Here is a 115,343-nt window from a genome sequence, read left to right as displayed (position 1 = left end):
CGCATGCTGGTGGAGAAGTACCTGACCAAGCCGCGCCACGTGGAAATCCAGGTGTTTGCCGACCAGCACGGCCACTGCCTGTACCTCAACGAGCGCGATTGCTCGATCCAGCGTCGCCACCAGAAAGTCGTCGAGGAAGCGCCGGCTCCGGGCCTCTCCGCCGAACTGCGCGCCGCCATGGGCGAGTCCGCTGTACGCGCAGCCCAGGCCATCGGCTACGTCGGTGCCGGCACCGTCGAATTCCTCTACGACGAAGGCAGCGGCCAGTTCTTCTTCATGGAAATGAACACCCGCCTGCAGGTCGAGCACCCGGTCACCGAAGCCATCACCGGCCTCGACCTGGTCGCCTGGCAGATCCGCGTCGCCCGTGGCGAGCCGCTGCCGATCACCCAGGAACAGGTGCCGCTGAACGGCCACGCTATCGAAGTGCGCCTCTACGCCGAAGACCCTGAAGGCGGCTTCCTGCCTGCCAGCGGTCACCTCGCGCTGTACCGCGAACCCGCTGCCGGCCCCGGCCGCCGGACCGACAGCGGCATCCGCGAGGGCGACGACATCTCACCGTTCTACGACCCGATGCTGGCCAAGCTGATCGCCTGGGGCGAAAACCGCGAGGAAGCGCGCCAGCGCCTGCTGTCGATGCTGGCGGAAACCGCCGTTGGCGGCTTCAAGACCAACCTGGCGTTCCTGCGCCGCGTACTGGCCCACCCGGCCTTCGCCGACGGCGAACTGGATACCGGCTTCATCGCCCGCTACCAGGATGCCCTGCTGCCCGCTCCGACCGCCCTGCCCGAGCGTTTCTGGCAACTGGCCGGCGAAGCCTGGGTGCAGAGCGAAGCCGCCCGCGTACGCGGCGACGACGCCCACTCGCCCTGGTCCGCCCAGAGCGGCTGGCGCAGCGGCCTGCCCGGCGAAACCGACCTGCACCTGACTGCCAAGGGCGAATCGCAGGTCGTGCGCCTGCGCCATGCCGACGGCCAGTGCATCGCCAAGCTCGATGGCCAGTGGCTCGACGTGAAGGACGGCGAACTGCGCCGCCGCCACCAGGTGATCCGCCGCGGCGACAGCCTCTACCTGGAGTGGAACGGTGAGCTGGTCAACGTGCAGCGTTTCGACGCCATCGCCGAGGCCGAAGCCGCCCACTCGCACCAGGGCGGCCTGGGCGCGCCGATGAATGGCAGCATCGTGCGCATCCTGGTGGAACCAGGCCAGAGCGTCGAAGCCGGCGCCGCGCTGGTGGTGCTCGAAGCGATGAAAATGGAACACAGCATTCGCGCGCCGCACGCCGGCGTGGTGAAATCGCTGTATTGCAGCGAAGGCGAACTGGTGTCGGAAGGCACGGCGCTGGTGGAACTGGAAGAAGCGCCGGCCTGACGCCGGCTTTGTAGGGCGCAAAACGCGCCAGCGTTATCCGCCGCGAGACTACGGCGGATAAAGCGTTCCGCTTTATGCGCCCTGCTTGGCTGATTGATGCCGAAACAACTTTTGTAGGAGCGAGCTTGCTCGCGAACCCGCTTCACTCCGATCCCTTCGGGTGCAATGCGTTCGCGAGCAAGCTCGCTCCTACAGGAAGAGCCGCCCTTCGCACGAATCCAACGAGGACAAGTCATGACCCTGCCCCAATCCGTCCGTTTGGTCGAAGTCGGCCCGCGCGACGGCCTGCAGAACGAGAAGCAACCCATCGCCGTGGCCGACAAGGTTCGCCTGGTCGATGACCTCACCGCCGCCGGCCTCGGCTACATCGAAGTCGGCAGCTTCGTCTCGCCCAAGTGGGTGCCGCAGATGGCCGGCTCGGCGGAAGTCTTCGCCGGCATCCAGCAGAAGGCCGGCGTCACCTACGCCGCCCTGGCGCCAAACCTGAAGGGCTTCGAAGCCGCGCTGGAATCCCGGGTGAAGGAAGTCGCGGTATTCGCCGCCGCCTCCGAAGCCTTCTCGCAGAAGAACATCAACTGCTCGATCAAGGAGAGCCTGGAGCGCTTCGTCCCGGTGATGGAGGCGGCGCGCCAGCACGGCGTGCGCGTGCGCGGCTACGTCTCCTGCGTGCTCGGCTGCCCCTACCAGGGCGAGGTCGACGCAGCGCAGGTGGCAGCCGTCGCCGAGGAACTGCACGCCATGGGCTGCTACGAAGTCTCGCTGGGCGACACCATCGGCGTCGGCACCGCCGGCGCCACCCGGCACATGTTCGAAGTCGTCGGCCAACGCGTACCGCGCGCGCAACTGGCCGGGCACTTCCACGACACCTACGGCCAGGCCACGGCGAACATCTACGCCAGCCTGCTGGAAGGCATCGCGGTGTTCGACAGCTCGGTCGCCGGCCTCGGCGGCTGCCCCTACGCCAAGGGCGCCACCGGCAACGTCGCCACCGAAGACGTGCTCTACCTGCTCAACGGCCTGGGCATCCACACCGGCATCAACCTGGACAAGCTGATCGACGCCGGCGCGCGCATCTGCGCCGTGCTCGACAAGCCCAACGGCTCGCGGGTGGCCAAGGCGCAGTTGTCCAAACGCTAAGGCGCCTGCCTGAACCTGTAGGAGCGAGCTTGCTCGCGAACAAACCCCGCTGCGGGCACGGTTCACGAGCAAGGACTAGGCGTCCCCTCGCTCCTACAAAAGCCTTCCTCGTCTCCTACATCTCGGCGTCCCGTGCCACACTGGTTCGAAAGAAAAACCGGACGGACGCCCAAGATGACCCCATTGTGGACCCCCTCCCCCGAACGCATCGCCGCCACCCGCATGGACGCCTTCCGCCGCAAGGTGGCGCAGCAGCACGGGCTCGACCTGCCCGACTATGCCGCCCTGCACGCCTGGAGCATCGCCGAGCGCGAGGCCTTCTGGCTGGCCATCGTCGACAGCTTCGCCGTGCAATTCCACGAGGCGCCCACGGCGGTCCTCGAGGAAGGCCCGGAAATGCCCGACGCGCGCTGGTTCCCCGGCGCCACCCTGAATTTCGCCGAGCACCTGCTGCGCCGCCGCGACCATCAGCCGGCGCTGATCGCCATCAGCGAGGACGAACGCCGCGAGGTGCTCAGCCACGCCGAACTGGCCGCACAGGTCGCCGGCCTGCAACGCGCGCTGCGTGAAGCCGGGGTGGGCGTCGGCGACCGGGTCGCGGCCTTCATGCCCAACACCTGGCAGACGGTGGTCGGCATGCTCGCCACCAGCAGCCTCGGCGCCACCTGGTCGAGTTGCTCGCCGGACTTCGGCACCCAGGGCGTGATCGACCGCTTCGGCCAGATCGAACCCAAGGTGCTGATCGCCTGCGCCGGCTATCGCTACGCCGGCAAGCTGCTGGACCTGACCGCCAAGCTCAACGAAATCCTTGCCCAGCTGCCAAGCCTGGAACAGTTGCTGATCGTGCCCTACGCCAATGGCCACGCTCGCCGCAGCGACTTCCAGACACAAGCGCACGTCAGCCTCTGGCAGGACTTCTTCCGCAGCGGCGGCGAGCCCGTGTTCACCCCGGTGCCTTTCGACCACCCGCTGTACATCCTCTACTCCTCCGGCACCACCGGCGTGCCCAAGTGCATCGTCCACGGCACCGGCGGCGTGCTGCTGCAGCACCTCAAGGAACATGGCCTGCACGTCGACCTGGGCCAGGACGACACGCTGTTCTACTACACCACCTGCGGCTGGATGATGTGGAACTGGCTGGTCTCCGGCCTGGCCGTCGGCGCCACGCTGGTGCTCTACGACGGCTCGCCCTTCCACCCCGGCCCGGAACGGCTGATGGACCTGATCGACGCCGAGCGCATCAGCGTCTTCGGTACCAGCGCCAAGTACATTGCTGCGCTGGAAAAGGCCAATGTGCGGCCGCGCCTGACCCACTCGCTGGAGCGCCTGAAGGCGCTCCTCTCCACCGGCTCACCGCTGGCCCATGAAAGCTTCGACTACATCTACCGCGATGTGAAAGCCGACCTCTGCCTGTCGTCGATTTCCGGCGGCACCGACATCGTCTCCTGCTTCGCCCTGGGCAATCCGACCGCGCCGGTGTGGCGCGGCGAGCTGCAATGCAAAGGGCTGGGCATGGCCGTGGAAGTCTGGGGCGAGGCCGGCAAGCCGGTGCGCGGCGAGAAAGGCGAACTGGTCTGCGTGCGGCACTTCCCGTCGATCCCGGTGGGCTTCTGGAACGACGAGAACAACGAGAAATTCCTCGACGCCTATTTCGCCACCTTCCCCGGCGTCTGGGCCCACGGCGACTACGCCGAAGAGACCGAACACGGTGGCCTGGTGATCCACGGTCGCTCGGATGCCGTGCTCAACCCCGGCGGCGTGCGCATCGGCACAGCGGAAATCTACCGCCAGGTGGAAAAGATCGAGCAGGTGCTGGAATCCATCGCCATCGGCCAGGACTGGCAGGGCGACGTGCGCGTGGTGCTGTTCGTGCGCCTGCGCGACGGCGTTGATCTCGACGAAACGCTGCAGGAACGCATCCGCCAGACCATCCGCAGCAACACCACCCCGCGCCATGTACCGGCGAAGATCCTCGCGGTGACCGATATCCCCCGCACCATCAGCGGCAAGATCGTCGAACTGGCCGTGCGCAATGTGGTGCACGGGCAACCGGTGAAGAACACCGACGCACTGGCCAACCCGCAGGCGCTGGAGCTGTTCAGGGATCGGAAGGAGCTGGAGAGCTGAGATTCTGGGGAGCGCAGTGACTACGCATGTCCCTCACCCCAGCCCTCTCCCGCTTGCAGGAGAGGGTTAGGGTGGGGGCTCTTGCTCGCGTAGGAGCGGACTCCGTCCGCGATGGTTTCCGGCGCGATGCAGACCTATCGTGGACGGAGTCCGCTCCTGCAAGAGCTAGATGCTCGTCATACACAATGCCCGTGCAGGTTCGCGAGCAAGCTCGCTCCTACAAAAAAACATGTCGGCGAACCTGTAGGAGCGAGCTTGCTCGCGAACCCTATCGGCAAAATCAGGCGCCGCCCGGATGCGTGGTCCGGGCAGCGCCTGCGCTGGCGATCAGGCGTCGTCCAGCGACTCGGTGCCCAGCTCGTCCCACACCGCTTCGGCGAGGTGGAAGGTGGCGTTGGCGGCGGGGATGCCACAGTAGATTGCGCTCTGCAGCAGCACTTCCTTGATCTCCTCGCGGGTCACGCCGTTGTTGCGCGCGGCGCGCAGATGCAGCTTGAGTTCACCCTCGCGGTTCATGCCGATCAGCATGGCGATGGTGATCAGGCTGCGGGTGTGGCGCGGCAGGCCTGGGCGGGTCCAGATGTCACCCCAGGCGTGGCGGGTGATCATTTCCTGGAACTCTTCATTGAAGTCCGTGCGCTTCTCCAGGCTGCGGTCGACATGGGCATCGCCCAGCACCGCGCGACGCACCTGCATGCCGGCTTCGTAACGCTCTTTCTCGTCCATTTCAAACTCCAAATCGGAACCTTGTAGGACCGAGGGGGGCGCCTAGCCTTTGCTCGCGAACAATCTCCGCTGCGAAGGCCCAGGTTCGCGAGCAAGCTCGCTCCTACGAAAAGCAAAAGCCGTTATGCACGCAGGAAGGAAAGCACGCGCTGGCTGAAGGCATCGCCGGCCTGCACGTTGGACAGGTGCGCAGCGCGGAACTCCACCAACTCGGCAGCGGGAATGCGCGCCTGCAGGAAGCGCCCGTCCTCGGTGGTGGTCACCGGGTCGGCGGCGCCGCAGACCACCAGGGTCGGCGCGCTGATGGCGCCGATCTCGCCACGGAAATCGGCGTCGCGCACGGCGGCGCAGTTGGCCGCATAACCTTCCGGCGAGGTTTGCGCCAGCATGCCGACGATGGCCTCGACCTTGCCCGGCTCGGCCGCGGCAAAGTCAGCGGTGAACCAGCGCGAAATCGACGCATCGCGCAGGTTGCGCATCGCCTCGGCACCGCCGCTGAGCACGCTGTCGATGCGCGGATTCCAGACCTCTGGTGTGCCGATCTTGGCGGCGGTGTTGCACAGCACCAGCCGCTCGATGCGTTCCGGCGCATGGACGCCCAGCCACTGGCCGATCAGGCCGCCCATGGACAGGCCGCAGAAGTGCGCGCGCGGAATGTCCAGTGCGTCCAGCAGCGCCAGCACATCGCGGCCGTTCTGCTCGATGCTGTAGGGGCCAGGCGTGACCAGCGAGGCGCCGTGGCCACGGGTGTCATAGCGCAACACGCGGAAGTGTTCGGCGAAGGTCGCGAGCTGCGCATCCCACATGTGCAGGTCGGTACCCAGGGAGTTGGACAGCACCAGCACCGGCGCGCCAGCCGGGCCTTCCAGTTGATAGTTGAGGTCGCCATCGGCGAGACGTACGGCAGGCATGCAAGGCTCCTATCGGGATTCTTTGCGCAAGGAAAGTGCTTGGTGTTCGGCCAGCGCGCGTTCGACCCAGCAGCGCGCCTGGCCCAGGTAATGGGCCGGATCGAGCAGGCGATCCAGCTCATCGGCATTCAATTGTTCGGCAACCTCGGCATTGGCGCCGAGCACGGTGCGCAGGTGCGCATCCTCCTTCACCGCCTGCTTGCAGCATTGCTCCACCAGGTGGTGGGCGGCATCGCGGCCGATGCGCTGGGCCAGGGCAATGCTCACGGCTTCGGCGAGCACCAGGCCGCGGGTCAGGTCGAGATTCGTCAGCATGCGCTCGGCGTCGACTTCCAGGCCCGGCACCAGGAGCAGCGCCTGCTGCAACGCGCCGGAAACCAGGCAGCACAACTCCGGCAGGCTCTCCCATTCGGCGTGCCACAGGCCGAGGCTGCGTTCGTGTTCCTGCGGCATAGCCGAGAACAGCGTCGAGACCAATCCCGGCGCGCGGGTGGCCGCGCCGATCAGCACGGCAGCGCCCACCGGATTGCGCTTGTGCGGCATGGTGGACGAACCACCCTTGCCCGGCGCGGATGGCTCGAAGACTTCGCCGGCCTCGGTCTGCATCAGCAGGCTGAGGTCGCGACCGAGCTTGCCGAGGCTGCCGGCGATCAGGCCGAGCAGGCTGGCGAACTCCACCAGGCGGTCGCGCTGGGTATGCCAGGGCTGCTCGGGCAATTGCAGGTGCAGTTCCTCAGCCAGCGCTTCGGCCACGGCAAAGCCCTGTTCGCCCAACGCGGCGAGGCTGCCGGAGGCGCCGCCGAACTGCAGGCACAGCAGGCGTGGCTTGAGTTCGTTCAGACGCTGGCGATGGCGGCTGATCGCCCCCAGCCAGCCGGCGATCTTCATGCCAAGGGTGACCGGCGTGGCGTGCTGCAGCCAGGTACGGCCAACCATGGGCGTGCCGGCGTGGGCCTGTGCTTGAACGGCGAGTGCGCCGGCCAGTTGGGCAAGGTCGCTTTCCAGCAGCTCGATGGCGGCGCGCAGTTGCAGGACCAGACCGGAGTCCATGGCGTCCTGGCTGGTGGCGCCCAGGTGCACATGGCGTTCGGCTTCGGCATCCTCGGCGGCGATGCGCTTGCCCAGCGCCTTCACCAGCGGGATGGCGGAGTTGCCGGCGCTGCAGATGGCCTGGGCCAGCGCAGCGAAGTCGTAGAGTTCGGCACGACAGGCAGCGGCGATGGGCGCCACGGCGCTCTCCGGGATCACGCCCACGCGAGCCTCGGCACGGGCCAGTGCGGCCTCGAAGTCGAGCATGCCCTGCACCCGGCCGTGGTCGCTGAAGATGGCGCGCATGGCAGGCTGGGTGAAGTAGGCGTCGAACAGAAGATTGGTGCTCACGGGTTGGCTCCGGAGATCAGCGGGCGTGGTCGGGACAGTATGACCGGAGAGTTGCTAGTTGTAGGAGCGAGCTTGCTCGCGAACAAACCTCGCTGCGGGGCTGGGTTCGCGAGCAAGCTCGCTCCTACAAGGGGGCGTCACACGCGCTCGACGACCAGCGCCACACCCTGCCCTACGCCCACGCACATGGTGCACAGGCCCAGCTTGCCGCCGGACTTCTGCAGCTGATGCACCGCCGTCAGCACCAGACGCGCACCACTGGCCCCCAGCGGATGCCCAAGGGCGATGGCGCCGCCGTTGGGGTTCACTCGTGCATCGTCATCGGCGATGCCGAGATCACGAGTGACTGCCAGGCCCTGTGCAGCAAAGGCTTCGTTCAGCTCGATGACATCGAACTGCTCCATCGACAGGTTCAGGCGCTCCAGCAGCTTGCGCACCGCCGGCACCGGGCCGATGCCCATTACCCGCGGGGCGACGCCGGCGCTGGCCATGCCGAGCACTTTCGCACGCGGTGTCAGGCCGTGCTTCTTCACCGCTTCGGCGCTGGCGAGGATCAGTGCCACGGCGCCGTCGTTGACGCCCGAGGCGTTGCCGGCGGTGACGGTCTTGCCTTCGCCGTTGACCGGCTTGAGCTTGGCCAGCGCTTCCAGCGTGGTATCCGGGCGCGGGTGCTCGTCGCTGTCGACGACGGTCTCGCCCTTGCGGCCCTTGATCACCACCGGGACGATTTCCTCGGCGAAGTAGCCGTTGGCCTGGGCGACGCCGGCACGCTGCTGGCTGCGCAGGGAGAAGGCGTCCTGGTCGGCGCGGTTGACCTTGTAGTCGTCGGCCACGTTGTCGGCGGTCTGCGGCATGGCATCCACGCCGTACTGTGCCTTCATCAGCGGGTTGATGAAGCGCCAGCCGATGGTGGTGTCCTCGATCTTCTGCCCGCGACCGAAGGCGCTGTCGGCCTTGCCCATCACATAGGGCGCGCGGGACATGGACTCGACGCCGCCGGCGATGACCAGCTCGGCCTCGCCGCTGGCGATGGCGCGGAAGGCGGTGCCCACCGCGTCCAGGCCCGAGGCGCAGAGGCGGTTGAGGGTCACGCCCGGCACGCTCTCCGGCAGGCCGGCGAGCAGCAGCGCCATGCGCGCGACGTTGCGGTTGTCCTCGCCGGCCTGGTTGGCGCAGCCGAGGTACACCTCGTCCAGCGTGGCCCAGTCGACCTGAGGATTGCGCTCCACCAGCGCCTTCACCGGCACGGCGGCAAGGTCGTCGGCGCGCACACCAGCCAGCGCACCGCCGAAGCGGCCGATGGGCGTACGCACGGCATCGCAGATGAAGACGTCGCGGCTCATTCCTCACCTCCCAGTTGGCCGTGGGCGGCGGCGGTGCGAGCTTCCAGGGCGCGCAGGGCTTCGAGTTCGACGTCGGTCGGGGCGACGGTTTCCTTCACCTCTTCGGCGAAGCGGATCGCCCAGCCGGTGTTCTCGACCACCTGCTCGCGGCTCACGCCCGGGTGCAGCGAGGTGACGATGAATTCGTTGCTGCCGGCTTCCGGTTCCATGATGCACAGGTCGGTGATGATCGCCACCGGGCCCTTGCCGGGCAGGCCGAGTTGCTGGCGATGGTCGCCGCCCTCGCCGAAGCCGACCGAGGTGACGAAGGCCAGCTTGTCGACGAAGGTGCGGTGCGATTGCTTGAGGATGATCAGCACCTCCTTGGCCGAACCGGCGATCTCCGGCGCGCCGCCGGCGCCGGGCAGGCGCACCTTCGGCTTGTGGTAGTCGCCGATGACGGTGGTGTTGATGTTGCCGAAGCGATCGACCTGGGCCGCGCCGAGGAAGCCGACGTCAATACGCCCGCCCTGCAGCCAGTAGCGGAAGATCTCGCCGGTGGGCACCACGGTGTCGGCGGTCTCGGCCAGCTCGCCGTCGCCGATGGACAGCGGCAGCACGCTGGGCTTGGCGCCGATGGGGCCGGATTCGTAGATCAGGACCACGTCAGGGGACGCAGTCAGGCGCGCGAGGTTGGCGGCCTTGGACGGCAGGCCGATGCCGACGAAGCAGACGGCGCCGTTGTTCAGGCGGCGGGCGGCGGCCACGGTCATCATTTCATTGGTGCTGTAGGCGCTCATTACTTGGCCTCCGCGAGTTTGGCTTTGAACTCAGAGAAATCCTGGGTGCCGCGGATGTAGCTATCGATCCAGGCGTTGAAGGTGTCGCGGTCGCGGGCGATAGGGTCCCAGGCCTGGTAGAAGCGGTTGTCACGCTCGGAGTAGCCGTGGGCGTAGGACGGGTGCGAGCCGCCGGGCACCAGGCAGACGGCGGACAGCGCCCAGGTCGGCAGCACGCAGGAGTTCATCGGCGCGTTCAGGTCGTCGACGATTTCTTCCACGGTGACGATGCAGCGTTTGGCAGCCAGGGCGGCTTCCTTCTGCACGCCGAGAATGCCCCACAGCAGCACGTTGCCCTTGCGGTCGGCCTTCTGCGCGTGGATCACGGTCACGTCCGGGCGTACCGACGGTACGGCGGCCAGTTGCTCGCCGGTAAACGGGCACTCGATGAACTTGATGTTCGGGTTGACCTTCGGCAGGTCGGAGCCGGCGTAGGCGCGCAACACGGCGAACGGCAGGCCCGAGGCACCGGCAACGTAGGAGTTGGCCAGATCGGCGTGGCTGTGCTCGTCGATCTCCAGTTCACGCGGCCAACCCTTCTCCACCGCATCACGCAGGCGATGCAGCGAACCGACACCGGGGTTGCCGCCCCAGGAGAAGGTCAGCTTGCGCACGCAGCCGGCGCCGATCAGCAGGTCATAGACCAGGTCGGGCGTCATGCGCACCAGGTGCAGGTCTTTCTTGCCCTGGCGGATCAGCTCGTGGGAAGCGGCGGTCGGAATCAGGTGGGTGAAGCCTTCGAGGGCGACGGTATCGCCGTCGTTGACGAAGCGCTCGACCGCTTCGCGGAGAGTCAGGAGTTCAGCCATGGTCGGTCTCGTTGTAGGGGGTGGTGCGGGTGGGAAAAAGGTACCGCCGGGGGAATGGTCAAACAATGCGATAATCGACTATTGGTGCGAATATCGAACACTTCTCTTAGGGGGCTAACGGACGTCATATCGCTCGGCCGTCAACGTTCGTGTGCCCACTCGAAGGCAGGTGCAGCGACGAAACGATCGCGGACGAAGTCCGCTCCTACGCTCCTGGCGAGAAAGGTTCCGAGGGCGTAGGAGCGGACTCCGTCCGCGATTGCTCCCCCGGCCACACCGAGGTCAGCAGCGAGCTGGGTAGGATGGGTGGAGCGCAGCGATACCCATGCTGCCGGTGCACGAATTGATGGGTATCGCTTCGCTCCACGCCATCCTACGGCGAGGTTACCGGCAAGGCCGGACTCTGCCGGCAATCGCAGGATTCCCTTGCAGGACCGAGGGGGACGCCCAGTCCTTGCTCGAGAACCGCACGCCTCTGATGCTTCGGCATGGATGGAAAGCCATCGCGGACGAAGTCCGCTCCTACACGCCTGGCGAGAAAGATCCCGGGGCGTAGGAGCGGACTCCGTCCGCGATTGCTCCCCGGCCACACCGAGGTCCGCAGCGAGCTGGGTAGGATGGGTGGAGCGCAGCGATACCCATGCTGCCGGTGCACGGATTGATGGGTATCGCTTCGCTCCGCGCCATCCTACGGCGAGGTCATCGGCAGGGTCAGAGCGGTTGGGGAATCAGGCTTCCTGCAGGGCGCGAGGGCGGTTGCTGCGGTCTTCGGCGCCAGCGGAAACCGCCTGCTGCAGCTGGAAATCGAACTCGATCTCGGCGAAGCGCCCTTCCACTCCGCGTGCCTGGGCGGCGGCTGCGTCCTCGACGAAACGCACCTCGCCGATCAGCCCGTCACGGGTGGCGTAGGCAAAGTCGTCCCACAGGTACTGGTCGCCGGCCAGGTTGATCTGGGTGGTCAGGTGGCGATGCCCCGGCGCGGAGATGAAGAAGTGGATGTGCGCCGGGCGCTGGCCGTGGCGGCCGAGCTGGTCCAGCAGCTCCTGGGTCGGGCCGTCCGGCGGGCAGCCGTAGCCGCTGGGCACGATGCTGCGCGCCCGGTAGCGGCCTTCGGCGTCGGTGACGATGCGCCGGCGCAGGTTGTACTCGGACTGGGTGCTGTCGAAGTAGGAGTACGTGCCCTTGGTGTTGGCGTGCCAGAGGTCGACCACGGCGCCGGCCAGCGGCTTGCCGTCGAGGTCGAACACGCGGCCGGAGAGGAACATCACGGTGCCCGCGTCTTTTCCGTCATCCATCCGCGCCTCGCCTTCGGACAGCGGCGCACCGGCCACGTACAGCGGGCCTTCGATGGTGCGCGGGGTGCCGCCTTCGATGCCGACGGCGGCGTCCTGGGCGTCCAGCAGCAGGTCGAGGTAGTGCTCGATGCCCAGACCAGCGACCACCAGACCCGCCTCCTGGCGAGCGCCGAGGCGGTTGAGGTAGTCCACGGCTTTCCAGAACTCGTCCGGGGTGACGCTCATGTCCTCGATGAGCTTCGCGGTGTCCTGCAGGATGCGCAGGACCAGGTTCTTCACCCGCGGGTTACCGGCATCGTTCAGGGCGCCGCTGGCCTCTTCGAAGAAGCTCTGGATATCGGCAGTCTGGGAAATCTTCACGGTCATGGTGCGATCCTCAAATCTTGTTCTTGTTGAGTCGTACGGAACGGAAATCAGCGGTCGTCGGAATGGATCGAGGACGGATGGCGGCAGAGCCCGTCGACCTCGATGTCCATGTAGGGGAACAGCGGCAACTGCATCAGGGTGTCGTGCAGTTCCTCGACGCTGGCGAGGTCGAACACGCTGTAGTTGGCGTAGTGCCCGGCGATGCGCCACAGGTGGCGCCACTTGCCCTCACGCTGCAGGCGCTGGGCCAGTTCCTTTTCGTCGGCCTTGAGCTGGGCGGCCTTGGCCGGGTCCATGTCGACCGGCAATTTCACGGTCATCTTCACGTGGAACAGCATCGGCTTTTCTCCTCTATCTCAATCGAAAAAATCAGGTACGGCGGAAGCGCGCCAGGCGCTCTTCGTCCAGGGTCAGGCCCAGGCCGGGCGTGCGCGGCACGTGCAGCTGGAAGTCGCGATACACCGGCGGCTCGGTGACGATCTCTTCGGTGAGCAGCAACGGTCCGAACAGCTCGGTGGCCCAGGTGAGTTTTTCCAGGGTGATGAAGGCGTGGGCCGAGGCCAGGGTGCCGACCGCGCCTTCGAGCATGGTCCCGCCATACAGGGCGATACCGGCCGCTTCGGCGATCTGCGCAGTGCGCAACACGGCGCGCGGGCCGCCGTTCTTGGCGATCTTCAAGGCGAAGATGCTCGCCGCGCCGTCGGCGGCGAGGCTGAAGGCGTCGGCCACGCTCTCGATGGATTCGTCGGCCATGATCGGCGCCGGGCTGCGCTGGTTCAGGCGCACCTGGCCGCTGCGGTTGATGCGCGAGATGGGCTGTTCGATGAGGTCGATGCCGTTCTCGCCGAGCACCTGGCAGCCGCGGATGGCCTGGGATTCATCCCAACCCTGGTTGACGTCGACGCGCACGCTGGCGCGCTCGCCCAGGGCCTTCTTGATCGCCACCACGTGCTTGAGGTCCTGCTCCAGCGGGTTGGCGCCGATCTTCAGCTTGAAGATGCGGTGGCGGCGAATGTCCAGCATCTGCTCGGCTTCGGCGATGTCGCGGGCGGTGTCGCCGGAGGCCAGGGTCCAGGCCACTTCGAGACTGTCGCGCACGCGGCCGCCGAGCAGCTCGCTGACCGGCAGGCCGAGGCGCTTGCCCTGGGCGTCGAGCAGCGCGCTCTCGATGCCGGAGCGGGCGAAGGTATTACCCTTGATCGACTTGTCCAGGCGCTGCATGCAGGCGTTGATGTTGCTCGCGTCCTGCCCATGCAGCAGCGGCGCGAAGTGCGCATCGATGTTGGCCTTGATGCTTTCCGGGCTCTCGTTGCCATAGGCCAGGCCGCCGATGGTGGTGGCTTCGCCGATGCCCTCGACGCCGTCGGAGCAGCGCAGGCGGATGATCACCAGCGTCTGCCGCTGCATGGTGTGCATGGCCAGCTTGTGCGGGCGGATGGTCGGCAGGTCGACGATGATCGACTCGATGCGATCGATGACAGGGCTACTCATGGACGGCGTTCCGGTGTTGGATTTCTGGGGTGGCCGGGCAGTCAATTAGCGATACCCGGAAGGTCTTTTCGCGATTGACGAAGGATTGCGCCGGGGCCTGTAGCCAGTCCAATATCGATGCCGTCTTGTTGCATACCCTGGAGGTATCATGGAGCTGCGACACCTGCGCTACTTCCGCGAAGTGGCCGGCACCCTCAACTTCACCCGCGCCGCCGAGCGCCTGCACATCGCCCAGCCGCCGCTGAGCCGGCAGATCCAGCAGCTCGAGGAGCTGCTCGGCGTGCCCTTGCTGGAACGCGGCCGGCCGCTACGGCTGACCGACGCCGGACGCTACTTCCACGAGCAGACCGTCACCCTGCTGGCGCAGTTGGAAAGCATCTGTGAGAGCACCCGGCGCATCGGCCGTGGCGAGCGCCAGTGGTTCGGCATCGGCTTCGCCCCGTCGACGCTGTACGACGGCCTGCCCGAGCTGATCCGCGAGTTGCGCGGCGACGCCGGGCTGGAATTGGGGCTGCAGGAAATGACCACGGTGCAGCAGGTCGAGGCATTGAAAAGCGGGCGCATCGACATCGGCTTCGGGCGCATCCGCATCGACGACCCGGCGATCAGCCAGATCGTCCTGCGTGAGGAGCCGATAGTCGCCGTGCTGCCCGCCGGGCACCGTCTGTTGGGCCACCCAGTGAGCCTGGAGCAGCTGGCCGGCGAGGACTTCGTGCTCTACCCCGCCAACCCACGCCCCAGCTACGCCGACCATGTGCTGGCGCTGTTCGCCAACCATGGCCTGAGCGTGCGCGTGGCGCAGTGGACCAACGAGTTGCAGACCGCCATCGGCCTGGTCGCCGCCGGCCTTGGCGTGGCGCTGGTGCCGGCGTCGGTGCAGCAACAGCACCGCGCCGACATCGGCTACGCCACGCTGACCGATGCCGAGGCAGTCTCGCCGATCATCCTCAGCCTGCGCCGCGGCGATGTCAGCGCGCCGTTGCAGCGCTGCCTGCAACTGATCGGCGCGCCGCTGCCGTGAGGATCAGGTAGCGTCGGCGTGGCTCACCAGCCCCTTGATCAGCACCGCCGCAGTGGCAATCGCAGCCGGCAGCATCAGCGCAGTCAGTACCTGCTCGAAGTTCCAGCCCAGGCCCAGCAGGGTTGCGCCGATCCAGGCGCCGAGAATGGCGCCGAAGCGGCCGATGCCAAGCATCCAGGACACCCCGGTGGCGCGTCCCTGGGTCGGGTAGAAGCGCGCGGCGAGAGACGGCATGGCCGACTGCGCGCCGTTCACGCACATCCCGGCAGCCAGCACCAGGGTCGCCAGCAGCGTGACGGTGCCCAGGCTCTGCCCGACGAAGTAGGCGAACACACCTGCCAGGCAGTAGAAGATGCCGATGACCTTGTGCGGGTTGAAGCGGTCCATGGCCCAGCCCACTGCCACCGAACTGAGCACCCCGCCGAGCTGGAACAGCGCGCCGATGAAGGCGGCCTGCTCCATGCTCGCGCCGGCGTCACGCATCAGCGTCGGCAGCCAGCTGGTGAGCAGGTAAACGATCACCAGGCCCATGAAGTAGGTCAGCCACAACAGCAGGGTTCCCGCGCTGTAGGTGCCGGAGAAGATCACCTTGAACACATTGCGGCTCTGCACCGTCTTCTGTTCCGGCACGCTGAATTCGCGAGCCGTGACCACTTCGCCCGGAGCAATCGGCGCCAGTACCCGCTTGACCCTGTCCGCCCCGCGATTGCGCACCACCAGGAAACGCGCGGACTCCGGTAGCCATACCAGCAGCACCACCGCCAGCAGCAGCGGCAGTACGCCGCCGAGCAACAGCAGGCTGTGCCAGCCATACGCCGGGATCAGCTTGGCAGAGACGAACCCGCCCGCCGCCATGCCGAGGTTGAAACCGCAGAACATGCTGGTCACCAGCAGCGACTTGAGGCGCTCGGGGGTGTACTCCGAGAGCAGCGTGGTGGCGTTGGGCATTGCCGCGCCCAGGCCGATGCCGGTCAGCAGGCGCAGCGCCATCAGCTGGTCGAGGTTGCTGCTGTAGGCCGAGAGCAGGCTGAACAGGCCGAACAGGAATACCGCTACCACCAGCACACCCTTGCGCCCGAAGCGGTCGGCCAGCGGGCCGGAGCCCAGGGCGCCAAAGACCATGCCGATCAGCGCGGCGCTCATCACCGGGCCAAGGCTGGCGCGGTCGATGCCCCAGTCCTGGGTCAGCGCCGGGGCGATGAAGCCCATGGCGGCGGTATCCAGGCCGTCGAGGAAGACGATGAGGAAGCACAGCAGGACGATGCGGCACTGGTACAGCGACAACGGCTGGGCATTGATGAAGGACTGGACGTCGAGGGTGCCGGCAGCGGGCACGTGGGCGGAACTGGTCATGCGAAGACTTCCTGCGAAGGCGTCGTCGCGGGAAAGCCGGCTGGATCGCCCTGCACTCCCGCAAGCTGGACAGGAATGAGGCGCGAGCCGGTGGACGCACGGACCGGCGGATGGGGCAGGCACACAGGGGCCATGGCTGACGCTCATTGTTGTTATTGCCCGTCCGGCTGAACGGGTCGAGCAACAGTACGAAGAGACGTTCAGCCGATCAATTCGATAATCGCCACTGTGGGCGGTTAGCGAACGGGATTACGGCCCGCAGCGCGTCACTGGTTAGAATGGCCGCGCACCCGGGAGATTCAGAGGAAGAAATGAACGACAACGAACGGAAATCGATCAGCAAATGGCTGTCACTGATCCTGCGCCACAGTCCGGAAACGGCAGGTTTGACGCTGGACGCCAATGGCTGGGTGGCGGTCGAGGAGCTCCTGCGCAAATCAGCCGACAAGGGGCATCGCTTCAATCGCGGAATGCTCGAAGAGGTCGTTGTCACCAACGACAAGCAGCGCTTCGCCTTCAGCGACGACGGCCTGCGCATCCGCGCCAACCAGGGCCATTCGGTCAGCGTCGATCTGCAGCTGGAGCCCTGCGAGCCGCCGGAAGTGCTCTACCACGGCACGATTCCCGCCTCACTGGCGGCGATCCTGCGTGACGGTCTGAAACCCATGAGCCGCCAGCACGTCCACTTGAGCGCCGACCGCGAGACGGCCGAGCGCGTCGGCTCGCGCCGAGGCAAGCCGACCATCCTCGTGGTCCGCAGCGGCCAGATGTGGCGTGACGGCCAGCGCTTCTATCGCTCGGCCAATGGCGTGTGGCTGGCGGAGGCCGTAGCCCCCTCCTACCTGGAACAGCGCTGAGCAAAACTCAGTGGAACAGCCGCGTGCCCAGCTCGCGGCTGGCTTCCAGCAACACTGGCAGGAAGCGCGTTTCCAGCTCCTGGCGCGACACCCGGCCGGCGTGGGTGCCGACGTTCAGCGCGGCCAGCACCTGGCCGGCGGAGTCCTTCAGCGGCACGGCGATGGAGCGCAGGCCGACTTCCAGTTCCTGGTCGATGATCACCCAGCCCTGCTGGCGGATCTCGGCGATGCTCGCGCGGAGCATCTCCGGGGTGTGCACGGTGCGGCTGGTCTTCACCTGCAGGTCGGCGTGGGCCAGGTAGTCTTCCAGTGCTTCGTCATTCAGCCCGGCAAGCAGGATGCGGCCCATGGACGTGCAGTAGGCCGGCAGCCGGCTGCCGACGCTCAGGTCCACCGAGATCAGGCGCTGCGGCGTGGCCGAACGGGCGATATAAAGAATCTCGTCGCCCTCCAGCGTGGCCATCGAGCAGGCCTCGTGGAGTTGCTCACTGAGGCGGTCGAGGATCGGCTGCGCGGTGACTGCCAGCGGCGTGGACGACAGGTAGGCGTGGCCTAGCGTCAGCACCTTGGGCAACAACGAGTAGGTACGCCCGTCGGAGGTGACGTAGCCCAGCTTCATCAGCGTGTGCAGGCAGCGGCGCACGGCGGCGCGGGGGATCTCGGTGCGGTGGCTGATCTGCGCGATGGTCAGGTGGCGTTTGCGCTCCTGGAAGGCATGGATCACCGCCAGGCCGCGGGCCAGCGAGGTCATGAAGTTCGGGTCGCCGGTGAAGGCCTCGATGCGCTTGGCGGGCGAAGCGATGATCGGCGGCGCAAGAGGCGGCAGGCTGGCACGGGGGGCGTCGGTCATTGTTGTTGTCCTGGCAGGCGAATGCCGGGCGATTATCGACACCCGCGGGCGATTATCGCAACACGGACGGCCGATTATCGAACAGAGCTTATCGCCACCCCGCGCCACCAGCGTAGGGCGCATAACGCGCCAGCGTTATCCGCCGTCCGGAGGCCGGTGCATCTGTGTCGACCTGGGTTCGCGAGCAAGCTCGCTCCTACAGGTGGGATCGGAGCGATCTTCGTAGGAGCGAGCTTGCTCGCGAACCAAAATAAACAGCCGCACAAAGGCCTAAAGCGGCTCCAGCTTCAACTGCCGCAACCGGCTCAGCGTTCGCGAAAAGTCCAGCGCCGCGCCGCCCGCCGCCAACTCGTCCAGCGACACCGTGGCGAACAATTGCAGCCTCAGCTGCCGGTCGTAGGCGATATCGATGAAGTTGAGGAAGCGCATGCTCACGTCCGGCGGGTAGTCCGCCAGCGGGCCAAGGCCGCTCACCGCCATACGCGGGTAATGCTCGATCAGCCACAGATAGTCGCTGGCCGAGCGCGGGCGTTCGAACATTTCGCTGAAGTCCATCCACGCGCAGTGATCGTCATGGGCATGCACCTTCAGCGGGTGGTGATTGACGCTCAAGACCTCGTCGAACTTCGCATCTGCAGCCAGCCCCAGGCGCGAGCCGATCAGCTCCCGATCATCGGCGCGGGCCGGCCAGAGGAAGCTGCCCCACTCCTCCAGCGACGTGCTGTGCTCGCGGTAATCCTGGCCGGCATCCACCGAGATCACGTCGAAGCGTTTTTCGATCAGCTCGATGGCCGGACGGAAGCGCTCGCGATACAGCGGATTCGGACAGAGGTTTTCCGGCTCGTAGTTGGACGTACAGACCAGGCCTACGCCTTCGTCCACCAGCACCTTCAGCATCCGCCCCAGGAGCATGGCATCGCCGATGTCGTGCACGTGGAATTCGTCGAAGCACAGCAGCCTGGTTTCTTCGGCGATGGCGCGGGCTACGCGCACCAGCGGGTCAGACTGCCCGGTGATCGCCAGCATGCGGCTCTGCAATTCCTGCAGGAAGGCGTGGAAGTGCACGCGGCGCTTGGCCTGTGTCGGCGCGGCGGCAAAGAACTGGTCCATGACGAAGCTCTTGCCGCGCCCGACGCCGCCCCACAGGTAGACGCCCGCCACCGGCTTGCGCAGGAAGCCATGGCGACCGGCGAGGAAGTCGTCGAGCCAGGTGGCGAGGTGGTCCACCGCCGTCACCTGGGCTTCGTCCGCCCGGTAGCCGCGCTCGTCGAGCGCGGCCGCGAAGTGCCGCCGAACGCGGTCGGCGACCGGCTCGGCGGATGTCTCATGTAGTCGTGTGTCAGAAGTCAAAGAACACCGTTTCCGCATTTCCCTGGACGCGGATATCAAACCGGTAAGCGAGCCTCCCGTCCACCTCGCAACGCTTTGCAATGAGGGTTTGCCGACGTTCGGGCTGCTCGATCAGGTTCAGCACCGGGTCCACGGTGTTCGCTTGCGCCTCGTCTTCGAAGTACAGGCGCGTCTGCAAATGCAGGTTGATGCCACGGGCGAACAACGAGATGTTGATGTGCGGCGCCATGGGCACGCCGGCGGCATTCTTCACCACACCGGGCTTGATGGTCTGCACCTGCCACTCGCCGGCATCGAAGGTCGTTGCCGTGCGTCCGAAGCCATTGAAAGGCTTTTCCAGATCGTAGGCAGTGTCATACACGCCTTCGTGATTCGCCTGCCACAGCTCCAGGAAGGAATCGCGGATCAGGTGGCCGTTGCCGTCATACACATGGCCGATCAGCAGGATGTGTTCGCCGGGCGCGTCGGGCTTGGCCATCTCGCTCCAGATTTCCTGGTCACGGGCCGGATTGCCGGCGGCGGCCAGCGCCAGGCCGATGTGCACGTAGGGGCCGGCGGTCTGCGAGGGGGTTTCCGGCAGCAGTTCGATAGGCATGGTCGGTCCTCCTCACTTGTTCTCGAAATGGGTCTTGCGCTGGCCACGCAGCACGATATCGAAGCGGTAGGCCAGGCAATCCATGGGGTTGGCGTTGCTCATGTCGAGCTTGGCGATCAGCGATTCCACCGCGTCCGGGTTGGCGATGGATTTGACGATGGGGCACATCGGGATCAGCGGGTCGCCCTCGAAATACAGTTGGGTAATCAGCCGCGTGGAAATCGACGGGCCGCTGATGGAGAAGTGGATGTGCGCTGGGCGCCAGTCGTTGGGGCCGTTACGCCAGGGGTACGGGCCGGGCTTGATGGTGCGGAAGATGTAGCGTCCTTCGCTGTCGGTCAGCGCACGGCCGACGCCGCCGAAGTTCGGGTCCAGCGGTGCGAGGTAACGGTCGTTCTTGTGCCGATAGCGGCCGCCGGCGTTGGCCTGCCACATCTCTACCAGGGTATGCGGCACAGGCTTGCCATACTGGTCCATGACCCGGCCGGACACGATGATGCGCTCGCCGATAGGCAGGCCACCGTGGTCGAAGTTGAGCAGCAGGTCGTTGTCGTGCTCGCCCATCTTCAGGTGCGAAAAGTCCGGGCCACTGGTTTCGGAAACCGATTGCGGAATGCTCACCAGCGCCTGGCGCGGGGAGCGGGCGATGGAAGTCTTGTAGTCGGGCGTCAGGGCTTTGGGGTGCCAGTTTCGGTCACGAATGACGAAGCGGCTGTTCTCCGCGTCGGACATGTCGGTCTCCTCTTGTTGGATTTATAGGAGCCTGGTGCATCAGGCAGTGCGACGGAGTGTCGCCTGCTGATCCGACATGGAAAACTGAAAAAAAGCCCTCAATCCATAACCATATGGTTATGGATAACTTCCCTCGCGGTATGCCTCCCCCACCTCGCGCAGCACCTCCAGGCACCAGTGCGCACCGAGGGAAACCGGCAGTGTCGAGTTGCTGCAAACCCCCACCGAACCGCCCGGTTCCTGCACGTCCAGCGGCAGTTCGAACATCTCGCCGGAGCGCAGGTCCAGGCGTACCGAATCCAGCGGGGCGATCCACAGCGCATCACTGGTCAATACATAACGGCGGCTGAGCACCGTGGACAGGGTTTCCAGCCTCTGGCGCGGCTGGCCGAGGCCGCTCTGCAGCAGCAGGCTGTCGGCGAATTTGCGGATGGTGGTACCCGCCAGCGGCAGCACCAGCGGCCAGTCGTCCAGCGCCGAGGGCGGCAACGGGCGGCCCAGCAGCGGGTGCCCGGCACGGGCCACCAGGGTCATGGATTCGCTGTACAGGTGCTCGAAGGTCAGGCCCTGGATTTGCGGGCTCTCGGTCATCCGACCGACTACCAGGTCCAGCTCGCCCACGCGCAGTTGCGAGAGCAGGTGCGCACTCGGGCCGGTGACCACACTGACCACCAGCGCCGGGTGACGCTCGTGCAGTCGGCGCACCACCTCCGGCATCAGCAGGCTCTCCACGGTGGAGAGCACGCCCAGGCGCACCGCACTGGAGGCGTACTCGCCGCCGCGCAGGCTGTTCACCCCATCGCGCAACGCCTGCACGCAGGGGCCGGCGTAACGCAGAAAGGCCACGCCCGCCTCGGTCAGGCTGGCGCCGCTCTTGCCGCGCTCGAACAGGCTGGCTTCGAGCAGGTCCTCCAGCTCCTTGAGCGTCTTCGAGATGGCCGGCTGGCTCACCGCCAGGGCATCCGCCGCGCGGGCCAGGCTGCCCTGGCGGGCCACTTCGAGGAAGCACACGAGATGGCGGAACTTGATACGCGAATCGATATTCATGGCAGCTCAACGCAGCTCGCGAAACGCGCGGGGCGAGACCCCGGCGTAGCGCTTGAAGAATCGGGAGAAGTACGCAGGTTCGGAGAAGCCCAGGCTGTCCGACACCTGCTGGATGGTCATGGCGGTGTACACCAGGTTGCGCTTGGCCTCCAGCAGCAGGCGCTGGTGGATCAGCTGCAGCGCCGACTGCCCGGCCAGGCGCCGGCACAGCGCATTGAGGTGTGCAGCGCTGATGCCCAGCGCCGCCGCGTAGCGTTCGATGGGCCGATGTAGTCGGAAATCCTGCTCCAGCAGGCGGGAAAACGCCTGCACATGCTCGACGCCGCGATCCTGCTGGCTCGCCTGGGCGCGCGCCTGTTCCAGCGCGCGGCGACTGAGCCAGACCAGCAGCAGGTTGAGCAGCGACTGCAGCACCAGGTCGCGGCCCGGCGCCTGCCCGGCGTACTCGCGCTCGATGGATTCGAACAACCCATCCAGGTGACGCTTGCCCTCGCCCACGGTGAAGCATGCCGGCTGCTCCAGCACCGGGCTTTGCAGCAGGCCACCGAGCTGCTCGGCCAGCGGCAGACCCATGCTCAGCACCCGGCCCTGCACGTCCTCGGCGAAGCGAAAACCATGCACAGCCAGCGCTGGCGTGACCTGCAACGACGCCTCGCGGACAGGCATCACCTGCCCCTCCACTTCCAGCTCCGCCGCGCCGGACTGCACATACAGCAATTGCACCAGGTCGCCATGGCGATGCGGGCGGATTTCCCAGTCATGCAGGCGACTGCGTGAGGCGATCGACTCGCAGTGGATCAGGTCCGGCGTCGGCCAAACCGTCGTTTCGCCATACAGGCGGAACACCGGGACCGGATTGTCAGCACGTTGTTCGATCACCGCCCGCATCCATGAAAAGTCCAAGAAGACTATTGGAAATTACCTTCAAAGGCCGATCTCATCCACAAAAAATGCAGGGGACAAAAACAACAGCGCTCTCCAAGGAGCCACTCCATGAAGACTCAAGTCGCCATCATCGGCGCCGGTCCTGCCGGCCTCCTGCTGGGCCAGTTGCTGCACAAGGCTGGCATCGAAAACGTCATCCTCGAACGCCAGACACCCGACTATGTGCTCGGCCGCATCCGCGCCGGCGTTCTCGAACAGGGCACCACCGATCTGCTGCGCGAAGCCGGTGCCAGTGCACGGATGGACGCCGAAGGCCTGCTCCACGATGGCTTCGAACTGGTCCTGAATGGCCGTCGCGAACGCATCGACCTCAAGGCCCTCACCGGTGGCAAGCAGGTGATGGTCTACGGCCAGACCGAAGTCACCCGCGACCTGATGCACGCCCGCGCGGCCAGCGGCGCGATGAGCGTGTACGAAGCGGCCGATGTGGGGCTGCATGACGTGACCAGCGAAAAGCCCTACGTCACCTTCACTCACCAGGGCGAAACCGTACGTCTGGACTGCGACTACATCGCCGGCTGCGACGGCTTCCATGGCATAGCCCGGCGCAGCATCCCCGACGAACGCCTGAAGACTTTCGAGCGCGTCTACCCCTTCGGCTGGCTCGGCCTGCTCAGCGATACCCCGCCGGTCAACCACGAACTCATCTACGCCAGCAGCGAACGCGGCTTCAGCCTGTGCAGCCAACGCAGCGCCACCCGCAGCCGCTACTACCTGCAGGTGGGGCTGGAGGAAAAGGTCGAGGAGTGGTCTGACGGGCGTTTCTGGGACGAGCTCAAACGCCGTATTCCCGAAGACGTTGCGCGCCAGTTGGTCACCGGGCCGTCGCTGGAAAAGAGCATCGCCCCGCTGCGCAGCTTCGTGGTGGAGCCGCTGCAGTACGGCCGCCTGTTCCTCGTCGGCGACGCCGGCCACATCGTCCCGCCCACCGGCGCCAAGGGCCTGAACCTGGCCGCCAGCGACGTGAACACGCTGTACCGCATCCTGCTCGGGGTCTACGGCGAAGGCCGAGTCGATCTGCTGGAACGCTACTCGCCCATCGCCCTGCGGCGCATCTGGAAGGCCGAGCGCTTCTCCTGGTGGATGACCTCGATGCTGCACCGCTTCCCCGACAACGACGCCTTCACCCAGCGCATGCTCGAGACCGAACTGGACTACTTCCTCGGCTCCGCGGCGGGCCGCACGAGCATTGCCGAGAACTATGTCGGGTTGCCGTTCGAGGACGTCGCCTGACGGCGCTTTCCCAGGCATGTAGGGCGCATAACGCGCCAGCGTTATCCGCCGCTCAAGTGCAGGCGGATAACCTGTTCCAGGTTATTCGCCCTACGACGCTGGAGCACCCAAGTATGTGACCAGCTACAACAGGTGAATTCTGGGCTCGGGCCGGCCCTCACCCTCTCCCAAAGGGTGAGGGTGCCGTCCGTGCCGGCTGGCGTCGAGGTTTCATCCTGCACCGAACGGTCCCCTCTCCCGCTCGCGGGAGAGGGTTAGGGTGAGGGGCTCTTGATCTGGTAGGAGCGAGCTCGCGAACAGAGGCTCGCTGGGAGCTCCCCTGCGGGGCGGTTCGCGAGCAAGCTCGCTCCTACAGAAGGCATCGCGATCTATCCTTACCCTCCAGCCACATCGCTCGCCGCGACACCGCCGGAGGCCGCCATCGACCCGGACGAAGCCAACTTCCTCAGCTACCTGCTCGCCGAAAGCGGTGACGGCGACGCGCGCGCCTTCGCCACGTTGTACCGCTGCACCGCCCCGCGCCTCTACCCCTTGGCGCTGAAGCTGAAGGACGATCAGACGCAGGCCGACATCCTGCTGGTCGACACCTTCCTCCACGTCTGGACCGACGCCGACCGCTACCACCCCACGCGCATTGCCGCGCTGGACTGGATGATCGCCCTGCTCTACCAGCTCGCCGGCCACCCTTCCCCGCCACCCAGCGATGAACCCTGGCCGGAACTGCCGCCACCAGACGAACTCTGGCCAGCCATCCAGATGCGGATTCCCGACGACGAGAACGACAGCCCCGGGCTGCGCTGGCCGCTGATCATCGCCAGCGTGGTCGGCGTGCTGATCGGCGCGGCGATCTGCCTGAGTCTGCTGCTGGAGCTGCGCCCCGCGACTTAGGCGTTCGGCTGAAAGACGATGGCTGCCACCGCACATCCGCTCTCCGTAAATCCGGAAACTCCCCGCCACACCGCGTAACACGCCATAAAAACCCTGAATTCCGTACGGCATCACCTTGCCAAGCCGCCGCGTACTTGGCATAAACGTCCGATTCTTTTTCGCACATATAACAAGGAAGTTTCGATGCGCATTCTTGGACGCGTCCTACTTGCAGTTCTGCTGCTGCTCTTGCTCGTCGGCGGCGTCATCGCCTGGTACACCGCGCATCCCAATCTGCCGGAATACACCCCGCCGCAGAAGATGATCCACCTCGAGGAACAGTGGTCGAAACAGGACCGCGAAACCTACTACTACACGCCCCAGGGCACCCAGGTGAAAGGCCTGCGCTACGACTGGTTCACCCACCTCGAGCAGCCCTTCTCCAAGGACAAGTTCGCCAGCCCGGAAAACCTCGCGCGCTTCGGCTTCCTCATCGAGCCCGAGCAGATCGGCCGCGCTGCCGACGACACGCTGGCTGCCACCGCAAAGAATCCCGGCAACCTCCCCGTGGGCTTCGCCCGCCACCAGGACGGCGAGACCGGCGCCTGGTACCTGGACATCACCTGCTCCGCCTGCCACACCGGCGAACTGCGCTACAAAGGCACCGCCATCCGCATCGACGGCGGCGCGGCCATGCACTCCATCGCCTCCACCGTGCCCACCCTGCGCGGCGGCGCGTTCGGCCAGGCGCTGGGCGCCAGCCTCGCGTCCACCTACTACGTACCGTGGAAGTTCGACCGCTTCGCCCAGGGCGTACTCGGCGATCGCTATCCCAAGGGCAAGGCCGCCCTCAAGCGCGACGTGCGCAACGTGCTCGGCACCCTCGTCTCCACCGCCTGGAACGACACCCACCGCGGCCTCTACCCGACCCTGGAAGGCCCCGGCCGCGCCGACGCCTTCGGGCGCATCGCCAACAGCGTGTTCGGCGATGGCATCGACGCCTCCAACTACCGCGTCGCCAACGCCCCGGTGAACTACCCGCAGGTGTGGGACATCTGGAAATTCGACTGGGTGCAGTGGAACGGCTCGGCCATGCAACCCATGGCGCGCAACATCGGCGAAGCCCTCGGCGTCGGCGCCACCCTGCGCATGTTCGAGAGCGACGGCAAGCCGGTGATGGGCGATGAGCGTTACGCCTCCAGCGTGCGCCTGCGCGACCTCTACACCCTGGAAGAAACCCTCAAGCACCTGAAGCCGCCGGCCTGGCCGAAGGAAGTCTTCGGCGAAATCGACCTGAAGAAGGCCTCCCAGGGCCGCGCCCTGTTCCAGGCCAACTGCGTGTACTGCCACGGCCCGCACATCAAGGCTCTGGGCTCCGCCGACACCATCGCCGAGAAGCGCGTCCCCGAATGGGCGATGAAGATGGTCCCCACCAGCGAAATCGGCACCGACCCGACCACCGCCGACAACATCGCCGACCACACCTTCGACGTGCGCCCGCTGAAGCTCAAAGTGGAAGAGCTGCAGAACATGAACGTCGTGCTGATCCCCAAACCCGACGCAGCGCTGGACCTGTCGAAGATCTCCGCCGCCAAGGGCCTGGCCTACGTCACCGCCTTCGTCGAGCAGCGCGCTTACCGTGACGCGCACATCGGCCCGGAACAGCAGCAGGAAATGAACGGCTACGGCCTGCCCATCGGCGTGCGCGAACTGCGCGCCTACAAGGCCCGCCCGCTGGACGGCATCTGGGCTACCCCGCCGTTCCTGCACAACGGCTCGGTGCCCAACCTGTTCCAGATGCTCTCCCCGGTGGCCGAGCGCGACGCGCAGTTCTGGGTCGGCAGCTTCGAGTACGACCCCAAGTTCGCCGGCTACCGCACCGAGCGCTTCCCCGGCGGCTTCCTCTACAAGACCAGCGTCACCGGCAACAGCAACCGCGGCCACGAATTCCGCGACGGCTGCCGGAAGGACGGCGTCATCGGCCGCGCCCTGTCGCCGGAAGAACGCTGGGCGCTGGTGGAATACCTGAAGGTGCTGGGCAACGCCGAATACGAGAACAAACTCGACCCGAACGTCCCCACCCCACCGTGGACGCCCGGGCCGAAGTGCGAATGACCGGCCCGAGCCGAACTGCTCTTCGTTTTTTTGTAGGAGCGAGCTTGCTCGCGAACCCACCCAGCGCCAACTCCGCCGGGTAACCCGTTCGCGAGCAAGCTCGCTCCTACAAGTGAAGCCAACTCCTCACACCGATCCGCCCCCTCTCCCTCTGGGAGAGGGCTGGGGTGAGGGCCAGCCGCCCGCTCCCAAGCACCACCGAATCACCGAACCCATCCCCTCTCCCCTCAGGGAGCGGGCCAGGGAGAGGGAAACGCCCCACAGCAAGCCCCCACGGGCCAGGGAACGGAATCCCCTCCAGAAAAAGAAAACATCAAAGGACCCCGTGCCATGCGCTCCCTGCTCACCCGAATCTGGCTCTTCCTCGGCAAATGGCTCGGCCGTCTGCTGCTCGCCGTCGCCGCCATCGGCCTGCTCGGCTGGGGCATCGGCAGCCTCTACTACGCCTGGAAATTCTCCGGCCCCGTTTCCGCCCAGGAAGAAATCCCGCCGGGCGAAGCCCAGCTCACCCAGGCCATCATCGAAGACGCCGTGCGCATCGTCGAACAGCACCGCGACAACACCCGTGTGCTGCGTGACGCCCACGCCAAGGCCCATGGCTGCTTGAAGGCCGAGGTCACGGTCGCCAGCGACCTTGCCCCCGGCCTGCGCCAGGGCGTGTTTGCCGAACCGGGGCACAAGTGGGAGGCCATGGTCCGCTTCTCCAACGGCAACGCCTACCCGCAGTTCGACAGCGCCCGCGACGCCCGCGGCATGGCCATCAAACTGCTCGACGTGCCCGGCGCCAAGCTGATGCCCGGCAAGGGCCACGACACCGAACAGGACTTCGTCATGTTCAACCACCCGGTGTTCTTCGTCCGCGACGTCGCCGAATACCGGCAGAACTTCGCCGCCCAGGCCAGCGGCCAGAAGGTCGCCGCCTTCTTCCCCAGCTGGAAGCCCAGCACCTGGGAAATCCGCCACCTGGTCATCGCCCTGCAGACCCTCGCCCCCGCGCCCGACAGCCCCTTCGAAACCGGCTACAACGGCATCGCGCCGTACAAACTGGGCGAGGCGAACAACATCAAGTTCCGCGTCATCCCGCAGACCGAAGGCTGCCCGGCCTACCAGCTACCCAAGCTCAACGAAAAGCTGCCCAACTTCCTGCGTACCGCCATGTACCAGCAGCTCTCGGTCGACCGCGTCCCCGCCTGCTTCGCCCTGCAAGTGCAGAAACAGGACCCGAGCAAATACATGCCCATCGAAGACACCAGCGTCGAATGGAGCGAATCCGACGCCCCCTTCCAGACCGTCGCCACCGTCAACATCCCGCCCCAGGACTTCGACAGCCGCGAGCAGAACATCGCCTGCGACAACATCTCCTACAACCCGTGGCATGCCCTGCCGGAGCACCAGCCGATTGGCGGTATCAACCGGTTGAGGAAGGCGGTTTATGAAGCGGTGAGTGCTTATCGGCATCAGCGCAATGGGGTAGGCGGGGAATAGTCCCGTCCAACTCACAGAGACGCAGTAACTGAAATTCAGCGGCAAAAAGTTGGCGATAGATGACGTTTCACGATTGGTTGATTGCCCAAGGCAAAAGCCCCAAGACCATCAAGCATTACACCGGAGCCATCGACGGGCGCCTACAAGGGATGGCTACGCATTTCAATAACGGCGACTTCTCGCTGGGCGATATCAAGACCAGCAAAGCATTCGCCGAAACTTGCCAGATGTTCGATCCAACTGAGCAAATCCTGCCGCTCAACAAACGCGGGAAGGACATGTATCGCCGCGCTCTGGTGATGTACGCGGAATATCGGCACAGCTCGCTGAACGAAGCCGCGCTCGCCCAAGATGACTTCCTGCAATCCGTGCAGAAAGCACTTCAAGACTCAACCGAGCAGCGACGGGGCCGTCTGGCAAAAGCCCCAAAGAAACCGAGCAAGAAAACCGTCCGTACGGTGGTGTTTAACCGCAACCCTGATGTAGTCGCCGAGGTATTGCTACGTGCAGAAGGGCATTGCGAGAACTGTAAGGAGCCTGCCCCCTTCAAGCGAAAATCGGACAGTTCACCCTATCTAGAAGTACACCACCGAATACCGCTCGCCCAGCACGGGGACGACACGGTTGAGAACGCCATTGCGCTTTGCCCCAACTGTCACCGAGAAAGGCATTTCGGCTAAAGCCCTCGCAAACTCACTGCCCAATAGTGCATCTATCGAATGACCAAGGACCGTTCATGAACAGCCTCCTACGCACCTCTCTCCTACCCTTGACTACTGCTCTGCTACTCCCGATTGCTAACGCCCACGCAGCCCAGGAGTACTTGGTGATGGCTCCGTTGGAGGAAGTGCGGCACAAATGCGATAACGACCTGCCCCGCCTCGGAGTCGGATGCACCCTCGACGGCAGCCCAATCGGTGGCGAGGCACAGTGGATCAAGGTCACCGAGAATCTCTCGCAGGACGAGTGGGCCGCTGGGGTGACCGTTAGCGCCGTGCTTCAACTCACAACACGCACTACTGCCAACGGAATCCCGTACCTCACCGCCACCAGCTACCAGATGACCAACCAGGCGCCAAAACAGAAGGAAACTCGCTTTGGCAGCACTTTCTGGAAGGCCATCCGCGCCCAGGTGTATAGCAAACCGATCGAAGACCCAGTCTCCGTGCAATACCTGAAGGATGCCAACGACAATCCCACCTCGGAACAACTGGCTGCCCGCGACTTCGCCGCGAAGGACGCCGAAGCGCGCCAGTACGCCGCGTCCCCCGAAGCACAGCGCAATATCTCCGCCGACTTGATCCTTGATTGCGATCTACGGATCAAGGAAGCGCGCGAAACCATTACTTACGAGAAGAAGGTGGGCGCGACTTCCGGCTTCGTGAACAAGTTGAATCTGCGCCAGGCGGGCGAACAGATCGTGCAGTGCCAGGAGGACATGAAAGAGTACTGGAGTGACTACAAGAGCAACGGCGGCAAGTCGCGCAACATCGAACAACTAAGGGCTGAGCGCGCGAATTGAACGTGAGACTGGAGCAAGCCCCACAACTTTCACGAACGAAATGGCTGCAGCATCGACTGCAATACTGAGACAGGCAATGCAGTTTCGCCCCGAGGTGGACTGTGCCCATCGCGTTTCTTGTTTGCGTCAGTTTCTTCCCTCTATCGTTCACCCGCCCCGTGATAAAGCGGGGCCGGGATTAGCAGCCCGAAACCCTAGAGACAATCGCCGATCTGTATCGGCGGCCCAGCCAATTGGGCCGTCCACCGGAACGCGGCGTGTTGGTTCATGTGGCTGCTGATCCAACATCGTCCGTAGGTGGTCTGCTCGTACTAGAGATGCAACTGAAATGGACGATTCATCCCTGCCCACCCCACTCCCCTTCCTCCGCAATCGCCGCACTCTACGCGCCCTGTTGATCGACGATCAGGTCTGGTTCCTCCTCTCCGATTTCTGCCACGTGACCGGCTATACGCACGAAGACCGCCTGGCCATGCGTATGGCCGACGACCAGATTCGCCAGGAACGGCTGCTGACCGAGGACGGCCTGGAACTCGACCAGGTGCTGATCAGCGAATCCGCCGTGTACCAGGCGCTGGTGCTGTTCAACGTGCCGGACTACGGCTCGCTGCGGCGCTGGATCAGCGGCACGGTGGTGCCGCAGGTGCGCAGCCAGTTCAAGGCCAGCGGCCCACGCCATATGCAGCTGCAGTTCGAACGGCAGTGCCTGCGGGTGCTGGATTGGCAGGACGATCTCTGGGTGAGCTTCGGCGATCTACCGCGCGTGCTGGGCGGGCGTTCGCCGATTGCCGGGCGCACGGGTTGGCGCGGTTGGGCAAAGCGGTTGCGGATGTAGGGCGTATAAGGCTCGACGCTATACGCATTGGCCTGAGGCCAAAGGCCGCGTCGAACTTGGCAATGACGAGCGCGGTGCAGGGCGTACAACAGCGAACGGTTATACGCCCTGCAAAGCTGCTGGCCTGCACCTGGCCCGGAGCGCTCTTTCCGAAAGAGCAACATGGCCTAGACTTTCCGGGGTTGAAAACGAAGCGCTGGCAGTTGTCTATTTCCCGGTGCTACCAGGTGGATATCTTTTCCAAGGAACTGGATATGCCCGTACCACTGCAGGACAAAGCACTCTTTGATCGCATAACGCTTGCAAATCGAGTTATTGCAGTTGTTCAAGCACTGCTGGGTAATACGCCGCTGAACCGCCGAGGCAGGCTTAATAATATTGACAAGCTGACCGTTGATGTTCTCGGCGACATGCAGGTCTTTTATCAAGTCATAGAAGTCCGAAATTATTTATATGGCCGCAGCAATACCAATCGAACCCAGGCTGCGCGCCAGCGACATGAGCAACGTGTCCAGAATGGTCAGATACGAAGGACGTACGACCCAAGCAATCCGGCGCACCGACCCAATGTAGTCATGGGCTCGCTGTCCGTTGAGGGGCGCAAGGGGATGTGCCAGGAGTATGCATCCCTGACGTATGCTCTTTTACGGCACCTGCTGCCGGCGACAGACCAGGTCTGCTATGTCTATGAAGCGGATATCAAGCACTTCTTCTGCACGATAGGAGATCACGACCAACGCGCAGCCAATCCACTGGGCCTGATCGTGGTGGACTCGTGGTACACCTGGGCAGAGGCGGTACTCTGGGAACATAGTAGTCACAAGGCTAGCCAGTACGGAGGCTCAGCTATTTACTGCAAACCCGGCAAAGGTGATGACAATTTTCTCAACAAGGAAGTGAATACCGCACTGGCTCTCCGCCTGATCGCCGAATCGCGTCATGGTTATGTTGGGCGCAAGGCAGAAGTGAACTTCAACGCAGAAATACAAGGCTTGGTAAATTCGGTTGACCGACTTCCGAAAAGTAATGAGACACTGCATATTCACGATCGAAACCAATACCCAGGACATATGTCAACTTTTGCGAAATCAGATACCTATGTGGGATATACCTATATCAAGCCGACACAGTAACTTGGACATTATTTAATTCACCAATCGCGGCGGCGGGTGAACGATGGGTATCGCTTCGCTCCACGCCATCCTACGTAGCAGCAAGGCGTTGCCCCGATGTAAGGCGAATGCAGAGCCCGTTGGCGAGGACGTAGGGCGCATAACGCGGCACGCGTTATCCGCCGCTCGGAGTGGCGGCAAGCGGTTCGCGAGCAATAACGATGGCGTCCCCCTCGCTCCTACAGGGAAACGTTGTTCGTAGGATGGGTGGAGCTTGCGATACCCATCAGCCTTGATGACGGGTGAACGATGGGTATCGCTTCGCTCCACGCCATCCTACGCAGCAGCAAGGCGTTGCCCCGATGTAAGGCGAATGCAGAGCCCGCCGGCGAGGACGTAGGGCGCATAACGCGGCACGCGTTATCCGCCGCTCGGAGTGGCGGCAAGCGGTTCGCGAGCAATAACGATGGCGTCCCTCTCGCTCCTACAGGGAAACGTTGTTCGTAGGATGGGTGGAGCTTGCGATACCCATCGGCCGTGGTGACAGGTGAGCGATGGGTATCGCTTCGCTCCACGCCATCCTACGGGGCGGCCAAGGCGCTGCCCCGAAGCATGGTGAACTCAGAGCCGGCCAGTCAGTTTGAGGACGCTGAAAACCAGTCCGCCGATGGTCATCGCGGCCGAAAGGATGGTGCCGAGGATCAGCGGGACGAAGGTGGCTGGCGAGACGTAGGGCGAGACTTCCAGCTGGAAGCCGGGGCGGATGTGTTCCGGGGTCAGGCAGGTGATCTGGTAGTCGCCGGGCTCGCTGCAGTTGAACTCGCCCAGAGGGTTGCTGGAGTTGCCGCCCATGTCGCTGCGCCGCACGCTGAACAGCTTGAAGCGGCTGTAGCACTGGTACGGCACAAGCTGGCCAGTGGCGCACGCGGTGATAGCGAAGTCGGCGGAGAAATAGGCGCTGCCGGTGACCACGGTGAAGGCCGGGAAGACGATGTTGATGACGTAGCGCCCGGCGCGGGGCAAGGCGACCGTTTGCGGGCGCGTGGCGTCGGCCCAGCGCTGGCGCACGTCGGGGAAGATGATGCGACGCAACCGACCGATGCAGCGGATCAGCCCGTAGCCGCCCAGCAGCATCAGCAAGGGGGCGCCCCATAACAGGCTGGTGGGTTCGAAGGTCATGGTCGCCCTGTGCGGTCAGGTGGATTGAAGGCGTGCGAAAACTATAAGCCACGCCGCTCCCCGAGCTTGCAATCTGCGGCGCCACGCGGGGCCTATCCTGCAATCTGCATGACCGGCAGCCGATGCCGCTTTTCAAGCCATTGATAATCCAGAACTTATTATTTTGTTACAACTGGCACAACCGCTGCACTGAAGTGATTGGGGTTTCCACCTCTCTGACACGGAGCAGCCAACAATGATTACAACGACCGATGCCTACGCCACTGCCGCCGTGGACACCTCCGATCACTCGGGAGTGTCCTGGGCGGCGGTGTTCGCCGGAGCCGCCGGGGCGGCGGCGCTGTCCCTGATCCTGATCATCCTGGGTTTCGGCCTGGGCTTTTCCGCGGTGTCGCCCTGGCCGGGCGATGGCGCGACGTTCAAGCAGATAGGTGTTTCCACCATTGTCTGGCTGATGCTGACGCAGGTCCTGGCCTCGGGCCTGGGCGGTTATATCGCCGGGCGCCTGCGGGCGCGCTGGGCGACGCTGCATGACGATGAGGTGTACTTCCGCGACACTGCCCACGGCTTCCTCGCCTGGGCCGTGGCGACGCTGGTGACCGCCACGCTGGTGGTGGGCTCGGTGAGCAGTATCGTCGGCGGTGGCCTGCAGGCCGGGGCTTCTGCGGCAACCACCGCCGCCGCTGCCGCGGGTTCGAACGCCAGCGCCAGCCGCACGGACGATGGCTCGGCGTACTTCATCGACATGCTGTTCCGCGATAACCGCCCGGTGGCTGTCAGTGACGACGCCGCCCATGCCATCGCCACGCGCATCTTCCTGCGCGGCCTGGCCGACGGGCAGCTGAGCGCGGACGATCGCAGCTATCTGGCCCGCGTGGTGGCCCAGCGCACGGAGATCAGCCAGGCGGAAGCCGAGCAGCGCATCGACCAGGTGTTCGCCGCGGCGCAGCAGGCCAAGCTGAAAGCACAGCAAGCAGCCGATACCGCCCGCAAGGTGGCCGCCGCCTCGGCGCTGTGGATGTTCGTCGCCCTGCTCTGCGGCGCCTTCTTCGCCAGCTTCCTGGCCATCCACGGCGGCCGTCGCCGCGATGCGGTGGTGCTGCTGACCAATACCCGCACCCTGCACTCCACGCAATCCCGTCCTGCCCACTGACCGGAGGCACACCATGCGGTCGATCCTTCTGTATTTCCTCGGCGTTCCAATCCCGATCATCATCCTGATCGCGCTGTTCTGGCACTGATTGCGGCCCGATGGCGCCCAAGCAAAAGCCGCCCTCCCGGGCGGCTTTTTCGTGGGGCAACCCCAGGGTCGGTTCGGGTTCGCGGGCAGGCGCGCTCCTACAGCCCAAACCTATCCGTCTGGCGAAGGCGGGAGTGGTATCGCGATACGCCACGCCGTTCTACTGCGCTCAGCCGCAGGAGCCGTCCATGGTCTGCTGGCTTTCACGGATGATGCGCTGGCCTTCGTCGCGCAATTGCGTCCAGGTGGGGATTTCGTGGCAGAGCTCGGCGACGCGCACGGTCATCTCGCCCACCTTGTGCATCGCCTTCGCCGAACCACAGATGCCGAGGTCCTGGCTATTGGCCTCCTGGCCGAGCCGCTCCATGTAGGCCTGGCCCTTCTGCTGCGCGGCCTGGCAGCCGCCGGAGAGGTCGACCGCCGCGACTTCGGCGGAAACCGCCGCGCCGTCCGCACCCTGGCCGGCGACGGCTGACGCGGCCGGAGCGTCGGCCTGCACCAGTTGGCTGTTGTTGAACACGCCGCTGGCGGTGGTGCCATCGGGGTAGCGGTATTTGCCGTGACCGCTGAGCGCGCCGTTCTGCAACTCGCCTTCATAGCGATCGCCTTTGGCCCACTGGATCACCGCCGGGCCGTTGAAGCTGCCCTTGCGCATGGTGCCTTCGGTGGTGGAGAACACCTGCCCGTCCACCAGCGACAGGAGGATGCCCTTGCCGTCGGCGAAGCCTCCGGTGCACTGGCCGGACCAGATGTAGCTCGGGTTGGCGCGCTGGCTGTTCCAGTCCTGCACCTGGCAACCCTTGTCAGTCCTGGCGAACTCGCCGGCCAGGCACGCTGTACTGACCTGCACGGCGAGCAGGCTCGCCAGTCCGATGCGCTTCATTCGATCACCCGCTGAAAGAGTCCGGGGCCTGATGGCTTCCCTGCGGGCGAAAGAATAGTGGCGTACCGATATCGCCGCTAGGGAGAGGCGGCAGGCGGTACGGGAGAGACTTCATACTTATCGCCGCCATACGCGGGAATTTTCCGATAGAGCCCTCTCTCCCGGCTCCCTAGCCTTGCGCTCCATGCGATCGAAGGCGTGCGAGCTGCTCATCCCGTGCAGGAACCACCGCCGCCCACCTGCCCTGGAGAGCCCCTGCATGTCTGCCGTCGAGAAGAAGTTCAACAAGCTGGCCGCCACCTTCCGCGCCGCCCTGGCGGCGGGCAATTATCGCCAGGGCCGCGATGCGGCGCGCCAGGCGCTGCAAATCTCGCCGAAGAATCCCACTTTGCTGGCGGACTACGCCCTGTGCCTGATGCGGACCAAGGACTACGAACAGGCCTACAAGACCTACCTCAAGCTGCTGCACACCCTGGGGGAGGACAAGATGCCCGGCACCGCGCTGGATGGGCTGACCGAAGCCTGCGGCTGGCTGAAGCGCGACGATCTGGTACGCCGCTACGGCAACCTGTCGCTGAGCGTGGCGGACCGCAAGTACAGCCAGTTCCCCGCCTACCCGCTGCCCGATGCCCCACCCCCGGCATTCGATGGTGCGCACCCGGAGCGCAACCTGATCGTCTTCTCGCTGTTCGGCGCGCGCCCGCGCTATTGCGAGAGCGCGCTGGAGAACGTGGTGGCCGCGCGTGATCTGTTCCCCCAATGGCGCTGCCGCTTCTACGTGGACGACTCGGTACCGGCGGCGGTACAGGCCCGCCTGCGCGAGGCCGGCGCACAGGTAGTGCAGGTGGACGAGGCGACGCGCGCGGCGGTCCCGCCGACCATGTGGCGCTTCCTGGTGATGGCGGACAGCGACGTAGCGCGCTTCCAGGTACGCGACGCCGATGCGCTGCTTTCCGAACGCGACCGCGCAGCGGTGGAAGCTTGGCTTGAGAGCGGCTTCTGGTATCACCACATGCGCGATTACTTCAGCCACACCGAGCTGCTGCTGGCGGGTATGTGGGCCGGCTGCCACAACCCGAACCTGCCGGGCATCCGCGAGTTGATCGCCCAGTACCTGAAAGAGGAAGAAGCACACCAGCGCTTCGCCGATCAGTATTTCCTGCGGCGCAGCCTGTGGTCGACCATCCGCCAGAGCCTGCTGAGCCACGATGACCTGTTCGGCTTCCTCGATGCGCAGCCCTTCCCGCCGCACGAGCCGGTGCGCTGGCGGACGGAGTCGTTCCATGTGGGCTGCAATGCCAGCTACCAGGGCATCAAGGTGCGCAGCCAGTTGAAGGATGGCGAGTTGCAGCCCTGGGGCCTGTTCGATGACCAGGGCTCGCTGCTCTGCCGTTACGAATCACCGGTGGCCAGGGGGCATTGGGACGAGTTTCTGCCGTACTTCCTCTGCGAGGCCATTACGGCCGGCCGCTATACGGTGCGCAGTCTGGCGAAGTGAGGTGTTCTCGGCGCGAGCGCGTCGCGTGCAGATCGCGGGCATGGCCAGTTCCTGCAACGAGGTCGGACACCCGCAGGATGGGTGGGGCCAACGCGATTCTCATGCTGCCCGTGCACCGGATAGACGGGTATCGCTGTGCTCGGCGCCATCCTGCGCTTGCGCTCAGTAGACTTCCGGCACCTGCAATTCCAGCGGCGTGGGGTGCCGGCGGTAACCCTCATGGCGCTGCCGCTCGGGCAGGCTGACGGAGGGTTGCTGCACTTCCTGGTAGGGAATCTGGCTCAGCAGGTGGCTGATGCAATTCAGCCGCGCACGCTTCTTGTCATCGGCCTGGACGATCCACCAGGGTGCCTCGGGGATGTGCGTGCGCTCGAGCATCACTTCCTTGGCCTTGGTGTATGACTCCCAGCGTCGGCGCGACTCCAGGTCCATGGGGCTGAGCTTCCACTGCTTGAGCGGGTCGTGGATGCGGCTGAGGAAGCGGTAGTGCTGCTCCTCGTCGGAGATGGAAAACCAGTACTTGATGACCTGGATGCCGGAACGCACGAGCATGCGCTCGAATTCCGGCACGCTGCGGAAGAACTCCTCGTACTGGCCGTCGGTGCAGAAGCCCATGACCCGCTCGACGCCGGCGCGGTTGTACCAGCTGCGGTCGAACAGGACGATCTCTCCCGCCGCCGGCAGGTGCGAGACGTAACGCTGGAAGTACCACTGGGTCTGCTCGCGGTCGTTCGGCGCGGGCAGCGCGGCGACCCGACAGACGCGCGGGTTGAGGCGCTGGGTAATGCGCTTGATCACCCCGCCCTTGCCGGCTGCATCGCGACCTTCGAAGAGGATGAGCACCTTGTGGCCGGTCTTCACCACCCAGTTCTGCAGCTTGACCAGCTCGGCCTGCAGGCTGAACAGAGTGTGGAAGTAGCGCTGGCGCGCCAGACGTTCTTCATGAGTCTGCAGACTGCCCTGGCGCAGCCCTTCGAAGTCGTAGAGTTCGTCGAACAGTTCGAGTTCGAGCTCTTCGTCGCGGTCATCCTGCAGGTCGCGGCGGACGCGGCGTGGGAAGTTCTTGTCATCGAGCAGCATGGTGGATTGCCTTGTGCCGTCACTGGCTCAGTCACATCGAGTGACACTTTCATGACAGAAAAATGTAGTCACGCTTTATGACGAATTCATTACAGCCAATGAAAGATATTTCTTACAAAGCCCGTGCTAGAGCGTTCTTCGATGGGACCGTCAATGAACCGCGAAGGTCTTGATGATGTAGACGAGCCGCCGAGCGGCACTGCAGTCGAGGCGTTATCGGCGCAGGCGAGCAGCCGCAAACTGCCGTTTGCGGCTGTCGAGACAAGCCAGGAAGGGGAAGGCTCAGGCGTCGGCCAGCGGGCGCGGCCGGTTGACGTACTTGAAGGTGCCGGAGGCGGACGCCACGACCACGCCGGCGCTATTGCGCAGCTCGGCCTCGCAGAAGGCGATGGAGCGCGTGTGATGCCGCACGCTGCCGAGGGCTTCCAGCACCTCGCCCACCTCTCCGCCCGGACGCAGGAAATTGGTCTTCATTTCCACCGTCACCACGCCACGGCCGGCTTCGTCGGCATCGCTGGCACTCAGGGCCATGGCAACGTCGAGCAGGGTCATGATCAAGCCGCCATGGGCGTTGGCCCAGCCGTTCACATGCTGCGGCTCGACGCGCACGACCAGACGGCCCGGCCCGTTTCCATCCTCCGCCGGGGCGTGGCGGAATTGCAGGAAGTCGAGCATGGGAATGGCAATGCCACGGTGGGCGGTGTAGAGCTTGAGCTGTTCGATATCGAGGGGCATGGTGCTTCCTGAAGCAACGAGTGGGGCCCGGCGATATTCCCTGCTCCAGCCCGCCGCTCGCAAGCGATGCGCTACGCCATGCACGACGGGAATACCCCTCGATTGCGCCACTCGGGCGCCTTGCCGTGGATGATCAGCGCGAACGGCGGGTACCGTTCTTCTTTTCGCTCTGGCGTTCGACGGCCTGGACGAAGAGCTCCTCGACCAGCAGCGACTGGATGGGCGAGCGCGTTTCCAGCGACAGGCTCATCGACTCCAGCTTCTGGTTCACTCCCAGGCGGGCGATGCCACAGAGCAGGATGCGCTGGGCACCGAAGATGCTGCCCTTGTCGACCAGCACTTCCCGGGGCTTTTCGCCATCCAGATAACTGACCTTGAGGGCAATGGCGGTGTCGTCGCGCACGGCGAGGTTGAGCCAGGTGGCGATATTGAACTCGACTACCCAGCCGAGTCCGGTCTTCTTGGCCACGGCTTCGCGGACCAGATGAGCAGGGACCGGACCCAGGGGGGTACTGTGGTTTTCCATGGGGCTACTTCTGACTGCTGCGGGTAGAGCGAAATGCACTAACGGAAGACCCGAGTTTATGTGAAGCAGTTCAAGTTTACAGTCGGTTTTTTGTAAGACTTCGGCTACTGAACGAGCCTGAAGTTACAGATACGCACCGCTCTGGAATGCCGCTTTCGGGATGGAAAGAGATGACGGAAGGGAAACAGCGTCGCACAACACCCAGTGCCGTCCGACGAAATGAGCGACGCCAGGCATAGCGTCGCACAAAGCCGGTCCGGCGCGCTGCCGAATCGACCTTGCCGAGCCTTGTGTGCTGACCGGGCCTTGCGGCCCTACTCGCTCAGGCCGCGCCAGCGTAGAGGTGAGGCCTGTGATCGCCCGCGCGGTTCTTGCGCACTTCGCGGCGCTCCCTGAAGTCCAGTTCCTCCAGGGCGTCCATGCGCTCCTGCAGATAATCGATTTCCTGCGGGGTCAACAGCTTGCGGTGTCGAGTCATACCTGCCTCCTGAATGCGTATGCCTCACTCTTGGGATTAGCACGCGAGGAGGAAGATTCAACAGCCAGGCTGGACGGATTGACCGAATGGTCAGGCGGGCGAGGTGTAGGAATGGCGCAGAAAAGCGCCGCAGCCCGATGCGAACCTGTAGGAGCGAGCTTGCTCGCGAACGGCATTTTCCGGCAGACCCGGAGGCATGCGGTTCGCGAGCAAGGACTAGGCGTCCCCCTCGGTCCTACAAAGAGCAGGTGCGGCGGCGTATCCGAAAATCAGCGCAACTCGTCGACCAGACTGGCAACGGTGACTAGCACCGCCGCCGCCAGCGCCTTCGAGCGCGCCCCACTCCAGCCGGTGCGCACGTTGGGCGACAGGTTGTGATCCTTGAAGGGCATCTCCAGGGTCAGCGACAGGCAGTCATAGGTGCGACCGACATGGTTACAGGCCAGGGTCAGGTTGGCCTGGCCGGGGGCGTCCTTCGGGTAGCCGTGCACGCTCTGGAATTCGCCGTTGGCTTCCAGCCGCTCGCGGAACAGGCTTTCCAGGCGATCCAGGCGTGGCGTGAACTCCGGGTTGCCTTCGCAACCGGCGGCAAACACGAAGGGGATTTCCTCGTCGCCGTGCACGTCAAGGAACAGGTCCACTCCGTACTTCGCCATCTGCTGCTGGACGAAAAGCACTTCCGGGCTTTCTTCGGCGCTGGGCGCGGCCCAGGCGCGGTTCAGGTCCTTGCCGGCGGCATTGGTGCGCAGGTGGCCATGGAAGGCACCATCCGGATTCATGTTCGGCACCAGGTAGAAGTCGGCGCGCTCCAGCAGGCGCTGGATATCGCTGTCAGCGGCTTGCAGGCGGTCGATCAGGCCTTCCATGAACCACTCGGCCATGTGTTCGCCGGGGTGCTGCTGGGCAATCAGCCAGATCTTGCGCGCACCTGCCGCGCCCTTGCCGATGCGCAGCAGGGGCAGTTCACGGCCTTCGAGGCTGTGACCGCTGGCGAGCAGTTCGGCGCCGTTGGCCTGGGCGCGTTTCACCAGTTCGGCATGGCGAGCGCGGCTGTAGGGTTCGAAGTAGGCGAACCAGGCCTGGGGCTGTTCGGCATCCAGGCTGAAGTGCAGGCCGTTGGAGTCGTAGGTACTGGGCACGCGGAACCAGTCGCACTGGTCGTACGAAGCTACCGCGTTGTAGCCCGGCCAGCCGCCGGTGTAGCTGGAGCCGGGAGTGTTGGTCAGGCTGAACCGGTACTGCTGGCCGGGTTGCAGGCCCTCGGCTTTGAAGTGGAACCACTGGAAGTGCGGGCTTTTCGTGTCCGGGCGCAGCGCCAGGCGCACGTGGTGCGGGTCGCTGGCGTCGATCACCTGGATGTTGCCACTGTCGAAATCGCAGTCGATCTTCATGAATTCTCCGTAGGCGCACGAACCTGAGGCGCCAAAGCCCTGCATTTTCGCCCTCCCCGGCGCGTCTGTCATGTCTGTGTGACTTGCGCAGAATAATATATTATGTTCGTAATATAAATCGAGTAACGCTTATCCCAGGCCCTGCGCTGGTGATCCAGCGAGCGCGGGCTAACCTCGATTCACCTGTTTTTCAACGGCGGAGAACACTGCATGAGCGCATACGATGTGATCGTCATTGGCGGCGGCCCCGGCGGCTACAACGCGGCCATCCGCGCCGGCCAGCTGGGCCTCAAGGTCGCCTGCGTGGAGGGCCGCGAAACCCTTGGCGGCACCTGCCTGAACGTCGGCTGCATGCCGTCCAAGGCGCTGCTGCACGCGTCGGAACTGTACGAAGCGGCGGCCGGCGGCGAGTTCGCCAACCTCGGCATCCAGGTCAAGCCCAAGCTGGACCTGGCGCAGATGATGAAGCAGAAGGCCGAGAGCGTGACCGCGCTGACCAAGGGCGTGGAATTCCTCTTCCGCAAGAACAAGGTGGACTGGGTGAAGGGCTGGGGCCGCATCGACGGGCCGGGCAAGGTCGAAGTGACCGCCGCCGACGGCAGCAAGACTGCACTGACCGCCAAGGACATCATCATCGCCACCGGCTCCGAGCCCTCCCCGCTGCCGGGCGTGGAGGTCGACAACAAGCGCATCCTCGACTCCACTGGCGCGCTGTCCATTCCCGAGGTGCCCAAGCACCTGGTGGTGATAGGTGCCGGCGTCATCGGCCTGGAGCTGGGCTCGGTCTGGCGCCGCCTGGGTTCGCAGGTCACGGTGATCGAATATCTCGACCGCATCTGCCCCGGCATGGACCTGGAAACCGCCAAGACCTTCCAGCGCGCCCTGACCAAGCAGGGCATGAGCTTCAAGCTGGGCTCCAAGGTCACCCAGGCCAAGGTCAGCGGCAAGCAGGTGACCCTGAGCGTGGAACCGGCTGCTGGCGGCGCGGCGGAATCGATCGAGGCGGACTACGTATTGCTCGCCATCGGCCGCCGCCCTTATACGCAAGGGCTGGGGCTGGAGAGCGTGGGGCTGAGCACCGACAAGCGCGGCATGCTGGAGAACCACGAACACCGCAGCAGCGTGCCGGGCATCTGGGTGATCGGCGACGTGACCTCCGGCCCGATGCTCGCGCACAAGGCCGAGGACGAGGCCATCGCCTGCGTCGAGCTGATTGCCGGCAAGGCCGGGGAAGTGAACTACGACGTGATCCCCAGCGTGATCTACACCCACCCGGAAGTGGCCACCGTGGGCAGGACCGAGGAACAGCTCAAAGCCGAGGGCCGCGCCTACAAGGTGGGCAAGTTCCCCTTCACCGCCAACAGCCGGGCGAAGATCAACCACGAGACCGAGGGCTTCGTGAAGGTGCTGGCGGACGAGCGCAGCGACGAAATCCTCGGCGTGCACATGATCGGCCCGAACGTCGGCGACATGATCGCGGAGTATTGCGTGGCCATGGAATTCCGCGGCGCCGCGGAGGACATCGCGCGCACCTGCCACCCGCACCCGACGCGATCCGAGGCGCTGCGTCAGGCGGCGATGAACGTGGATGGCTGGGCCATGCAGGCATGACCGGCGGTCACTTCTGACGAACGGTACATGCGGCGCGATGGCGCACCCTGCATAGCGCTACAGGCCCCGGCTGGCGGGGCCTGCAGCGTTTCACTCGGATTAATTTGCGACTACTTTGTGTACAAACGCGACATGCCCTGTGACTTTCTTCGACTCTGAAACCATCAATTGCGTGAACGAACACGAAAGTGGATGACCCGCTTTCACCACCTTCGCAATGGATTACCACGCAGAGAGATCACAACCATGCATGCGACTCTTCGTTTCAACGAGGCTCTGCTGATCACTGGACGAGCCTTCCAACCCTTCAATTGTGTGACCTGGGTTGACCAAGGGGGCGACGGCAGCCTCGACCTGTCCGTCCTTGATCGCACCGGTACCCGTCTGCTGGGCCTCACCCGCATTCCCAGCTCCGCCTACTCCGACCCGGAGCAGCTCGAAGGCCTGCTGAACCAGGCCCGCGACGAGCTGAACCGCGAAGGCCACCGCCTGCAGGAATGGCACATGCCCGCCTGACCCACAGACAGGACCACACAGAAGCCCGGCCCCAAGCCGGGCTTCTGCGTTTGCGCTGCCAGCCGTCGGCAAACGCTCAATTTTCCGCTTCACCCGCCGATAGCGCGTTATCGGTCGCCGCTCCTGCTGCATCGTTTCAGCTTCGATTCCGAACCTTGGCCTCCCGCTCGTCCGATTCCGCCGCCATGGCGCGGTTTTCGCGGGTACAGCGACCGACAATGATGGCAATTTGCATCCATCCTGTGTTCTGCTCACTCCAGTCTCGTCTTCCACCGGGCCTTCGGCACGCAGTACGGTCTTCGTTCAATGCTCGATCTGCAGCGATATTTCTATAGCGGCGATACCCCTTCGCTGCTGGTTTTCGGCGAGCACAACACGGCGCTGGTGCTGCTCTCCATCCTCATTGCGATCTTCACCTCGGCCATGGCCCTGCAGTTGTCGGGCGTTGCGCGGCTGGCCCGCAGCCCGTTCTACCGGCAACTCGCCCTCGGTACCGGCGCGGTAGCGCTGGGCGGCGGCGTGTGGGCGATGCACTTCATCGGCATGCTGTCCTTCCAGCTTTGCGCGGCAGTGCGCTATGACCCGCTGATCACTCTGCTTTCCGGCCTGCCGAGCCTGTTCGCCTCATGGATCGCGCTCAACCTGCTGGCCCAGCGCAACGTCAGCAAACTGCAATTCATCGGCGGCGGCGTGCTGGTCGGCGCCGGTATCGGCGCCATGCACTACAGCGGCATGGCAGCCATGCAGATGGCCCCGCTGCTGCGCTACAACCCCTGGATGTTCGCGCTATCGATCCTGGTCGCCGTGGTGCTGGCGGTGATCGCCCTGTGGGTGCGTTTCGGCCTGCGCGGGCGGATGCGGCCGAATCTGGCGATTCTCGTCAGCGGCGTGGTCATGGGGCTGGCGATCGCCGGCATGCACTACACCGGCATGGCCGCGGCGCGCTTCGTCGGGCGGGAGGAGTTCGGCGTGCCGCAAGGCGTGCAAGGCAGCTTCTACCTCGCCATGGCGATCTCCATGGCCACCATCAGTTTGAGCATCTGCGTCGCCGCGGTGAACGGCCTGCTGCGCTACCGCCAGCTGTTCCAGGAACTGCAGCGCCGGCGCAAGCACCTGGATTCGCTGCTCGACGCCGCCGTCGAGGCCATCCTCACCATCGACCACAGCGGCGTGATCCGCTCGGTCAACCACGCCGTGCTGCGCCTGTTCGGCTGGCACCCGCACGAGCTGGTCGGCCAGCCCATGCAGGTGCTGCTGAACGAGGCTTACGGCCATCAGTTCCGCATGGCGTTGGAGAACTACAAGAGCAGCGGCAAGCGCCAGTTCAGCAACTCCGAACTGGAACTGGAAGGCCTGACCCGCGACGGCCGGGAAATCCCGGTGCGCGTCAGCCTCGGCGTCACCGATCACAACGGCAAGCCCTGGTTCGTCGTGTTCGTCGCCGATATCAGCGAACGCCGGGTGATGGAGCAGGCCCTGCGCAGCAGCGAGGAGCAGTACCGCTCGCTGATCCGCAACATGCCCGGCATCGCCTTCCGCGTCCTCCCGGACGAGGCCTGGAGCACCCTGTTCGTCAGCGATGCGGTGGAGGCCGTGACCGGCTGGTCGGCGCAGGACTTCAGCGCCCGGCGCATCACCTTCGGCCAGCTCTACCACCCCGACGACCAGCAAGCGGTGAACGAAGAAGTCCGCCGCGCCATCGCCGAGCGCCGCAGCTACGTCGTCGAATACCGGCTGTTCGACCGCAGCGGCACGGAACGCTGGATCTGGGAAGGCGGCAGCGCCTGCTACGACGACGCCGGCAATCCCCAGTGGATCGACGGCGTGCTGCTTGACCAGACCGATACCAAGCTGCTGAGCAACGAGTACGAAGGCAAGGTCACCGCCATCGGCCGCGCCATGGCGCTGATCGAGTTCGACCTCGATGGACGTGTGCTGGCCGCCAACGAGAACATCCTCGAGCTGTTCGGCTATACCGAGGCCGAGGTGCTGGGCCAGCACCACAGCCTGTTCTGCCCGCCGGACATCGCCGCCAGCGCCCGCTACCAGGCGTTCTGGCAAGGGCTGCGCGAGGGCGAGTACAGCGCCGGCGAGTACCGCCGCCTGGCCAAGGACGGTCGCGAGGTGTGGATCCACGCCACCTACAACCCGATCCTCGATTTCGACGGCAAGCCGGTGAAGGTAGTGAAGCTTGCCACCGACCTCACCCCGCGCCGGGTCATGGAACAGGAACTGCGCAGCGCCCGTGACCGCGCCGAGCAGGCCGCCGCTGCACGCAGCAGCTTCCTGGCCAACATGAGCCACGAAATCCGCACACCGATGAACGCCATCATGGGCTTCACCGAACTGCTGCTGGATTCGCCGCTGGAAGAGAACCAGCGGCGCTACCTGAGCACCGTGCAGAACGCCTCGCGCTCGCTGCTGGGCCTGCTCAATGACATCCTCGACACCGCCAAGCTGGACCGCGGCGCCATCGAACTGGAGGCCCTCGACTTCTCCCTGCCGGAGCTGTGCGAGCAGGTCTGCGCGGCGCTGCGGCTGTCCGCCGAGCGCAAGGGTCTGAGCCTGCAGATCGACTACGGCCAGCGCGCCGGCGAGTACTTCCAGGGCGACCCGCTGCGCCTGCAGCAGGTGTTGACCAACCTGCTGGGCAACGCGGTGAAGTTTACCGAGCGCGGCGAAGTGCGGCTGGTCATCAGCGGCGAACCGGGTGCCCTGCGCCTGGCCATCCGCGATACCGGCATCGGCATCGCCGCCGACCGCCTGGAGCGCATCTTCGACCCCTTCGCCCAGGCCGACGCCTCCATGAGCCGGCGCTTCGGCGGCACCGGGCTGGGCACTACCATCTCGCGCCAGTTGGTGGAGCTGATGGGCGGCCGCATCACCGTGGAAAGCCAGGTGGGCCGCGGCAGCGTGTTCACCGTCGACCTGCCATTGCCGGCCGGTCGCAGCGTGCAGCCGATAACCCGCAGCCACGCGCCGAGCCTGCCACCACTGCGCATCCTGATAGCCGACGACGTACCGCAGAACGTCGAGCTGCTGGAGTTGAACCTGCGCCGCCTGGGCCACCATCCGCACAGCGTTGGCGACGGCCAGGCCGCCGTTGATGCCTACAGCGCGCAGGACTTCGACCTGGTCCTGATGGACGTGCAGATGCCCGGCATGGACGGCCTGGAAGCTACCCGGCGCATCCGTACCAGCGAGCAGCAGCGCGGCGTGCAGGCCGTGCCGATCATCGCCCTCACCGCCAGCGTGCTCGACCGCGACCGGCAGAACGCCCTGGACGCCGGCATGAACGGTTTCGCCAGCAAGCCGCTCGAGCTTGCCGGCCTGCTCGACGAAATCGCCCGGTTGCTGGGCGCCGCGCCCAGCGTGCGCCGCACGCCAACTGCCGAACCAGCGCCGCTGGCGACCCTGGACTGGGCCGCCGGCGCACATCTCTGGGGCGGCCCGCTGCCCATGGCGCGGGCCATCGTGCGCTTCCTCGACGAGCAGGAAAGCAGTCTGGCCACCCTGGAAAGCGCGGTGAACCAAGGCGATCGCGCCAGCATCAGCGCCCTCGCCCACCGCTTGCGCGGCGCCGCCGCCAACCTCGCCCTGCCGCGCCTGGCCGGCGCCATCGGCGCGCTGGAGGGCGCCGCCGAGCATGGCCCGGCCGAACAACTGGTCTCCACGCTGCAGCGGGTCCGCGCCGAGTTCGCCACGGTCCGCGAATCGGTGCCAGTGGTGCCGGAAGCCGTCGCCGAAGCGGTCGGTTCGGCCGTGGGCGAAGCCGCCTCGCAGGACCTGCGCGCGGCGTTACAGGCCCTGCAACTGGCGCTCTCCCGTGGCGGCCTCGACGACCAGGCGCTGGAGCGCCTGCGCCTGGGTACCGCCAAGGGCGAACACCGCGAGGCCTTCGAAGCCCTGCGCTATGCCATCGACGACTTCGACTTCGACCAGGCCCTGGAATGGGTCCGGACTCTCGACGCCCGCCTGGAGCAAGCATGACCCTGACCGCCCAAGATCATCGGCCCTGCCTGCTGCTGGTGGACGACGAAGCCACCAACCTCCAGGTGCTGCGCCACATCCTGCAGGACGACTACCGCCTGCTGTTCGCCAAGGATGGCGAGAAGGCGCTGGAACTGGCCAACCGCGAACGTCCGGAGCTGGTCCTGCTGGATGTGATGATGCCCGGCATGACCGGCTTCGAAGTCTGCCAGCGACTCAAGGCCGAGCAGGCCACCTGCGCCATCCCGGTGATCTTCGTCACCGCGCTGGCCGATGTGCCCGACGAGGCGCGGGGCTTCGAGGTCGGCGCGGTGGACTACATCACCAAGCCGGTCAGCCCGCCCATCGTCAAGGCCCGCGTGCGCACCCACCTGTCGCTGGTACGGGTGGAAGAGTTGCGCGAGACGCGCCTGCAGATCGTCCAGCGTCTGGGCAAGGCGTCGGAGTACAAGGACAACGAGACCGGCCTGCACGTCATCCGCATGAGCCACTACGCGCATATCCTGGCGCGCGCCGCCGGCTACTCGGAGAAAGCCGCCGACGACCTGCTCAACGCCGCCCCCATGCATGACGTGGGCAAGATCGGCATTCCCGATGCCATCCTGCAGAAACCCGGCCGCCTCGACGAGCAGGAATGGGCGGTGATGCGCCAGCACCCGGAGATCGGCGCGCGGATCATCGGCGAACACGACTCCAGCCTGCTCACCCTGGCCCGCAGCATCGCCCTCACCCACCACGAACGCTGGGATGGCACCGGCTACCCCAATGCCCTGCGCGGTGAGGAAATCCCCCTGGAAGGCCGCATCGTTGCCATCGCCGACGTGTTCGATGCACTGACCAGCGTGCGCCCATACAAGCCGGCCTGGAGCATTGAGGAAGCACTGGAACTGCTGCGCCGGGAGAAAGGCAGCCAGTTCGATCCGCAACTGGTGGAGCTGTTCCTCGGCTGCCTGCCCGATATCCTCGTCGTGCGCGAGCGCTGGGCCGACGCCGGCTGAGCCGCAGGCTGCGCAAATCCTGCTTTACTCTCTGACCTTCAACCCCTGCCGAGAGTAAGCAAGATGAATGCGAAGCAACGCGACGCCCTGCTGGCGACACTGCAGGCCCGCTTCGAGCAGCATCCGGAACGCCACCAGGGCATCGCCTGGGCGGACGTTGAGGCGCGCCTGGAAGCCGCCCCGGCCAAGCTCAAGGCGCTGCAGCAGATGGAGGAAACCGGCGGCGAGCCCGACGTGGTCGGTCGCGAAAACGCCAGCGGCGCCCTGCTGTTCTTCGATTGCTCTGCCGAGACGCCCGCCGGCCGCCGCAGCCTCTGCTACGACCGCGAAGCACTGGATGCGCGCAAGAAGGACAAGCCCGCCGGCTGCGCCACCGAGCTGGCCGCGCAGATCGGCATCGAGCTGCTTGACGAGGCGCAGTACCGCCAATTGCAGGAGCTGGGCAGCTTCGACCAGAAGACTTCAAGTTGGCTGCGCACGCCCGGCTCCATGCGCAAGCTGGACGGCGCGCTGTTCGGCGACCGCCGCTACGAGCGGGTCTTCACCTACCACAATGGCGTGCAGTCCTATTACGCCGCACGCGGGTTTCGCGGCGTGCTGAAGGTCTGAAGGCTATCTCCTGCGCGGAGGTCGATCCTTCCCGGGGCCGCCCGGCGGCTCCGGGTGTTTGCCCGGCAGGCTACGGCCTCGCTCTACCCGCTCAGCGCAACCGCACGTCCGTGTGCGCATGCCCTCTGCTCGCAGGCACCGCTTCGGCTCCATGACGCCGCCCCGCAAGCCGCCGCTGCCGACCGTGCTTGCGCCCCTAGCTGGGCAATGGCCAATAGATTGGCAAGATTCGTGGGCTGACTGACGTTGCCGCCAGCATCGGTCGTCGCCACACTCGTGGCATCCAATGAACGAGGCCCGCCATGGATTCGCCGCGCCGCATCGCCTGCCTGCTCTATCCCGACGTCATGAGCCTGGACATCACCGGGCCGCTGCAGGTGTTCGCTTCCGCCAACGTCGAACGCCAGCGCCAGGGCCTGGCGCCGGTCTACGAACTGCTGGTGCTGGGTGAGCAGCCCGGGCCGGTGGCGACCTCCGCCGGCATACGGATCTGTGCCGACCAGACCTGGCGCGAAGTCGATCCCGCCAGCCTGGATACGCTGCTGGTGCCCGGCGGGCTGGGCGTCCCCAGGCAATGTGAAAACACCGACCTGCTGCACTGGCTGGCGGCTACGGAACCCCAGGTGCGTCGGCTCGGCTCGGTGTGCTCCGAGGCGCTGATCCTCGCCGCCGCCGGGGTGCTGAATGGCCGCCCGGCCACCACGCACTGGGCGGATGTCGATGAACTGTGCGCCGGTTTCCCGGAAGTCCTGGTCCAGGGTGACCGCCTGCACACCTACGATCCGCAACGCCGCGATGGCGACGACCACGTGTTCACTTCCGCAGGCGTCACCGCCGGTATCGACCTTGCCCTGGCGCTGGTGGAGGCCGACCTCGGTCGCGCACTGGCCTTGGCGGTGGCGCGGCGCCTGGTGATGTTCCTCAAGCGCCCGGGCGGCCAGGCGCAGTTCAGCCACTGGCTGACTCCGGAGCCCAGCCGCACGCCGCGCCTGGCTGCGCTGCTGGAATGGATCCCGGCCAACCTGGGCAGCGACCTGTCGCTGGAAGCCCTGGCCGGGCAGGCCTGCATGAGCCCGCGCACGCTCTCGCGAGTGTTCATCAACGAACTGGGCATGGGCCCCGGCCGCTACGTCGAACGGGTACGCCTGGAGGCTGCCCGCGCGCTGCTGCAGGACGCCCAGGCGTCGATCAGTACGGTGTCGCGGCTGTGCGGCTTCGGCCACCCGGAGAACCTGCGCCGTACCTTCCACAAGCACCTGGCGATCAGCCCGCAGGAGTACGCCGAGCGCTTCGGCCAGTTGCACTGACTTCAATCCACAGCAAAGGACTTTGCCATGCTCGAACTCCGCCCCGGCTGCGAATGCTGCGACCGCGACCTCCCCGGCGACAGCGCCGACGCACGCATCTGCAGCTTCGAATGCACCTTCTGCACCGACTGCGCCGAGCAGGTGCTGCACGGGCAGTGCCCGAACTGCGGCGGCGAACTGCTGCCGCGCCCGCGCCGGCCGCTGGAGAAGCTGGCGGCCAACCCGGCCTCGACCCAGCGCGTACTCAAGCCTGCGGGCTGCCAGGGCTGAGGGCGGAGCATGCTGCTGCGCACTCCGGCGATCCGCCTGCTGTTCAGCAGCCAGGCGCTGTACTGGTCCTGCTCGCTGATCGGCATCACCCTCACTTCGCTGGTCGGCGCGCAGCTCACGCCGATCAACGGCCTGGCGACGCTGCCGCTGGCAGTCCTGGTGCTGGGCAACCTGCTGGCGGTGCAACCCTTGTCGCTGTTCATGCAACGCCATGGACGGCGACGCGGATTGCTGCTCGGCGCCGCCTGCGGGGTATTGGGTGGCCTGCTCTGTGCGCTGGGCGTGTGGCTGGCGGATTTCCTGCTGTTCTGCCTCGGTGCCCTGCCCATCGGCGCGTACCAGGCGTCAGCGATGTACTACCGCTTCGCCGCGCTGGAAGCGGTGGATGAGGCGCACAAGGGCCGCGCCACCGCCTACGTGATCGGCGGCGGTGTCCTGGCGGCAGTGCTCGCGCCGAGCCTGGCACTGTGGTCGCGCAGCGCCCTGCCCGCGCCCTTCGTCGGCTCCTACCTGGCGATTGCCGCGCTGGCACTGGTTGCCATCGCGGTGCTCAGCCGCCTGCCGGAAGGCGCAGCGCCCGCGCCATCCAGCGGCGGCTGGAAGGTGATGCGCGAGCTGCTGTCCCGTCCGCCGGTCCGCGCGGCGATGGCCTGCACCGCCGCCGGCCACGGGCTGATGATCCTGATCATGAACGCCACGCCACTGGCCATGAGCTTCTGCGGGCTGCCGCTGGAGCGCTCGGTGAGCGTGATCCAATGGCACGTGCTGGGCATGTTCCTCCCCGCCTTCGTCGCCGGCCCGCTGGTGGACCGCCTCGGCGGCCGCCGCGTGGCCTGGATCGGCATGGCATTGCTGGCGGTAAGCGCGGCGGTGGCGTTGAGTGGGCAGAGCGTCGCGCAGTTCCTGGTCAGCTCGCTGCTGTTGGGCATGGGCTGGAACCTGATGCTGGTGGCCGGTACCACACTGCTCGCCCTGGGCCATTCGCCGCAGGAGCGCGGGCACGCGCAGGGCCTGATGGAACTGGGTAATGGCAGCCTGGCGGCGCTGATGTCGTTCAGCTCCGGCGCGCTGATCAGCAGCGTCGGCTGGAGCGCGGTCAATCTGCTGGTGTGGCCGGTGTTGCTGGTGGCGCTGGTGGTGCTCTGGGCGGGGCGGCGGGAAATGGCGCAGGCCTGAGGGTTTGGCTGCCAGTGCGGTTCGCGAGCAAGCTCGCTCCTGCAAGGAGCACCACTGCGTAGGGCGCATAACCCGGAACGGGTTATGCGCCGCAATGGCGGATAACGCCTGAGGCGTTATTCGCCCTACGTTTCCGAGCAGGCCCGGGCCCGGCTCCAAACGAAAAAGGCGACCCGGAGGTCGCCTTTTCTCTGCTCGATCGCCTGCCTTCAGTAGTAGGCGTTCTCGCGGTTGCTGTGGTCGGTGACGTCACGCACGCCCTTCAGCTCCGGGATGCGTTCGATCAGGGTCTTCTCGACGCCATCCTTCAGCGTCATCTCGACCGCGCCGCAGCCCTGGCAACCACCGCCGAAACGCAGCACGGCGATGTTGTCCTCGACCACGTCCACCAGGCTCACCTGGCCGCCATGGCTGGCCAGGCCGGGGTTGATCTCGGTCTGCAGGTAGTAGTTGATGCGCTCGGTGAGCGGGCTGTCCTCGTTGACCATCGGTACCTTGGCGTTGGGCGCCTTGATGGTCAGCTGGCCGCCCATGCGGTCGGTGGCGTAATCGACCACGGCGTCGTCCAGGAACGGCTCGCTGATGGCGTCGATGTAGGCGGTGAAGGCCTTCAGGCCGACCGGGGTGTCTTCCGGCTTCTGCTCGCCCGGCTTGCAGTAGGCGATACAGGTCTCGGCATACTGGGTGCCCGGCTGGGTGATGAAGATGCGAATGCCGATGCCGGGGGTGTCCTGCTTGGACAGCAGCTCGGCCAGGTAATCCTGTGCGGCTTCGGTAATGGTGATAGCGCTCATGGCAACTCCTCGCAAACGTGGCGCCAGTTTACGCCAAACGGGGGGAACGGATAAAGCCCTACTGATTTAGTAGGAATAATTCGCAGGTAGGCTAAGCACTTTCCTGCAGGAGCGAGCTTGCTCGCTCCTGCAGGTTCAGGCCCGGTCCGCGACCTGGTTTACAGGTTCTCGTAGCGATTCATGTCCAGCACGCCCGCCTCCACCGGCTCGGTTTCGCGCAGGTAGGCATCCAGGTCGTGGAAGTAGAACCAGAACTGCGGGTTGCTGCGGCGAACGCCCCAGCGGTCGGCGACCTTCTCGAAGTCCAACGCGCTCTTCACCTGTTCCAACGCCCTGACGAAATCGCCCACTTCTCCGGCCTTCAGGTTGAACAGGAAGTTCGGATAGCTCGACAGCACACCCGGGTAGATGGTCAGGGTATCCAGGCCCGGCTGGTAGCGCAGCGACTCGCCCGTCATGAAGGCGACGTTGCTGTGCGCGCGGTTGCGCAGCACGGTGTAGATCTCGCGCTGGCCGTCCGGCAGTTCCACCCGCAGCATGGTCGCCTCGGGGAACTGGTCGATCACCGGCAGGCCGGCGGCCGGGCGGCTGACCAGGCGGCTGAAGGCCTGCTCGGCGTCCTGCAGCGGCGCGGCCACGGTGTTGCGGTAGCAGGCGCCGTTTTCGCACAGGTTGATCGGGTCGGGCCGCGCGTTGAGCGCCACGTAGTGCTTGAGCAACTGTTTGGCGAAGGCCAGCTTGGCGCCCTTCTCCGGCAGGAACAGGCCGGTCGGCGCGTCGCTGTCGGAGTTGTAGTAGTCGGCCCACATCTTCAGCTTGCCGCTGCTCTGGTACCAGTCGTCGAGCAGCTTCTTGCGCGCGCCGACGGGCATCAGGCGCAGGAAGTTCTGCTCGGCGCCGTTGCGGATCAGGTCGAAGTACAGCCGCGTCTGCGCCTGGTGGGCAACGTTGCCGAATACGTCGAAGTTCACCACCAGCCCGTAGTAGGTGCGCTCCAGCAGCGGGTAGTCCATCCACCAGATAGTCTGCGGCACGCCGCCGATCAGGCCCTTGCGCACCGAGGCGCTGTCGTACTGGCGGAAGATGCTCAGCACGGCGTTGTCGTTGCCAGCCCAGATGTCCGCCCAGGTCGGTGCGGGCGCCTCGTCATAGACGTCCTGGCGCAGCTCTTCGTATTTATTGCGCTTGTCGCGGTAGGAACGCCATTGCGACAGCATCGCCCCCACGTCGTCGATCTGCCCCGGCAGCGCCAGCAGCGGCGAGGCCTGACGCTGGAATTTCGGATCGGTGACATAGAGGTCGTGGTCCGGGTCCTGGAACACCGCCCAGAAGTTGTCGCGGATCACATCGGTGGCGATCTGCCCGCGGCACACCGGCCCACGGATGAAGGTACGGACAAAGTACTCGGCGTTATCCAGCATGAACTGGTAACGCGCCCGCGCTGGGATCGCCTCGAAGGTCACGAAGGGGTTGGCGCGGTGCTGCAGGCCGTAACCCGGCACCTTGTCGGTATTCCAGGCGGTGCCGTAGAACAGCTCCTGGTTGCGCTTGAGGCGGGCCTCGTTGAGCGGATAGGTGATGTGCGTCTTGTGCACGATCACCCCCTGGATAGGCCACAGGCGGTAGTAGAAGGTATTGCCCGGATCGTCGTTGGGACGCCGCGTGGCGATGGGGTCGATGGGCTGGCCGCTGGGCGTACGCGAACGCACCAGCTGGAAGAAGTGCCCCGGCTCGCCGCGCTCGGTGAAGTACAGGTGGGCGAGGAACAGGTGCTCGTAGATCCAGCGCGACACCAGGCTCTGGCGGGCGCCGGGCTGGTTGAGGAAGCTTTCCCAGTCGGCAATCTGCGAGGCCTCGCCGCTGCCCGGCTGCCAGGCCTTCTCATCCACTGGAGCGCCCTGGGCCAGCCAGGTCCTGATGGTCTTCAGCTGCTTGTCGGTCAGGCCGGTGACGGCGAACGGCATGCCGCTACGTGGGTTCTTGGCCACGAAATCATCGATGCTCTGCGGCGTCGGGCACTGGTTGGTGCGGTTGATCGACAGATCCAGTCCGTCGGGAATCTTTGCATTGGGCACCAGCGGGTGCTCGTGGCCCAGGTCGATCATCCGCGCCATCAGCGCCGCCTGGCTGCCACGGCCGTCAAGCACCGACCAGAAATCCTTGCGCCGCCAGGCGTCCGCGCCGTTGGCGTCGAGGAACAACCGGGTCGGATCTTGCGCCTTCGTGCGCGCACCGTCGTAGACCGGCAGCTTGTTCGCCCCGCGCTGGGCGCCTTCGGCGGCCGTCAGGTTGAGCTGGCACGGCGAGTCGTAGCAGGCGTGGCAGGCCACGCATTTCTCGGTGAAGATCGGCTGGATATCGCGGGTATAGGACATCGATTCGGCACGCAGGCCCAGGCTGGCCATGAGCAGGGCCAGCAGCACGAGGATCCGGGGGAGCATGGAGACGTTCCTTGACCATTAACAGCGGAAGTCTACCAACTCATGGGCCTGCCGACAGCGCGCCTTTCGGCTAGCCCGCCTCGTTGCGTAGCGCGGCCAGCTCGTGGCGCACCAGCAAGGGCAGCTCGCCCGCCTCGAACTGGCCGGCGAACAACGGCACGGCAAACTCGTAGCCTTCGCCGTTGCGCTTGAGGACGAAAGCCAGTTGCAGGCGTGCCAGGGACTCCTTGAGCGCCACGGCATCGATGGACGCTCCGACCACTGCGATCAGCCCCGCGAGGCTAGTGCTGCCGTGCTGCGCGGTGTGATAGACGAGGATGCGGTCCAGGCGGCAGGCCGCCTCGTCCTGGCTCAGGCGGCCCCAGCCGGCGAGCGCGTCCTGCACTGCCTGGGAGGCCAGGGCGGCGCCGAGCTGCTGGCGCTCGATCACCCGCACGCCAGGGGGCAAGGCTTCCAGGCATTCCTGGCAGAGGATCGCGACCAGGTTGGCGCGCTGCCCGCTGGCATCCACCAGGTCATCCAGCAGGGTATCGCTGGCAAAACCCAGGCGCAGGCGCGCCAGCGGCACGCTGGCCAGTTCGCGGCAGGCCTGGCGCTCCAGCGCGCCGATGGTCAGCACCTCGCCGAAGTTGCGCAGTGGCGACTGGTAGTCCAGCACGGCGGTGGCATAGAGGTCCCAGAAACCGGCCAGCATGAACCAGCACCGACCCTCCTCGCTCAGCGCGCGCAGAGTCGAAAGCTGCGGGTAGCCGTGGGCGGCTTCGTCGCGGAAGAACAGGTCGGCCTCGTCGATCAGCAGGAACAGGCGCTTGCCCGCTTGGTGCGTAGCGATGTGCTGGATGACCGACTCCAGCGGGCTTTCCGCGGGCAGGCCGAACTGCAGCGCCAGGCGCGGGGCGAGCCGGTGATCGCGCAGCGAGATGTAGTGACAGCTCAACTGCGGGTGGTCCTCGAGGCGCCGCTGCACAGCCTTCAACAGGCTGCTCTTGCCCAGTTGCCGACCACCAACCACCAGGTAGTTGGCCGGCTCGCGGTTGAGCACCCGCGCGAGCAGTTGGTCACGGCCGAAGAAAGAACCGGCACGCACCACGCCGCCGCGTGTCTGGTAGGGAGATATCCGGGTCAGGCGCAACTGCGCCGCCAGCAGGCGCAGCAGCACCTCGCCGGCATTGCGAGCGAGCAGCCATTCGCTTTGCTGGCGGCTGCCGATGGCGACGAACAGGTTGCTGTGCTCGCCGCAGTAGGCCTGCAGCTCCTCCTGGTCATCGGTGGTCAGTACCAGCATGACATCCAGCCCCAGCTGCAAGGCCCGCAGGTGCTGCACGACCTGCTCCGCATCAAGCTCCGGCGCTGGCAGGTAGACCAGGCAGCGATCGAGGGAAATCGGCACGTCCGCATTCAGCTTCCATTCGCACAACACGCCGGGCAGCACCCAGCCGCCGCTGGGCTGGCACGCGGCACCGAGCCTCAGCGCAAGCGCCCGGATGCGCTCGGAGCCGTCGCCACGGGCGCAGGCCAATGCCTGTTGCCAGCGCGTCTGCGTGACTCCGGCGGCGCGCAAGGTCGCCTCCCGGCGCCCGAGCAGGCGGAGCAGGCGGTCCACTCGCGGCAGGTCCTGCAAGGGCGTGTTCAGCAGGCGTGCAGGACTTAGCTGGATCGGCGCCAGCAACGGGTGGCGGAGCAACTGCATCAGGCCGAAACAGAGGAACAACAGTGCGCATCCGGTCACGATGGCGCGCAGGGAAGTCACCAACGGGCTGTCATCATCAGCCGGCTCCCCGCGATAGCCGGTGCTGCAGCCCGGTGGCAGGAATCGTTCGTCCAGCGGTGGATTGCCGGCGCTGCAGGTCCAGTCGTTGCTGCGCGGCCGCAGGTCGATGATCACCTGCCGCCCGGCGAGGCTGCCCAGTTCGGCGCGATCGACCACGGTTGCGATCAGCCGGTAGGGCTGGGGCGACACGACCTTGAGCAGCGGGTCGCGGTTCACCGGGGCATGTGCCTGGATGTCCGCCGGCCAGCCGGCGCCGCTCAACTGAGCCTTGAGCAGCGCCGTGCGCCAGTTCAGCAGTTCGGACCACAGATCGTAGGTTGCCTCCGCCGCCAGCGCAGCATCGCGGGAGAACGGATTGAGGCGCGGCACCAGCACGGCACTGCCCAGCAGGAACGTGATCAGCGCAACTATCAGCAGGCGCTTGTAGCTGAGCGCACCACGCTGCCGGTTCAGGCCTCGACGCATGCGTCCAGCACCTGCCGACCAGTCTGGCGAATGACCTCACAGCGCCAGACCAGCCTGGCCGAGTCGCCCTGGCCACGCACGGTGATCAGGTTGTTCCAGAACAGCCGGCGCAGCTCGCCATCGGCCAAGTACGGGCTGGCGCGCCCCAGGTCAGCCGCCTCCAGGCGCTGACGCAGGCGTTCGCGTGAACTGTCGGTTTCCGCCAGCGGCAGGAAGGCTTGCCAGAGGCGTGCGCTGCGTGACAACAGCTCATGCAGCGCGCGGCGCGATTCGCTGCTGAGGCCGTCATGCTGCACCAGCCACTCCAGCCCTTCTTCCGCCAGCGCCGGGTGGCCGCCGCAGCTTTCCAGCAACTCACCCAGCATGGCCTGGTCGAAACGCCGCTCAGGCCAGCGACGCTGGGCCAGCAGGCCGAGGTCGGCGAGGGTCAGCTCCGACCAATGGCTGACCTGGGCGATGTTCAGCAGCGACAGGTCGCCGCTGCGGTACTTCAGGTCGGCCAGCCCTTCGCCGCCGCACAGCAGCAGGTGCAGGCGACCGCTGTGCATCTCGCTGAGGCTGCGCAGGATACCGGCAAGCATCTCGCGCAACTGCGGGGTGCCCTGCTCGAAGCGGCTGACCAGGCAGAACAGCCGCTCACCGGCCAGCAGGCGACGCTCCAGCGCGGCTTCGAACTCATAATCCGAGGTAACGTCGGCAAAACCGCACTGGCGGCCGATAGCGGCAAAATAGTCGCCGCTGGCGGTGCTGGCACTGTAAGGCGGCTGGATGTGCAGCACCGACTGCTCGCCGTAAAGCGCGCGGGCGCGGCCCAGCAGCTCCTGGCGGAACGGCGGCTGGCCCCAGTGCGCCTGGGACAGCAGCAGGACGATGGGATACGGCGTGAGCCTGCGCAACTGGTCGAACAGCGACTCGATATAGGGAGCGAAAGGCACGCTGCCGGCGGTTTCGGTCTGCAGCGGAAACTCCTGCTCGAACCCCGCGGCGCTGAACAGCCGATTGGTTTCCAGCTCGGTGAGGCGCAGGTAGCGGGCGCAGGCGATGAGCTTGTCGCGGGATTTGGGATTGGGTAGCGACAGGCCATTGCGCCAGTTGTTCACGGCTTCGCGGCTCAGGCCGATTTCCGTCGCCACGCCCGAGGCACTGGCGCGGATACGCCGCATGTAGAGCGTCAACAGTTGCGAGAAAGCATCCGTGTCCAAAATCGCCAATCCGTAGCTTGCGTGGGGCGGCCAGCTGCGCCGCACGCTCCATCCCTGCCGGTCTTGCGATGCTGCCGGCTTCATGATCCGGCAGGCGATCATGAAGCCCTGCCGACAGCGAGCAGGCAGATAGCCACTACCTGTCGCCGCGCGCCAGCATACGCATGGCAAGGTTTTGCGCCTAGATGGGTGCGACAGCGTTTCGCTTTTGACTGCGACGGATTTCGCATTTCGCGGTAGCGGACCGACAGGCCGGAAGCTGGCGCATCAGTCCGCGCCATCGATGGCCTCGGGCTCCTCACGCTTTTCGCTGAGGTCGCTGTACTCGACCCAGCCATAGAGCAGCGGCAGGACGATGGCGAGCAACACCCCCAGGCCCAACCACATCCAGAACCCCTTGAAGAACACCAGGGCCAGCACGGTGAAGATCACCGCATGCAGCAGGCCCTTGGCCATCTGCCAGAGCACCAGCCCGGTCTTGATCACGCCGCCGGGGCCGACACCGGTCTGCCGCGCCACCTTGGCGATCTCGGCGATACCCTCCACCAGTGCCTTGGCTTTTTCCTCGTGCTCGCGCTCTTCTTCGATCAGCTTGCGCAGCGGCACCGGACGCGTCACACAGACGCTGGTGTCTTCCTCCCCGTCCTCGTGACGCGCGTCCAGTTGAGCGACGACAATGGGCTCGATGAAGGGTTCGCGGTGGTACAGGTCGGAGCGATTGACCAGCTTGCCGTCAAGGAAGTGATGGCGCTGGGTTTCGCCGACCTGGTCGTGGAATACCTCGATCACCGCCGCGCGCAGGCCACGCTCGAACAGGCTCTCGAGCAGTACCAGCGGCAGGTTGGCGCGCACCGACGTATCGAAATCCAGGCGGATGTACTCGGGCTGTGCGCTGAATTGCTGGTTGAACCACTCGTCCTGCCAGATCCCCGACAGGTCGACGCCCAGGCGCTGCTGATAGACGAGCGACTTCTCCTGGTCGCCACGCATCAGGTTGACCAGCGACAGCACGCACAACTCGTGCGGGCCCTGCTCCTTGAAGAACAGCATCAGGGTGTTGGCGTTCTGCGACATCAGTCTCTCCTTGCGTGCGGAATCCTTGGGCGAGCAGCCAGCGACGCGAAACTTCCTCATCCTTGCCACTCAGTGCCTTGAATTCTCCCAGCAAGGCCGGTGTCAGGCAGTTCCGGACTTGTCAGGTGCGGTCGGGGCGCGGTTGACACGACGTCAAGTCAGGCGCCCCGACAACATGAGCAGAATTCATGGAAAACCGCGAACCACCGGAAAGCTGTGCAGCTTTGCTATCATCAGCGACCTTTCGCCACGCCCTTTTCCCCCAGGTATTCCAATGATCGACCGTGCCGCACGCCTGCAAGCCCTCCAGCAAGCCCTCAAGGAGCGCATCCTGATCCTCGACGGCGGCATGGGCACCATGATCCAGAGCTACAAGCTGCAGGAAGAGGACTACCGTGGCGCGCGCTTCGCCGACTGGCCGAGCGACGTGAAGGGCAACAACGACCTGCTGCTGCTCAGCCGCCCGGACGTGATCCAGGCCATCGAGAAGGCCTACCTGGACGCAGGCGCCGACATCCTCGAGACCAACACCTTCAACGCCACCCGCGTGTCGCAGGCCGACTACGACATGCAGGAGCTGGCCTACGAGATGAACGTCGAGGGCGCGCGCCTGGCCCGTGAAGTGGCCGACGCCAAGACCGCCGAGACCCCGGACCGCCCGCGTTTCGTCGCCGGCGTCCTCGGCCCGACCAGCCGCACCTGCTCGATCTCCCCGGACGTCAACGACCCTGGCTTCCGCAACGTCACCTTCGACGAGCTGGTGGAGAACTACAGCGAATCCACCCGCGGCCTGATCGAGGGCGGCGCCGACCTGATCCTGATCGAGACCATCTTCGACACCCTCAACGCCAAGGCCGCGATCTTCGCCGTGCAGGGCGTCTACGAAGAGCTGGGCGTCGAGCTGCCGATCATGATCTCCGGCACCATTACCGACGCCTCCGGCCGCACCCTGTCCGGCCAGACCACCGAGGCCTTCTGGAACTCGGTGCGCCACGCCAACCCGATCTCCGTCGGCCTGAACTGCGCCCTCGGTGCGAAAGAGCTGCGCCCCTACCTGGAAGAGCTGGCAACCAAGGCGGATACCCACGTCTCTGCCCACCCCAACGCCGGCCTGCCCAACGCCTTCGGCGAATACGACGAGACCCCGGCGGAAATGGCGGTGGTCGTGGAAGAGTTCGCCGCCTCCGGCTTCCTCAACATCATCGGTGGTTGCTGCGGCACCACGCCGGGCCACATCGAGGCCATCGCCAAGGCCGTGGCCAAGTACGCCCCGCGCGCCATCCCGGAGATTCCCAAGGCCTGCCGCCTGTCCGGCCTGGAGCCCTTCACCATCGACCGCAACTCGCTGTTCGTGAACGTCGGCGAGCGCACCAACATCACCGGCTCGGCCAAGTTCGCCCGGCTGATCCGCGAGGAGAACTACGCCGAAGCGCTGGAAGTGGCGCAGCAGCAAGTGGAAGCCGGCGCCCAGGTGATCGACATCAACATGGACGAAGGCATGCTGGATTCACAGGCAGCCATGGTGCGGTTCCTCAACCTGATCGCTTCCGAGCCGGACATCTCCCGCGTGCCGATCATGATCGACTCCTCCAAGTGGGAGGTGATCGAAGCCGGCCTGAAGTGCATCCAGGGCAAGGGCATCGTCAACTCCATCTCCATGAAGGAAGGCGTCGAGCAGTTCAAGCACCACGCCCGCCTGTGCAAGCGTTACGGCGCCGCCGTGGTGGTGATGGCCTTCGACGAAGCCGGCCAGGCCGATACCCAGGCGCGCAAGGAAGAAATCTGCCGGCGCTCCTACGACATCCTGGTCAACGAAGTGGGCTTCCCACCGGAAGACATCATCTTCGACCCGAACATCTTCGCGGTCGCCACCGGCATCGAGGAGCACAACAACTACGCGGTCGACTTCATCGAGGCCTGCGCCTACATCCGCGACAACCTGCCCTACGCGCTGACGTCGGGCGGGGTGTCCAACGTGTCGTTCTCGTTCCGTGGCAACAACCCGGTGCGCGAGGCGATCCACTCGGTGTTCCTCTACTACGCGATCCAGAACGGCCTGACGATGGGCATCGTCAACGCCGGCCAGCTGGAGATCTACGACGAGATCCCCAAGGAACTGCGCGACAAGGTCGAGGACGTGGTGCTCAACCGCAGCTCGGACGCCACCGAGGCGCTGCTGGCCATCGCCGACAACTACAAGGGCGGCGGCGCGGTCAAGGAAGTCGAGAACGAGGAATGGCGCAGCCACAGCGTCGAGAAGCGCCTGGAGCATGCGCTGGTCAAGGGCATCACCACCTTCATCGTCGAAGACACCGAGGAATGCCGGCAGAAGTGCGCGCGCCCCATCGAGGTCATCGAAGGCCCGCTGATGTCCGGCATGAACGTGGTCGGCGATCTGTTCGGCGCCGGCAAGATGTTCCTCCCGCAGGTGGTGAAATCCGCCCGCGTGATGAAGCAGGCCGTGGCGCACCTGATTCCCTTCATCGAGGCAGAAAAAGGCGACAAGCCCGAGGCCAAGGGCAAGATCCTCATGGCCACGGTGAAGGGTGACGTCCACGACATCGGCAAGAACATCGTCGGCGTGGTGCTGGGCTGCAACGGCTACGACATCGTCGACCTGGGCGTGATGGTCCCGGCAGAGAAGATCCTGCAGACCGCCCGCGAGCAGAAGTGCGACATCATCGGCCTGTCCGGCCTGATCACCCCGTCGCTGGACGAGATGGTCCACGTGGCCAAGGAAATGCAGCGGCAGAACTTCAGCCTGCCGCTGCTGATCGGCGGCGCCACCACCTCCAAGGCGCACACCGCGGTGAAGATCGACCCGCAGTACAGCAACGACGCGGTGGTCTACGTCACCGACGCCTCCCGCGCGGTGGGCGTGGCGACCACCCTGCTGTCCAAGGAAATGAAGCCCGAGTACGCGCGCAAACTGCGCGAAGAGTACGCGGAAGTCCGCGAGCGCACCGCCAACCGCAGCGCACGCACCGAGCGCCTGAGCTACGAACAGGCGATCGCCGCCAAGCCGAAGTTCGACTGGGCCGGCTACCAGCCACCGGTGCCGAGCTTCACCGGCGTCAAGGTGCTGGATGACATCGACCTCAACGTACTGGCCGAATATATCGACTGGACGCCCTTCTTCATCTCCTGGGACCTGGCCGGCAAGTACCCGCGCATCCTCACCGACGAAGTCGTGGGCGAAGCGGCGACCAGCCTGTTCAACGACGCCCAGGCGATGCTGAAGAAGCTGATCGACGAGAAGCTCATTCGCGCCAAGGCCGTCTTCGGCTTCTGGCCGGCCAACCAGGTGCACCACGACGACCTGGAAGTCTATGGCGACGACGGCCACAAGCTGGCCACCCTGCACCACCTGCGCCAGCAGACCATCAAGCCCGACGGCAAGCCGAACTTCAGCCTGGCCGACTTCGTCGCGCCCAAGGACAGCGGCGTGAAGGACTACGTCGGTGGCTTCATCACCACCGCCGGCATCGGTGCCGAGGAAGTGGCCAAGGCCTACGAGGCCAAGGGCGACGACTACAGCGCGATCATGGTCAAGGCGCTGGCCGACCGCCTCGCCGAAGCCTGCGCCGAGTGGCTGCACGAGCGCGTGCGCAAGGAATACTGGGGTTACCAGCCCGAGGAGCACCTGGACAACGAGGCGCTGATCAAGGAGCAGTACGTCGGCATCCGCCCGGCGCCCGGCTACCCGGCCTGCCCGGACCACACCGAGAAGGGCACGCTGTTCCAGCTGCTCGATCCGCAGGGCCTGTCTGGCGTGACCCTGACCGAGCACTACGCGATGTTCCCCGCCGCCGCCGTCAGCGGCTGGTACTTCGCCCACCCGCAGGCGCAGTACTTCGCCGTCGGCAAGCTCGACAAGGACCAGATCGAACGCTACAGCGCGCGCAAGGACCAGGAGATCGGCACCAGCGAGCGCTGGCTGTCGCCGAACCTGGGCTACGACAACTGATCTGACGCCCCACGCCGCAGCCGGGCCTACCCGGCGCGGCGGTTTCGTCAGGCAGGTCCGCGGCCTGGGAAAAGCTTCGCTGCATATCCTGCGCAGATGCGGGATAATCCCGCCATCCTGGGCACCCCCAGGGCACAACGGATCGAAGCCGGCCACCCGCCAGGCTTCCGCTGAAGAGAGAATCACAGATGAAATACCTCACCCCCGAACAAATGGCCAAACCGCGCAAACGCCGCCTGCTGAAGAAGCTGCGCCTGGGCGAGTTCCAGGAGTTCGGCTTCAGCCTCGAAGTGAACTACAGCGGCGACCTGGATGACGTGCTCGACCAGTGGATCGCCTTTGTCGAAGCCGAAGGCTGGGTCTTCGTCGGCGGCGCCACCGAAGACGGCGAGTTCACCGGCTACCTGTGCCTGAACGACGTCGGCAGCCTGACCGAAGCCGACCGCGAAACCACCCGTCTGTGGCTGGAAAAGCAGTCCTGGGTGAAATCCTTCGAGCTGGGCGAGCTGAGCGACTGCTGGCACGGCCTGTTCGAATAAGTGGCACGCAAGGGCGGCTATTCTGGCCGCCCTTTCCGAATCGTCTGATACAACCTCGGCTGCTTCAGCGGCATCTTTCGACGCACGCCCTCACCGTCGAAATTTCCCATGCGCAATTTCCTGATAAGCCTGCTCATCGCCAGCGCAATCTCCGGCTGTGGCACCGTGATTACCCGCGTCGACAATAACCACTGGACGCACGACACCTACTACAAGGGCCTGCAGGCCGACGCCAAGCTGCTCACCGGCAACGTCAGCACGGGGTACGCTCCGGTCACGCTGTTCTGCTGGATGAGTATCGTCTGCCCGATCGTTACCGTGGTTTCAATGCCAGTGGATGCGCTCGTCGACACCCTGGCGCTGCCCTTCGATCACCCATAGCGGGCCTCGGCGCCTCGCGCCCCTGCATCTGATTGCCACGATTGCCAGCAAGCCTCTGCTCTGCGACCCTGCCCCGGTTCGAAACAAGGAGCGGGTTGCATGGAACACATCGCCATCATCGGTAGCGGATTCTGCGGCACGGCACTGGCCATCCAGTTGCTGCGCACGGCAAAAGGGCCGCTACGACTCAGTCTGATCAACCGCTCCGGCCGCCTGGCTCGCGGCCTGGCCTACGGCACCCGCTCTGCCAGCCACATCCTCAATGTGCCGGCCGAGCGCATGAGCCTGTTCCCCGACCAGCCGTCGGACTTCCTCGAATTCGCGCGCAAACAGATGCCCGAGGCGAAGCCCGGCGACTTCCTGCCGCGCCGTTTCTACGGCGACTACCTGCAGGACCGTCTCGGCCACGCCATCGCCGAAGCTTCGCCTGGCGTGCGTTTCAGCAGTCTCTGCCAGCAAGTGCTGGAGCTGACCGATCAGTGCGATCACCTGCGCCTGCTGCTCGATGACGGCCAGCCGCTGGATAGCCGCAAGGTCATCATCGCCACCGGCAACTTCGCCCCCGCCACCCCCGGCCCGCTCAAGCCCCTGGAAGGGTCACCGCGCTATCTCCGCGACCCCTGGGCGCCGGGTGCGCTGGAAAGCATTCCTGCTGCTGCCTCCGTCCTGCTGCTGGGCACCGGCCTGACCATGTACGACATGGCTCTCGCGCTGCAGGACCAGGGGCACGCCGGCCCGCTGCTCGCGCTGTCACGCCGCGCCCTCCTGCCACAGGCGCATCGCGACAACGCCAGCCATCCCCTGCTGCCGGAGCTGCCGGCAGCCTTCCTCCGGGACATGGGGCTGAACCAGCGGCTGCGCGAGCTGCGCCGCCTGATCCGCCAGGCCGCGGCGGACGGACACGACTGGCGTGACGTGATCGCCGCGCTGCGCCCCGCCACACCACAACTCTGGCAGGCACTGGACGACAACGAACGCAGTCGCTTCCTGCGCCATCTGCAAACCTACTGGGACGTCCATCGCCACCGTGCCGCGCCGCCAGTGGCCAAGCGCATCGATGACCTGCGTGGCAGCGCTCAGCTGCAGGTACAGGCTGGCCGGGTGCTTGCCGCCAGCGCATCAGCAAGTGGCATCGAACTGGAAGTCCGCCATCGCGGCGCGAAGCAATCGCAACGACAGCGCTTCGATTACCTGATCAACTGCACCGGCCCCTGCACCAACCTGCGTACCGTGAACGAGCCGCTGCTCAGCGGCTTGCTGGATCGCGGCGTGATCCGCCAGGACCGGCAAGGGTTGGGGCTGGAAACCGACAGCGGCTTCCGCCTGCTTGACGAGAACGGCGCGGCCAATCCGAACCTCTACCTGCTCAGCCCGATGCTGCGCGCCAGCCACTGGGAAGCGACCGCCGTGCCGGAGTTGCGCGGGCACGCCGCGCGCCTGGCCGAATTGCTGCTGGGCTGAAACGCAGCTGGCCCGCGAGGGGCCAGCCGAGCTCGACGATGGTGGGCGGACCTCCCCGTCCGCCCACCGCTGACGCAGGCTTCAGATCGCCATCTGCCCCTCCACCTCCTGCAACTTGCGTCGGGCCAGCGCCAGGTTGGCTTTGACCTTGTCCAGCACGTAGTACATGAATACGCCCTCGTGCTTGGTCATCGGGCGGATGATGTGGTACTGGCGGCCGAGGGTGATGAGGATGTCCTCGATCACATCGTTGAGCGCCAGGGATTTCATGGTCTTGAGCTTGGCACGAACCACCTCGGTATTGCCCGCCGCCGCCAGTTCCAGGTCCACGCCACCACCGGCCTGCCCGAGCAGCATGCCGCTCTTGGCATCCACCACGGCCGACGCCAGGGCACCATCCAGGTTCAGCAGTTCGTCCAGCGATTGTTGCAGTGCTGCCATAGCGATTACTCCTCGAGTGCGCGTCCTGTTGTAAGGGCCTCGTAGCCGCGCGCGCCACGAAGCCTTATGTCTCAGCCGAGCAGCGAGATATCCGCCAGTCGGGTTGCCGCCCTCTTGGCCTGGTAGAGCACCTGCCCGAGCATTTCCTCGCGATCGGCGACCAGGTTGAGGATCATCGGATAGCTTGGATGCGGGATATCGACGATGACGATGTAGCCCTCGCTGGCCTCGACTATCACGTTCTGGTGCGGCCCGACCTCACTTTCCTGGCCGACCATGGCGCCGAGCGCCGAGATCGAGCAGGCCATCGCCGCCAGCTTGGATACCTCCAGCCCCTTGCCAGCGCGGGAAGCCACTTCGAAGCCGTCGGTGGTGGCGATCACCGCTGCGCTCAGCCTGCCCAGGCTGGCGCCGAGCTCGTCCAGCGCCTGTTCGGCATCGTTGCGCAGTCTTTCCGGCAGGCTCATCAGGGCGTGTTCCATGGTCGACTCCAGTCGGTTGCGAACCTCGGACCTCAGGCCGCCGTGCATTCCAGTTGCAGCAGGAGCAGGTCGAGCAGCAGGCGCACCTGCTCCGCTTCGCGAACATCCACCTCCACCACCGGAAAGGCGTACCCGGCTTGCGCCAGGGCGGCGGCGTAATCGTCCAGGCCGGGATGGGAATTCTCCGGCAGACGGCCAACCCCCACGACGCAGGGCGCCTGGGCAATGCAGTCGGCGAAGCCGTCGAGATAGACGCGCAGGTCGCCCAGCGGATCGGGCCGCGAATTGTCGATCAGGATCACCAGCCCCAGCGCACCGCGCGCGAGGATTCCCCACATGAAGGCGAACCGCTCCTGGCCGGGGGTGCCATACAGACGCAAGCGCTCGTCGGGGCCGAGCAGCACTTCGCCGTAATCCAGGCCGACGGTGGTGCGCGCCTTGTCCACGCTCGGGTCGTTGTTCTGCACATCGGTACTGACCGGCTCGATATCACTGATCGCGGCGATGGCAGTGGTCTTGCCAGCGCCCATGGTGCCGGTAAAGAGAATCTTGTACTCCCTCATCGGCCAGCCTCCGCAGCACCGCCCAGGCCCAGGTGGCGGCGGATGCGCGCCAACAGGCCGACAGGCGCGGCAACCTGGCGGACGGGCGCCACGGGGAGGCTCTCAGCGTCTTCAAGCAGCTCCTGGGCGGCCATCAGGTGAACGAAACTCTCCGCCACCTGGCGCTGCACGCCAGAGCGCTCGCACAGTTCGTCGAGGCTCATCGCCCGGGCACACAGCAGCGTAGCCAGGCGCACGTAGCGATGATCGCCCTTGAGCAGGGAAGCCGCTGGCCAGTGCTTCAGGCGCAGCGCCGTACCGGGTAGCGCCGTTGGCCGCTGGCCAATGGCGCGGGCAGCACGCTCCAGGCAGTCGAAGACTTCGCTGGCGCGCAGCGGCCAGTGCACCCAGAAAGGCTCGCCCTCTGCCGTGCGCAACTGCACCCGCGGCTCGCCTTCATATCCTTCGACCAGCAGGTCGGGCGAGCCGTCGACGTAGGCCCAGGCCGCCAGCGTACGACCGCTGAGCAAGCCGACGATGGACTTGAACACCACCTGATCCCGCAACGCCATCCGGGCGAACCCGTAGGTGTATTGAACCTGATACGGCTGATTCATCGGCGCGCTCCCTTGGGCCAACAAACACCATCAACCTGCACGGGTTGATCAGGAGGCTCACCGGGACGTTGGCGGATGCCGAGCACAAGCTCGCAGAGGGCGCGGACGAACGTCCGGCCTGCTTGGCAACCCCGCGGTCATGGCCCTTGCGGGCGTTAGATCGGTGGCTTTGCGTCCCTGGCTTTCGCACAGGTTTGCCCTGGTCAATTGAATTTCAGCGTAGTACGCCGCTTTCGTTCGCCAAGCCGAAAAAACGTGACGCACCTCACACAAACATCGGAAATATCACCGGAACAACTTCGCAATGTTCGTAGGCATATTCCGCCCCAAAAGGGAGCAGGAAGCCTGCCCTTCGGCTAGGATTTCCCACAGCGGCGCCCCACCGGCACGGCCCGCCAGATGTCCACAACAAGCCGGAATTCACTGCCCCGAGACGCCATGCTAGAGCGCCAGCGGTTCCAGAACATTCTCAGCCTGGGCCTGCCGATCATCGGCGGCATGCTCAGCCAGAGCCTGCTCAACCTGGTGGATGCCGCCATGGTCGGCCACCTTGGGGAGAAGTCCCTGGCCGGGGTCGGCATCGGCAGCTACGCCAACTTCGTCGCCATTTCCCTGGTGATGGGCCTGGGCGCCGGCGTGCAGGCGCTGGTAGCGCGCCGCCGAGGCGAAGGCCGCAACGATGAACTGGCCGCGCCGTTGAACTGCGGGCTGCTGGTGGCGCTGGGCCTGTCGCTGCCGATCACACTGATCTGCCTGCTGTGCGCCGAGCCAATCATCCGGGCCCTGTCCAGCGATCCCGACGTGCTGGCAGTCGGCATCCCCTACTTCGAGTGGCGCGCGCTGTCGGTGCTCGCGGTCGGCCTGAACTTCTCCTTCCGTGGCTACTGGAACGGTACCCGGCGCTCCGGCATGTACATGCGCACCCTGGTGGTGATGCACCTGGCCAATGCGGCGATCAGCTACAGCCTGATCCACGGCCTGTTCGGCCTGCCGCGCATGGGCGCGGTAGGCAGCGGCCTGGGCACCACGCTGGCGTTGTACATCGGCTCACTGATCTACGCCTGGATCACCTGGCGCGATACCCGCTCCCAGGGCTGCCACCCGCGCCTGCCGAGCGAGCGGGATATCCGCACGCTGTTGCGCCTGTCGCTGCCCAACTCGCTGCAGCAGTTCTTCTTCGCCGCCGGCATCACCCTGCTGTTCTGGATCATCGCCCAGGTCGGCACCCGCGAACTGGCCGTGGCCCACGTGCTGATCAACCTGGCGCTGTTCCTGATCCTCCCCGGCGTCGGCCTGGGCATGGCGGCAACCACCCTGGTCAGCCAGAGCATGGGCGAGCGCGACTTCGACAGCGCGCACCGCTGGGGCTGGGACGTGGTGAAGGTGGCGGCCTGCGGGCTGGCGCTGCTGGGGGCGCCGTTCTGGATATTCCCCGAGGCCATCCTGCGGCTGTTCGTCAGCGACCCTGCGCTGATCGAACTGGGCCGGATGCCACTGATGCTGACCGGCATGGGCATGGTGATCGACGCCACGGCGCTGGTGCTGACTCAGGCGCTGCTGGGCGCGGGGGCCGTGCGCACGGTGATGGCGGTCAGCCTGGGCAATCAGTGGCTGTTCTTCCTGCCACTGGCCTACCTGGTCGGCCCGGTACTGGGCGGCGGCCTGCTGGCGATCTGGAGCATGCAGATTCTGCAGCGCGGGCTGGCCTCGGCGATCTTCGCGGTGATGTGGCAGAAGCGCCAGTGGACGCAGATCGAACTCTAGCGCCAGCTCCGTCAGGAGCTAGGCTTGCAGGCAAAAGGAGGATGAACGATGGACGAGCAACAGAACAAGCCGCCGACTTTCTGGCAGATGCTCCACAGCGTACTGGCCGCGGCCTTCGGCGTGCAGAGCGGGCGCAACCGCGCGCGCGACTTCACCCACGGCAAGCCGAGCCACTTCATCGCCATGGGCATTCTCTTCACGCTGATCTTCGTGCTGCTGCTCTACGGGCTGGTGCAACTGGTGCTGCATTTCGCCGGCCTGTAGAGGCCAGCCGAGGAAGGAGGTACCAGGCGGGCCGCAGGACGACCCGCCGGCACCGCTGTCACTGGTGGCTGACCCAGAACACGGCGGTCGCAACCACCAGCAGGATCAGGATGAATGCGGCGCGGGCATCGACGACGCTGTCGCTGGTCTTGTTGGACGTTTCTTCGCTCATGCTTCCCCCATCTTCTCGTTATTGGCTGAAGGACCACAGGCGAGAGTTAAGACCAGCCCAGCCCTCCTCTCAAGCAAGCCCGCCCTTTTCGCGTCCGGGCGAATGCCGTTAGGCTGCGTCCCCGACACGCAAAGATGACAAGAACAAGGAAGGGCCATGCAAATCGATTCACTGCCAACTCCCGATTCGCTGCAGGACCGGGTCGCACCGGAAGGCATCTGCTACGGCTGCGGCGGCAGCAACCCGCACGGGCTGCACATCAAGAGCCGCTGGCACGAGGACGGCATTCACGTCGTCGCCGAGCACCTGCCCGAAGCCAAGTACTGCGGCTGGCCGGAACTGGTCTACGGCGGCCTGATCGCCATGCTGGTGGACTGCCACTCGAACTGGACCGCCATGGCCTATCACTACCGCGCCGAGGGCCGCGAGCCGGGCAGCCTGCCGCGTATCGACTGCGTCACCGGCAACCTCGGCATCAAGTACATCAAGCCGACGCCCATGGGCGTGCCACTGACCCTCAAGGCCCATGTGGAAGGCGAGGTCGGCCGCAAGAGCCGGATCATCTGCGAGGTCTATGCCGGTGATGTGCTGACCTGCGTCGGCGACTCGATCTTCGTCCGCGTCGACACCTCGCAACTGCGCGACGCCGCCCACGGCCGCGACGCCTGATCGACAGACAACTGCGTCGCTGCCGTTTGAAATGGATATAAAGGGCAGCGCCGCAACGGCGACCCTACCTACCGGCGCAAGCCCCCGCCCCGCCTGAGCCTCAGGCCTGGCGCGGCTTAGATCCGAAAGTTCTCGCCATATACTCAAACATCACTTTTGCGCATATTCCCGAACTGGTATCGTGCGCCCCACTCCGCGTGGAGCGCGTTGCCGTGCGCGCTGGGAAACGCAGTACGCCCTGAGCGCTATAGCCTGACAGCAGGATGATTCATGTACGTATATGACGAATACGATCAGAGGATCGTAGAAGATCGCGTCAAGCAGTTCCGCGATCAGACCCACCGTTACCTGGCGGGCGAACTGACCGGCGAGGAATTCCGCCCGCTGCGTCTGCAGAATGGCCTGTACATCCAGCGCTACGCGCCCATGCTGCGAGTGGCTGTGCCTTACGGCCTGCTGTCCTCCCGGCAGGTTCGCAAGCTGGCGCAGATCGCCCGCGACTACGACAAGGGCTACGCCCACATCAGCACCCGCCAGAACGTCCAGTACAACTGGCCGGAACTGGAAGACGTGCCGGAAATCCTCGCCGAGCTGGCCACCGTGCAGATGCACGCGATCCAGACCAGCGGCAACTGCATCCGCAACACCACCACCGACCAGTTCGCCGGCGTCGCCCGTGACGAACTCGTCGATCCGCGCCCCTGGTGCGAGATCATCCGCCAGTGGTCGACCTTCCACCCCGAATTCGCCCACCTGCCGCGCAAGTTCAAGATCGCCGTCAACGGCGCCGTGAGCGACCGCGCCGCCATCGAGGTGCACGACATCGGCCTGGAAGCAGTGCAGAACGAAGCCGGCGAACTGGGCTTCCGCGTCTCCGTCGGCGGCGGCCTGGGCCGTACCCCGATCGTCGGCAGCTTCATCAATGAATTCCTGCCCTGGCAGCACCTGCTGTCCTACCTGGACGCCATCCTGCGCGTGTACAACCGCTATGGCCGTCGGGACAACAAGTACAAGGCGCGCATCAAGATCCTGGTCAAGGCGCTGACGCCGGAAGTCTTCGCCCAGAAGGTCGACGCCGAATGGGCGCACCTGAAGGACGGCCCGAGCACCCTGACCGACGCCGAACTGCAGCGCGTAGCCGCGCACTTCGTCGATCCGGCCTACCAGGCCCTGGAAGACCAGGACGCCGCCCTCGCCCAGCTGGACGCCGAGAATCCCGGCTTCGCCCGCTGGCGCAGCCGCAACACCTTCGCCCACAAGAAGCCCGGCTACGTCGCCGTGACCCTGTCGCTCAAGCCCACCGGCGTGGCGCCTGGCGACATCACCGACAAGCAACTGGACGCAGTCGCCGATCTCGCCGACCGCTACAGCTTCGGCGAAGTGCGCAACAGCCATAACCAGAACATCATCCTCGCCGACGTCGAGCAGGCGCAGCTGTTCACCCTCTGGGGCGAACTGCGCGAGAACGGTTTCGCTACCCCGAACGTGGGCCTGCTGACCGACCTGATCTGCTGCCCGGGCGGCGACTTCTGCTCCCTGGCCAACGCCAAGTCGCTGCCGGTGGCCGAAGCCATCCAGCGTCGTTTCGACGATCTCGACTACCTGTTCGACATCGGCGATCTCGACCTGAACATCTCCGGCTGCATGAACGCCTGCGGCCACCACCACGTGGGCCACATCGGCATCCTCGGCGTGGACAAGAAGGGCGAGGAGTTCTATCAGGTCTCCCTCGGCGGCAGCGCCAGCCGTGAGGCCAGCCTCGCGCAGATCCTCGGCCCGTCCTTCGCCCAGGAGCAGATGGCCGACGTGATCGAGAAGATCATCAACGTCTACGTGGAACAGCGCACCGAAGAGGAACGTTTCCTCGATACCTACCGTCGCATCGGCATCGACCCCTTCAAGGAGCGCGTATATGCAGCGAATCATTAAGCACCGCGAGGTCGTCGACGACCGCTGGCACCTGCTGCCCAAGGACGCGACCCTCGAGACAGTGCCCAACTGCGACGACGTGATCATCCCGCTGAACCTGTGGCTGGAACACGGCCCGGCCCTGCGCGGTCGCGACGGCGGCCTGGGCGTTTGGCTGGATGCGGACGAAGAGCCCGAAGCCATCGCCGGCGACCTGGACAAGTTCAAGGTCATCGCCGTGAACTTCCCCGCCTTCACCGACGGCCGCGGCTTCAGCACCGCGCGCCTGCTGCGCGAGCGCTACGGCTACAAGGGCGAAGTGCGCGCCATCGGCGATGTACTGCGCGACCAGTTGTTCTTCATGCAGAGCTGCGGCTTCGACGCCTACGCCATCCGCGCCGACCGCGACCCGCAAGCGGCGCTGGCTGGCCTGGACGACTTCAGCGAGGTCTACCAGACCTCGGTGACCCAGCCGCAACCGCTGTTCCGTCGCCGCCAGCTGGCCTGATCCGGCCGACTGCTTCAACGGCATGAAAAAGCCCCGCATCGCGGGGCTTTTTCAATTCTGCACGGCGCATTTCTCGTAGGGCGCATAACGCGCCAGCGTTATCCGCCAGCAGGGGGACGGCGGATAACCTGTTCCAGGTTATCCGCCCTACGGCCCTTCACAGGAGCGAGCTTGCTCGCGAACCGATCCAGCACCGCAGCTGCCGGGAACACCGTTCGCGAGCAAGCTCGCTCCTACAGGCTTCACGCCTCAGCTCCTGTGCACCCAACTCAGGCCCGCACGCTCTCCCAGGCAATCTGCGCCAGCTGATCCCGGCAATCGATCAGGTCCACCCGCGTGCGCCCGGCCAGCCAGTTGCGCGCGTAGTCCTGGCTTGGGCCAATCACCACCGAATTGAACAGCTCCGGCGCCAGCTCCTTGAAAGCGCCAGCCTTGCGGTGCTCGGCAAGCAGCCCGGCGATGCGCCGCCCCTGCTCGCGGTTGGCCTCGCGCAACGCCTCGCCCACCTCTCCCGCCTCGACACGGCCGCGGCTGTGCAGGATGAAACGCGCCCACTGCGGATTGGCCGCCACCCAGTCGACGTAGCAGGTGACGAACAGCTTCACACAGGCCTCCGCGCTCATGCCCTCCTCGATGCCGGCATCGAGCAGCGCCGCGTACTGGCCGACGCCGGTGAGGTACAGCGCGCCGATGATCCGTTCCTTGTTGCCGTAGTGGTGATACAGGCTGCCGATGCTGGCACCGGAGCGGTCGCGGATCATCTCGATGGTGGTGGCGTCCACGCCGGATTCGCTGAAGCAGGCCAGCGCGGCCTGGAGGATGTCGTCTTTGCGGGAAGGTCGGGCCATGGGGTTCCTGTTGGAAAAACCGCTCGAACAGAATTCTAGAATATTTTTCTAGAATTAATTTCTAGTCTTCGTATACTGCCTGGGCGCGCATCCATCTTCAATCCGCTTTGCCCCCGGAGTTGCCATGAGTCAGATGATGCAAATGTACCAGCAGGCCGGCCCCGCGCAGTTCAGCGCCATGATCGGCCAGGTTGCCCCCTACTTCGCCAGCATCGCCCCGCAGTTCGTCGAGCTGCGCCCAGGCTATGCGGAAGTGACCTTCCCCAAGCGCCGCGAGGTGCTCAACCACATCGGCACCGTGCACGCCATCGCCCTGTGCAACGCCGCCGAACTGGCCGCCGGGACCATGACCGACGTGTCGATCCCCAAGGGCCGCCGCTGGATTCCCCGCGGCATGACCGTGGAATACCTGGCCAAGGCCGACGGTGACGTACGCGCCGTGGCCGATGGCCGTGCCGTGGACTGGAACCAGGAAGGCGACGTCATCGTCCCGGTGCTTGCCTACGTCGGCGACAAGAAGGTCTTCCGCGCCGACATCACCATGTACATCAGCCAGGCCTGAGGGACCGCGCCATGATCACCCCGCTCCCTCGTCCACTGGACAATGGCGACGGCCACAGCCTGTCCAGCCACTGGTACTACCCACCCGGAGAAGCACGCGGAGCGGTGCTGATCGTTCCCGCCATGGGCGTCGAGCAGCGCTTCTACACGGCCTTCGCCAACTGGCTGGCCGAGCGCGGCTACCTGACCGTGACCTTCGACTACGTCGGCATGGGCAAGTCCCGCGCCGGCCACCTGCGTAACCTGGACGTCGACATCCTCGCCTGGGGCAATCACGATTGCAGTGCGATGCTCGACGCCGTGGTCGAGGCCGCCGGCGAGCTGCCGGTGTTCTGGATCGGTCATAGCCTCGGCGGGCAGATACTGCCCTTCGTGCGCGGCACCGAGCGCATCCACCGCGCCTTCACCATCGCCACCGGCAGCGGCTACTGGCGCGAGAACACCAAGGGCCTGCGGCACAAGGCCTGGCTGCTCTGGTACCTGCTGGCGCCGACGATAACGCCGCTGCTGGGCTACTTCCCCGGCAAGCGCCTGGGCGTGGTCGGCGACCTGCCGCGCGGAGTGATCGAGCAATGGCGGCGCTGGTGCCTGGACCCCGAGTACTCGGTGGGCGCGGAAGGCGGCGCGGTGCGCGAGGCGTACTCCTCGGTGAGCACACCCATCACGTCGATCTCCTTCACCGACGATGAGATGATGTCCGGGCGCAATACCGAGTCGCTGCACGGTTTCTACCGTGGCTCGCCGAAGACGCTGAAGAGAATCGCGCCGGAAGATATCGGCGTGAAGCGCATCGGCCACTTCGGCTTCTTCAGAAGCCAGTTCGCCGATTCGCTGTGGGCGGATTACCTATTGCCGGACCTGGGCTGACACCGGGACCAATCAAGGAAGCAAGTCTTCCAGCGCAGAGACTGTCCGTTCTGCGCTGGACACTCTTATCTCGTCAATGTGAAAACCCAGCAATGACGACTTCCCGACGAGCCGGTACGGCGCGCTCGGCGGCAAGTCGGTGAACCGCACTGGATCGACGCAAAGGTATCCAGACAGCGAACCATCCAGCACCGCCCCCTCCAGCCGGTAGTCGCAGCCCCGGCGACTGTGAAAGTGGTCCTTTACCATGACGGCTTCGATTTCCGCCGACTGCCCGACGAATCGCGAATAGACGTCCCCCACGCTATGCACCACCGCCACCCTCACCATGAACAACACCAGCAATGGAAGGGATATGACCACTAGAGACTTCCGCAGAAGAGTGGAAGCCTGAGGCGCAAAACCATTCCTGGCCAGATGCGCGTAATAGAACAACACCGTGATAGTGGTGATGCCACTGGCGATGTAAGTGCCGGAAGTGCGCCAATAGTGCGTTGGAACGAAATCGGTGAAGGCCGCATATCCGAAGGCAACCAACATCAACCATGTGCCAGATAGAAAAAGCCAGCGCGATTTCGAAGGGCGCTCGTCACCAAAGCATACGGTTTTCCACCCCATTCCGAGGCCTCCCTGCCCCAGCGGAACAAAAGGAGCCCATGCGAGCCCCTTCCTACATCATCTCAATCCAGATTCACTAGCACCCGGCCGACCAGCTTGCCGGCCAGGATCTGGTGGATGGCGGCCGGCAGGTCGTCGAGCTTGACCTCGCGGACTGCCGCTTCGAGGTTGTCGAGCTTCCATTGCAGGGACAGCTTGTCCCACATGGAAGCCTTGACCACCAGCGGCAGCTCCACCGAGTCCACGCCCAGCAGGTTCACGCCGCGCAGGATGAACGGCAGCACGGTGGCCTTGAAGGCGGCGCCGGCGGTCAGGCCGCAGCAGGCGACGCTGCCGCCGTACTGCAGCGACTTGACCACGTTGAACAGGATGTCGCCGCCCACGGTGTCCACCGCGCCGGCCCACTGCTCGCGCAGCAGCGGCTTGTCGACGCCATCGGAGACGGTGGCACGGTCGAGGATCTGCCGCGCGCCCAGGCGGTTCAGCAACTCGGCCTGTTCCAGCTTGCCGGTGGCGGCAGCCACGGTGTAGCCCAGTTGCGCCAGCAGCATCACCGCGATGCTGCCCACGCCGCCGGTGGCGCCAGTGACCAGGATAGGGCCGGCGGACGGCGTCAGGCCGGCGCGCTCGAGCTTGTCGACGCAAAGCGCGGCGGTCAGGCCGGCGGTGCCGAGGATCATCGATTCGCGCAGCGACAGGCCTTGCGGGCGCTTGATCAGCCAGGCCGCGGGCACGCGGATGTACTGGCCGAAGCCGCCCGGCGTATTCATGCCCAGGTCGTAGCCGGTGACGATGACTTCATCGCCGGCGGCGAATTCGCCCACCGAGGACTCTTCCACCACGCCAGCGGCGTCGATGCCGGGAGTGTGCGGGTACTTGCGGGTGACACCTCGGTTGCCGCTGGCAGACAGCGCATCCTTGTAGTTCAGCGAGGAATACTTCACCCGCACCAGCACTTCACCCGCCGGCAGATCGGCAACCTGCCGCTCGGCCACCTGCAGGTCATGCACGCCGTGCGCGCTCTCCGTGACCCACAACGCCTTGAATGCACTCATCTCGACCCTCCTCTTTCGAATTCGATAAACGGGCGCGATCCCGGCGCCCGACGCCCAATCATTGCCAGAAGAGTCACTGCCAGAAACGGCTGCGGCCCAGGCGGTCCCACCAGGTCACCAGCACGCGATCGATCACGCCGCTGACGCCCACGCCGAAGCGCTCCTGAATGGACTTCTTCTGCACGTAACTGAGCTGGTAGACATCCGCCTCGCGGGCGCGTTCGGCCAGGTATTCGTCACTGGTCTTGAGCTCGTCGACCAGTTTCTTGCCCAGCGCCGCCTGGCCCAGCCAGACTTCGCCAGTGGCGATCTCATCGATGGCCAGCTGCGGGCGGTAGTGGACGACGAAGCGCTTGAACAGCTCGTGGGTAGTCTCCAGGTCTTCCTGGAATTTTTCGCGGCCCTTGTCGGTGTTCTCGCCGAACACGGTCAGGGTGCGCTTGTACTCGCCCGCGGTGAGTACTTCGAAATCGACATCATGCTTCTTCAGCAGGCGGTGGATGTTGGGCAGCTGAGCCACCACGCCGATGGAGCCGAGGATGGCGAAAGGCGCGGAGAGGATGCGCTCGCCGATGCAGGCCATCATGTAGCCGCCACTGGCAGCGACCTTGTCGACGCAGACAGTCAGCGGCACGCCGGCCTGGCGGATGCGCGCCAGTTGCGAGGCCGCCAGGCCGTAGCCATGAACCATGCCGCCGCCGCTTTCCAGGCGCAGCACGACTTCGTCGCGCGGCGTGGCCAGGGTCAGCAGCGCAGTCACTTCATGGCGCAGCTGCTCGGTGGCCGTGGCCTTGATGTCGCCATCGAAGTCGAGCACGTAGACACGGTTCTTCTCGCCGCCCTTCTTCTTTTTCGCTTCCTTCAGCGTTTTCGCCTCGGACTTGCGCAGGGCCTTGAGCTTGGCCTTCTCCAGTACGCTGTGCTGCAGGCGCTCGCGCAGTTCCTTGTAGAAGTCGTTGAGCTTGTGCACCTCCAGGTGCCCACTGCCGCCGCGACGGCCGCGGCCGCGCAGAGCGGCGATCACCACCAGGACGATGACGATGGCCACTACCACGGTGAAGGTCTTGGCCAGGAAACCCGCGTAATCCGCTAGAAACTCCACTCACATCCCCTTTTACAATTCTGTACGCGCACGCGTGACAAGCGCTGTGAATCCCGCAAGCATACCCACGCCGCGGGCCCGCCACCAGCGCTGGCAAAGCGCTGTATCAGTCCAGCGAATAGCATTCAAACAAGCGTATGTTTTTTCGTTGACAGCCCCAGATGATCCTCATAACCTCGCCGGAACTTTCAGCCCTGCCGGGATACTGCGCGTGGGAAGCATCTACCTGATTCGACATGGCCAGGCTTCGTTCGGTGCCGACGACTACGATGTGCTCTCGGATACCGGTGTGCGCCAGGCGGAAATTCTCGGCGAGCACCTGGCCAGCCTCGGCCTGCGCTTCGATCGCTGCGTTGCCGGCGACCTGCGCCGCCAGCGCCATACGGCCGAAGCGGTAATGGGCCGGCTGAACGAAGCGGGGATCGACACGCCCATCCTGGAAATCGATTCCGCCTTCAATGAATTCGAAGCCGACGCGGTGATCCGCGCGCACCTGCCGGACCTGCTGGAAATCGAACCGCAGGCCCTGCACATCATGCGCAACGCCGCCGACCACCGCGCCGAATTCCAGCGCCTGTTCTCCACCGTGATCGCCCGCTGGGTTTCCGGTGACCACGACAAGGACGGCCTGGTCAGTTGGGCCGAGTTCCTCGATACCGTGCACAGCGGCCTCAAGCGCCTGCTGGAGTCGGCCAGCGGCAAGGACAACATCGGCGTGTTCACCTCCGGCGGCACCATCACCGCCGTCCTGCAGATGGTCACCGGGATTCCGGCGCTGAACGCCTTCGAGCTCAACTGGCAGATCGTCAACACTTCGCTCAACCGCCTGAAGTTCCGCGGCAGCGAAGTGGCCCTGGCTTCCTTCAACAGTCACGTGCATCTGGAACTGTTGAGGGCGCCGGAACTCATCACCTATCGTTGAGTACCGGCCCAATGCGGCGCCGAGCGCCGCGCGAGAAAACCTAGAAAAGGAATAGAACCATGAGTGTTGCTGACATCGTTTCCACCATGAAGAGCAAGTTCAACGCCAGCGCGGCCGCCGGCCTGGATCTGGTGTTCCAGTTCAACATCGAAGACGGCGACAACCACTACCTGGTCGTCAAGGACGGTACCTGCGAAGTGGTACAGGGCGACGCCGAGTCCCCCAACGTCACCCTGATCATGGACAGCGAAACCCTCAAGGGCATCACCAGCGGCGAAACCGACGGCATGCAAGCCTTCATGGCCGGCAAGCTGCGCGCCGAAGGCGACATGATGCTGGCGATGAAGCTGGGCGAACTGTTCCCGGTCTGATCCGAGAGAACCTGCCCGCGCAGCGTGAAAAACCGGAGTCCCTGGCTCCGGTTTTTTTATGCCTGCGCCCCGCTCTGGCACGCGAATCAGGCAGCTTGATCGGGGTGCAACACGGACGCCAATAACGTCCCGCCGCGCTTGTGAGCGGCAGGCGTCGACATTAGATTAGCCAATGATCATCCGGCGCCATCATTGCCCTGCCTGATTCTGCCGCAACCCATCAGGCCAGAGCCCGACGCCACCTTGCGCGCCACCCTTGCCCGCCGCTTTCGCTGCGGTGCGATGACCCGTACAAGCCCAGTACAAGAAGGGACCAGCATGTCGTTGACCGACCAGACCATCCGCTCCCGCGAAGGTGAAGAACTCGATGCCGCCGTGATCGACGGCTACCTCAAGGACCACATTCCCGGCCTGCAGGGCCAGCCGCGCATCAGCCAGTTCCCAGGCGGCGCCTCGAACCTGACCTACCTGATCCAGTACGACAACCAGGAGCTGGTCCTGCGCCGCCCGCCGTTCGGCAAGAAGGCCAAGTCCGCCCACGACATGGGCCGCGAATACCGCATCCTGAACCAGCTCAAGGACGGTTTCCCTTACTGCCCCAAGGCGTACGCCTACTGCACCGACGAATCGGTGATCGGCGCCGAGTTCTACGTCATGGAGCGGGTCAACGGCATCATCCTGCGCAGCGACCTGCCCAGGGAACTGAACCTCGACGCGCCGCAGACCACCGCGCTGTGCAAGAGCTTCATCGACAAGTTCGTCGACCTGCACAACGTCGACTACAACGCCTGTGGCCTGGGTGACCTGGGCAAGCCAGAGGGCTACGTGCAGCGCCAGATCGGCGGCTGGATCGATCGCTACGAGAAGTCCCTGACCCCCGATGCGCCGGCCTGGGAACAGGTGAAGGTGTGGCTGCGCGAGAAGATGCCGGCCGACCACCACAAGCCGGGCATCGTCCACAACGACTACCGCTTCGACAACGTCATCCTCGACCCGAACAACCCGATGCAGATCATCGGCGTGCTCGACTGGGAGATGACCACCATCGGCGACCCGCTGATGGACCTGGGCAACACCCTCGCCTACTGGATCGAAGCGGGCGACCCACAGCCGATGCAGATGCTGCGCCGCCAGCCCAGCCACGAGCCGGGCATGCTCACCCGCCAGCAGTTCGCCGACTACTACGCCGAGCGCGCCGGCATCCAGATCGACAACCTCGATTACTACTACACCTACGGCCTGTTCCGCCTGGCCGGCATCATGCAGCAGATCTACTACCGCTTCTTCCACGGCCAGACCCAGGACAAGCGCTTCGCCACCTTCATCCACGCCAACAAGCTGCTGGAACAGGTGAGCCTGCAGGTCATCGGCAAGTCCCGCCTGTAAGAGTCGACTGCCGACCTGGCGAGCCAGAGCCGTACAAGGCGGAAGCCGGACGAAGAGCGGAGTTTACCGATGGTAAATGAGCATCTGAGTCCGGCGTCCAACGCAGTACGGCCGACGCGCAACCGGTCGCCAGCCGACTCTTGCGGCCCAAAACAAGGAGAATTTCCATGTCCAAGACCCAACTGTTCGACCTCGACGGCAAGATCGCCTTCGTTTCCGGCGCCAGCCGCGGCATCGGCGAGGCCATCGCCAAGCTGCTGGCCCAACAGGGCGCCCACGTGATCGTCTCCAGCCGCAAGATCGACGGCTGCCAGGCCGTGGCCGACGAAATCGTCGCTGCCGGCGGCAAGGCCACCGCAATTGCCTGCCACATCGGTGAAATGGAGCAGATCCAGGCCGTCTTCGCGCAGATCCGCGAGCAGTTCGGCCGCCTGGATATCCTGGTCAACAACGCCGCTACCAACCCGCAGTTCTGCAACGTGCTGGACACCGACCTGTCGGCCTTCCAGAAGACCGTCGACGTGAACATCCGCGGCTACTACTTCATGTCCATCGAAGGCGGCAAGCTGATGAAGGCCAACGGTGGCGGCAGCATCATCAACGTCGCCTCGGTCAACGGCGTCACTCCGGGCGAGTTCCAGGGCATCTACTCGGTGACCAAGGCCGCGGTGATCAGCATGACCAAGGTCTTCGCCAAGGAATGCGCGCAGTTCAACATCCGCTGCAACGCCCTGCTGCCGGGCCTGACCGACACCAAGTTCGCCTCGGCGCTGGTGAGCAACGACGCCATCCGCAATGTCGCCCTGCAGCGCATCCCGCTCAAGCGCGTGGCCGACCCGAGCGAAATGGCCGGCGCCGTGCTGTACCTCGCCAGCGATGCCTCCAGCTACACCACCGGCGTGACGCTGAACGTGGACGGCGGTTTCCTCGCCTAAGCGCTATTGCGGAAACGAGAAAGGGAGCCGGTTGGCTCCCTTTTTCATGCCTGAACGAATGGCTCTTCGTAGGAGCGAGCTTGCTCGCGAACCGCATCGCCCCCGAAAACGCCGGCATGAATCGGCTCGCGAGCAAGCTCGCTCCTACACAACAGCAGTCATTGCCAGGTCTTCAGCGCCTGGATCGCCGCCGCATTCATCGGCTCGGCGGTCAGCCCGCCCGCGCCATAGCGCACGGCAAACACAGCCTGCTCGGCCATTGGCAGATAATTCACCCGCCCGGCTTTCGGCACGAAAGTCAGCAGATCGTGCTGGCCATCGCGCAACCAACGCCAGAGATCGATTCCCGGTGCATCGGAAACCAGCGACACCTTGCGCCCAAGGGACTGCTGCTCAACCGCCAGGAAGCGGCCGGAAAGGTCCTGCAAGCGATAACCGGGCGCCATGCCGATCAGCCGCGCCAGCCCCTTCCACTCCAGAACCCGCGCATCCAGTTGCCAGAGGTCGCCGGCCAGCTCCACGCGACGCTCGTCATTGCCCTGCAGCAGCGTCACCTCGTAGCGCTGCTCACCGACCTTATGGAAGCTCAGGGTCGCCAGCGGGCGCTCCGCCGGCAGCGGGTCGTAGCTGCGCAGGTCCCAGGCCACCAGCGCCACCAGCACGGCAACAGCCACGAACAGCATCCCCGCCGTACCGCGCAACCAGCCGAGGAACCAGTGACGGTCGAACAGAATGCGGGCGGCTACCACCAGCGCCAACAGCGCCACGAAGGCAACCACCCAGGCCAGACCGTCGTACTGCATCGAATGATTTCCTTCCTCGTAGAAATGCCGGCATTATGCGCACCGCGTACCTGCGCGGCCAGCCAGACCGTCGCAGCTTTCGGGCCCGTTAACGTTTCCCGCGTGCACTCTTTACGAGAGAGTGGCGCCACGAGCCCCCGATCAAGGCGAACCCCATGCCCTTCGAACTCGTCGTAGACCCAACTACCCTGCTCATTCTCGCCGGCGTCGCCTTCCTCGCCGGCTTCATCGACGCCATTGCCGGTGGCGGTGGCCTGCTGACCATCCCCGCGCTGCTCACCGCCGGCGTCCCGCCGCACCTGGCGCTGGGCACCAACAAGCTCAGCTCGACCTTCGGTGCCGCCGTGGCCAGCTACACCTTCTACCGGCGCAAACTGTTCCAGCCGCGCCAGTGGCGCAACGGCCTGATCGCTACCGCCATCGGCGCGGCACTCGGCGCCTGGGCCGCGCACCTGATGCCAGCGGAATGGCTCAATCGCATGCTGCCGGTAGTGGTATTCGGCTGCGGCCTGTACCTGTTGTTCGGCAAGACACCCGAAGCGCCGCTGGATGCCAACCCGCAGATCGCCCAACGCCGCCAATGGCCGCAGGGCCTCGGCCTGGGCTTCTACGATGGTGTGGCCGGCCCTGGCACCGGGGCCTTCTGGACCGTCAGCAGCCTGCTGATGTATCCGCTGGACCTGGTACGTGCCAGCGGTGTGGCGCGCAGCATGAACTTCGTCAGCAACATCGTTGCGCTGGCGGTATTCATCGCCTCCGGTCAGGTGGTCTGGCTGATGGGCCTGTGCATGGGCAGTTCGCTGATGATCGGCGCCTACTTCGGCGCACGCACGGCGATTGGCGGCGGCGCCAAGTTCATCCGTCCGGTATTCATCCTGGTGGTGCTGGCGCTGACCGTGCGCCTGGCCTGGCAGCACTGGTTCACTGCCGCCGCCTGAAAACGACCGCTACGGCGCCTGGACTCAGGCGCCGCCGGGCAGGACGGGGTCAGGACGACCGGCGCGGCGCGCCAGATAGACCTCGATCAGATAGCGGGCGATGGAGCGCTCGGCCGGCAGGCGCGGCAGCTCATCGACGTGGAACCAGCGGGCATCCTCGATCTCGTCCGGCTGCATGACGATCTCGCCGCTGACGTACTCGGCGTGGTAGCCGAACATCAGCGAATGCGGGAACGGCCAGGGCTGGCTGCCCATGTAGCGGATATTGCCGATCTCGACGCCCACCTCCTCGCGCACTTCGCGAGCGACGCAGTGCTCCACCGACTCGCCCGGCTCGACGAAGCCGGCCAAGGTGCTGTACATCCCCGGTACGAAGCGCGGCGAACGCGCCAGCAATACTTCATCACCACGGGTCACCAGCACGATCATGCTTGGCGACAGCAGCGGGTAGCGCTGGATGCCGCAGCTTTCACAGTGCATGGCGCGGTCACGGGGCATACGCAGGCTGGGCTGGCCACAGCTGCCGCAGAAGCGGTTCTGCCGCCACCAGATGCCGATCTGGCTGGCAAAGCCGAGCATGGCGAAGATGTCTTCCTCGGCCTGCATCATGAACTGGCGCAGGCCGATCCAGCTGGCGCCCTCCAGCGGATCGGTACGCTCGACTTCCAGCAGGTATACCGGCTCGCCGTCGAACTCGCCCACCGCATGCTCGGACAGTACCGAGAGGTCCTGGCGCTTGAGCCAGTCACGGGGGAACAGCACGCCGTTGCTGTCGGCGAGGAACTGCTGCTGGCAGTGGGCGAGCGCCCAGCCACCGTTCGCAGCCACCTCGAACATCGAGGATTGCCAACGCCCGGTACGCATCAGGCGGCCACCGTCAGGCCGAGGGCCTTGACGCTCTCGCTGGCGACGTCGAGGACGTCGGGTTGGCCTTCAGGCCGCATCATCGCTCCACCCTCCAGGTAGTACTCCAGGCCGGTCAGCGCATCCGCCAGGGTTTCCAGCATCTGCTCGGACGGCATCTGGGTCGTCTCGATCATCTGCCCCTGAATGTAATCGGCACAGGCACCCACGAGCAATGCCGCTCGCTCCTGGCCGAGGAACCACAGGCCGCCGCGCACCGCCTGCAGGCTGATCGGTACGTTGGCCAGGTGCAGCTTGTCGCCGTTGGATTCCAGGTACGCGGTGATCGCGCGCTTGGCCAGCGCCAGGCCCGACTGGGCCTCATCGATCACCACGATGCGCGCTTCGGCAAGCTGGTGCACGGCGAAGGAATCGTCCTCGCCCATCGGCGCCGGGCGCGCGCTCATGCGCTCGCCACGCTCCAGGTTGCCGACCATGCTTTCGACGTACAGCAGCGCGTCGGCCAGTGCGTTGAGCGCAGCCGGATCGTCCACCGCGCCCTTGGCTACCCAGCCGGCGACCACGCCATGCTGGTGCTGCAGCGAAGTGGCGGCAGAATTCAGGCCGACCATGCCCAGGGTCTTGGCCAGCTTGCCCAACTGGGTGTGCAGGATGCCCAGCGCATCGGCCTGGGACACGCCGCGCTCGATCAGGTCGAGCTGGTCCTTGACCGCTGTGAGCTCCTCGCGGATCGCCACCGACAACGAGCGCATCACCGACTGGCCGGGGCCGGACAGGCGCTGCGACTCGTCTTCGAGCAGGTGATCGGTGAACGGCAGCGGTGCCAGGCCGAACACCTGGCGCAGCTCAGTGGCGCGCACGCCGCCGGTGTCGGCCAGCGTGGTGAGATAGAGCAGTTCCTTGAGCAACTGCCGCGGCGCTTCGTACTGCGGATTGGCGATCAGTTGCTTGAGCTCGCGATCCAGGCGCGAGAACACCAGCTTGCGCGTCTTGCGTGGCAGCATCTGCGCGTCGACCAGTGCTTCCAGCGCGCCGGCGCCTACCCAGCACAGGCGGGTGCGCGCGGCACTGCCCAGCAGCACGTCAAGCTTGCCCAGCGCGCGACCCATGAGCTTGAGGCTCGGGTAGAGATTCTGTTCGCGGATCAGCCCCACCAGGCCGACCTGGTACATCTGCCGCAGACGACGGACTTCACGGGCCGAATCTTCCACCTGGGGAACGGAGACAGCACGCAGCGGGCGCGGCAGATCGAGGCGCGCGCTGAAGAAAAAGCTCTCCGGCAGCGCGGGCTGGCCGGCGGCCTGGCGCACGTCGTTGATCGCCGGCAGCAGCAGCTCGGGGATTTCCTGGCGGTGCGCTTCGAGGTTTTCCAGGTAGCGGCGCAGCACGTAGAGCGCATTGCCGAGCGCAGCCAGCTGGCCGTCACGGTCTTCGCTGACCCCGGTGGGAATGTCGGTGGCCAGGTCCAGCGCTTCCTGCGCCAGCAATTCGGCGCCGGCCAGCTCGATCAGATTCAGCGTGCCGCGAATCTGGCTCAGGCAATCGACGGAATGTTGCAGCAGGCTGCCGTTCTGACGCTCGGCGATGAAGTGCTCGAGATTCTGCTCGGCCTCCTCCATCGTGGCGAACAGCTCGTCGCGGACCAGACTGAGGGACGTGGCTCCAGTAACCATCGGCCTAGTGCGCCTCCTGCGCGCAAGAAGAGTGAACGGGCATCAATCGGCGAACTCGGGGGTCTTCTTGCTCATGTGCGCCATCATGGCGGCCTGCAGGTCGACGGATTGCAGCATCGCGGCGTTCCAGGTGGCGATGTATTCCAGGCCGTCCTCGACGCGGTGGTCGCGGGCGTAGCCGATCATTTCCTTGGTGCCGCGGATGGCGATCGGCGACTTGGCGGCGATCTGCCGGGCCAGCTCCATCACGCCATCGAACAGCGAAGCGTGGTCGGCGTAGACGCTGTTGACCAGACCGATGCGCTGGGCTTCCTCGGCATTGACGTTACGCCCGGTGTAGGCCAGTTCGCGCATGATGCCGTCACCGATCAGGCGCGGCAGGCGCTGCAGGGTGCCGACGTCGGCCGCCATGCCCATGTCGATTTCCTTGATGGAGAACTGCGCGTCGGCGCTGCAGTAACGCATGTCGCAAGCGGAGATCAGGTCGATGCCGCCGCCGATGCAGTAGCCCTGGATAGCCGCGAGGACCGGCTTGCTGCACTTGTCCACGGCGTTGAAGGAGCCCTGCAGCTGCAGGATGGTCTTGCGCAGCGCCCGGGCGTTGCGGCCGACATCCTTGCCCAGGTGGCTGGCGGCCTGGGCCAGCAGGGCAAGGTCGATGCCGGCGGAGAAGTGCTTGCCGGCGCCACTGAGGACGACGACACGGACTTCATCCGTTTCATCGGCCCACTGGAAGATATCGATGATTTCCTTCCAGAAGTCGGCGTTCATGGCGTTGAGCTTTTCCGGACGGTTGATCTGCACATGGGCGATCTTGTCCGCCAGCTCGATGCGGAAGGCTTTGTATTCTTTCACGGGGATGTCCTCGGGTATGCCCTGCTTCGCGTCTGGGTGCGGCGCAGTGCCGCTGGAGCCCGGGCCAACAGTTCTTATTCGTGCTGGGAATCAGATTTTGGAAATCGCGTCACTATAACAAGGCGAAACTAAAAGTCGATGCCGTGGTCTGTGACGCAGCCCACGGCATCGGGCGGGAACTGGCTCGCAGATCGGCCAGCAAGTGCTTGATCTGGCTGCAACGCCCGGTACGCGACAATCAGTCACCGGCCGCCATCGGCAAACCCTGGGCGCGATTGCGGTACTGCCGCCAGGTGTACATCGGGATGCCCGCCATGAACACCAGGAAGCCCCAGAAGATCGCCTGTTCGCCGGTGCCATAGAGCGCCCACAGCGAATAGAGGAAGCCCAGGCAACCGATGGCCAGCACCTGTGGGCGCGAGCGCGGGGAGAAGGATTCCGGCTTGGTCGCCAGCAGCTGCAGCAACGCCGCGGTGCAGAAGGCGTACGGCACGACACCGGTCATGGTGCCGAGCAGGATGATGACGTTGAACACTTCCACCAGCTCGCCGTGGCCGTCGACCATTACCAATGCCGTCACCAGCAGCCCGGATGAAAGCAGCCCGTTGGCCGGCGCACCGTTCTTGTTTAGCTTGCCCAGGGACTCGGGGAACAGCCCGTCACGGGCCGGCGCCACCGGAATCTGGCCCTGCAGCAGCACCCAGCCGTTGAGCGCGCCCAGGCAGGCGATCACTGCGCCGCCAGCCACCAGGTAATACCCCCAGGTGCCCAGCAGGATGCGTGCGGCATCGGCGAACGGCGACGTGGATTTGGCCAGCACCTCCGGCGGCATCAGGCCCTGCACGGCAGTGATCGACAGGATGTACACGGCCGCCGCCGCCAGGGTGCCGAACAGCGTGGCGCGCGGAATGGTCTTCTTCGGGTCGCGCACGTCGTCCGCCGGTACCGTTGCCGACTCCAGGCCGATGAACGACCACAGCGTCAGCGCCGCCGTGGTGGCGATGGCCTGGGCGTATCCCATGTTCGGCAACTCGCTGGTAGCCGGGATGGTCAGGTAGTCCGGATTGAAATGGAACCAGCCGAGGATGCCCACCAGCAGCAGCGGAATCAGCTTGAGTGCGGTGAGGCAGTTCTGCACGACGGCGAAGGCAGTGATGCCACGCAGGTTGATCAGGGTGCACAGCCAGATGGCGCCGATGGCCGTGGCGACCATCAGCAGCGGGTCGGCCAGCGCCGGAATGAACACCCGCAGGTAGCCCACCAATGTGACGGCAATGGCAGCGTTGCCAATCCAAGCGGCTTTCCAGTAGGTCCAGGCGCAGAGATAGCCGGCGAAGCTGCCGAAGCCGTCGCGGGTATAGGCATAGGGTCCGCCCGCGCCGGGATTGAGCCGTGCCAGTCGGGCAAAGGTGAAGGCCAGGATCACCGCCCCGGTGCTCGACACCAGCCAGCCGAACAGGCTGAGCCCGCCGAACGCCGCCAGGCTCGACGGCAGCAGGAACACCCCCGACCCCACCATGTTGCCAACCACCAGCGCAGTGCAGCTCCAGAACCCCATGCTGCCCTTCTTCGCTTCCGCCATCTGCGCTCCTTAGAAGCCCGCAATCCTGTTTCGTGTCATGGCGCCCTGCCTGCCTTTTGAAGGTACGCAGCGGCGATCTGTCCTACAGGGTAGACAGCGCCGGGCAAAGGAGGAAACCGTTTTGCAGGACGAGACCGCGCGATTCGAGCGATTTCGCCCCGCGCGGTCAATGTCACTGCAGAAATTCCGTCGCTCAGGCGGACCCGAACTGGCGGATACCGATCTCGTACATCTGCTCGAACTGCTGCGAAGGCATCGGCTTGGCGAACAGGTAGCCCTGCCCTTCGGTACAGCGTTCGGCGCGCAAACGGTCGCGCTGGGCGGAAGTTTCGATACCCTCGGCGATGGTTTCCAGGTCGAAGCTGCGGGCCATGTCGAGGATCGCGCGGATCACCGAAAGATCCTGCTGGGTCTCCAGCATGCCGATGACAAAGGTGCGGTCGATCTTGATGCGGCTCAGCGGGTAGGTCTTGAGCAGGCTGAGCGAGGCGTAGCCAGTGCCGAAATCGTCGAAGGCGATGCCTACCCCGTAGGAACGCAGGGTCTGCAGCGTACTGAGCACCGTGTCGTCATGATTGAGCACGATGTTCTCGGTGATCTCCAGCTCCAGCGCCTCCGCCGGCAAACCATGGCGTTCGAGTGCTTCCAGGACTTGCGTGACCAGGTTGCCCATGCGGAACTGCGCGCCGAACAGGTTGACGCCCATGCGCAGGTCAGGCGCACCGTTGCGCCGCCAGTAGGCCGCCTGGGCGCAGGCTTCATCCAGAATCCAGGCTCCGACTATGGCCGCCAGCGGCCCGCCTTCCAGCGACGGCAGGAACGCCGCCGGCGACAGCAGGCCGCGCTGCGGGTGCTGCCAGCGGATCAACGCCTCGACGCCGCGCAGGGAGCCGTCGCGCAGGCTCACCTGGGGCTGGTAGAACAGCACGAATTCGCCATTGGCTACCGCACGGTGCAGCTCCATGCCATAGAGGTGGCGCGCCGCCGCCTCCATCTTCAGCGCGGGGACGAACACGAAGGCATGGCTGCGCCCGCTGATCTTGGCCTTGAACAGGGCCAGATCGGCGTCACCGACCAGCTCCAGCGCTTCCTGGGCATGCAACGGCGCCAACGCCACGCCACAACTGGCGGCGACCCGCACCTCGTGGGCGTCAATGACGATGGGCTCGGCGATGCTGGCGATCACCGCCTGGGCGAAGCGCATGGCGTGCTCGGGCGAAAGCAGGTTCGGCTCGAGGATGGCGAATTCGTCGCCGCCGATCCGTGCCACCGTGGCGCCAGCGGTCGCCAGCCGGTCGAGCCGCGCGGCAACCTGCCGGAGAATGCCGTCGCCCACGGCGTGGCCGAGGGAGTCGTTGACGTCCTTGAAACCGTCCAGGTCGATCATCAGCACGGCCGCCGGCCGCGACTGCACCAGTACTTCCTCGGTGCTGCGATAGAACTGGCCACGGTTGGCCAACCCGGTGAGCACATCGACGCTGGCCAGTTGGCGCAGCGCTTCCTCTTCCTGCTGGCGAGAAGTGAGGTCCTTGAGCACGGCCTCGAACTTGAGCTTGCCCCGCTCGGACCAACTGAACAGGGTCAGGCCGAGGGAAAGCTCGGAGCCGTCCTTGCGCAGCCCGGTAATCTCCCCTGGCACGCTCATGCCGTCCAGGGACGTGGCGTCACTGGCGCTGCTGATCAGCGAGCGGAAGGACTGGCGACTGCGCTCGGGCAACAGCAGCTCGAAGGCCTGCCCGCAGCCTTCGACCAGGTCGTAGCCGAACAGATTGGCGGCGGCTTCGTTCCAGGCGACGATTTCGCCCCAGCAATCGAACCACACCACTGGCGTCGGCGAAGTACCGGCGTACTCTTCGAACAATGGGCGGGTGCGTGCCGAGGCCACCTCGATGCGCCGCAGCTCCAGGCGATCGGCAGCCATTCTCGCCAGCTCCTTGAGACGTTCGCAGTCGTCGCCGGAGAAGTCCTCGTGTGGCTGGCTATCGATGATGCACAGCGCACCCAGCGGCTGCCCCTCGACCGACAGCAGCGGCACCCCTGCATAGAAGCGCACGCCATTGGGCGCAGTCACCAGTGGATTGTCATGGAAACGCTCGTCGCGGCTGGCGTCGCCCACCACCATCACCTGTTCCTGGGTAATGGCATGGGCACAGAAGGACACGTCACGTCCCATGTCCACTTCACCGACACCTGTCGCGGCAGCGAAGAACACATGGTCACTGCCGATCATGTTCACCGCGGCAACCGGCATGCCGAACATGCGTACGGCAATCTGCACCACCGGGTCCAGGCTCGGCAGCATGCTTTCGTCGTCGAAACCGTAATCGGAGAGCGCCGTCAGGCGCTCGCTTTCGTTCGGCAACGTCACGGGACAGCGCATGGGGGAAACCTCCCTTTTTCCTCGTATCTCCCTTTACCGATCCGCTCAAGGATAGTAGCACTTTGGAAATTCAGGGCCGGCCCCCAGCCTGCGGGGGCCGGACGGTCACTTGCAACACTCCACGGTATAACGCCGCTCGCCGTCTACCTCGCGCACCTGCAGGCCATGGACATCCGAATCGAAGCCGGGGAAGTTGCGCTCGAAACTCTGGGCGAAGGCCAGGTAATCGAGTATGGAACGGGTGGATTCGGTGAACCGTTCGCCCGGCATGATCAGCGGGATTCCTGGCGGATATGGCACCAGCATCACCGCGGCAACGCGCCCTTCCAACCGATCGATAGGCACCGCCTCGACCTCTCCGCGCACCAGCTGTGCGTATGCGTCGGCCGGGCGTATGGCGATCTCCGGGAGCACCGTGTACATGCGCTTCATCGCCTTGGCCGTGGCGTGGTCGCGATAACAGCGATGCAGCTCATCGCACAGGTCGCGCAGGCCCATGCCGGCATACCGCGCGCCGCCTGCCTGGGCGACGCTGGGCAGAGCGTCCGCCAGCGGCTGGTTGGCATCGTAGCTGCGCTTGAACTCCAGCAACTCGGTGACCAGGGTGCTCCATTTGCCCTTGGTCACACCCATGGAAAACAGTACGAGGAAGGAATACAGCCCGGTCTTCTCCACCACCAGCCCGCGCTCCCAGAGGAAGCGGCTGACCACTGCGGCGGGAATCCCCCGAGAATCCAGCCGACCGCCAGCGGTCAGGCCCGGCGTAGCCAGGGTCACCTTGATCGGGTCGAGCAGGACATAGTCTTCCACTGCGTCGCCGAAACCGTGCCAGTCGGCATTGGGCTCCAGCACCCAGTCGCGGGTTTTCACTTCGTCGGTCCCCTCAACGCCCGGCGGCTGCCAGACGCAGAACCACCAGTCGTCCTCGGCGAGGTTCTGCTGCACGTTGGCCAGCGCCCGACGGAAGCTCAGGGCCTCGTCGAAAGTCTCCTGGATCAGCGAGCGCCCCGCCGGGCCCTCCATCATCGCCGAGGCCACGTCCAGCGAGGCGATGATGCCGTACTGCGGCGACGTGGAGATGTGCATCATGAAGGCTTCGTTGAAGCGCGCCTGCTCGAAGCGCCGGGAGCCTGCGTCCTGCACGTGGATCATCGAGGCCTGGCTGAACGCCGCGAGCATCTTGTGCGTGGAGTGCGTGGTGAACACCAGCGGGCCGCTGTCATCGCGGCGGGTACCCATGCCGTAGCGGCCTCGGTAGAACTCATGGAACGCCGCGTAGGCGTACCAAGCTTCGTCGAAATGCAGCACCTCGACGCTGTCGCCCAGGGCCTGCTTGATCATCTGCGCGTTGTAGCAGAGGCCGTCGTAGGTCGAATTGGTCACCACCGCCAGCCGCACCTTGGGCTCGCGGCCACGCGCCAGCGGGCTGGCCTCGATCTTCGCGGCGATGGACTCGCGGCTGAACTCCGAGAGCGGAATCGGCCCGATGATGCCCAGCTCATTGCGCTCCGGCGTCAGGTACAGCGGGATGGCACCGGTCATGATGATCGAATGGAGGATCGACTTGTGGCAGTTGCGGTCCACCAGCACCAGGTCGTCGCGGCAGACCATCGAATGCCAGACGATCTTGTTCGCCGTGGAGGTGCCATTGATCACGAAGAACGTGTGGTCGGCGCCGAAATTGCGCGCGGCGCGGGCCTCCGCCTCGGCCAGCGGACCGGTGTGATCGAGCAGCGAGCCCAGCTCGGGGACCGAGACGGAGAGGTCCGAACGCAGGGTGTTCTCCCCGAAGAACTGGTGGAAAGCCTGCCCCACCGGGCTCTTGCGATAGGCCACGCCGCCGCCATGGCCGGGCGTATGCCAGGAGTAGTTGGACTGCGCGGTGTGCTCCACCAGCGCACGGAAGAACGGCGGCAACAGGCCTTCAAGGTATTTGCGCGCGGCACGGCTGACCTGGCGCGCGAGAAACGGCACGGTGTCTTCGAACAGGTAGAGGATGCCGCGCAACTGGTGCAGGTCGGCCATGGACTCGGCTGGCGCGTTCTCGATAGTCATCTGCTCGCCCAGGGCGAAGATCGGCAACTGCGGCGCGCGAACCCGCGCCATGCGGATCAGCTCGACCACATCCTGCAGCAGGCGCTGGTTCTCCCCCGCCCCCTCGGCGGCGACCAGGATGCAGGCAAGGCCATGGTGGGTCGAGGCGACGATACGCCCCTCGGCAGAACTGGCGGTGGAGAGGATGCTGAAGCCATCCTGCTCCAGTTCCCGCGCGATATCCCGCACCCGGTCGCCGGCCACAGTATCGGCCTTGATGTCGCGGTGAACGATGAGGATGGGGAATTTTAGGTCTTTATACATTGTGAACCCCTGAAAAGACGTACGACTGGCGTCGATCCTCTTCAGAGTATGGACTCACGGAATGTAGGGGAATGCGCTGGACTGACGGCTGTACGAAAACGTCGCGTGGCTGACAGGAAAGGATCGTTCCGACCTGAACCAGCCCTACCCATGGCGAGCGCTCTGGCTCTGGCTCTTGACGACTTCCAGAGAAACACCCGCGCGCTCCGAACCGCCCCTTTCAGGAGGCCTCGTTGAATTGGAGTTTCAGGGGGGAGCGGCATGGATGCCGCGAGCGCTGCGATGGGCCAGGGATGGCCCTTCGCGGCGCGCCCCTGAAACTGCGATTCAACGAGGGAATTTTTCGCCTAAGCGAAAAACCGGATGGAGGGGCAAGACCTTTGCCTCCTTTGGGTGGGGCGGCCATCCGTCGTTTGCCAAAGGAGGTCGCCCGAGGGGGCGAAACAAGAAGTTCGCGCTCACGCCGAAGCGGCGCAGAACACCTAAACCCGAAGCATCGCGGACGGAGTCCGCTCCTACGAAAAACAAAAAGCCCCTGACAGGGGCCTTTTCCTCAGGCAGCGCGAAGGATCACTCCTTCGGTGCTTCCATCTGCGCCCACAGCGACGGGCCGCCAGCGGATTTCTCGATCACCGCCAGGCGCGCAATATGCGCCTCGATCTCCGCATCGGTGGCGCGGATCACTCGCGTCAGCCCACGCTCGGCTGCCAGGCGACGGATCGCCGACGCCGTGGCGCGGCCGCTGCCGTCACCTTCGGCGCCATTGCCGGCCAGCGACAGGCTGGTCTGGCCACCGGTCATCGCCAGGTAGACGTCGGCAAGAATCTCGGCGTCGAGCAATGCGCCGTGGAGATCACGACCGGAGTTGTCGACGCCATAGCGCTTGCACAGGGCATCGAGGTTGTTGCGCTGGCCCGGATGGCGCTCGCGGGCCATCAGCAGGGTATCGAGGATGCCGCAGTAATCGGCGACGTCCGCGCGCTCGGTCTGCCCCAGCAAGGCGAACTCGTTGTTGATGAAGCCAACGTCGAACGCCGCGTTGTGGATGATCAGTTGAGCACCCTTGATGAACTCGAAGAAGTCATCCGCCACCTCGCGGAAGCGCGGCATGTCCTTGACGTATTCGTTGGTGATGCCGTGGACGGCGATCGCGCCTTCGTCGATCTCGCGGTCGGGCTGCAGGTAGACGTGGAAATGCCGGCCGGTGAGGCGACGGCCTTCGAGTTCGACGCAACCGATCTCGATGATCCGGTGGCCGTCGGTGACCGGCATACCGGTCGTTTCAGTATCGAGTACGACGCTGCGCATTCTGTGTGAAACCTTCTTGCGGTTGATTCGCCCGGGCTGAGCCGGACGAGCTTTATGCTGATAACTGGGCGCTTAGCGCGGCAGTTCGCTCACGCCACGGTTGGCGAGCATGTCGGCGCGCTCGTTGCCGGGGTGGCCGGTGTGGCCGCGGACCCAGCGCCATTCGACAGTATGCCGGTTCACCTGCTCGTCCAGCGCCTGCCACAGGTCGGCATTCTTCACCGGCTGCTTGGCGGCGGTCTTCCAGCCGCGCTTCTTCCAGTTGACCATCCACTCGGTGATGCCCTGCATGACGTACTGCGAGTCGGTGACGATACGCACGTCGCAATGCCGCTTGAGCGCGGCAAGGGCCATGATGGCGGCCATCAGTTCCATGCGGTTGTTGGTGGTTTCGGCCTCGCCGCCCCACAGTTCGCGCTCGGCGCCCTTGTAGAACAGCACGGCGCCCCAGCCCCCCGGACCCGGGTTGCCCTTGCAGGCGCCGTCGGTATAGATCTCGACTTTCTCTTCGCTCATTTGGCTCGCTTTCAGGACTCGGAATCGCGGCGACTGACCTTGGCCACCGGCAGCGGCACCAGTTGGCCGCGCGGCTCGCGACGGGGCTGACGCAGCGGTCGCAGGCCGACCACCAGCTTGCGCGCCACCAATAGATAGAAGCCGGCGCCGGAGCCCTGCAGGACGGGCCCCCAGGTCTCCATGCGGGCCAGACGGCCCTGCCATTTCGCCGATGCAAGCGGCGGACGATAACACCCGAAGCGACGTTTCTCCAGCGCGAAGCCCAGCAGGTTGAGCCAGTCGCAGACCCGGTTCGGCGAGATGCAGCGCGCGCGGCGCAAGGCGTCGCGGGCGAAGAAGTGGCGGATGCCCCAGGCGCTCCGGGGATTCACCCCGACCACCAGCAGGTGCCCGCCCGGCCGCACGCTGCGCGCGGCTTCGCGCAGCAGGCGATGCGGCGACAGGCAGAAATCCAGGCCGTGCTGCAGCAGTACCACGTCGGCGGCATGCTCGCCCAGCGGCCAGGCCGCCTCGTCACAGGCGATCTCGACGCCCGGCAGTGGCGGCCCGAGGCGCACCCCGCGCTGGATGTTGCCGACACTTGCCGGCAGCTCCGCATGCGGCCCGTAATGCACCAGGTAGCCACCAAAATAGCGCTCCAGTTCGTCGATCAGCAGCCGCTGTTCTTCGGCGAGCATCATTCCGCCGATCGGCCCGGACAACCAATGGCGAGCCTGGTCGATCAGCTCCAGCCAGTCGGCATCGGCCTGGGCGAAGGGTTCTTCGATCATCACTACCCCCTGTGGGAGAGCGCGACACAAAAGTGTGTATCCGCACTACTATGCGCCAATGCCCACTACTTGGCGACTTTCCACCCATGATACAGATAGACGCTCTGCCCGCCTTTTCCGATAACTACCTCTGGCTGTTGCAGGATGTGACCCGCCGTGAATGCGCGGTGGTCGATCCGGGTGACGCCGAACCGGTCGAGCAATGGCTGCAGGCCCATCCCGGCTGGAAGCTGACCGACATCCTCGTTACCCACCACCACGCCGATCACGTTGGCGGCGTCGCCCGCCTCAAGGCCGCAACCGGCGCCCGCGTGCTGGGCCCGGCCGGCGAAAAGATTCCAGCGCGTGATGTGGCCCTGGAGGACGGCGACCGCGTCGAGGTGCTGGGCCTGGACTTCGAGGTCATCCACGTTCCCGGCCATACCCTCGGCCATATCGCCTACTTCGGCGAAAACCACGGGCAGCCGCTGCTGTTCTGCGGCGACACGCTGTTCGCCGGCGGCTGCGGCCGCCTGTTCGAAGGCACGCCGGCGCAAATGCATGCCTCGCTGAGCCGGCTCTCCGCCCTGCCCGCTCCTACCGCCGTGTACTGTGCCCACGAATACACGCTGAGCAACTTGCGCTTTGCTTGCGCGGTCGAGCCGGAGAATCCCGAAGTCCTGGCGCGTTTCGACAGCGTCAGCCGCTGGCGCGAACAGGGGAAGATCAGCCTTCCTTCTTCCATTGCCCTGGAACGAGCGACGAATCCTTTCCTTCGCGTGTCGGAAACATCCGTTAAGAAAATGGCCGACGAGCGGAGCGGCCAGCAAATCCGCACGCCAGAAGAGGTCTTTGCGACCATTCGCCGCTGGAAGGACCAGTTCTGAGGCCTGGCGAAATCTTGACCAGGGCAGGCTCGGTTTCTAGAATCGCCGAAATTTTTGCCCCGGACAAAGTCATCAGCCAATGCCGCCCAAGACCAGAAACACCTCCGATCTAGACGCATTGGCACGAGCCATCCGAGTCTCCATTGTCCTTCTCGCGGCAGGCCTGGCGGGCTGTCAGTCGACCAGCCAGGTAGCCAGCAACGGTCCGACGCGCAGCGTCTCCCGCGCTGTCGACGTGCAGTTCAATCCAGCCTGGAACCAGGCCCAGAACGATATCTGGGACCGCATGCGTGGCGGCTTCCAACTGCAGGACCAGCTCAATACCAATCCGCGTATCGAGCGCCAGCGCCTGTGGTTCATGAGCAACCAGTCGTTCCTGGAAAACGCCAGCGAGCGCGGCGCACCGTACATGCACTACGTCGTCGAGCGCCTGGAAGAGCGCGACATGCCGCTGGAATTGGCGCTGTTGCCGATGATCGAGAGCTCGTACAACCCGATGGCCGTGTCGCGCGCCCAGGCCGTGGGCCTATGGCAGTTCATCCCGAGCACCGGCACGCACTTCAACCTGCGCCAGACCAACTTCTATGACGGTCGTCGCGATATCACCGCGTCAACCAACGCAGCGCTGACCTACCTGACCCGCCTGCACGACATGTTCAATGGCGACTGGCTGCTCGCGCTGGCTGCCTACAATGCCGGCGAAGGTACTGTCAGCCGCGCGATCGAACGCAACGAGCGCCTCGGCCTGCCCACCGACTACTGGAACCTGCCGCTGCCGCAGGAGACCCAGGACTACGTACCCAAGCTCCTGGCGCTGTCGCAACTGGTGAACGCTCCGACCATCTACGGCATCAACCTCAGCCCGATCGCCAACCAGCCCTACTTCACCTCGATCCGCGTCAAGCCGGGCCTGGACCTCTCCCAGGTTGCCGCTGCGGGGGACCTGGACCAGGACGAACTGCAGCAGCTCAACCCCGCGTTCAAGCGTGGTGTGACCCTGGATGGCCCGCATCACCTGCTGGTGCCCCTGTCCAAGGCCGACTCCCTCAAGGCCGGCGTCGCGAACCTGGAGCCAGTACAGGTAAAACCCCTGGTCGCCTCGAGCAATGGCCGCTATCGCGTACGCAAGGGCGACAGCCTGCACAGCATCGCCCAGCGCTACCGCCTGAGCGTGGCCGAGCTCAAGGCCGCCAACCGCCTGAGCGCCAACCGCCTGCGCAATGGCCAGACCCTGATCATCCCCGGCCAGCCCGGCCGTCCGACCATCGAGCCGGAGAGTCCGCGTCAACTGGCCCAGGTGGAAAGTTCGAAAACCATCGCCAGCGCCCGCGTCGCGACTCGCAGCTATACCGTGAAGAATGGCGACACGCTGTGGAACATCGCCAAGAAGAACGGCGTCGAGGTCGCCGACCTCAAGCGCTGGAACGGCCTGGACAACCACGGCGTCAAGCCCGGCCAGACCCTCAAGCTGCAAAGCGCAGCAGCCACCCAACTGGCCTCCAGCAGCAAGAGCAAGTCCAAGCAGGACACCGCGACCTACTACAAGGTCAAGCAAGGCGATTCGATGTACCTGATCGCCAAGCGCTTCAACGTCGAGATGCAGCACATCAAGCGTTGGAACCCGCGCAGCGGCAAGGCCCTGAAGCCGGGCCAGACCATCACCCTGTACCTCGATACCGCCAGCCGCTGAGTTTTACCTTGCACCGGGGCGCACTGCCCCGGCCGCATGACTTCTGGCAGCAGGGACAAGCTGCTACTGTACGACGCTAACCCCTTCAGCCAGCCGGGATCGGATCCTACGCCTGATGCGTCGCTTGTCTCTCCTGCTCCTGGGACTCTTCCTGGGCCTCCCCGCCTCCGCCCAGATCACCGAGAGCCACGGCTACGCCCAGTTCGGCGACCTCAAGTACCCGTCCAGCTTCGACCACTTCGACTGGGTCAACCCCAAGGCCCCCAAGGGCGGCCTGTTGCGGCTGATGGGCATGGGTACCTTCGACACCCTCAACCCCTACACCTTCAAGGGCAGCCCGCCGATCAGCACCGCGGACTTCCTGCAGTACGGCATCAGCGAGCTGAACGAGCCGCTGATGGTCGGCACCGGCCTGTATGACCCTTCCGGAGACGAACCGGCCTCCAGCTACGGCCTGATCGCGCGCAGCGTGGAGTACGCCGAGGACCGCAGCTGGGTGGTATTCAACCTGCGCCCGGAAGCACGCTTCCATGATGGCAGGCCGATCACCGCCTATGACGTCGCCTTCTCCTATCGCACGCTGCTGCACCATGGGCATCCGATGTACCGCACCAACCTGCAGGACGTGCAGCGGGTCGACATCCTCTCGCCGCAGAGCATTCGCTTCGTCTTCAAGCGCCACGACAACCCGCTGCTGATCCTGCGCCTGGGCGAGATGCCGGTGCTGCCGCAACACTACTGGAAAGGCCGCGATTTCCAGGCCACCACCTTCGAGCCGCCCCTGGGCAGTGGCCCATACCGCATCACCGAAGTAGTGCCGGGGCGCCGCCTGGTGTTCGAGCGGGTCAGGGACTGGTGGGGCAAGGACCTGCCAGTGAATCGCGGCAAGTACAATTTCGACCGCGTCGAGGTGGACTTCTACCGCGACGCCGGTATCGCCTTCGAGGCCTTCAAGGCCGGCGAGTTCGACATCTACATCGAGCACCAGGCGAAGAACTGGCGCAGCAACTATCGCTTCCCGGCCGTTCGCCGCGGCGACGTGGTGAAGGTGGAAATCCCCCACCAGATCCCCACCCAGACCCAGGCGCTGTTCCTCAACACCCGCCGAGCGACCTTCGCCGATCGCCGCCTGCGCGAGGCGCTGGGGATGATGTTCGACTTCGAGTGGACCAATCGTGCGCTGTTCAACGATGCCTACGTGCGCGCCAGCAGCTATTACCCCAACAGCACCCTTGCGGCCACCGGTGTACCGCAGGGCCAGGAGTGGCTGCTGCTCTCGCCGTATCGTTCACAGCTGCCCGAAGCGCTGTTCAAGCGCCCCTTCACCGTCCCGGTGACCAAGGGCGTCGGCATCCCGCGGGAAACCCTGCGCCACGCTTTGGGTCTATTGGCCGACGCCGGCTGGAAGCTCTCAGGCGACCGCCTGCTGGACGCCAACGGCAAGCAACTGCGCTTCGAGATTCTGCTGGTCAACCCCAGCCTGGAACGTATTCTCCAGCCGTACCGCGAGAACCTCGCCAGCATCGGTATCGATGCGAGCTTGCGCACCGTGGACCGGGCCCAGTACAAACAGCGTCTGGACCAGTTCGACTACGACATGATTCTGATGACCTTGCCCCAGACCCTGAGCCCCGGCCTCGAACAATGGCAGTACTTCCACTCCAGCCAGGTGGCGGTGAAGGGCAGCAAGAACTACGCGGGCATCGCCAACCCGGTGGTCGACGCGATGCTCGAGAAACTCCTCGGCGCCACCAACCGCGACCAGCAGGAAGCAGCGGCACGCGCCCTGGACCGGGTACTGCTGTGGCAGCACTACAGCATTCCCAACTGGTACCTGAACAAACACCGGCTGGCGTACCGTAACCGCTTCGCCTTCGTCACCACGCCGCCCTATACGCTGGGTCTGCGTGCGTGGTGGCAAAAAGACCAGGAGAAAACCCTATGAAAAGCCCCCGCCGTGCCGCGCTCTGCGCCGGTCTGCTGCTGGGACTGCTGGGCAGTGCGCAGGCCGCGCCGCAGCACGCCATCACTCTGTATGACGAAGCGCCGAAGTACCCGGCGAACTTCAAGCACTTCGACTTCGTCAATCCCGATGCGCCCAAGGGCGGCACACTGCGCCTCTCCGACTTCGGCGGTTTCGACAGCCTCAACCCCTTCATCGCCAAGGGCAACTCCGCCCCGCAGATCAACCTGATCTACGACACCCTCACCTTCCACTCCCTCGACGAGCCCTTCACCGAATACGGCCTGCTCGCCGAGAAGATCGAGAAGGACCCGGAACATCGTTTCGTCCGCTACTACCTGCGCCCCGAGGCGCGCTTCCAGGACGGCACGCCGGTCACCGCCGAAGACGTGGTGTTCACCTTCGAGACGCTGATGAAGGACGGCGACCCGATGTACCGCAACTACTACGCGGACGTCGACAAGGTGGTGGCCGAGGACAAGCTGCGCGTGCGCTTCGACTTCAAGCACGGCGACAACCGCGAGTTGCCGCTGATCCTTGGCCAGCTGTCGATCCTGCCCAAGCACTGGTGGGCCAGCCGCGACTTCAACAAGACCAACATGGAGCCGCCGCTGGGCAGCGGTCCTTACCGTATCGCCAAGGTCGAGGCGGGACGCTCGATCCGCTACGAGAAGGTCAAGGACTGGTGGGGCGACAAGCTGCCGGTGAACCGCGGCTTCAACAACTTCGACGCGGTGGTGGTGGAGTCCTACCGAGACCTCACCGTCGCCCTGGAGGCCTTCAAGGCCGGCCAATTCGACTTCAACGACGAGCGCATCGCGAAGAACTGGGCGACTGCCTACGACTCGCCTGCCGTGCGCGACGGCCGCATCGTCCGCGAGGAACCGGTGAACGGTAACCCGTGGGGCATGCAGGCCTACGCCTTCAACATCCGCCGCCCGGTGTTCCAGGACCCGCGCGTGCGCGAAGCGATCACCAACCTGTTCGACTTCGAGTGGACCAACAAACAGTTGTTCTTCGGCTCCTACCTGCGCGACGGCAGCTACTTCGAGAACTCGGAGATGGCTGCCAAGGAGCTGCCTGATGCCGAGGAGCTGAAGATTCTCGAGCCGCTGCGCGACAAGCTGCCGCCGCAGGTCTTCACCCAGGTCTACGTGCCGCCCACCAGCGACGGCAGCGGCATCATCCGCGAGCAGAAGCGCAAGGCCTACCAACTGCTGCTGGAGGCCGGCTACAAGATCGAGAACGACAAGATGGTCGGCCCTGACGGCAAGCAGCTGAGCTTCGAGTTCATGCTCGCCCAGGCCGACTTCGAGCGCGTGCTGCTGCCCTTCAAGCGCAACCTTGCCGAGCTGGGCATCGACATGCAGCTGCGCCGCGTCGACGTCTCGCAGTACATCAATCGCCTGCGCTCGCGGGACTACGACATGATCGTCAGCAGCTGGCCGCAGTCCAGTTCGCCGGGCAATGAGCAGCGCGAGTTCTGGCACTCCAGCAGCGCCGACAAGCCCGGCAGCCGCAACTTCATCGGCTTGCGCGACCCGGGCATCGACGCCCTGGTCGAAGGCCTGATCAACGCCGGCTCCCGCGAAAGCCTGGTGCGCCACGCCCGCGCACTCGACCGCGCGCTGCTCTGGGGCCACTACGTGGTGCCCAACTGGTACCTCGGCAACTGGCGCATCGCCTACTGGAACCGCATCGCCCACCCGGAAAAGCTGCCGCCCTACAGCTACGCCCTGCAAACCTGGTGGCAGGCCCGCGACAAGGCCATCCCCACCAGGACGGATGCCAAGGCCGCGAACGCCTCCCCCGCTGACGGTACCGTCGCCCAAGGGGCCGAGTGATGCTTGCCTACATCCTGCGGCGCCTGCTGCTGATCATCCCCACCCTGTTCGGCATTCTGCTGATCAACTTCATCATCATCCAGGCCGCCCCCGGCGGCCCGGTGGAACAGATGATCGCCAAGCTGGAAGGTTTCGATGCCGCCAGCGGCGGCGCCACCGGGCGCATCTCCGGCGGCGGCGGTGAAGTCGCCTCCGCTGGCACGCACTACCGCGGCGCCCAGGGCCTGGACCCGGAGCTGGTGAAGGAAATCGAGAAGATGTACGGCTTCGACAAGCCGGCGCCCGAACGCTTCTGGATCATGCTGAAGAACTACGTGCACCTGGACTTCGGCCAGAGCTTCTTTCGCGACGCCAAGGTCACCGACCTGATCGTCGAGAAGCTGCCGGTCTCCATCTCCCTGGGGCTGTGGAGCACGCTGATCATGTACCTGGTGTCGATCCCGCTGGGCATCGCCAAGGCGGTTCGCCACGGCAGCCATTTCGACGTCTGGACCAGCTCGGCGATCATCGTCGGCTACGCGATTCCCGCTTTCCTCTTCGCCATCCTGCTGGTGGTGCTGTTCGCCGGCGGCAGCTACTGGGACTGGTTCCCGTTACGAGGACTGACCTCCAACAACTTCGACGAACTGACCTGGGCCGGCAAGGTCCGCGACTACTTCTGGCACCTGGCGCTGCCCATCACCGCCCTGGTGATCGGCAACTTCGCCACCATCACCCTGCTGACCAAGAACAGCTTCCTCGACGAAATCGGCAAGCAGTACGTGGTCACCGCCCGCGCCAAGGGCCTGACCGAACGCCGCGTGCTCTACGGCCACGTGTTCCGCAACGCCATGCTGCTGATCATCGCCGGCCTGCCCTCGGCCCTGCTGGGCATCTTCTTCACCGGCTCGCTGCTGATCGAGGTGATCTTCTCCCTCGACGGCCTGGGCCTGCTCAGCTTCGAGGCGGCGCTGAACCGCGACTACCCGGTAGTGTTCGGCACGCTGTTCATCTTCACCCTGTTCGGCCTGATCATGAAGCTGGTCAGCGACGTCCTCTACACGCTGGTCGATCCGCGCATCGACTTCGAGAACCGGGAGTAATCCGATGCGCCTGTCTCCCATCAATCTGCGCCGCTGGGCGCGCTTCAAGGCCAACAAGCGTGGCTGGTGGTCGCTCTGGCTGTTCCTCACGCTGTTCATCCTCAGCCTGGGCGCCGAGCTGATCGCCAACGACAAGCCCCTGGCGATCCACTACGACGGCCAGTGGTACTTCCCGGTGGTCAAGCGCTATCCGGAAACCGCCTTCGGCGGCGAGTTCCCCATGGAGGCCAACTACAAGAGCCCGTACATGCGCGAGCAGATCGCGCAGAAGGACGGCTGGATCCTCTGGCCGCCAATCGCCTACAGCTACGACACCATCAACTATGACCTGCGGGTACCGGCGCCTTCCGCGCCCACCGCGGAGAACTGGCTGGGCACCGACGACCAGGCGCGCGACGTGATGGCGCGGGTGATCTACGGCTTCCGTGTGTCGGTCCTGTTCGCCCTGATCCTCACGGTGCTCAGCTCCATCGTCGGCGTCGCCGTGGGCGCGCTACAAGGCTTCTACGGTGGCTGGATCGACCTGCTCGGCCAGCGCTTCCTGGAAATCTGGTCGGGCCTGCCGGTGCTCTACCTGCTGATCATCCTCGCCAGCTTCGTCCAGCCGAGCTTCTGGTGGCTACTGGGAATCATGCTGCTGTTCTCCTGGATGAGCCTGGTGGACGTGGTGCGCGCCGAATTCCTCCGTGGCCGCAACCTGGAATACGTGCGCGCGGCGCGCGCCCTGGGCATGCGCAACGGCGCAATCATGTTCCGCCACATCCTGCCCAACGCGATGATCTCCACCCTGACCTTCATGCCCTTCATCCTCACCGGCGCGATCGGCACCCTGACCTCCCTGGACTTCCTCGGCTTCGGCCTGCCCGCCGGCGCTCCGTCGCTGGGTGAACTGGTCGCCCAGGGCAAGTCCAACCTGCAGGCGCCCTGGCTGGGCATCACCGCCTTCGTGGTACTGGCCGTGATGCTGAGCCTGCTGGTGTTCATCGGCGAAGCCGCCCGCGACGCCTTCGACCCGAGGAAGTGACATGAGCCAGAACGAGAACCTCATCGAAGTCCGCGACCTATCCGTCGATTTCCTCTGCGGCGACGAACAGGTGCGCGCGGTGGAACACATCAGCTTCGACATCCGCAAGGGCGAGACCCTGGCACTGGTGGGCGAAAGCGGCTCCGGCAAATCGGTGACCGCGCACTCCATCCTGCGCCTGCTGCCCTACCCCACTGCCAGTCATCCTTCTGGCAGCATCCACTACGCCGGCAAGGACCTGCTCAAGCTGCCCGAGCGCAAGCTGCGCGGCATCCGCGGCAACCGCATCGCCATGGTGTTCCAGGAACCCATGACCTCGCTGAACCCGCTGCACAGCATCGAGAAGCAGATCGGTGAAGTATTGGCGCTGCACAAGGGCATGAACGGCGCCCAGGCGCGCGCGCGCACGCTGGAGTTGCTGGAGCTGGTGGGCATCCCCAACCCGGCCAGCCGCCTCAAGGCCTACCCGCACGAGCTTTCCGGCGGCCAGCGGCAACGGGTGATGATTGCCATGGCCCTGGCCTGCGAACCGGAACTGCTGATCGCCGACGAACCGACCACGGCGCTGGACGTCACCGTGCAGCTGAAGATCCTCGACCTGCTGCGCGAACTGCAGCAGCGCCTGGGCATGGCCATGCTGCTGATCACCCACGACCTCAACCTGGTGCGGCGCATCGCCCATCGCGTCTGCGTGATGAAACGCGGCTGCATCGTCGAGCAGGCCGATTGCGAAGCCCTCTTCGAGGCCCCCCAGCACCCCTACACGCGCGAATTGCTCGGAGCCGAGCCCAGTGGTACCCCCGCACAGAACGAGCCAGGAGCGCCCTTGCTGGAGGTCAACGATCTGCGCGTGTGGTTCCCGATCAAGAAAGGCGTGTTCCGCAAGACCGTCGATCACGTCAAGGCCGTGGACGGCATCGGCTTCAGCCTGCCGCGTGGCCAGACTCTGGGCATCGTCGGCGAAAGCGGCTCCGGCAAGTCGACCCTTGGCCTGGCCATCCTGCGCCTGATCAACAGCCAGGGCGGCATCCGCTTCGAAGGCCAGGCCATCGAAGGCATGAACCAGGCGGAAGTCAGGCCCCTGCGCCGCGAGATGCAGGTAGTCTTCCAGGACCCGTTCGGCAGTCTCAGCCCGCGCATGTCGGTAGGCCAGATCGTCGGCGAGGGCCTGGATATCCATGGCATGGGCACAGCCGAGGAGCGCGAACAGGCGATCATCGAGGCGCTCAGGGAAGTCGGGCTCGACCCTGATACCCGCCACCGCTACCCCCACGAGTTCTCCGGGGGCCAGAGACAGCGCATCGCCATCGCCCGCGCACTGGTGCTCAAGCCGGCATTGATCCTGCTGGACGAACCAACCTCGGCCCTGGACCGCACCGTGCAGCGCCAGGTGGTCGAGTTGCTGCGCGGCCTGCAGGCCAAGTACAACCTGACCTATCTGTTCATCAGCCACGACCTGGCGGTGGTGAAAGCCCTCAGCCACCAGTTGATGGTGATCCGCCACGGCAAGGTGGTCGAACAGGGCATGGCCGAGGACGTCTTCGCCGCGCCACAGCATGCGTACACCCAACAGCTGCTGGAAGCTGCCTTCATGGTGCCCACGCAAGCCTGAGCCAGCAGCAGAAAAGGAAGCAACGAGCATGGGATTTCTCAGCGGTAAGCGGGTACTGATCGTCGGCGTCGCCAGCAAGCTGTCCATCGCCTCCGGAATCGCCGCGGCGATGCATCGCGAAGGCGCCGAACTGGCCTTCACCTACCAGAACGACAAGCTCAAGGGCCGCGTAGAGGAATTCGCCGCCGGCTGGGGCTCGCGGGCCGAGCTGTGCTTCCCTTGCGACGTCGCCAGCGACACGGACATCGAGGCCGTATTCGCCGCGCTGGCGAAGCACTGGGACGGCCTGGACTGCATCGTCCACTCGGTGGGTTTCGCGCCGGGCGACCAGTTGGACGGCGACTTCACCGAAGTCACCACCCGCGAGGGCTTTCGCATCGCCCACGACATCAGTGCCTACAGCTTCGTCGCCCTGGCCAGGGCTGGCCGCGAGCTGATGCAGGGCCGCAACGGCAGCCTGCTGACCCTCTCCTACCTGGGCGCCGAGCGTACGCTGCCCAACTACAACGTCATGGGCATGGCCAAGGCCAGCCTGGAAGCCGGCGTGCGCTACCTGGCCGGCAGCCTCGGCCCGGAGGGCACTCGGGTCAATGCCATCTCCGCTGGCCCCATTCGTACGCTCGCCGCCTCAGGCATCAAGAGCTTTCGCAAGATGCTCACCGCCAACGAGCGCCAGACACCGCTAAGGCGCAACGTGACCATCGAGGAAGTCGGCAACGCCGGCGCCTTCCTCTGCTCGGACCTGGCCAGCGGCATCAGCGGCGAGATCCTCTACGTCGATGGTGGCTTCAACACCACGGCGATGGGTCCGCTCAGCGACGACTGAGGCTTTGCTCCAGGCAAAGAAAAAGGCCGCGAATGCGGCCTTTTTCTTTTACCGGATAAAACGAGGGCCGCTTGCGCGGCCCCGGTCTCTTACTTCTTGGCTTCGTCGAATTTCTCGACTTTCGCCTGATCCTGCAAGTAACGGCGGAAGGCAGAGAAATCATCCTGGCCGCTACGCGAGGCGAGGAAGCGCTGGTACATCGCCTTCTCTTCCTCGGTCGGCTTGGCTTCCGGCTCGCTCACACCGCTGAGCTTGACCAGCACGAAGTCGCCATTCTGCAGCGCGACACCACCCAAGCTGGGCTTGTCGGCACCTTCCGGTCGGGCCATGCGGAACACGCTCTGCAGCACGACCGGATCGACACCTTCCTGACCACGGGCGGCAGCTTCCACGACCTTCCACTGCTGACCTTCCTGGGCCTGGTTCGGCGCGATCTTGCCATCACGCAGGCCAGCCAGCAGGGCTTCGCCGCGAGTCTTGGCATCGGCGGCCGCGTGCTCGACCTGCAGACGCTTGAGGATGCTGGCACTCACCTGCTCCAGGGTTTCCTGTTGCGGCTTGTGGTGCTCCTTCACGCGCAGCACGACGACGGTGTCCGGATCCAGTTCGATGGCGCCGCTGTTGGCACCCTCCTCCAGCACTTCCGGGCTGAACGCGGACTGGATGACCTGACGATTGGCAGTCACGCCCTCACCGCCTTCCTTGCCGAACGGCTTGCTGGTCTGCACCTTCAGGCCCATGTCCTGAGCCGGCTGAGCCAGATCGGAGGCCTCGTAGGCGGAGCTTTCCAGCTGCTTGGTAGCGTCGACGAAGCGCTGCTCGACCAGTTGGGTCTTGGCTTCATGCTCCAGCTTGGCCTTCAGGCTGTCGAAGGTCGGAACCTCCGGCGCTTCGACGCCCAGCAACTTGATCAGGTGCCAGCCGTAGGAAGTCTTCACCGGAGCAGAGACTTCGCCCTTCTTCAGCGCATACAGCGACTCTTCGAAGGCCGGGTCATACACGCCACGACCGGCGAAGCCGAGGTCACCACCGTTGGCGGCGGAGCCGGTGTCGTTGGACAGCTCCTTGGCCAGCTTGGCGAAGTCTTCGCCCTTGTCCAGGCGCGCCTTGATCTCATCGATCTTGGCCTTGGCCTGCTGGTCGTTCTGCTTGTCGTTGACCTCGATCAGAATGTGCGCGGCATCGCGCTGCTCGGCCAGGCCGGCGATTTCCTTCTGATAAAGGGCATCCAGGTCTTCCTTCTTCACCTCGACCTGATCGAAGAAAGCGGACTTCTTCAGCTCGACGTAGTCGATGGTGACCTGCTCAGGCGTCATGAATTCGGCGCTGTGGGCGTCGTAGTACGCCTTGATCTCGCTGTCCTCGACCTTGCTCTTGGCCGGATCGGCCTTGAGGGTCAGGGTGGCGAAATCGCGCGTCTGCTTCTCCAGGCGAGCGAAGGCATTCAGCTCATCGTCGGTGACGAAGCCGGTGCCGGCGATGCCGGCGCGCAGCTGACCGATCAGCATTTCCTCACCGAACATACGGCGGAACTGCATGCGGTCGTAGCCCATCTGGCGGATGACCTGATCGAAGCGGTCGGCGCTGAATTTGCCGTCCACCTGGAATTCAGGAGTCGACAGAATCATCTGATCCAGCGCCTGCTGGGAGAAGGCGAACTTGTCGTTCTGGGCGGCCTGCAGGACCAGCTTGCGCTCGATGAGCGACTTCAGCGCGGATTCCTTGAGCAGCTTGTCGTCGAGCATGGACGAATCGAAGTCCTTGCCCAGGCGCTGCATCAGCTGGCGACGCTGCATGTCTGCAGCCTGCTGCAGTTCCGGCAGACCAATGTCTTCACCGTTGACCTGAGCAGCGACGTTCTCGTGGTGGGTTGCGCGAATGATCTGATCGAACCCGGTCAAAGCCATGAGGACAACGATCACGCCCAGGATGGTCTTGGTGATCCAGCCTTGGGAATTGTCCCTGATGTTTTGCAGCATGCGGCCCCCGACGCGGCCACGGCCCACCGTCAATGGCGGCGCGGCGTGGAAAAAAAAGCGGATATAAGAAAGGCGCATCCGAGGATGCGCCTTCTCGTAACTGGTGGAGCTTGCGGGCATTGAGCCCGTGACCCCTGATGATTCCAACCGACCTACGCCAGCCGGGTCATCGCTCCGTGACCGATCCAACCAAGGTTGAACCGGTCCAGGTCAAGTCCAAAAAGACGCTTAGTTGACAGCGTCCTTGAGGGCTTTACCGGCCTTGAAGCCCGGGATCTTAGCAGCAGCGATCTTGATCGGCTTGCCGGTTTGCGGGTTGCGGCCAGTGCGAGCAGCACGCTCTTTGACAGCGAAGGTGCCGAAGCCGACCAGTACGACGGAGTCACCAGCCTTCAGGGCGCCAGTTACGGACTCGATCACCGCGTCCAGAGCGCGACCGGCAACAGCTTTCGGGATATCAGCAGATGCGGCGATAGCATCGATCAGTTCCGACTTGTTCACTCTAAGTCCCCTTATTTCTGTTGAGTATGTTTCTATGTGTTAGGTGTAAGCAAAAGCAGGTGCTGGTTTGCCAACTGACAAAGCAAGTGCCGCTTTATAACAAGGGCTCAAAAACAGTGTCAAGAAAGCCCCCCAACTAATGCGTGCTGATTCGCTCCTTGGAATCAGACTCGCGCTTCTCATCCTTTGCAACCATCTCGGGAGCCGCATCGGGCAAGGGCTCCGGGGCGTATTGCAGCGCAATTTGCAGGACCTCGTCAATCCATTTAACCGGTTTAATAACGAGATCGGCCTTAATATTATCCGGAATTTCCCTAAGATCTCGTACGTTTTCCTCGGGAATGATCACAGTCTTGATTCCACCCCGGTGTGCAGCCAGAAGTTTTTCCTTCAGGCCACCAATGGCCAGCACCTGACCCCGCAGGGTGATCTCGCCGGTCATGGCAACGTCGGCGCGAACGGGAATCTGGGTGATCGCCGAGACCAGCGCCGTGCACATGCCAATGCCCGCGCTAGGGCCGTCCTTGGGCGTCGCGCCTTCCGGCACATGGATGTGGATATCGTGCTTCTCATGGAAGTCCGCAGCGATGCCCAGGCTCTTCGAACGGCTACGAACCACAGTCAGCGCGGCGGTAATGGACTCTGCCATGACATCGCCCAGCGAGCCGGTCTTGATCAGTGCGCCCTTGCCGGGAACCATGGCTGATTCGATAGTCAGCAGTTCGCCGCCCACCTGGGTCCAGGCGAGGCCGGTAACCTGGCCGATCTGGTCCTGTTGCTCGGCCAGGCCGTAGCGGAACTTGCGCACACCCAGGTAGTTCTCCAGCGAATCCGGAGTCACCACTGCGTCGATGCGCTTGGACTTGCCGCCATCCTTGACCGCCTTGCGGCAGACCTTGGCAATCTGGCGCTCCAGGCTCCGCACACCGGCTTCGCGGGTGTAATAGCGGATGATGTCACGGGTAGCCGCTTCCTCGAAGACCAGCTCGCCCTTCTTGAGACCATTGGCCGCAGTCTGTTTCGGCACAAGATATTTCGAAGCGATGTTGATCTTCTCGTCTTCGGTGTAGCCCGGCAGACGGATGACTTCCATGCGGTCCAGCAGCGGTGCCGGAATGTTCATGGAGTTCGCCGTGCAGAGGAACATCACGTCGGAGAGGTCGTAGTCGACTTCGAGGTAGTGGTCGTTGAAGTTGTGATTCTGCTCCGGATCGAGCACCTCCAGCAGCGCCGAGGCGGGGTCGCCACGCATGTCGCTACCCATCTTGTCGATCTCGTCCAGCAGGAACAGCGGGTTGCGCACGCCGACCTTGGTCATCTTCTGGATCAGACGACCGGGCATGGAACCAATGTAGGTACGACGGTGACCGCGAATCTCGGCCTCGTCACGCACGCCGCCCAGCGCCATGCGCACGAACTTGCGGTTGGTCGCGCGGGCGATGGACTCGGCCAGCGAGGTCTTGCCTACGCCGGGCGGGCCAACCAGGCAGAGCACCGGGCCCTTGAGCTTCTTCACGCGCTTCTGCACGGCGAGGTACTCAAGGATGCGCTCCTTGACCTCTTCCAGACCGTAGTGGTCCGCATCGAGGATGTCCTCGGCCTTGTCCAGGTCGTGGCGCACCTTGCTCTCGGCCTTCCACGGCACGTTGACCAGCCAGTCGATGTAGGAGCGCACCACGGTCGCCTCGGCGGACATCGGCGACATCTGCTTGAGCTTGTTCAGCTCGGCAGTGGCCTTGGCCAGGGCTTCCTTGGTCAGGCCAGCGGCGTCGATGCGCTTCTTCAGCTCCTCGACTTCGTTGTGGCCCTCGTCGATATCACCCAGTTCTTTCTGGATGGCCTTCATCTGCTCGTTGAGGTAGTACTCACGCTGGCTACGCTCCATCTGCTTCTTCACGCGGCCACGGATGCGCTTCTCGACCTGCAGCAGGTCGATTTCGGCATCCAGCATGGCCAGCACGTGCTCGACGCGGGCAGACAGTTCGGTGATCTCGAGGATCTCCTGCTTCTGCTCGATCTTCAGCGCCATGTGGGCAGCCATGGTATCCACCAGGCGGCCGGGCTCGTCGATGCTGTTGAGCGAGGACAGGACTTCGGCGGGGACTTTCTTGCCCAACTGTACATACTGCTCGAACTGGCTGAGCAGGCTGCGAGTGAAGACCTCGGACTCACGCTCGCCGACGGAAGCCTCGTCAATGATCGAAACTTCGGCGCGGCAGTAAGCTTCCTCGTCGATGAAACGCTCTACCTGGCCGCGCTGCTCGCCTTCGACCAACACTTTGACAGTGCCATCGGGCAGCTTCAGCAGTTGCAGGACGGTGGCCACGGTACCCATGCGGTACAGGCCTTCCGCACCGGGATCATCGTCGGCCGGATTCTTCTGCGCCAGCAACAGGATCTGCTTGTCACTGGTCATGGCGGCCTCGAGGGCCTCGATGGATTTCTCACGTCCCACGAACAGCGGGATGACCATGTGCGGATACACCACTACGTCACGCAGGGGCAGCAGGGGCAACTCGACGAGTGTTTTCATGATATTCGGCTCTACAGCGGCACTTGGCCAAAACGATGGGATTGGACCCTTCGGCCTAAGATGGGGTTAGGGCTGGGAAAAAACAAGCGCGGTAGATGGGAAGAAAAAAGGGGCCCTAGGGCCCCTTCTGGTTTCAGGCGTCAGGTGCAGCCTTGGCCGGCTGCTCGCTGTTCTCGTAGATCAGCAGCGGCTGGGAGGTACCTTCGATGACACTTTCGTCGATGACCACCTTGCTCACGTCGTTCTGCGAGGGGATCTCGTACATGGTGTCGAGCAGTATGCCTTCGAGGATCGAACGCAGGCCACGGGCACCGGTCTTGCGCTCCAGCGCGCGACGGGCAACAGCCTTGAGCGCGTCCGGGCGGAACTCGAGGTCCACGCCTTCCATTTCGAAGAGCTTTGCGTACTGCTTGGTCAGCGCGTTCTTCGGCTCGGTCAGAATCTGCATCAGTGCAGGTTCGTCCAGCTCGTCGAGAGTCGCGATGATCGGCAGGCGACCGACGAATTCGGGGATCAGACCGAATTTCACCAGATCTTCCGGCTCGACCTCTCGCAGCGCCTCGCCGACCTTCTTGCCCGCTTCCTGGCTGCGAACTTCGGCATTGAAGCCGATGCCACCCTTGGTGGAACGGTTCTGGATGACCTTTTCCAGGCCAGCGAACGCGCCACCGCAGATGAACAGGATGTTGCGGGTGTCGACCTGCAGGAATTCCTGTTGCGGATGCTTGCGGCCGCCCTGCGGCGGTACGGAAGCCACAGTGCCTTCGATCAGCTTCAGCAGTGCCTGCTGAACGCCTTCGCCGGACACGTCGCGGGTGATCGACGGGTTGTCAGATTTGCGCGAGATCTTGTCGATTTCGTCGATATAGACGATGCCCATCTGGGCTTTCTCGACATCGTAATCGCACTTCTGCAGCAGCTTCTGGATGATGTTCTCGACGTCCTCGCCCACGTAGCCAGCCTCGGTGAGGGTGGTGGCATCGGCGATGGTGAAGGGAACATTGAGCAGGCGCGCCAGGGTCTCGGCGAGCAGGGTCTTGCCCGAGCCGGTGGGCCCGATCAGCAGGATGTTGCTCTTGCCCAGCTCGACGTCATCCTTGCGCTCGCGCTGATTCAGGCGCTTGTAGTGGTTGTACACCGCTACTGCCAGGGTTTTCTTGGCACGTTCCTGGCCGATCACGTACTGATCGAGGATGGTGCGGATCTCTTTCGGCGCCGGAAGCTTGTGCGCACTGCTCTCTGCCTGTGCTTCCTGCACCTCCTCACGGATGATGTCATTGCACAGGTCGACGCACTCGTCGCAGATAAAGACCGAGGGGCCGGCAATCAACTTGCGCACTTCGTGCTGGCTCTTGCCGCAGAAGGAGCAATACAGCAGCTTGCCGTTGTCCTCGCCGTTGCGGGTGTCAGTCATTCGATCGTTCCAATCGGGGATATACGTGAAGGACAAGATGAAGGCATTCGCAGGCATTTTCAAGCCCGCGAGCGGCCGGATTACCGGCCGCGGTACAGCGGAGAGACTCAGGCGGCAGAAGGACGCTGAGTGAAGACCTGATCGATCAGACCGTACTTGACAGCATCGTCACCACTCATGAAGCGGTCACGGTCAGTATCGCGGGCGATGACGTCCAGCGGCTGGCCGGTGTGATGCGCCAGCACCTGGTTCAGGCGTTCCTTGATGAAAAGGATTTCCTTGGCATGGATCTCGATGTCCGAGGCCTGGCCCTGGAAGCCGCCCAGCGGCTGGTGGATCATCATCCGCGAATGCGGCAGGCAGTAGCGCTTGCCAGCGGCGCCGCCAGCCAGCAACAGGGCGCCCATGCTGCACGCCTGACCCACGCAGATGGTGGACACGTCAGGCTTGATGAACTGCATGGTGTCGTAGATCGACATGCCAGCAGTCACGGAGCCACCCGGGGAGTTGATGTAGAGGTGGATGTCCTTGTCCGGGTTCTCGGCCTCGAGGAACAGCAGCTGGGCCACCACGAGGTTGGCCATGTAGTCCTCGACCTGGCCGACCAGGAAGATGATCCGCTCCTTCAGCAGGCGCGAATAGATGTCGTAGGAACGCTCACCGCGGGCGGACTGCTCCACCACCATCGGCACCAGACCACCAGCGGCCTGAATGTTCGGAACTTGCGGCATATAAGGATTATGCATGTCCGACGATCACTCCCTAATAAAAAGTCATGTCTCTATAGACGCACAAGCCAGCCCGAAGGCTGGCTTGTGACAATCGAACGAAGCGCTGGATCAGGCCGCTTGCGGAGCTTCTGCAGGCTTGACCGCGTCTTCGTAGGATACCTGCTTGTCGGTCACATTGGCCTTCTGCAGGACAGTATCTACAACTTGTTCTTCCAGTACAACCGAACGCACTTCGTTCAGTTGCTGGTCGTTCTTGTAGTACCAGGCAACAACTTGTTCCGGCTCCTGGTAAGCCGAAGCCATTTCTTCGATCATTTCGCGAACGCGGGCTTCGTCAGCCTTCAGTTCGTGCTGCTTGACCAGCTCGGCGACGATCAGACCCAGCACAACGCGACGCTTGGCCTGCTCTTCGAACAGCTCGGCCGGCAGTTGGTCGGGCTTGATGTTGCCACCGAACTGCTGGACAGCCTGCACGCGCAGACGATTGACTTCGTTGCCGATCAGGGCTTTCGGAACTTCGATCGGATTGGTCTCGACCAGACCTTCCATCACCTGGTTCTTCACCTTGGACTTGATGGCCTGACGCAGCTCACGCTCCATGTTCTTGCGAACTTCGGTGCGGAAGCCTTCCAGAGTGCTTTCCTTCACGCCGAACAGAGCGAAGAACTCTTCGTTCAGTTCCGGCAGCTTCGGCTCGGCGACGCTGTTGACGGTAGCGGTGAACTCGGCAGCTTTGCCGGCCAGGTCCAGGTTCTGGTAGTCCTCGGGGAAGGTCACGTTCAGAACGCGCTCTTCACCGGCCTTGGCGCCGACCAGGCCTTCTTCGAAGCCCGGGATCATGCGGCCGGAGCCCAGTACCAGCAGGGTGCCCTTGGCAGAGCCGCCAGCGAAGGCTTCGCCGTCGATCTTGCCGACGAAGTCGATGTTCACCTGGTCGTCGTTCTGAGCGGCGCGGTCAACGGCTTCGAAGCGGGTGTTCTGCTTGCGCAGGATTTCCAGCATGTTGTCGAGATCGGCATCGGCCACGTCGGCCTGCAGGCGCTCGACCTTGATGCCGTCGAAACCGGCAACCTGGAATTCAGGGAAGACTTCGAAGGTAGCGATGTACTCGAGGCCCTTCTCCTTCTCGAACACTTTCGGCTCGACGGACGGAGCGCCAGCCGGGTTCAGCTTCTGCTCGACCACGGCTTCGTAGAAGGTTTCCTGGATCAGGTCACCGAGGGCTTCCTGACGAGCGGCGGCTTCGTAGCGCTGACGGATCACGCTCATCGGCACCTTGCCGGGACGGAAGCCAGGAACCTTGGCGCGACGAGCGGTCTGCTGCAGACGCTTGTTGACTTCGGTCTCGATACGCTCGGCCGGCACGCCAACAGTCATGCGGCGCTCAAGAGCGGAGGTGCTTTCAACGGAAACTTGCATGGATATTCCTCGTGGCACAGACGTAAGCCGGTCCTTCCGGCTCCCAGAATCAAGGGCAAGCATTCTAGTAGCTAGAAATGCAGAAGTCACCCTGACTGGAAGCTGCGGAAATTCACGGATGCGAGAGCTTATGGAAAGAAGATGGTGCGGACGGAGAGACTCGAACTCTCACAGCTTGCGCCACTGGAACCTAAATCCAGCGTGTCTACCAATTTCACCACGTCCGCAGGGTACCGCAGAAACGAAAACGCCAGGCTCTGGGCCTGGCGCTTCGGAATATGGGGTGGACGATGGGAATCGAACCCACGACACCAGGAGCCACAATCCTGTGCTCTACCAACTGAGCTACGCCCACCATATTACACTTGCTTGTTCCGAACGCCACATGGCGCACCCGGCAGGACTCGAACCTGCGACCATCCGCTTAGAAGGCGGATGCTCTATCCAGCTGAGCTACGGGCGCTTTAAGTGGCGGCAACCCTTGCTAAGCAGACTCAGTGAAACC

Annotated in this window: 99 protein-coding genes, 3 tRNA genes and 1 riboswitch (1 of these 103 only partly in view); of the genes, 47 read left to right on the top strand and 55 right to left on the bottom strand. The window is 64.9% G+C overall.

The features are described from left to right. The 3 genes from N5C91_RS14070 to N5C91_RS14060 all read left to right on the top strand — a co-directional run. On the top strand, positions 1–1,371 hold the 3' portion of the coding sequence (locus N5C91_RS14070; RefSeq protein ID WP_279830166.1) for an acetyl/propionyl/methylcrotonyl-CoA carboxylase subunit alpha. The gene continues 591 nt to the left of window position 1, outside the view; the window shows 1,371 of its 1,962 coding nt (coding positions 592–1,962); its start codon lies off the left edge, out of view; the stop codon is at positions 1,369–1,371. Positions 1,372–1,605: 234 nt separating this feature from the next. After that, a complete protein-coding gene (locus tag N5C91_RS14065) occupies positions 1,606–2,508 on the top strand; it encodes a hydroxymethylglutaryl-CoA lyase (RefSeq protein WP_279830165.1) in 903 nt (300 codons plus the stop codon). A 174-nt stretch (positions 2,509–2,682) separates the two neighbouring features. Then, positions 2,683–4,635 carry an acetoacetate--CoA ligase gene (locus N5C91_RS14060; protein WP_279830164.1) on the top strand — a complete coding sequence of 651 codons (1,953 nt, stop codon included), beginning with the start codon at positions 2,683–2,685 and terminating at the stop codon, positions 4,633–4,635. 327 nt (positions 4,636–4,962) lie between these two features. Here N5C91_RS14060 and pcaC read toward each other — a convergent pair whose 3' ends face one another. From pcaC to N5C91_RS14015, 9 genes are all read right to left on the bottom strand, one after another. After that, positions 4,963–5,361 (bottom strand): 4-carboxymuconolactone decarboxylase, encoded by a 399-nt coding sequence (gene pcaC / locus N5C91_RS14055; RefSeq protein ID WP_279830163.1) that lies wholly within the window; start codon positions 5,359–5,361, stop codon positions 4,963–4,965. Positions 5,362–5,483: 122 nt separating this feature from the next. After that, on the bottom strand, positions 5,484–6,272 hold the full coding sequence (pcaD, locus tag N5C91_RS14050) for a 3-oxoadipate enol-lactonase (RefSeq protein WP_279830162.1): 789 nt from the start codon (positions 6,270–6,272) through the stop codon (positions 5,484–5,486). A gap of 9 nt (positions 6,273–6,281) precedes the next feature. Then, the gene (locus tag N5C91_RS14045) at positions 6,282–7,652 is read right to left on the bottom strand and encodes a 3-carboxy-cis,cis-muconate cycloisomerase (RefSeq protein WP_276574797.1); all 1,371 of its coding nucleotides are present in this window, start codon (positions 7,650–7,652) and stop codon (positions 6,282–6,284) included. Between the two features lie 137 nt (positions 7,653–7,789). After that, positions 7,790–8,995 carry a 3-oxoadipyl-CoA thiolase gene (pcaF, locus tag N5C91_RS14040; protein WP_279830161.1) on the bottom strand — a complete coding sequence of 402 codons (1,206 nt, stop codon included), beginning with the start codon at positions 8,993–8,995 and terminating at the stop codon, positions 7,790–7,792. Next, positions 8,992–9,774: a CoA-transferase subunit beta gene (locus N5C91_RS14035; protein WP_236199807.1), complete on the bottom strand. Its 783-nt coding sequence runs from the start codon at positions 9,772–9,774 to the stop codon at positions 8,992–8,994. The genes pcaF and N5C91_RS14035 overlap by 4 nt, the downstream gene beginning before the upstream one ends. Further along, positions 9,774–10,622 carry a CoA transferase subunit A gene (locus N5C91_RS14030; RefSeq protein WP_279830160.1) on the bottom strand — a complete coding sequence of 283 codons (849 nt, stop codon included), beginning with the start codon at positions 10,620–10,622 and terminating at the stop codon, positions 9,774–9,776. Before N5C91_RS14030 ends, N5C91_RS14035 begins: the two co-directional genes overlap by 1 nt. Before the next feature lie 728 nt (positions 10,623–11,350). Continuing rightward, complete coding sequence (catA, locus tag N5C91_RS14025; protein WP_279830159.1) at positions 11,351–12,283, bottom strand: catechol 1,2-dioxygenase; 933 nt, start codon at positions 12,281–12,283, stop codon at positions 11,351–11,353. 47 nt (positions 12,284–12,330) lie between these two features. Next, positions 12,331–12,621, bottom strand: a complete 291-nt coding sequence (gene catC / locus N5C91_RS14020) for a muconolactone Delta-isomerase (protein ID WP_017519458.1) — start codon at positions 12,619–12,621, stop codon at positions 12,331–12,333. A 31-nt stretch (positions 12,622–12,652) separates the two neighbouring features. Beyond that, positions 12,653–13,774, bottom strand: a complete 1,122-nt coding sequence (locus tag N5C91_RS14015) for a muconate cycloisomerase family protein (protein ID WP_279830158.1) — start codon at positions 13,772–13,774, stop codon at positions 12,653–12,655. A 148-nt stretch (positions 13,775–13,922) separates the two neighbouring features. Here N5C91_RS14015 and N5C91_RS14010 point away from each other — a divergent pair, with 148 nt between their 5' ends. Then, the gene (locus N5C91_RS14010; protein WP_279830157.1) at positions 13,923–14,795 is read left to right on the top strand and encodes a LysR family transcriptional regulator; all 873 of its coding nucleotides are present in this window, start codon (positions 13,923–13,925) and stop codon (positions 14,793–14,795) included. A gap of 3 nt (positions 14,796–14,798) precedes the next feature. On the opposite strand, the gene N5C91_RS14005 is transcribed toward N5C91_RS14010, so the two are convergent. Beyond that, complete coding sequence (locus N5C91_RS14005; RefSeq protein WP_279830156.1) at positions 14,799–16,148, bottom strand: MFS transporter; 1,350 nt, start codon at positions 16,146–16,148, stop codon at positions 14,799–14,801. 311 nt (positions 16,149–16,459) lie between these two features. On the opposite strand from N5C91_RS14005, the gene N5C91_RS14000 reads away from it, so the two are divergent. Continuing rightward, complete coding sequence (locus tag N5C91_RS14000) at positions 16,460–17,005, top strand: RNA 2'-phosphotransferase (protein WP_236175467.1); 546 nt, start codon at positions 16,460–16,462, stop codon at positions 17,003–17,005. Positions 17,006–17,012: 7 nt separating this feature from the next. On the opposite strand, the gene N5C91_RS13995 is transcribed toward N5C91_RS14000, so the two are convergent. From N5C91_RS13995 to N5C91_RS13970, 6 genes are all read right to left on the bottom strand, one after another. Further along, a complete protein-coding gene (locus N5C91_RS13995) occupies positions 17,013–17,855 on the bottom strand; it encodes an IclR family transcriptional regulator (RefSeq protein WP_054907667.1) in 843 nt (280 codons plus the stop codon). A 270-nt stretch (positions 17,856–18,125) separates the two neighbouring features. Next, positions 18,126–19,205 (bottom strand): cell division protein ZapE, encoded by a 1,080-nt coding sequence (gene zapE / locus N5C91_RS13990; protein ID WP_279830155.1) that lies wholly within the window; start codon positions 19,203–19,205, stop codon positions 18,126–18,128. Next, positions 19,195–19,800 carry a protocatechuate 3,4-dioxygenase subunit alpha gene (pcaG, locus tag N5C91_RS13985; RefSeq protein ID WP_279830154.1) on the bottom strand — a complete coding sequence of 202 codons (606 nt, stop codon included), beginning with the start codon at positions 19,798–19,800 and terminating at the stop codon, positions 19,195–19,197. Before pcaG ends, zapE begins: the two co-directional genes overlap by 11 nt. A gap of 12 nt (positions 19,801–19,812) precedes the next feature. Then, positions 19,813–20,532 (bottom strand): protocatechuate 3,4-dioxygenase subunit beta, encoded by a 720-nt coding sequence (pcaH, locus tag N5C91_RS13980; protein WP_279830153.1) that lies wholly within the window; start codon positions 20,530–20,532, stop codon positions 19,813–19,815. Between the two features lie 117 nt (positions 20,533–20,649). Then, positions 20,650–21,579: a pca operon transcription factor PcaQ gene (gene pcaQ, locus N5C91_RS13975; RefSeq protein WP_279830152.1), complete on the bottom strand. Its 930-nt coding sequence runs from the start codon at positions 21,577–21,579 to the stop codon at positions 20,650–20,652. Between the two features lie 6 nt (positions 21,580–21,585). Continuing rightward, complete coding sequence (locus N5C91_RS13970; protein WP_279830151.1) at positions 21,586–22,467, bottom strand: helix-turn-helix domain-containing protein; 882 nt, start codon at positions 22,465–22,467, stop codon at positions 21,586–21,588. A gap of 105 nt (positions 22,468–22,572) precedes the next feature. Here N5C91_RS13970 and pobA point away from each other — a divergent pair, with 105 nt between their 5' ends. The 8 genes from pobA (at position 22,573) to N5C91_RS13930 (ending at position 31,714) form a co-directional block, all read left to right on the top strand. Further along, positions 22,573–23,757, top strand: coding sequence for a 4-hydroxybenzoate 3-monooxygenase (pobA, locus tag N5C91_RS13965; RefSeq protein WP_279830150.1), 1,185 nt, complete (start codon positions 22,573–22,575; stop codon positions 23,755–23,757). Between the two features lie 531 nt (positions 23,758–24,288). Beyond that, complete coding sequence (locus N5C91_RS13960) at positions 24,289–24,645, top strand: hypothetical protein (RefSeq protein ID WP_279830149.1); 357 nt, start codon at positions 24,289–24,291, stop codon at positions 24,643–24,645. A 183-nt stretch (positions 24,646–24,828) separates the two neighbouring features. Beyond that, complete coding sequence (locus tag N5C91_RS13955) at positions 24,829–26,739, top strand: di-heme-cytochrome C peroxidase (protein WP_279830148.1); 1,911 nt, start codon at positions 24,829–24,831, stop codon at positions 26,737–26,739. A gap of 330 nt (positions 26,740–27,069) precedes the next feature. Further along, on the top strand, positions 27,070–28,224 hold the full coding sequence (locus N5C91_RS13950; RefSeq protein ID WP_279830147.1) for a catalase family protein: 1,155 nt from the start codon (positions 27,070–27,072) through the stop codon (positions 28,222–28,224). A gap of 59 nt (positions 28,225–28,283) precedes the next feature. After that, a complete protein-coding gene (locus N5C91_RS13945) occupies positions 28,284–28,904 on the top strand; it encodes an HNH endonuclease signature motif containing protein (protein ID WP_279830146.1) in 621 nt (206 codons plus the stop codon). A 149-nt stretch (positions 28,905–29,053) separates the two neighbouring features. Then, positions 29,054–29,746: a hypothetical protein gene (locus tag N5C91_RS13940; protein ID WP_236175478.1), complete on the top strand. Its 693-nt coding sequence runs from the start codon at positions 29,054–29,056 to the stop codon at positions 29,744–29,746. A 328-nt stretch (positions 29,747–30,074) separates the two neighbouring features. Further along, positions 30,075–30,581, top strand: a complete 507-nt coding sequence (locus N5C91_RS13935) for a BRO family protein (protein WP_279830145.1) — start codon at positions 30,075–30,077, stop codon at positions 30,579–30,581. 62 nt (positions 30,582–30,643) lie between these two features. Next, on the top strand, positions 30,644–31,714 hold the full coding sequence (locus tag N5C91_RS13930) for a hypothetical protein (RefSeq protein WP_279830144.1): 1,071 nt from the start codon (positions 30,644–30,646) through the stop codon (positions 31,712–31,714). Between the two features lie 600 nt (positions 31,715–32,314). On the opposite strand, the gene N5C91_RS13925 is transcribed toward N5C91_RS13930, so the two are convergent. Further along, complete coding sequence (locus N5C91_RS13925; protein ID WP_279830143.1) at positions 32,315–32,872, bottom strand: hypothetical protein; 558 nt, start codon at positions 32,870–32,872, stop codon at positions 32,315–32,317. A 235-nt stretch (positions 32,873–33,107) separates the two neighbouring features. Between N5C91_RS13925 and N5C91_RS13920 the strand changes: the two genes are divergently transcribed. Continuing rightward, positions 33,108–34,025 (top strand): hypothetical protein, encoded by a 918-nt coding sequence (locus N5C91_RS13920; protein WP_279830142.1) that lies wholly within the window; start codon positions 33,108–33,110, stop codon positions 34,023–34,025. A gap of 256 nt (positions 34,026–34,281) precedes the next feature. Here the strand turns inward: N5C91_RS13920 and N5C91_RS13915 are convergent, their stop codons facing one another. Next, complete coding sequence (locus N5C91_RS13915) at positions 34,282–34,995, bottom strand: hypothetical protein (RefSeq protein WP_236175483.1); 714 nt, start codon at positions 34,993–34,995, stop codon at positions 34,282–34,284. 259 nt (positions 34,996–35,254) lie between these two features. On the opposite strand from N5C91_RS13915, the gene N5C91_RS13910 reads away from it, so the two are divergent. Continuing rightward, positions 35,255–36,493, top strand: coding sequence for a tetratricopeptide repeat protein (locus N5C91_RS13910; protein WP_279830141.1), 1,239 nt, complete (start codon positions 35,255–35,257; stop codon positions 36,491–36,493). A 162-nt stretch (positions 36,494–36,655) separates the two neighbouring features. Here the strand turns inward: N5C91_RS13910 and ppk2 are convergent, their stop codons facing one another. From ppk2 to N5C91_RS13885, 5 genes are all read right to left on the bottom strand, one after another. After that, positions 36,656–37,573: a polyphosphate kinase 2 gene (gene ppk2 / locus N5C91_RS13905; protein WP_279830140.1), complete on the bottom strand. Its 918-nt coding sequence runs from the start codon at positions 37,571–37,573 to the stop codon at positions 36,656–36,658. A gap of 282 nt (positions 37,574–37,855) precedes the next feature. Next, the gene (locus N5C91_RS13900; protein ID WP_236175486.1) at positions 37,856–38,308 is read right to left on the bottom strand and encodes a PaaI family thioesterase; all 453 of its coding nucleotides are present in this window, start codon (positions 38,306–38,308) and stop codon (positions 37,856–37,858) included. 133 nt (positions 38,309–38,441) lie between these two features. Next, complete coding sequence (locus N5C91_RS13895) at positions 38,442–38,834, bottom strand: hypothetical protein (protein WP_279830139.1); 393 nt, start codon at positions 38,832–38,834, stop codon at positions 38,442–38,444. Between the two features lie 322 nt (positions 38,835–39,156). Further along, positions 39,157–39,312: a hypothetical protein gene (locus N5C91_RS13890; RefSeq protein WP_279830138.1), complete on the bottom strand. Its 156-nt coding sequence runs from the start codon at positions 39,310–39,312 to the stop codon at positions 39,157–39,159. 269 nt (positions 39,313–39,581) lie between these two features. After that, a complete protein-coding gene (locus N5C91_RS13885; protein ID WP_279830137.1) occupies positions 39,582–40,703 on the bottom strand; it encodes a M14-type cytosolic carboxypeptidase in 1,122 nt (373 codons plus the stop codon). 210 nt (positions 40,704–40,913) lie between these two features. On the opposite strand from N5C91_RS13885, the gene lpdA reads away from it, so the two are divergent. From lpdA to N5C91_RS13845, 8 genes are all read left to right on the top strand, one after another. Then, positions 40,914–42,314, top strand: coding sequence for a dihydrolipoyl dehydrogenase (gene lpdA / locus N5C91_RS13880; RefSeq protein ID WP_279830136.1), 1,401 nt, complete (start codon positions 40,914–40,916; stop codon positions 42,312–42,314). Positions 42,315–42,560: 246 nt separating this feature from the next. Further along, a complete protein-coding gene (locus N5C91_RS13875; protein WP_236175491.1) occupies positions 42,561–42,830 on the top strand; it encodes a hypothetical protein in 270 nt (89 codons plus the stop codon). Positions 42,831–43,136: 306 nt separating this feature from the next. Beyond that, entirely contained in the window at positions 43,137–46,820 is a 3,684-nt protein-coding gene (locus N5C91_RS13870; protein WP_279830135.1) for a PAS domain S-box protein, read from the top strand. Beyond that, positions 46,817–47,818, top strand: coding sequence for a two-component system response regulator (locus N5C91_RS13865; RefSeq protein WP_279830134.1), 1,002 nt, complete (start codon positions 46,817–46,819; stop codon positions 47,816–47,818). The genes N5C91_RS13870 and N5C91_RS13865 overlap by 4 nt, the downstream gene beginning before the upstream one ends. A gap of 63 nt (positions 47,819–47,881) precedes the next feature. After that, complete coding sequence (locus N5C91_RS13860; protein WP_236175494.1) at positions 47,882–48,427, top strand: DUF4256 domain-containing protein; 546 nt, start codon at positions 47,882–47,884, stop codon at positions 48,425–48,427. Between the two features lie 302 nt (positions 48,428–48,729). After that, a complete protein-coding gene (locus N5C91_RS13855) occupies positions 48,730–49,734 on the top strand; it encodes a GlxA family transcriptional regulator (RefSeq protein ID WP_279830133.1) in 1,005 nt (334 codons plus the stop codon). A 27-nt stretch (positions 49,735–49,761) separates the two neighbouring features. After that, the gene (locus N5C91_RS13850; protein ID WP_236199775.1) at positions 49,762–50,004 is read left to right on the top strand and encodes a DUF1272 domain-containing protein; all 243 of its coding nucleotides are present in this window, start codon (positions 49,762–49,764) and stop codon (positions 50,002–50,004) included. A gap of 9 nt (positions 50,005–50,013) precedes the next feature. Continuing rightward, positions 50,014–51,180, top strand: coding sequence for an MFS transporter (locus N5C91_RS13845; RefSeq protein ID WP_279830132.1), 1,167 nt, complete (start codon positions 50,014–50,016; stop codon positions 51,178–51,180). Positions 51,181–51,389: 209 nt separating this feature from the next. Here the strand turns inward: N5C91_RS13845 and nfuA are convergent, their stop codons facing one another. The 5 genes from nfuA to N5C91_RS13820 all read right to left on the bottom strand — a co-directional run bounded on the left by nfuA (position 51,390) and on the right by N5C91_RS13820 (position 58,927). Then, positions 51,390–51,974: a Fe-S biogenesis protein NfuA gene (gene nfuA, locus N5C91_RS13840; protein WP_184597512.1), complete on the bottom strand. Its 585-nt coding sequence runs from the start codon at positions 51,972–51,974 to the stop codon at positions 51,390–51,392. Positions 51,975–52,132: 158 nt separating this feature from the next. Continuing rightward, positions 52,133–54,415, bottom strand: coding sequence for a fatty acid cis/trans isomerase (locus tag N5C91_RS13835; protein WP_279830131.1), 2,283 nt, complete (start codon positions 54,413–54,415; stop codon positions 52,133–52,135). 70 nt (positions 54,416–54,485) lie between these two features. Next, complete coding sequence (locus N5C91_RS13830) at positions 54,486–56,651, bottom strand: AAA family ATPase (RefSeq protein ID WP_279830130.1); 2,166 nt, start codon at positions 56,649–56,651, stop codon at positions 54,486–54,488. After that, a complete protein-coding gene (locus tag N5C91_RS13825; protein ID WP_279830129.1) occupies positions 56,636–57,853 on the bottom strand; it encodes a hypothetical protein in 1,218 nt (405 codons plus the stop codon). The genes N5C91_RS13830 and N5C91_RS13825 overlap by 16 nt, the downstream gene beginning before the upstream one ends. Before the next feature lie 267 nt (positions 57,854–58,120). Continuing rightward, positions 58,121–58,927, bottom strand: a complete 807-nt coding sequence (locus N5C91_RS13820; RefSeq protein ID WP_279830128.1) for a hypothetical protein — start codon at positions 58,925–58,927, stop codon at positions 58,121–58,123. A 274-nt stretch (positions 58,928–59,201) separates the two neighbouring features. Here N5C91_RS13820 and metH point away from each other — a divergent pair, with 274 nt between their 5' ends. The 4 genes from metH to N5C91_RS13800 all read left to right on the top strand — a co-directional run bounded on the left by metH (position 59,202) and on the right by N5C91_RS13800 (position 65,275). Then, positions 59,202–62,894, top strand: coding sequence for a methionine synthase (metH, locus tag N5C91_RS13815; protein WP_279830127.1), 3,693 nt, complete (start codon positions 59,202–59,204; stop codon positions 62,892–62,894). A 188-nt stretch (positions 62,895–63,082) separates the two neighbouring features. After that, the gene (locus N5C91_RS13810) at positions 63,083–63,433 is read left to right on the top strand and encodes a 50S ribosome-binding protein YggL (RefSeq protein WP_236175503.1); all 351 of its coding nucleotides are present in this window, start codon (positions 63,083–63,085) and stop codon (positions 63,431–63,433) included. 108 nt (positions 63,434–63,541) lie between these two features. Then, the gene (locus N5C91_RS13805) at positions 63,542–63,814 is read left to right on the top strand and encodes a YceK/YidQ family lipoprotein (RefSeq protein WP_236199769.1); all 273 of its coding nucleotides are present in this window, start codon (positions 63,542–63,544) and stop codon (positions 63,812–63,814) included. Positions 63,815–63,913: 99 nt separating this feature from the next. Continuing rightward, positions 63,914–65,275 (top strand): FAD/NAD(P)-binding protein, encoded by a 1,362-nt coding sequence (locus N5C91_RS13800; RefSeq protein ID WP_279830126.1) that lies wholly within the window; start codon positions 63,914–63,916, stop codon positions 65,273–65,275. Between the two features lie 81 nt (positions 65,276–65,356). Here N5C91_RS13800 and N5C91_RS13795 read toward each other — a convergent pair whose 3' ends face one another. From N5C91_RS13795 to N5C91_RS13780, 4 genes are all read right to left on the bottom strand, one after another. Further along, a complete protein-coding gene (locus N5C91_RS13795; protein WP_236175506.1) occupies positions 65,357–65,716 on the bottom strand; it encodes a hypothetical protein in 360 nt (119 codons plus the stop codon). A gap of 71 nt (positions 65,717–65,787) precedes the next feature. Beyond that, the gene (locus N5C91_RS13790; protein ID WP_236175507.1) at positions 65,788–66,198 is read right to left on the bottom strand and encodes a hypothetical protein; all 411 of its coding nucleotides are present in this window, start codon (positions 66,196–66,198) and stop codon (positions 65,788–65,790) included. A 32-nt stretch (positions 66,199–66,230) separates the two neighbouring features. Next, entirely contained in the window at positions 66,231–66,761 is a 531-nt protein-coding gene (locus N5C91_RS13785; RefSeq protein ID WP_236199767.1) for a GTP-binding protein, read from the bottom strand. Further along, positions 66,758–67,357 carry a hypothetical protein gene (locus N5C91_RS13780; protein ID WP_279830125.1) on the bottom strand — a complete coding sequence of 200 codons (600 nt, stop codon included), beginning with the start codon at positions 67,355–67,357 and terminating at the stop codon, positions 66,758–66,760. Before N5C91_RS13780 ends, N5C91_RS13785 begins: the two co-directional genes overlap by 4 nt. A 121-nt stretch (positions 67,358–67,478) precedes the next feature. Continuing rightward, positions 67,479–67,566: riboswitch (cyclic di-GMP riboswitch) on the bottom strand. Between the two features lie 229 nt (positions 67,567–67,795). Between N5C91_RS13780 and N5C91_RS13775 the strand changes: the two genes are divergently transcribed. The 5 genes from N5C91_RS13775 (at position 67,796) to N5C91_RS13755 (ending at position 72,642) form a co-directional block, all read left to right on the top strand. Next, positions 67,796–69,121 (top strand): MATE family efflux transporter, encoded by a 1,326-nt coding sequence (locus N5C91_RS13775; protein ID WP_236199766.1) that lies wholly within the window; start codon positions 67,796–67,798, stop codon positions 69,119–69,121. A gap of 48 nt (positions 69,122–69,169) precedes the next feature. Further along, on the top strand, positions 69,170–69,385 hold the full coding sequence (locus N5C91_RS13770) for a DUF2970 domain-containing protein (RefSeq protein WP_024763310.1): 216 nt from the start codon (positions 69,170–69,172) through the stop codon (positions 69,383–69,385). A gap of 328 nt (positions 69,386–69,713) precedes the next feature. Further along, the gene (locus N5C91_RS13765; RefSeq protein WP_279830124.1) at positions 69,714–70,226 is read left to right on the top strand and encodes a PaaI family thioesterase; all 513 of its coding nucleotides are present in this window, start codon (positions 69,714–69,716) and stop codon (positions 70,224–70,226) included. 270 nt (positions 70,227–70,496) lie between these two features. Further along, complete coding sequence (locus tag N5C91_RS13760) at positions 70,497–72,155, top strand: nitrite/sulfite reductase (protein WP_236199764.1); 1,659 nt, start codon at positions 70,497–70,499, stop codon at positions 72,153–72,155. Next, positions 72,139–72,642 carry a DUF934 domain-containing protein gene (locus N5C91_RS13755; protein ID WP_279830123.1) on the top strand — a complete coding sequence of 168 codons (504 nt, stop codon included), beginning with the start codon at positions 72,139–72,141 and terminating at the stop codon, positions 72,640–72,642. Before N5C91_RS13760 ends, N5C91_RS13755 begins: the two co-directional genes overlap by 17 nt. Positions 72,643–72,911: 269 nt before the next feature. Here the strand turns inward: N5C91_RS13755 and N5C91_RS13750 are convergent, their stop codons facing one another. Next, the gene (locus N5C91_RS13750; RefSeq protein WP_279830122.1) at positions 72,912–73,490 is read right to left on the bottom strand and encodes a TetR/AcrR family transcriptional regulator; all 579 of its coding nucleotides are present in this window, start codon (positions 73,488–73,490) and stop codon (positions 72,912–72,914) included. Between the two features lie 124 nt (positions 73,491–73,614). Between N5C91_RS13750 and N5C91_RS13745 the strand changes: the two genes are divergently transcribed. Both N5C91_RS13745 and N5C91_RS13740 read left to right on the top strand, forming a co-directional pair. Then, positions 73,615–74,052: a hotdog fold domain-containing protein gene (locus N5C91_RS13745; protein ID WP_024763305.1), complete on the top strand. Its 438-nt coding sequence runs from the start codon at positions 73,615–73,617 to the stop codon at positions 74,050–74,052. Between the two features lie 11 nt (positions 74,053–74,063). Then, entirely contained in the window at positions 74,064–74,918 is an 855-nt protein-coding gene (locus tag N5C91_RS13740; RefSeq protein WP_279830121.1) for an alpha/beta fold hydrolase, read from the top strand. Between the two features lie 12 nt (positions 74,919–74,930). Here the strand turns inward: N5C91_RS13740 and N5C91_RS13735 are convergent, their stop codons facing one another. The 3 genes from N5C91_RS13735 to sohB all read right to left on the bottom strand — a co-directional run bounded on the left by N5C91_RS13735 (position 74,931) and on the right by sohB (position 77,693). Further along, the gene (locus N5C91_RS13735) at positions 74,931–75,536 is read right to left on the bottom strand and encodes a hypothetical protein (RefSeq protein WP_279830120.1); all 606 of its coding nucleotides are present in this window, start codon (positions 75,534–75,536) and stop codon (positions 74,931–74,933) included. A 62-nt stretch (positions 75,537–75,598) separates the two neighbouring features. Next, positions 75,599–76,591: a YhdH/YhfP family quinone oxidoreductase gene (locus N5C91_RS13730; protein WP_054907709.1), complete on the bottom strand. Its 993-nt coding sequence runs from the start codon at positions 76,589–76,591 to the stop codon at positions 75,599–75,601. A gap of 73 nt (positions 76,592–76,664) precedes the next feature. Continuing rightward, positions 76,665–77,693 (bottom strand): protease SohB, encoded by a 1,029-nt coding sequence (gene sohB / locus N5C91_RS13725; RefSeq protein ID WP_279830119.1) that lies wholly within the window; start codon positions 77,691–77,693, stop codon positions 76,665–76,667. 211 nt (positions 77,694–77,904) lie between these two features. On the opposite strand from sohB, the gene N5C91_RS13720 reads away from it, so the two are divergent. The 4 genes from N5C91_RS13720 to N5C91_RS13705 all read left to right on the top strand — a co-directional run bounded on the left by N5C91_RS13720 (position 77,905) and on the right by N5C91_RS13705 (position 81,307). Continuing rightward, positions 77,905–78,615, top strand: coding sequence for a phosphoglycerate mutase family protein (locus N5C91_RS13720; protein ID WP_279830118.1), 711 nt, complete (start codon positions 77,905–77,907; stop codon positions 78,613–78,615). Positions 78,616–78,674: 59 nt separating this feature from the next. Then, on the top strand, positions 78,675–78,986 hold the full coding sequence (locus N5C91_RS13715) for an SCP2 sterol-binding domain-containing protein (protein ID WP_017519529.1): 312 nt from the start codon (positions 78,675–78,677) through the stop codon (positions 78,984–78,986). 318 nt (positions 78,987–79,304) lie between these two features. Next, entirely contained in the window at positions 79,305–80,372 is a 1,068-nt protein-coding gene (locus N5C91_RS13710) for a phosphotransferase family protein (RefSeq protein WP_236175148.1), read from the top strand. Between the two features lie 167 nt (positions 80,373–80,539). Then, positions 80,540–81,307, top strand: a complete 768-nt coding sequence (locus N5C91_RS13705; RefSeq protein WP_024763300.1) for an SDR family oxidoreductase — start codon at positions 80,540–80,542, stop codon at positions 81,305–81,307. A gap of 158 nt (positions 81,308–81,465) precedes the next feature. Here N5C91_RS13705 and N5C91_RS13700 read toward each other — a convergent pair whose 3' ends face one another. Beyond that, the gene (locus N5C91_RS13700) at positions 81,466–82,110 is read right to left on the bottom strand and encodes a hypothetical protein (protein WP_279830117.1); all 645 of its coding nucleotides are present in this window, start codon (positions 82,108–82,110) and stop codon (positions 81,466–81,468) included. Positions 82,111–82,265: 155 nt separating this feature from the next. Here N5C91_RS13700 and N5C91_RS13695 point away from each other — a divergent pair, with 155 nt between their 5' ends. Further along, complete coding sequence (locus N5C91_RS13695) at positions 82,266–83,048, top strand: TSUP family transporter (protein WP_236175151.1); 783 nt, start codon at positions 82,266–82,268, stop codon at positions 83,046–83,048. A gap of 24 nt (positions 83,049–83,072) precedes the next feature. Here the strand turns inward: N5C91_RS13695 and nudC are convergent, their stop codons facing one another. From nudC to N5C91_RS13650, 9 genes are all read right to left on the bottom strand, one after another. Further along, the gene (gene nudC / locus N5C91_RS13690) at positions 83,073–83,912 is read right to left on the bottom strand and encodes an NAD(+) diphosphatase (RefSeq protein WP_279830116.1); all 840 of its coding nucleotides are present in this window, start codon (positions 83,910–83,912) and stop codon (positions 83,073–83,075) included. Then, positions 83,912–85,585 (bottom strand): ferrous iron transporter B, encoded by a 1,674-nt coding sequence (locus tag N5C91_RS13685; protein WP_279830115.1) that lies wholly within the window; start codon positions 85,583–85,585, stop codon positions 83,912–83,914. Before N5C91_RS13685 ends, nudC begins: the two co-directional genes overlap by 1 nt. 42 nt (positions 85,586–85,627) lie before the next feature. After that, a complete protein-coding gene (locus tag N5C91_RS13680) occupies positions 85,628–86,440 on the bottom strand; it encodes a crotonase/enoyl-CoA hydratase family protein (RefSeq protein ID WP_279830114.1) in 813 nt (270 codons plus the stop codon). Positions 86,441–86,678: 238 nt separating this feature from the next. Then, positions 86,679–88,022 carry an amino acid permease gene (locus N5C91_RS13675; RefSeq protein WP_279830113.1) on the bottom strand — a complete coding sequence of 448 codons (1,344 nt, stop codon included), beginning with the start codon at positions 88,020–88,022 and terminating at the stop codon, positions 86,679–86,681. A gap of 193 nt (positions 88,023–88,215) precedes the next feature. Next, complete coding sequence (locus N5C91_RS13670; protein WP_279830112.1) at positions 88,216–90,402, bottom strand: EAL domain-containing protein; 2,187 nt, start codon at positions 90,400–90,402, stop codon at positions 88,216–88,218. Positions 90,403–90,507: 105 nt separating this feature from the next. Beyond that, complete coding sequence (locus tag N5C91_RS13665; RefSeq protein ID WP_236175157.1) at positions 90,508–92,760, bottom strand: arginine/lysine/ornithine decarboxylase; 2,253 nt, start codon at positions 92,758–92,760, stop codon at positions 90,508–90,510. 570 nt (positions 92,761–93,330) lie between these two features. Next, entirely contained in the window at positions 93,331–94,068 is a 738-nt protein-coding gene (dnaQ, locus tag N5C91_RS13660; RefSeq protein WP_236199756.1) for a DNA polymerase III subunit epsilon, read from the bottom strand. 72 nt (positions 94,069–94,140) lie between these two features. Beyond that, a complete protein-coding gene (gene rnhA, locus N5C91_RS13655; RefSeq protein WP_024763291.1) occupies positions 94,141–94,584 on the bottom strand; it encodes a ribonuclease HI in 444 nt (147 codons plus the stop codon). An 11-nt stretch (positions 94,585–94,595) separates the two neighbouring features. Further along, on the bottom strand, positions 94,596–95,351 hold the full coding sequence (locus tag N5C91_RS13650) for a methyltransferase domain-containing protein (protein WP_236175196.1): 756 nt from the start codon (positions 95,349–95,351) through the stop codon (positions 94,596–94,598). A gap of 89 nt (positions 95,352–95,440) precedes the next feature. Here N5C91_RS13650 and gloB point away from each other — a divergent pair, with 89 nt between their 5' ends. The 8 genes from gloB to fabI all read left to right on the top strand — a co-directional run bounded on the left by gloB (position 95,441) and on the right by fabI (position 106,261). After that, a complete protein-coding gene (gene gloB, locus N5C91_RS13645; protein ID WP_279830190.1) occupies positions 95,441–96,220 on the top strand; it encodes a hydroxyacylglutathione hydrolase in 780 nt (259 codons plus the stop codon). A 79-nt stretch (positions 96,221–96,299) separates the two neighbouring features. After that, positions 96,300–97,910 carry a LysM peptidoglycan-binding domain-containing protein gene (locus N5C91_RS13640; RefSeq protein ID WP_236175159.1) on the top strand — a complete coding sequence of 537 codons (1,611 nt, stop codon included), beginning with the start codon at positions 96,300–96,302 and terminating at the stop codon, positions 97,908–97,910. Between the two features lie 115 nt (positions 97,911–98,025). Next, a complete protein-coding gene (locus N5C91_RS13635; protein ID WP_279830111.1) occupies positions 98,026–99,855 on the top strand; it encodes an extracellular solute-binding protein in 1,830 nt (609 codons plus the stop codon). Beyond that, on the top strand, positions 99,852–101,717 hold the full coding sequence (locus N5C91_RS13630) for an extracellular solute-binding protein (protein WP_279830110.1): 1,866 nt from the start codon (positions 99,852–99,854) through the stop codon (positions 101,715–101,717). Before N5C91_RS13635 ends, N5C91_RS13630 begins: the two co-directional genes overlap by 4 nt. After that, a complete protein-coding gene (locus tag N5C91_RS13625) occupies positions 101,717–102,799 on the top strand; it encodes a microcin C ABC transporter permease YejB (protein ID WP_236199752.1) in 1,083 nt (360 codons plus the stop codon). Before N5C91_RS13630 ends, N5C91_RS13625 begins: the two co-directional genes overlap by 1 nt. Positions 102,800–102,803: 4 nt before the next feature. Beyond that, a complete protein-coding gene (locus N5C91_RS13620) occupies positions 102,804–103,823 on the top strand; it encodes an ABC transporter permease (RefSeq protein ID WP_236175163.1) in 1,020 nt (339 codons plus the stop codon). Between the two features lies 1 nt (position 103,824). Next, a complete protein-coding gene (locus N5C91_RS13615) occupies positions 103,825–105,435 on the top strand; it encodes an ABC transporter ATP-binding protein (RefSeq protein ID WP_236199750.1) in 1,611 nt (536 codons plus the stop codon). Positions 105,436–105,463: 28 nt separating this feature from the next. Further along, on the top strand, positions 105,464–106,261 hold the full coding sequence (gene fabI / locus N5C91_RS13610; protein WP_279830109.1) for an enoyl-ACP reductase FabI: 798 nt from the start codon (positions 105,464–105,466) through the stop codon (positions 106,259–106,261). A gap of 89 nt (positions 106,262–106,350) precedes the next feature. On the opposite strand, the gene N5C91_RS13605 is transcribed toward fabI, so the two are convergent. From N5C91_RS13605 to N5C91_RS13565, 9 genes are all read right to left on the bottom strand, one after another. Further along, positions 106,351–108,240 (bottom strand): SurA N-terminal domain-containing protein, encoded by a 1,890-nt coding sequence (locus tag N5C91_RS13605; RefSeq protein ID WP_236175166.1) that lies wholly within the window; start codon positions 108,238–108,240, stop codon positions 106,351–106,353. Positions 108,241–108,468: 228 nt separating this feature from the next. After that, positions 108,469–108,741: a nucleoid-associated protein HU-beta gene (gene hupB, locus N5C91_RS13600; protein ID WP_003087931.1), complete on the bottom strand. Its 273-nt coding sequence runs from the start codon at positions 108,739–108,741 to the stop codon at positions 108,469–108,471. 136 nt (positions 108,742–108,877) lie between these two features. Next, complete coding sequence (gene lon, locus N5C91_RS13595; protein ID WP_279830108.1) at positions 108,878–111,274, bottom strand: endopeptidase La; 2,397 nt, start codon at positions 111,272–111,274, stop codon at positions 108,878–108,880. A 133-nt stretch (positions 111,275–111,407) separates the two neighbouring features. Further along, positions 111,408–112,688: an ATP-dependent Clp protease ATP-binding subunit ClpX gene (clpX, locus tag N5C91_RS13590; protein WP_236175168.1), complete on the bottom strand. Its 1,281-nt coding sequence runs from the start codon at positions 112,686–112,688 to the stop codon at positions 111,408–111,410. Positions 112,689–112,795: 107 nt separating this feature from the next. After that, entirely contained in the window at positions 112,796–113,434 is a 639-nt protein-coding gene (clpP, locus tag N5C91_RS13585; protein WP_024763281.1) for an ATP-dependent Clp endopeptidase proteolytic subunit ClpP, read from the bottom strand. 93 nt (positions 113,435–113,527) lie between these two features. Next, entirely contained in the window at positions 113,528–114,838 is a 1,311-nt protein-coding gene (gene tig, locus N5C91_RS13580; RefSeq protein ID WP_037010414.1) for a trigger factor, read from the bottom strand. A 142-nt stretch (positions 114,839–114,980) separates the two neighbouring features. Then, positions 114,981–115,065, bottom strand: a tRNA-Leu gene (locus N5C91_RS13575). A gap of 52 nt (positions 115,066–115,117) precedes the next feature. Next, a tRNA-His gene (locus N5C91_RS13570) sits at positions 115,118–115,193 on the bottom strand. 31 nt (positions 115,194–115,224) lie between these two features. Next, a tRNA-Arg gene (locus N5C91_RS13565) sits at positions 115,225–115,301 on the bottom strand. Between the last annotated feature and the right edge of the window lie 42 nt (positions 115,302–115,343).

Source organism: Pseudomonas sp. GD03903, from assembly GCF_029840045.1.
In the GTDB taxonomy this organism is placed as follows: domain Bacteria; phylum Pseudomonadota; class Gammaproteobacteria; order Pseudomonadales; family Pseudomonadaceae; genus Pseudomonas; species Pseudomonas pseudonitroreducens.
Note: the sequence above shows the minus strand (reverse complement) of the source record. Positions and strands in the feature narration are given on the sequence as shown.

Excerpts from the sequence above, each read along its gene's own strand:
- N5C91_RS14065 (WP_279830165.1), top strand. The coding sequence starts at position 1,606 with ATGACCCTGCCCCAATCCGTCCGTTTGGTCGAAGTCGGCCCGCGCGAC.
- N5C91_RS14060 (WP_279830164.1), top strand. The coding sequence starts at position 2,683 with ATGACCCCATTGTGGACCCCCTCCCCCGAACGCATCGCCGCCACCCGC.
- pcaC (WP_279830163.1), bottom strand. The coding sequence starts at position 5,361 with ATGGACGAGAAAGAGCGTTACGAAGCCGGCATGCAGGTGCGTCGCGCG.
- pcaD (WP_279830162.1), bottom strand. The coding sequence starts at position 6,272 with ATGCCTGCCGTACGTCTCGCCGATGGCGACCTCAACTATCAACTGGAA.
- pcaF (WP_279830161.1), bottom strand. The coding sequence starts at position 8,995 with ATGAGCCGCGACGTCTTCATCTGCGATGCCGTGCGTACGCCCATCGGC.
- N5C91_RS14035 (WP_236199807.1), bottom strand. The coding sequence starts at position 9,774 with ATGAGCGCCTACAGCACCAATGAAATGATGACCGTGGCCGCCGCCCGC.
- N5C91_RS14030 (WP_279830160.1), bottom strand. The coding sequence starts at position 10,622 with ATGGCTGAACTCCTGACTCTCCGCGAAGCGGTCGAGCGCTTCGTCAAC.
- catA (WP_279830159.1), bottom strand. The coding sequence starts at position 12,283 with ATGACCGTGAAGATTTCCCAGACTGCCGATATCCAGAGCTTCTTCGAA.
- catC (WP_017519458.1), bottom strand. The coding sequence starts at position 12,621 with ATGCTGTTCCACGTGAAGATGACCGTGAAATTGCCGGTCGACATGGAC.
- N5C91_RS14015 (WP_279830158.1), bottom strand. The coding sequence starts at position 13,774 with ATGAGTAGCCCTGTCATCGATCGCATCGAGTCGATCATCGTCGACCTG.
- N5C91_RS14010 (WP_279830157.1), top strand. The coding sequence starts at position 13,923 with ATGGAGCTGCGACACCTGCGCTACTTCCGCGAAGTGGCCGGCACCCTC.
- N5C91_RS14005 (WP_279830156.1), bottom strand. The coding sequence starts at position 16,148 with ATGACCAGTTCCGCCCACGTGCCCGCTGCCGGCACCCTCGACGTCCAG.
- N5C91_RS14000 (WP_236175467.1), top strand. The coding sequence starts at position 16,460 with ATGAACGACAACGAACGGAAATCGATCAGCAAATGGCTGTCACTGATC.
- N5C91_RS13995 (WP_054907667.1), bottom strand. The coding sequence starts at position 17,855 with ATGACCGACGCCCCCCGTGCCAGCCTGCCGCCTCTTGCGCCGCCGATC.
- pcaG (WP_279830154.1), bottom strand. The coding sequence starts at position 19,800 with ATGCCTATCGAACTGCTGCCGGAAACCCCCTCGCAGACCGCCGGCCCC.
- pcaH (WP_279830153.1), bottom strand. The coding sequence starts at position 20,532 with ATGTCCGACGCGGAGAACAGCCGCTTCGTCATTCGTGACCGAAACTGG.
- pcaQ (WP_279830152.1), bottom strand. The coding sequence starts at position 21,579 with ATGAATATCGATTCGCGTATCAAGTTCCGCCATCTCGTGTGCTTCCTC.
- N5C91_RS13970 (WP_279830151.1), bottom strand. The coding sequence starts at position 22,467 with ATGCGGGCGGTGATCGAACAACGTGCTGACAATCCGGTCCCGGTGTTC.
- pobA (WP_279830150.1), top strand. The coding sequence starts at position 22,573 with ATGAAGACTCAAGTCGCCATCATCGGCGCCGGTCCTGCCGGCCTCCTG.
- N5C91_RS13955 (WP_279830148.1), top strand. The coding sequence starts at position 24,829 with ATGCGCATTCTTGGACGCGTCCTACTTGCAGTTCTGCTGCTGCTCTTG.
- N5C91_RS13950 (WP_279830147.1), top strand. The coding sequence starts at position 27,070 with ATGCGCTCCCTGCTCACCCGAATCTGGCTCTTCCTCGGCAAATGGCTC.
- N5C91_RS13945 (WP_279830146.1), top strand. The coding sequence starts at position 28,284 with ATGACGTTTCACGATTGGTTGATTGCCCAAGGCAAAAGCCCCAAGACC.
- N5C91_RS13940 (WP_236175478.1), top strand. The coding sequence starts at position 29,054 with ATGGCTCCGTTGGAGGAAGTGCGGCACAAATGCGATAACGACCTGCCC.
- N5C91_RS13935 (WP_279830145.1), top strand. The coding sequence starts at position 30,075 with ATGGACGATTCATCCCTGCCCACCCCACTCCCCTTCCTCCGCAATCGC.
- N5C91_RS13930 (WP_279830144.1), top strand. The coding sequence starts at position 30,644 with ATGACGAGCGCGGTGCAGGGCGTACAACAGCGAACGGTTATACGCCCT.
- N5C91_RS13925 (WP_279830143.1), bottom strand. The coding sequence starts at position 32,872 with ATGACCTTCGAACCCACCAGCCTGTTATGGGGCGCCCCCTTGCTGATG.
- N5C91_RS13920 (WP_279830142.1), top strand. The coding sequence starts at position 33,108 with ATGATTACAACGACCGATGCCTACGCCACTGCCGCCGTGGACACCTCC.
- N5C91_RS13915 (WP_236175483.1), bottom strand. The coding sequence starts at position 34,995 with ATGAAGCGCATCGGACTGGCGAGCCTGCTCGCCGTGCAGGTCAGTACA.
- N5C91_RS13910 (WP_279830141.1), top strand. The coding sequence starts at position 35,255 with ATGTCTGCCGTCGAGAAGAAGTTCAACAAGCTGGCCGCCACCTTCCGC.
- ppk2 (WP_279830140.1), bottom strand. The coding sequence starts at position 37,573 with ATGCTGCTCGATGACAAGAACTTCCCACGCCGCGTCCGCCGCGACCTG.
- N5C91_RS13900 (WP_236175486.1), bottom strand. The coding sequence starts at position 38,308 with ATGCCCCTCGATATCGAACAGCTCAAGCTCTACACCGCCCACCGTGGC.
- N5C91_RS13895 (WP_279830139.1), bottom strand. The coding sequence starts at position 38,834 with ATGGAAAACCACAGTACCCCCCTGGGTCCGGTCCCTGCTCATCTGGTC.
- N5C91_RS13890 (WP_279830138.1), bottom strand. The coding sequence starts at position 39,312 with ATGACTCGACACCGCAAGCTGTTGACCCCGCAGGAAATCGATTATCTG.
- N5C91_RS13885 (WP_279830137.1), bottom strand. The coding sequence starts at position 40,703 with ATGAAGATCGACTGCGATTTCGACAGTGGCAACATCCAGGTGATCGAC.
- lpdA (WP_279830136.1), top strand. The coding sequence starts at position 40,914 with ATGAGCGCATACGATGTGATCGTCATTGGCGGCGGCCCCGGCGGCTAC.
- N5C91_RS13875 (WP_236175491.1), top strand. The coding sequence starts at position 42,561 with ATGCATGCGACTCTTCGTTTCAACGAGGCTCTGCTGATCACTGGACGA.
- N5C91_RS13870 (WP_279830135.1), top strand. The coding sequence starts at position 43,137 with ATGCTCGATCTGCAGCGATATTTCTATAGCGGCGATACCCCTTCGCTG.
- N5C91_RS13865 (WP_279830134.1), top strand. The coding sequence starts at position 46,817 with ATGACCCTGACCGCCCAAGATCATCGGCCCTGCCTGCTGCTGGTGGAC.
- N5C91_RS13860 (WP_236175494.1), top strand. The coding sequence starts at position 47,882 with ATGAATGCGAAGCAACGCGACGCCCTGCTGGCGACACTGCAGGCCCGC.
- N5C91_RS13855 (WP_279830133.1), top strand. The coding sequence starts at position 48,730 with ATGGATTCGCCGCGCCGCATCGCCTGCCTGCTCTATCCCGACGTCATG.
- N5C91_RS13850 (WP_236199775.1), top strand. The coding sequence starts at position 49,762 with ATGCTCGAACTCCGCCCCGGCTGCGAATGCTGCGACCGCGACCTCCCC.
- N5C91_RS13845 (WP_279830132.1), top strand. The coding sequence starts at position 50,014 with ATGCTGCTGCGCACTCCGGCGATCCGCCTGCTGTTCAGCAGCCAGGCG.
- nfuA (WP_184597512.1), bottom strand. The coding sequence starts at position 51,974 with ATGAGCGCTATCACCATTACCGAAGCCGCACAGGATTACCTGGCCGAG.
- N5C91_RS13835 (WP_279830131.1), bottom strand. The coding sequence starts at position 54,415 with ATGCTCCCCCGGATCCTCGTGCTGCTGGCCCTGCTCATGGCCAGCCTG.
- N5C91_RS13830 (WP_279830130.1), bottom strand. The coding sequence starts at position 56,651 with ATGCGTCGAGGCCTGAACCGGCAGCGTGGTGCGCTCAGCTACAAGCGC.
- N5C91_RS13820 (WP_279830128.1), bottom strand. The coding sequence starts at position 58,927 with ATGTCGCAGAACGCCAACACCCTGATGCTGTTCTTCAAGGAGCAGGGC.
- metH (WP_279830127.1), top strand. The coding sequence starts at position 59,202 with ATGATCGACCGTGCCGCACGCCTGCAAGCCCTCCAGCAAGCCCTCAAG.
- N5C91_RS13810 (WP_236175503.1), top strand. The coding sequence starts at position 63,083 with ATGAAATACCTCACCCCCGAACAAATGGCCAAACCGCGCAAACGCCGC.
- N5C91_RS13805 (WP_236199769.1), top strand. The coding sequence starts at position 63,542 with ATGCGCAATTTCCTGATAAGCCTGCTCATCGCCAGCGCAATCTCCGGC.
- N5C91_RS13800 (WP_279830126.1), top strand. The coding sequence starts at position 63,914 with ATGGAACACATCGCCATCATCGGTAGCGGATTCTGCGGCACGGCACTG.
- N5C91_RS13795 (WP_236175506.1), bottom strand. The coding sequence starts at position 65,716 with ATGGCAGCACTGCAACAATCGCTGGACGAACTGCTGAACCTGGATGGT.
- N5C91_RS13790 (WP_236175507.1), bottom strand. The coding sequence starts at position 66,198 with ATGGAACACGCCCTGATGAGCCTGCCGGAAAGACTGCGCAACGATGCC.
- N5C91_RS13785 (WP_236199767.1), bottom strand. The coding sequence starts at position 66,761 with ATGAGGGAGTACAAGATTCTCTTTACCGGCACCATGGGCGCTGGCAAG.
- N5C91_RS13780 (WP_279830125.1), bottom strand. The coding sequence starts at position 67,357 with ATGAATCAGCCGTATCAGGTTCAATACACCTACGGGTTCGCCCGGATG.
- N5C91_RS13775 (WP_236199766.1), top strand. The coding sequence starts at position 67,796 with ATGCTAGAGCGCCAGCGGTTCCAGAACATTCTCAGCCTGGGCCTGCCG.
- N5C91_RS13770 (WP_024763310.1), top strand. The coding sequence starts at position 69,170 with ATGGACGAGCAACAGAACAAGCCGCCGACTTTCTGGCAGATGCTCCAC.
- N5C91_RS13765 (WP_279830124.1), top strand. The coding sequence starts at position 69,714 with ATGCAAATCGATTCACTGCCAACTCCCGATTCGCTGCAGGACCGGGTC.
- N5C91_RS13760 (WP_236199764.1), top strand. The coding sequence starts at position 70,497 with ATGTACGTATATGACGAATACGATCAGAGGATCGTAGAAGATCGCGTC.
- N5C91_RS13755 (WP_279830123.1), top strand. The coding sequence starts at position 72,139 with ATGCAGCGAATCATTAAGCACCGCGAGGTCGTCGACGACCGCTGGCAC.
- N5C91_RS13750 (WP_279830122.1), bottom strand. The coding sequence starts at position 73,490 with ATGGCCCGACCTTCCCGCAAAGACGACATCCTCCAGGCCGCGCTGGCC.
- N5C91_RS13745 (WP_024763305.1), top strand. The coding sequence starts at position 73,615 with ATGAGTCAGATGATGCAAATGTACCAGCAGGCCGGCCCCGCGCAGTTC.
- N5C91_RS13740 (WP_279830121.1), top strand. The coding sequence starts at position 74,064 with ATGATCACCCCGCTCCCTCGTCCACTGGACAATGGCGACGGCCACAGC.
- N5C91_RS13735 (WP_279830120.1), bottom strand. The coding sequence starts at position 75,536 with ATGGGGTGGAAAACCGTATGCTTTGGTGACGAGCGCCCTTCGAAATCG.
- N5C91_RS13730 (WP_054907709.1), bottom strand. The coding sequence starts at position 76,591 with ATGAGTGCATTCAAGGCGTTGTGGGTCACGGAGAGCGCGCACGGCGTG.
- N5C91_RS13715 (WP_017519529.1), top strand. The coding sequence starts at position 78,675 with ATGAGTGTTGCTGACATCGTTTCCACCATGAAGAGCAAGTTCAACGCC.
- N5C91_RS13710 (WP_236175148.1), top strand. The coding sequence starts at position 79,305 with ATGTCGTTGACCGACCAGACCATCCGCTCCCGCGAAGGTGAAGAACTC.
- N5C91_RS13705 (WP_024763300.1), top strand. The coding sequence starts at position 80,540 with ATGTCCAAGACCCAACTGTTCGACCTCGACGGCAAGATCGCCTTCGTT.
- N5C91_RS13700 (WP_279830117.1), bottom strand. The coding sequence starts at position 82,110 with ATGCAGTACGACGGTCTGGCCTGGGTGGTTGCCTTCGTGGCGCTGTTG.
- N5C91_RS13695 (WP_236175151.1), top strand. The coding sequence starts at position 82,266 with ATGCCCTTCGAACTCGTCGTAGACCCAACTACCCTGCTCATTCTCGCC.
- nudC (WP_279830116.1), bottom strand. The coding sequence starts at position 83,912 with ATGCGTACCGGGCGTTGGCAATCCTCGATGTTCGAGGTGGCTGCGAAC.
- N5C91_RS13685 (WP_279830115.1), bottom strand. The coding sequence starts at position 85,585 with ATGGTTACTGGAGCCACGTCCCTCAGTCTGGTCCGCGACGAGCTGTTC.
- N5C91_RS13675 (WP_279830113.1), bottom strand. The coding sequence starts at position 88,022 with ATGGCGGAAGCGAAGAAGGGCAGCATGGGGTTCTGGAGCTGCACTGCG.
- N5C91_RS13670 (WP_279830112.1), bottom strand. The coding sequence starts at position 90,402 with ATGCGCTGTCCCGTGACGTTGCCGAACGAAAGCGAGCGCCTGACGGCG.
- N5C91_RS13665 (WP_236175157.1), bottom strand. The coding sequence starts at position 92,760 with ATGTATAAAGACCTAAAATTCCCCATCCTCATCGTTCACCGCGACATC.
- dnaQ (WP_236199756.1), bottom strand. The coding sequence starts at position 94,068 with ATGCGCAGCGTCGTACTCGATACTGAAACGACCGGTATGCCGGTCACC.
- rnhA (WP_024763291.1), bottom strand. The coding sequence starts at position 94,584 with ATGAGCGAAGAGAAAGTCGAGATCTATACCGACGGCGCCTGCAAGGGC.
- gloB (WP_279830190.1), top strand. The coding sequence starts at position 95,441 with ATGATACAGATAGACGCTCTGCCCGCCTTTTCCGATAACTACCTCTGG.
- N5C91_RS13640 (WP_236175159.1), top strand. The coding sequence starts at position 96,300 with ATGCCGCCCAAGACCAGAAACACCTCCGATCTAGACGCATTGGCACGA.
- N5C91_RS13635 (WP_279830111.1), top strand. The coding sequence starts at position 98,026 with ATGCGTCGCTTGTCTCTCCTGCTCCTGGGACTCTTCCTGGGCCTCCCC.
- N5C91_RS13630 (WP_279830110.1), top strand. The coding sequence starts at position 99,852 with ATGAAAAGCCCCCGCCGTGCCGCGCTCTGCGCCGGTCTGCTGCTGGGA.
- N5C91_RS13625 (WP_236199752.1), top strand. The coding sequence starts at position 101,717 with ATGCTTGCCTACATCCTGCGGCGCCTGCTGCTGATCATCCCCACCCTG.
- N5C91_RS13620 (WP_236175163.1), top strand. The coding sequence starts at position 102,804 with ATGCGCCTGTCTCCCATCAATCTGCGCCGCTGGGCGCGCTTCAAGGCC.
- N5C91_RS13615 (WP_236199750.1), top strand. The coding sequence starts at position 103,825 with ATGAGCCAGAACGAGAACCTCATCGAAGTCCGCGACCTATCCGTCGAT.
- fabI (WP_279830109.1), top strand. The coding sequence starts at position 105,464 with ATGGGATTTCTCAGCGGTAAGCGGGTACTGATCGTCGGCGTCGCCAGC.
- N5C91_RS13605 (WP_236175166.1), bottom strand. The coding sequence starts at position 108,240 with ATGCTGCAAAACATCAGGGACAATTCCCAAGGCTGGATCACCAAGACC.
- lon (WP_279830108.1), bottom strand. The coding sequence starts at position 111,274 with ATGAAAACACTCGTCGAGTTGCCCCTGCTGCCCCTGCGTGACGTAGTG.
- clpX (WP_236175168.1), bottom strand. The coding sequence starts at position 112,688 with ATGACTGACACCCGCAACGGCGAGGACAACGGCAAGCTGCTGTATTGC.
- clpP (WP_024763281.1), bottom strand. The coding sequence starts at position 113,434 with ATGCATAATCCTTATATGCCGCAAGTTCCGAACATTCAGGCCGCTGGT.
- tig (WP_037010414.1), bottom strand. The coding sequence starts at position 114,838 with ATGCAAGTTTCCGTTGAAAGCACCTCCGCTCTTGAGCGCCGCATGACT.